Below are 115343 nucleotides of genomic sequence, written 5' to 3' on the forward strand. Positions count from 1 at the left end.
TTTTCAAAGACCGAATTGCTTCTTCAATTTCTGACGCTTTCTCAAGCGACATTTAATATACTATCAAATTCGTTCTTATTTGTCAAGAACTTTTTTGAAATCTTTTTTGTCGCCAAACTTCCTTTTTTTGCGGCAACATCGAGTAGTATATCACTTCATTCTAAATCTGTCAAGAAAAATTTAAAACCTTTCTTCCTTGACCAGCACTTCTAACAATTTAACATATTAGCTCAAACTTGTCAAGAAAAATAATCATTCTTTCTGTGGCCAACAAACCTTAACAAGTACTGCTCAACCACAACTATTAATTTAACACACCAGCTTTTATTTGTCAAGTATATCTCTAAATTATTACTTACAACAGATAGCAACCATTAGATAATATTTAACACCAGCTTGACGTTTTTCAATCCTTTCATTTAATTGATAAAAAAGTTCAATCTCAAAATACCTTTCTAACAATTCCCTAAACTCTTCTTCTGTATACTGACGATAATGATATGGATTGCTACATTCCTTCTCTCTTCCTCTACCAAAAGGGGTAGAAATTATTAATTGTCCAGTATCTTTTAATAAGTTATTTAAATTAGCAATAAATTTATAATCATCTTTAATATGTTCTACAGTTTCAAAGCTAATTATTGTATCAAACTGTCCTAATTTCTCTACTAAATTAGGATCTGTTCCTTCTCCCACCATAAAATCAACCAAAGGATAACCATAATGATACTTAGCATAATCGATACTTTCTTGAGCTAGATCAACACCAATGATTTCTTCTATCTGTTCACCCTGAGCCAACAATACTTCTGTTCCATAGCCAACACCACAAGCTAAATCCAACACTCTTCCTTGAGCATAATTACTAGCAAATTCATAACGGACTATATGTTCTTTTAATAAACCATTATTAGGATTCATTTTTTTAGGCATAACTCTTTCATCAGTCAACTCCAAGTCCAAAATCACCACCACCTTATTACTTATTTATCATTAATTACAGCATCAATAGTATAAACAGAACGAGGGTTCCATAATAACCATCCTGAAACCTGACTATCCTTTACAGCTTCAATCTGTTCTCGCACTTCTTGTTCACCATATCTATGCTGCATCGAAAAATCCTGCAACCAGGGACGTAGTTTATAACTTTCTTCTCCAAGCTTTTCTCTAGCATCTGCTAAACTTTCATATATAACTTGGTAAGGAGCACTATCTGGATTAGCTAAGCCATACATCCTAGGGCTATAGTGAGATGGATAAATCATTGGTGAAATATAATCAAGATGTTCAACCATCTTAGTAATATCTTGTCCAATCCCTAAATCACCTTCAATAGTTGTTGTTAATCCAAATACATCTGCAGAAATTAAAGTATCTTGTTTATCTAGTTCTTGATTAGCATACTTTAAAAACTCAATAATAATCTCCGATTTAGAATATTCCTCCCTTTCTCTAATAGTCAAACTACTTTCTTGAGATAAGGTTGGAAAGCGTATGTAATCAAACTTCAGCTCATCTAACCCTAAATCGATTGCTTGTTGAGCTATTTCCAAGTTATAATTCCAAACATCGTCAGAATAAGGATCAGTCCATTTTTCACTATGAATAATCTCTTCTTCTTCTCCTATATAATACTGTAATGCGTGTTCCTCTTGCTGTGCCAAAATTGCATCTTTAAAGAGTACTTGCCTACCAATCGTATAGACTCCACGCCTTTGAAATTCTGCTATTAACTCTTGTAAATCTCTAATCATTGCGTCTTGAGAAGCTGCTCCAAAGTCTTTAGAAAACGTAATTCTTCCTGCAGCATCTTTCAAATCAATAACAACAGCATTCAAATCACTCTTTTCAACCTCATTCATTAACCTTTCAATCCTTCTTTGATCTCCAGCAGCCCAACCACTAATATAAAGCCCTTTAATATTTTGAGCTTGACTTATATGAGGAGCAACTAGCTCAACATTCTCCAGAGAAATTCTTCCTTCTACCCCTTCAAACGAAGTGAAAAATTGATCAATCTCAAATTCTGCTAATTCTAATTTTGCTTCTTCATAAATAGGAGTATCCTTTAACTCAAAATTCTGGTTTGCCAATAAATTAAAATCATTTCCTAAAGTAAAAAAGCTAAATACAATTACTGAAATAACTACAAACCTAATTTGCTTATTCATTTTAACACCTCTTATTAATTAAGGTTATCTCCTATAATTATAACACACGCTCTAATTATTGTTGATGTTATTTTTTGTAATTAATTATAAAAAAGGAGGTAAGCCCTCCTTTTTGTAAGTTGATCTTTGATTAATTTTCCGGTCGTAAATGCGGAAATAAAATAACTTCTTTGATCGATTCAGAACCAGTTAATAACATAACCAAACGATCAAGCCCAATCCCTAATCCTCCTGCAGGAGGCATTCCATATTCTAATGCTCTAATGAAATCTTGATCCATCCTATGAGCTTCATCATCACCAGCTTCCCTTTGTTCCATCTGTTTCTCAAACCTTTCTTTTTGATCAATCGGATCATTAAGTTCAGAAAAAGCATTAGCTATTTCATTACCAGCAATAAATAATTCAAACCTATCTGTAAACGCTGGATTATCTGAATTTCGCTTAGCCAATGGAGATACTTCAACCGGATATTGAGTAATAAATGTAGGCTGAATCAACTTCTCCTCTACTATCTCTTCAAAGAATTCATTAATAATTTCTCCTATTGAAACTTTTTCTTCACACTCTAAATTATTTTCTTCAGCCAATGATTTAGCTTCTTCTAAAGTAGATACATTAGTAAAATCTACTCCTGTATGGTTATTAACCGCTTCAACCATGGTCATTCTATTCCAACTATTTAAATCAATTTTGTGATCATTATATGTAATTTCTAAATCATCCAATACATCTTCAGCAACAGTTTTAATCAATTCTTCAGTAGTATCCATAATATCTTCATAGTCAGCATAAGCCTGATACAATTCTAAAGTAGTAAATTCAGGATTATGCTTTCTCGACAAACCCTCATTTCTCATATTTTTTCCGATTTCAAAGACCTTTTCAAAACCACCCACTAATAACCTCTTTAAATATAATTCAGGAGCAATTCTCAAGTATAGGTCAGTATCTAAAGCATTATGATGCGTTGTAAAAGGTTTGGCAGCAGCTCCTCCAGCAATTGGATGCATCAACGGAGTCTGAACCTCTAAAAAGTTCTTTTCTTCTAGATATCCTCTGATGCCATGAATTATTTTACTTCTTGCAATAAAGGTCTCTTTAACATCTGGATTTACGATTAGATCTACATATCGTTGTCTATATCTTAGTTCAACATCCTTTAAACCATGCCATTTTTCAGGTAATGGTCGCAAAGACTTTGCTAATAATTTAAACTCTTGAATCCTAACCGTAATTTCACCACGACCTGTCTCAAATAAAGTACCTTCAATTCCAATATGGTCTCCAATATTCAAATCAGTAAACAGGCTATATTTCTCTTCCCCAACTTCTCCTTTTTTAGCATACAACTGTACTTTACCTGATAAGTCAACCAAATCAGCAAAGCTAGACTTACCATGATCACGTAATGCCATCACTCTACCTGCAATCTTAACCTTCTTTTCTTCTGCTGTTAATTTATCAAAATTATCTAACACTTCAGTAATGGAATGCGATCTTACAAAATCATTATTATAAGGCTCTATACCTGCTTTTTTTAAATCATCTAATTTTTTTCTACGTTCAATCATTAATTCATTTAAGTCAGTTTCTTGCTCAGCCATTTTCTAAATACCTCCAAGTTTGCTATTTTTTAATTGCTAATATTTCGTATTCAATAACTCCTACTGGTGCTTCAACTCCTATAATGTCTCCTACACTATTTCCAATTAAAGCTTTTCCTAATGGAGATTCATTAGATATTCGTTTTTCATCGGGATCTGATTCTGTAGAACCTACAATTTCATATTCAAATTCTTCATCTTCCTCTAGATCCTTAATTGTTACAGTAGTTCCAACACTCACTTCAGTTGTATCAATTTCATCTTTATTAATAACTTCTGCATTTTTTATCATCTGCTCTAGCTCTTTAATTCTACCTTCGACAAAGGCTTGTTCATTTTTAGCATCATCATACTCAGAATTTTCACTAATATCGCCAAAATCAAGAGCTTGCTTAATTCTTTTTGCAACTTCTCTTCTTTTAGCACCACGTAAATATTCCAACTCTTCTTTTAATTTATTTAAGCCCTCTTCTGATACAATAACCTTTTCATTCATTATTGATTACCCCTTTACTCTCTTGATTTTATTTGTAAAAAGATAAAATAGTGTTTGGACAAACACTATTATCCCCATCATTAGTATGACATTATAATCTAATTTGCAGAATTTGTCAAGTAGAGTTAACTATCCTTCTCATCCTACTAACCTGTTGCAAAGAAATCTCCCGTTCCATACTTCTTAAGCTAGCTAATTTAAATCCATGCTTAGTTGCTAACTGACTGATCATTAAGGTTTTTTGAAGATCGAGATCAGGACCTAAACTATAGTTTTCGTATTTCTTATCTAAAGCCAAAATCATAGTCTCAGCCATACAAGCATAAGCAGCATTTGCAGGGAATCCGAAATCAAAGTTAAAATTGACCTGACCTGGAACTTCCACAATTCCACCATCTATTACTAAGACATCATCTCGCTTTAAATTTATCTCTCTAGCTACATCCCTAGGGCGAGCTACATCACAGACAACAGCTCCACTCTTTAAGAGATTAATATCTATCAAGCTATCTAGTGAACTAGAAGCTGTAATAACAATATCTGCCTGTGGTAACAACTCTTCTAAATTAGTTGTAATTATAGCTTCTACCTCTGATTCAATCTTAAGTTTTTCTGCTAGTTTTCTTAACTTTGCTTCTCTTCTAGCTGCTAACATTAAATACTTATTATTTCGGGCCAACAAACGCACACAAGCTTTTCCAATAGAACCAGTAGCCCCGATAACTAATATATTACTCCGCTTCATTTCAAGCCCCATCATATCACAAGCTAATTTAGTTCCCTCTATTGCTGTCGCAACAGTATAGCTATTTCCAGTAGTTACTGGTATATCAAGTTCTTTAGCAACCTTAATCCCTTTATCCCCTACTATAGAAGTAAATGCACCTAATCCTACAATCTTTGCCCCTAGCTTCTGTGCTTTAATTCCTGCTGCTATAATCTTCTCCATTACCTCTTCAGTTGGCAACTCCAAAATTTGGCGTGAAGTTAGTGGGCAACCTACAAACCATCCTTCCGCTTCAACACCCAACTCAGATCTAACCCCTGTAATTTTAGAAACTTCAAATGGTGGAACCAATTTAATCATACTTTCCACTAAATGACTAGGTAGAAAATCACAAACAGGAAATTTACGTGCTACATCTGCTACCTCTAAAGGGTGAATGATAAACCCAAATTTCTCCATTCATCTTCCTCCTTAATTGTACAGTTGAAATTTTAATTATTGATAAATTTCTCAGCTTGATTAAAATCTATTACTCGAGGTTTGAAATCAATTTCTTGTAATAGATTCAAATAATCAGAAATGTTTATCTCAGTTACTGGCTTATCTAATAGAGCAACTAAAATAGCTTCCATTAAATTAGTCCCAAACGATCTTCCTTTGAACTCAGGTGTAGTTGTAATTAATTTACTGACCCCTCTTTCTTTTAGCAAATTTAAATCTTCTACTGTAATTGTATTAGTTAAAATTATTTTTCCAGTTAACTTTGAAGGTAAATAATGTTTTATATAATGAAAGTCTCCTGCAATAATATCTGCCCAATGATAATACTTCTCATATTTTTTATTAGCAACTTTCTGATCTTGTTCTTTCCCAGTAGGATAGAAAATTTTAAAGGGCAATCTACTAATCAAAGGCATAGTAAATTTGGCAATTAAATTTAAAATATCAAATGACTTAATTGGAATTGGTAACCCTAAAGCAAACATTAAGTCCCCAAATAGAATTTCAGCTTCCACTTCTTGTAAAGCTTTAGCCATTCCGAATCTATCCAAAGCAGATACAACTAATACTTTCTTATCTTTAAGATTAAGTTCTTGATCTAAATTTTTTATTGCATCTGACTCTAATGTCCTCTTTAACCCACTTCCATCAACAATCGGTGTTTTTTCAACTTGCTCAATTATTTTTTGAGCATCACGTACTATATATTTTTTATCATTTATAAATAAATAAAGATCCATTCCTCCTAATCCAAATGCATCTACTTGACCATCTAATTCTTTAAATAATTTAATTGCTTCCTTTAAATCACCATCTGTTCCTATTCTTTCAATAATAAATTTTTTACCTAAAACATCAGTCTCTATTCTTCGATCCCGACTTGAAGCTCCTAAACTAATACTAACTACCCGCTTCATACCCATTAACCTCCTAAAGATAATCTCAACCCTTAATATGTACTACTGATTTAAGATTTATGTATAAAAAAATAAAATTAAGCTGATACCTATTAGATATCAGCTTAATTCTTGATGATAATTATTCAATATTCTTTTCATTTCTACTATTGTCTCTGCTTGATTTAAAGAGTCTTTTACTTTAGTACAATTTTTAAGACCTTTGATATACCACGCTGCATGTTTTCTCATCTCTCTGACCCCTACATATTCACCTTTAAACTCAACTAAGTCCTCTAAGTGTTCAATAGCTACTTCAATTCTTTCTCGTGGCGTTGGGGGAGGTAATAGCTCTCCTGTCTTTAAATAATGGGCTGTTCTAGTAAAAATCCAAGGATTTCCTTGAGCACCTCTTCCAATCATTACAGCATCACAACCTGTTTGCTCTACCATTTCTAAAGCATCTTCAGGGCCAAATATATCCCCATTCCCGATTACAGGAATTGAAACTACCTCCTTTACATCTTTGATTACCTTCCAATCAGCTTGCCCTTGATAAAACTGCTCTCTTGTCCTGCCATGAACTGCTACAGCTTTGGCCCCATTCTCTTGAGCGATTTGAGCAACTTCTACAGCATTAATCTCTTCTTTACACCAACCCGTTCTAATCTTAACTGTAATTGGTTTCTTTACTGCTTGATCCATCGCCTTTATAACTTCACCAACCTGCTCAGGTTCTTTCATTAGAGCAGACCCATAACCATTCCTTACAATCTTAGGAGCTGGGCATCCCACGTTAAAGTCTATTATTTCAGGATCACTTTTTTTACTTATTATCTGGACAGCTTGGGCCAACACTTCAGGCTCCCTACCAAACACCTGTAAAGAAACAGGTCGTTCTACTTCAGATATTGCTAGCATCTCCTCAGTTCTTCGATTATCATTGACTAATCCTCTAGCACTGACCATCTCAGTGCAAACTAAGCCACAGCCCATCTGTTTAACTATCTTCCGATAAGGTAGATCAGTTACTCCTGCCATTGGAGCTAAAAAGACTGGTGGATCTATACTTACATCTCCTATCTTAAGCACCTTAATCCTCCTTTTTCACCTTGCTAACTGTAAGTTTTAAACTTTAAAGCTAAAAATCTAGACTTTAAAGTTTTTAGTCCATAGCTGATAGCTCACAGCTAATCATCCCGATTCATCTTAACAATTAATCTCAAACCTTCTAGAGTAAGAAAAGGATTACTGATATCTATCTCTTCAGAACGAGGACTGATTAATTCTGCAAACCCACCTGTAGCTATTACTATTGGATTTTCAACAAACTCTTCTTTCATTCTTTTGACAACTCCATCTACTTGTCCAATTACTCCATACAAGATACCCGATTGTAAACTATCATGAGTATTCTTACCAATTACTTGCGATGGTAGATCTAGCTCAACTCGAGGCAACTTAGCTGCATAATCAAATAATGCTTCCGTCGAAATACCAATTCCTGGAGCAATAGCCCCTCCTAAATATTCCCCAGCAGCAGAAACAGCACAAAATGTCGTTGCTGTTCCAAAATCAACAATGACTGTTGGCCCGTCATACAATCTAGAAGCAGCTACAGCATTAACAACCCGATCTGCACCTACCTCTTTAGGATTTTCAATCTTAATATTAATACCAGTCTTAACCCCCGGGCCAACAATCAAAGCTTCTACTCCAAAATATTTAACTGCTACCTCCTCTAAGCAATTAATAACCGGTGGAACTACAGAAGAAATGATTATCTCTTTAACTTCAGTCAAATTAAAATCATTCTTTTCAAATAAATTGATTAATAAGATTCCATACTCATCAACCGTCTTAGCTCTATCTGTAGCAATCCTCCAATCAACCACTAGTTCATCTTCTTGGTATAAACCTAATACAGTATGAGTATTCCCAACATCTATTGCTAAAATCATCAACTTCACTCCTTATCTTTAATTTCCTGAATCAAACTCCTGATGAGATAAAGATACATCACCAGAATAAACCTTCTCTCTCTTGCCATTACTTTCAATCACCAAAGCTCCATCAGGAGCAATCTCAACTGCTATCCCTTTGCGCTCTCGTTTAGCATCTTTAATTACAACCTCCTGCCCTAAGGTATAAGCATACTCTTTCCATTCAGCTAAAATAGCATCGAAATCAGTTAATCTTTGGTAATAATTTTCAATTTCTAATAATAACCTCTGTAAAAATTGAAGACGATCAACCTTCTCTCCTAACTCAGAATAGAGAGTGGTCGCCTTTGTATGTAATTGAGAAGGAAGTTCAGCAAGTGCAAAATTTAAATTAATTCCTACTCCTACAACCAAATAATCAATTTGATCTAGTTCAGCTCCCATTTCAGTCAAGATTCCACATGCCTTCTGACTACTGATTAAGATATCATTAGGCCACTTTATCTTTGCTTCAACAGCAGTCAATCGATTAATCGTCTTAGCTACAGCTAATGAAATAATATATGTAACTCTTGTTGCCCAGACTGGCTTTAAATCAGGTCGTAAGATACAAGATAACCAAATTCCTCCTTGCGGACTAGAATAATCACGACTCAACCTACCCTTACCTGCTACTTGTCGTTCAGCAAGTACAATCGTTCCTTCTTTAGCTCCATCTTCTGCCTTCTTCCTAGCTATCTGATTAGTAGAATCAACCTGCTGATAATAAAGGATATCTTGACCAATAATTTCAGTAGTCAAATTACGCTTAATCTCTTCTGGTAGTAATTTATCAGGTCGTTTAAGTAAACGATAACCTACTTTAGAAGAAGATTCAATTTCATAGCCAACTTCCCTAAAGTATTTAATATATTTCCAGATTGTTGTCCTAGAAACTCCCAATTTATTGCTCAATTCCTCTCCTGATAAGTACTGATCTTGAAATTGATATAACAACTCAAGTACCTTCTCTCTTCTACTTAAATTTTTCCTCATGATTTCACCTTCTTTCTTTATATAAGTTGAATTTAAATTAGCCTTTTCGATTTTAAAAAAAGTGAGTTATTTATATTGATAAAATCATTGATTCAATTTATATACTTCCTTCATATTATATAATATTCTATTTTAAAATACAAAATAAACCAACTTTACAATTGAAAATTAAACCTATACTATGTATAATGATATTAACTTTTAAAGTCAGGGGGAGTGGTATGTTATATCAAAATAAATTTAAATTCAACTTCTTACAATTACTTATCTGGTTTACGCTCTGGCTTGCCATTACTCAACCTACAACTTCTGCTAATCAGACTCAAATCACTAGAGATACTTTCGCTGAAATTACTGAAGAAGCAAGCCCAGCTGTAGTCCAATTAAATGTTATACGTAAACAAGAAGAACAAGAAGATTCATTTACTAATCAGACTGAACCGTTTTACAACAAGGACTTTAATGAAGATGATGGCGTAGGAACTGGTTTTATTATTAACGAAGATGGCTATATCTTAACCAATCAGCATTTAGTTGATAATGCTACAGAAGTTAGTGTTTTTATTAAGGGCTATGAAGAAAAGTTTAAAGCTGAAAAAATAGGCAGTGATTTTAACCTAGATCTTGCCTTACTAAAAGTAGATACCGCTCAGCAATTACCAAAACTTGAACTAGGTGATTCTAATACCATTCGCCCTGGAGATTGGGTCTTAACTATTGGCAATCCTTATAATCTAAGCCATACTGTAACATTTGGTATCATTAGTGCTATTGATCGCCCCCTTAAAATTAAAGAAAATAATCAAACCAGAATTTATAATAATTTAATCCAAACAGATGCAGCAATCAACCCAGGTAATAGCGGTGGCCCCTTATTAGATATTGATGGTCAAGTAATTGGAGTTAATACTGCTATCAATAATGAAGGACAAGGAATTGGTTTTGCTATCCCTATTAATGAAGCTAAAGAAATAATTTTTCAGTTGAAAGAACATGGACAAGTTATTCGCCCTTGGATTGGAGTTTATATGCAGAAGATCAATGAAAATATGATCGATTACTTCAACCTCGAACAAACCACTGGTACCTTAGTTGCTGAAATTGCAACAGCCAGCCCTGCCGAGCAAGCTGGTTTAAAAGTAGGAGATATCATCACTAAAATTAATGATATTAAAGTTGATCATCCTAAAAAAGCTTTTGCCATCATAGAAAATTTAGAGCTGAATCAAGAAGTTACCCTTGAAATTATTAGAGAGGGTGAAGTTAAAGAACTAAATCCTAAAGTTACTAAAAAACCAAGATAAAGAAGAAAATTTCTTAATAAATTAAAAAGCCCTGCTCAGGGCTTTTAATTAGAAACTTCGGTCGTTTGTAATACTTTTACAATAATCAATGTAATTACTACTCCCACAATCACCTCAGGAATTCCATGGCCTACAGCTACTCCTAAGGCAGCTTCTATAGTTAAATAGCCTCGTAAAGTTGCAAGAATTAAAACTCCACCTGTATTAGTTAAAGTACCAACTACTGCTGCTACACCACTTCCAATCAGTTGATGATTAACTAACTTATAACTATAAGCTGCCAAAATTCCAATTAATATTCGTGGAATAATAGCTATTACTGGATCAACAAAAAATGAAACTCCCCTAATAAAACTAAATAACCCAAAGATTAATCCTACTAATCCCCCTACCACAGGACCGGACATAATTCCTCCAATAATAACTGGCAAGTGCATAATCGTAGCTGATCCTGCTGGAGTTGGAACAGGTATAAAACCTAAGGGAGTCAATCCTAATACAACTGAAACTGCACTCAATATTCCAGCAATTGTAACCTCTCTAACTGTTAATTTCATTCATAATCACCCTTCTAAAGATCAATTTTTTAATAATCATTCTGGCTCAATAATCTTATTATTTTCATCAACAAATACAACCTTCGGCTCTAAATTTTCAGCTTCTTGTTGTTCTAACAAAGCATAAGAGATTATAATTACTACATCACCAGGTTGAGCTCTTCTAGCTGCTGCACCATTTAAACAGATTGTTCCCGAGCCTGCCTCACCTGGAATTACATAAGTTTCTATCCGTTCTCCATTATTATTATTAACTACTTGTACTTTTTCATTGGGTAAAATGTCTGCTGCCTTCATTAACTCTTGGTCAATAGTAATACTCCCTACATAATCTAAATTAGCATCAGTTACTCTAGCTCGATGAATCTTACCTTTATACATTGTTCTCATCATTATTTTATACCTCCACAATCAGATTATCAATCAATCTTGTTTCTCCAATATAGACTGCTAGTGCAAGTAAGACTTCTCCTCTTATCTTATCTATATCCTTTAGGCTACTTGCATCAACAACAGCTACATAGTCTATCTCTGCTAAAGGTTCAGCCTCAATGTTACTGATCAATTCTTGCTCAATAACTTTAGCCTTCCTTTCTCCACCAACAATTAATTCCTTGCCTCTTTGTAATGATTCAAATAAAACTAGTGCTGCTTTTCGCTCGGCTTGATTTAAATACTTATTTCTAGAGCTAATTGCCAAGCCATCTTCCTCCCTAACGATAGGTACAGTTACTATATCTAGATCAAAATTCAGATCCTCAACCATCCTCTTAATTACCAATACCTGCTGATAGTCCTTTTGACCAAAGTAAGCTCGAGTTGGATTGACTATATTAAACAACTTACTGACTACTGTACAGACTCCACTAAAGTGACCATCACGAGATGCACCACAAAGCTTACCAGTCAATCCCGTTACTTCAACTTTAGTCGCAGCATTATCTGAATACATCTTATCAGCCTTGGGTGTAAAGACCAAATCTACTCCAGCACTACGGGCCAACTCCAAATCCCGCTCTAAATCTCTCGGATAATCTTCATAATCTTCATCTGGTCCAAATTGAGTTGGATTAACAAAGATACTGAGTACTACTATATCATTCTCTTCTCTTGCCTGCTCTAGTAAAGCCAGATGTCCTTGATGTAAATAACCCATCGTCGGTACAAAGCCAACAGTTTTTTCCCTATCCTGCTTAGTAAACTCTCTAACCTCAGAAATCTCTTTTACAACTTTCACTCTCAATTCCTCCTCATTAAAAGCTCTCTTCTTGACTTGGAAACTTACCTTCTTCTACATCTTCTTTATATCCTTTAATCGCCTCTAACATCTGTTGGTTCAACTTAGCATACTTTCGAACAAACTTAGGAGTAAAGTCAGAAAAGATCCCGAGCATATCTTGAGTCACTAAAACTTGACCATCACAACCTTTACCAGCTCCAATACCAATAGTAGGTACTGATAATTGATTACTGACTTCAGTAGCTAAATCACTTGGGATACACTCTAGTACTATAGAGAAGACACCAGCTGCTTCCAAGGCCTTAGCATCTTCAATCAATTTTTTAGCTGCTCTGTCATCTCTTCCCTGCACACTATAATCTCCTAGTTGATTGATCGCTTGAGGAGTCAATCCTAAATGCCCCACCACCGGAATTCCTGCCTTAATAACAGCTTCTATCTCTGTTACTAACTCACTTCCTCCTTCTAATTTAACTGCCTGAGCTCCTCCTTCTTTAACTAATCGTCCAGCACTCTCGACTGTTTTAGCAAGATTACTTACCTTATAAGACATAAATGGTAGATCAGCAACCACTAATGAATTTTCAGCTCCTCTAGCTACAGCCTTAGTATGATGGATCATATCTTCAACAGTTACCTTTAAGGTATCTTCATAACCTAGGACAACCATCCCTAATGAATCCCCTACTAAAATAACATCTATCCCCGCCTGATCAATCACTTTAGCCATCGGATAATCATAAGCAGTCAACATCGTGATTTTGTCATTTGCCTTCTTTTTTTGCTCTAAGGTCTTAATAGTCTTCTTTTCAGCCATTAAATTTTTCCCCCTCTAAAATTTTAATTAACTCAACTTTGTCTGACTCAGTAATACTTCCTTTCTGCTCTGCAATTTCAGTAGTATAACTACCTAGCTTACAATATAATTCACTTCTTTGAGGTGAAAACTGATCAAATGCCTCTAAATGTTCCTTAATCGTAGAGCTATCTCCTCTTGAGATTGGCCCAGTCAAAGCTGCTATTGGCCCTAAACTCTCAACATTATTAATACTACCTTTAATTAATGGTAATAAAGCATTCAAAGCCTGTTCTTTAGAAATTCCAATCTGCTGATTCATCTCTAAAGCTAAATTAACAATAGCTACCAAATAATTAGAGGCTACACAGGCAGCTGCATGATAAAAAGGTTTTGCTTGTTGAGAAATAACTTCATACTCTACCCCAAGGGTAGTTAGAATCTCCTCACCAACTTCAACTCCTAACTGATCTCCTTCAATAGTAAAGAAAGCTTGTGGTAAATTAGTGATTCCATTTTCAACATCTGCTACCGACTGTAAAGGATGTAAAGATAGTCTGCCATACTTTTGCCTTTTACCTTCTCCAGTCAATATCTCAGAAGTCAAAGCACCACTTAAATGAATCAGACAACCACCTTTACTAATTAGCTCTAACTCAAATAACTCCTCAGCAACTTCAGCAATGACCTGATCTGGAGTCGAAACTATAATTAAATCAGCTTCTAAAATAAATTCTTCATACTCTGTAGTAGCAATACCCTGACCTACTAGTTCAACTCCCTCCTGTGCAGATGATAATGATCTACTGATAAAACCTAAGATTTGATACCCTTGCTGGGCCAACAAATAACCAAAACTCTGTCCTACTCTTCCTGCCCCAATAATCACTACCTTCTTTTCAGCCATAATTCTCCCCCTTTATAAAGAAAAAAAGCTTCTTGACTGAACAGTCAAGAAGCTTTTCCTAAGTAACTAGGCATAGATAGCCTATATTATCTTCAAACTTCCAACCGTCTCAGTCCTAACTAGGATCTAAGCGAAAAAGTTTCATATTTAATTATTACGAAAACCTGTGATCTAGTTTAACTAGATCACAGGTTAAAATTTAAATTTTCTAAGGTAATCATCACTCATTAAGCATTATACCACATCAGCTTAAATATCTCAAAAACAATCTAGAAAAACCTTAGAAATATTGAATTCTTAATAATGATTAGAATAATCCTGTGATATTACCGTCAGCGTCAACATCAATTTCCTCTGCAGATGGAACTTTCGGTAAACCAGGCATTGTCATTACTGCACCAGTTAATGCTACTAAGAAACCAGCTCCAGCTGATACATTAATCTCTCTAACTGTAACTTCAAAATCAGTTGGTCTACCTAGCTTAGTAGGATCATCAGATAAAGAAGTTTGAGTTTTTGCCATACAGACAGGCATATTGTCAAAACCTTGCTCAGTTAATTTCTCAATATCCTTCTTAGCATTATCAGTAAAGTTAACACCGTTTGCACCATAAATCTCTCTAGCAACAGTTTCTATCTTCTCAGCAATCGGCATCTCATCTGGATATAATTGATCAAAGTCTTCATTGCTTTCTTCATCCATAGCTTCTAAAACAGCTTCAGCTAATTCAATTCCACCTTCGCCACCTTTAGCCCAGATTTCAGATAACGCAACTCGAGCTCCTTTTTCTTCACATAGCTCTCTAACCTTCTCAAGCTCTGCTTCAGTATCAGTTGGGAATCTATTGATAGCAACTACTGTAGGTAACTTAAACTTCTCACTAATATTTTCGATATGCTTAGCTAAGTTTCCAAAACCTTCTTCTACAGCTGCTACATTTTCAGTTTCTAAATCGTCTACATCCATTCCTCCATTTAACTTAAGCGCTCTTACAGTAGCAACAATTACAACTGCATCAGGTCTTAAGTTTGCAAAACGACACTTAATATTTAAGAACTTCTCAGCACCTAAGTCAGCTCCAAATCCAGCTTCTGTAATTGTAATATCAGAAGTCTTCATTGCTAACTTTGTAGCTGCAACACTGTTACAACCATGAGCAATGTTAGCAAATGGTCCACCATGGATAAATGCAGGAGTATTCTCTAAAGTCTGTACTAAGTTAGGCTTAATTGCATCTTTAAGTAAAGCTGCCATTGCACCATGTACATTTAATTCTTTAGCTTGTACTAGATCTCCATCAAATGTATAACCAATTACAATATTTCCTAATCTCTCTTTTAAGTCTTCAATTCCTTCAGATAAACATAAAATTGCCATAATTTCAGAAGCAACAGTAATCATATACCCATCTTCTCGAGCTTGGCCATTTGGCCCGCCTAATCCTACAATTACTTCTCTTAAAGCACGATCATTTAAATCAACAACTCGCTTAAAAGTAATCTCTTTAGGATCAAGTCCTAAATCATTACCTTGCTTGATATGGTTGTCAATTGTTGAAGCAAGTAAATTGTGAGAAATTCCAATAGCATGTAAGTCACCAGTAAAGTGTAGGTTAATATCTTCCATTGGAACTACCTGAGAATAACCTCCACCTGCTGCACCACCTTTAACTCCCATACAAGGCCCTAGAGATGGTTCTCTTAAAGCTACTGTAGTATCATGATCTAATTGATTTAAAGCTTGTGTTAAACCAACACTCGTAGTAGTCTTTCCTTCACCGGCAGGAGTAGGATTGATAGCTGTAGTTAAAATCAACTTACTATCTTCATTATCCATTCTTTCCTTATATGCTTCATACTTAATCTTAGCTTTGTTATCACCATACATCTCAAGCTCATCTTCACTGAAACCTAACATATCTGCAATCTCTCTAATGTGTTTTAGCTCCGCTTCTTGAGCTATTTCAATATCTGACTTTACTGACATAATTTAATCACTCACCTTCCATTTTTAGTATCTTATAATCATGATGGTAATCTCTAAATATTCAGACAGTTGGGCATGACAAACCCGATACTTCTACAAACCCCACTCTTCTTTAAGTAAGTACTTAAGCTATACTCGCCCTATCTCCTCCTTTCAAAGAATAATATCATAATTAGTTAGTAAAAAATAAGTTTTTATTTATAGCAAATATAATATTAAACAGCAAGATATGGTGATTAATCGCTATATTCTTTCTTCTCTATCTACTTTAAAAATTCCTTCTTTTATTTTAGATTTTCCTGTTCTAATTTTCAATTAATTCAGAACAAAAAAGTAAATATTTTTACTAGGAGATAAGCTTACCCCCTAGTAAAAATCAAATATAAATTATTCTTCAGTTTCTTCATTATTTTCATTATCAACACTTGTTAAATCTTCATCCTCTTCATTATCATAAAAATCAGGCTTATATTTTTCAACAATATTCTTGATATCTTTTCTTTCTAAAGTCTCTTTTTCTTTTAGTGCTGCTACCATTTCTTTTACCATATCACTATTTTCAGTTAAGAGATCTTTAGCTGTTTGATAACAAGATTCAATCATATCTCTCACTTCTTGATCTATTGCTGCTGCTACATCTTCACTATAATTACGGCTACGAGAAATATCTCGCCCTAAAAAGACTTGATCATTATTCTTCTGTCCTAAAGTTAAAGGGCCAAGCTTTTCGCTCATACCATAATTCGTAATCATATCTCTTATAATCTTTGTAGCTCGTTCTAAATCATTTTGAGCTCCAGTACTAATGTCGTCTAAGAATATCTCTTCAGCTATTCTACCACCTAATAACCCAGTAACTTTATCCAACAACTCAGATTTAGTTATAAAACTCTTCTCTTCTTCAGGTAACGGAATAGTAAAACCACCAGCTCTACCTCTTGGAATAATAGTTACCTTATGTGTTGGGTCAGAATGTTCTAGTAACTCTCCTAATAATGCATGGCCTGTTTCATGATAAGAGACAATATCTTGTTCTTTATCACTAATCACCCTACTTTTCTTTTGTGGGCCAGCAATTACTCGATCAATTGCATCATCAAACTCTAACATTGCTATCTTATCTTTATTACGTCGTGCTGCCAAAATAGCAGCTTCATTAGCTAGATTTTCCATGTCAGCTCCTGTGAAACCAGGCGTTCTTCTAGCTAACACATCCAAATCAACATCATCAACTAATGGTTTATCTTTAACATGAATCTCTAAAATTCCTTTTCTACCTTTATAATCAGGCTTACCTACAATAACCTGTCGATCAAATCTACCTGGTCTTAATAGTGCAGGATCTAAGACATCAGGTCTGTTAGTAGCAGCCATCAAAATAATACCTTCATTAGATTCAAACCCATCCATCTCAACAAGTAACTGGTTTAATGTCTGCTCACGTTCATCATGACCACCACCTACACCAGCACCACGTTGGCGACCAACTGCATCAAGCTCATCAATAAAGATAATACAAGGAGCATTTTCCTTACCTTGCTCAAATAGATCTCTTACTCGAGAAGCACCTACTCCTACAAACATTTCTACAAAATCAGAACCACTAATAATAAAGAATGGAACTCCAGCTTCCCCTGCTACAGCTCTAGCCATTAAGGTCTTTCCAGTTCCTGGCGGGCCAACTAATAGAACACCTTTTGGTATTTCTGCTCCTAGCTTAGTAAACTTGCTTGAGTTCTTTAAAAATTCCACTACCTCAACTAATTCTTCTTTAACTTCTTCATAACTAGCCACATCATCAAAGGTGACCTTCTTATTCTTATCTTCATTATGTAAGCGTGCCTTATTCTTACCAAAAGACATCATCTTCTTGCCGCCACCTTGCATCTTATTCATAATAAAGATCCAAGCACCAATTAAAATAACTGTTGGTAATAAATAAGCAAATACTCCTGTCCACCAAGGCGGTTCAGGTTCAGGCTCTGTATCAATTTCAACCTCATTAGCTGCTAAAATACCTTCTACCTTTTCTACAGTACCAGGAATATTTATTTCAAATTCTTCTCCAGTTTCTAGAGTACCTTCAATCTTATTTTCTCCAATAATTGTTACTTGATCAATCTGTCCAGTTTCAACCTGTTCGATAAACTGACTATAAGTCAAGTCCTGTTCAGGCTGTTCTGGAACAATAATATATTGTGCTATTAAAACTCCTATTGCAATAATAATTAAATAAAAGCCTATACTCTTTGAAAAATTCTTCAACTAATATCCTCCTTCCATCACTCACTTAAATAATTTTATGCCTACTAACCCTTATTGATTATATCATATTTGAAAATCTATAGCAAATAGATTAATCTTGGTATACCTCCGGCTTAAGAATAGAGATATACGGTAAATTACGATATCTTTCATTATAATCTAATCCATAACCAACAACAAACTCATCAGGTATCTCAAATCCATTCCAATCAGATTCTAACTCCTTTTCAGTTCTACGTTCAGGCTTATCAAGTAAGGTACAAACTTTAATACTATTAGGTTTCCGCGTCTCTAAAATACTAATAACATGCTTTAACGTTCTTCCTGTATCAATAATATCCTCTATAATTAAAACTTCTTTATTTTCAATACTTTCTTCTAAATCCTTAATGATCCTAACATTTCCAGTAGAAACTGTCCCCTCATAACTAGTAACATCCATAAAATCAAATACAACAGGAAGCTCAATATAACGAGCTAAGTCAGCCATAAAAACAAAGCCACCCCTTAGAATACATACCATAATAATTTCATCATCTTCATCATAGTAATCAGTAATTTCTACTCCTAATTCTTTAATTCTTGTTTGTAGCTGTTCTTGATCAATTAAAATCTTTTCTACTTCATTTTCTAACACCTTAACTCCTCCTTAATTAACAATTTCAATTATTAGAATTTTTTCTGTCTCTTCTGTAATCTTAAACCTCTCATCAACTCTTAGCCTACCTATCCAAAAAATTTCCCCTTGTAATGTAGTAAAAATAGGAATTTCATCCCTTATTGATATAAGCACCTTTTCATCAATTAAAAAATCCTTTACCTTCTTACTTCCTTTCATCCCTAATGGATAAAAGCGATCTCCATCTTGACGCTGGCGAAGATAAAATTCAGAACCTATCTTAGAAAAATCTAAATGAGCTTTATTAGGATCATTAATTTCCTCTCGCCACTGATAATCATTACCTACCACTTTAGCTTTTACCGTTAAGCCTAAGTTTACAAGTCGATTTTGCCCTAGTGATAATTTATGTTCAAAATAATTACACTCCCTAACCGCCGCTTTATCAATTCTAAAACTAACCTCTTCATAATTTAATGCCACAACTATTTGATAAGGAAGATCAATCTGAGTTCCAGTCTGTCCAGTTAGTATAAATTCTAAGATAGACTCTATATGATGATAATAAAACCCTTGTTCTTGACCACTAAGTAACTTTAAAGCTCTTTTAATAACTCTACGTTGCAAGGCAAGATGTAATTTAGAAAATCTTTCTTTAGAAATGATTAATTGCTGAGAACTCTCCTCTAATAATAACTCATTCATTATTTTCTTTGTAGATTGTTGCAAAAAGTCTTCTTCTTTATCTAAAATTTCAGCAGTCCTTTGTAATGTATTGATCAGATTACTATTATATTCCTCTATTAATAATGGTAGTAGTTCTAACCTAACTTTATTCCTATAATAAATAGTTTCTAAATTGGTTTCATCTAATCTCGGCTGAAGGTTATACCGCTGACAATACTCATTTATTTCTTGCTTAGTCAGTTCAAATAAAGGTCTAATAATCTGATCCCGCTTAGGAGCGATTCCAGCTAACCCCTTTAAGCCAGCCCCTCGTATTAAATTCATCAATATCGTTTCAGCTTGATCGTTAGCATGATGTCCTACTGCAATCTTAGTTAAGTTTAATTCTTCTAACTGGTTAAATAAAAGCTCATATCTTACCTCTCTAGCAGCCTCCTCTAAGGAAAGATCCATTCGCTGCTGATAAGATTTAACATCATACCTCTCAACTGTAATTGGCACTTCCCATTGCCGGGCTATTTGTTTCACAAACTCAGCATCTGCAATAGCCTCTTCTCCACGCAACATATGATCTAAATGAAAGATATGTAAATCTAAATCATAATCTTTTTTTAATCTCTTTAAAATATGTAATAAAGCTAATGAATCAGGCCCCCCAGAAACAGCAACCAAAACTCTATCTCCTGTAGATAATAAACCATATCTATTAATTGTTTCCTTAACTTTAGTTAATAAAGGCATTCTATGTATAAATTCATACCAATTAGTTATTAATAACTAATTGGTATGAATTAGTTACCTCCTTATTTAAAAAATAAATTCAGCTTTGTATACAATCCTTCGATAAAAATCAATCTAGTCCTCTTTTTTTATTTACTTTTATTATATTATATCTTAACACTGATCTACTTTAATTACAAGTGCTGTCATATCATCTTTTATTGCCTTATTTTCAGCTTTAGCTTTATCCAAAATATATTGAGCTAATGACTGTGGATCATCGATCAAATTATTTTTAAGAATCTTCAAAACCCACTCCTCTTTAATTGTTAACTCCTCTTTACTATCTAAAACACCATCAGTTAGCATAATTATTAAATCACCATCTTGCAACTGTAAAGACGTAGGCTCTGCTTCAACCTGATTTAAGATTCCTACAGGTAGTGAAGTAGATTTAACCATACTGACATCTGAATCACGTTTAATAAAGCTAGAAGCTGAACCTACCTTAATAAACTCTGCTTCTCCAGTTAGTTGATCAATACTCAACAGATCAATTGTAGCAAAAGTATCTTTGTGGGTTCTAATCTCTAAAATTGAATTAACAATTTCTAAAGCTACATTATAGTTTAAACCAACTGCTAGCATCTTATGCAATAAACTTATAGCACTGCTGCTTTGTTGATAAGCATTTGAACCAACTCCCATACCATCACTTAATATAGCATAAAATTTTCCATCCTTCCGTTTGAAAAAGGTATAATTATCTCCTGAAATATCATTTTGTTGACTTAAAGTAGCTACTCCACCTTGAAAGTCATATTTACTACCAGGAATAAATTGACAAGTACAATTAGACTTATCCATTTGATACCCACATTCACTCCAACCTAAATTTAAATTATAATCTAATCTATTATTCATTAAAGGAATCATCTGCTTAATACATTCTTGATTACCATTACAACTCTGTTTTGTGATGGTAATCTCTAGCTCTTCATCATTATAATTAGTAGTGAAAATTTCTTTAACTGCTAGTCCATTACTTTTCAATAATGAAAAAATTTTATTTTCCAGTTCTTTATCTGCTTCTACTTTAACAGTCAATTTGTCAGTTAATTGATCAACCACCTTAGACATACCCGATAACTGCTTTAATAGAAGTTCTTCTTTACTCTTCATTCTATCTTGCCAATAACTATTTAATTCTTGTTTTTTCATAAATTGATCAATCTCAGTAGTCAGTTTAACCTTTCTTATACAATCTATTTTCATCTGCCCCTTTAAGTCATCTACTAATATTTCACCTTTATTTTCAGCTAAAATTAATAGATCAAATAATGAATTATAGGTCTTATAAAAAGAATCCTGCCAACAAGATTTATATAAGCCACATTGTTTACAGACCTTATCAGTAATTATATCTAAAAAGACTCCTAAATTATTCAAATTATTTTCTTCTAAATTATTTGGAGTTGTCTCTGTTTTAGAAAATGTTTGAGCTAGTTCGGCAAAAATATCAGAAAAATCACTAATTCTTTCTTTGAAAAAAGTCTCAGACTTTCTATTTTTCAACTTTTTACCACGTTTTTCTTTACTGACTAACTCTTCAAAAGAAGAAATAATCGCTTTAGGAGTTATTAATAAAATAAAACCCGCAATTAATCCTTCTTGAACCAAAGCTAAAATATATCCAGTTTCATTAATAAATAATGTATAAATTATGCTACTTAATACATAACCACTGATCACCCCTAATTTATTCTGCTTTTCAAAACTACCAGCAATCAAACCTGCTAAAGCATAATTTCCTATTAAAGGGGCCAACTCTAAATTAGAAATACTATAAATAAATCCAATTACAACTCCTACAACAGTTGCTAACTTAACTCCAGCAATTAAAGCAGTTAACATTATAAAATACGAACTAATTAATCTAGCCAGATTTATAATCCCAATCGTTTGGATAGACAAACCACTCATAAATAGTCCAAATATTACTCCAGTTACTAGTAAGGTCCTTCTTAATAGTTTATTCTCTCCTTCTATTACCGATATCAAATTAGGAGTCAATCTCAATACTAATAATGTAATTAGTGATATTAACAATACTTCAGAAGAAAAATTAACAGCTAACGGTAAAGAAAAATTAAATATTAAATCAGGTAATCTAACTGCTACAGAACTAAATGCAACTAAAAAGGTGTAAAATAAAACCCCTTTCTTAAATTTATTCAAAAAATATTTACTACTAAATAGTAGTAATAAAATACTGAAAATATATCTTAACCCCTGCCAACCTAACTGGCTAACATAGCCAAAACTGACTCCCATTAAGACAAAAATTAATTTTGCTAAACCTAGTTTTCCTTTCTGCCATTGATAAAAGAATATTGCCAAATAACTAATTCCAAAAGGCATTAATTCATTTAAAATAATCGATCTTCCTAACAAAAACCCAATTAAAGCTAACATCAAATCTACAATTAGCACTTTATCCCACAAAGGTAAGTTAGCGCTCCCTGTTTCTTGTCTATTGTCCTGTCGCTGATAAATAGGTAAGTCTAAACCTTTCACAACAATCCCCCTTCTCCGATTTACATTTTTTGTAATTACTAGATATATTATACACGTTTCCCGGGGGATAATTTGTCGAATAAAGACAGTATGAATTCTAAAAATATTGACAAATATAAAGAATAAAGTGAGCATTAGCCCACTTTAAGAGTTAAATTATCTTAATAAATTATTTTGTTAAAAAATTTCCCTAGCCAATAAAAATAGAGTGCTTTCCTTATCAAGGATAAGGAAAGCACTCTATTTATGTATATATCGATTTATTAATTTCTTAATTGGTAGCGGCGGAGGGACTTGAACCCCCGACTCTGCGGGTATGAACCGCATGCTCTAGCCAACTGAGCTACACCGCCATATAAGTGCAGTTAATAGATAATAATTAATAGTGAATAGTTAAAATCTTTTATGCTCTTGACTTTCAACTATTATCTATTCACTATTCTCTATTCATTGCTTTTTAATTGGTTGCGGGGGATGGATTCGAACCAACGACCTCCGGGTTATGAGCCCGACGAGCTACCAGCTGCTCTACCCCGCGACAAAAGTTCAGTTAATAGATAATAATTAATAGTGAATAGTTTTTAAGTTCTTAAAAACTTGAACTTCAACTATCCTCTGTTCTCTATTCATTATTCTCTTTTTTAAAGATGGTGCCGGGGGTCGGACTCGAACCGACACGGGCACGAAAGTCCCATCGGATTTTAAGTCCGATGCGTCTGCCAATTCCGCCACCCCGGCTTGTTTAAATTGTATATTTCCTAAGCGACAATTAGTATTATAGTATATCATCGGCTTCCAGTCAATTAAGCGAGTCATTATCACAGTCAACTAAGACTAATTAGCACCGTTTTACTTCAGTATAATCATTTTAAGGCCAATTTTCAATTAAATATGTTTTTGAATAATTCCTTCTAAAATCCCTGCTTCACTAACTTGAATTTGCTCTAAGTTAGTCTCTTCCATAATTTTCAGCAAAATAATTATACCTGCTAAAATTATATCAGCCCGTTTAGGTTGTAAGCCTATTATTTTCTTTCGCTCTGCTAAAGATAGACAGGACAACTTATTAAATATTCTTTCTATAGAACTCTTAGTCAAAAAATAACCATCAACCTTCTTTCGATTATAAGGTTCTAACTCCAATTCAATTGCTACTAGAGTAGTTACTGTACCTCCTACCCCTAATAGCTGTACACAGTCTTTGTTATCAATAGCTTCTTTTATCATTTTCTCTGCTACTAAATTTATTTTATCAAAATCATCATCATATTTTTCTGTTAATCGCACTGCCCCTAAATTGATACTAGTGTATTCTTCTAGCTCATCTTTTACTCCATAAATAAATTCAGTACTCCCACCACCAATATCAACTGCTAAAACTTGCTCCTCTAAGTGAGTAATTGAGGAGGTAATCCCTAAGTAAGATAATCGAGCTTCTTCCTCTCCACTAACAACCTTGATCTCAAAACCAGTTTCTTCTTTGACTTGCTGTAAGAATTCTTGTTGGTTAGTAGCATCCCTAACCGCACTTGTAGCTACTACGTAAGAACTGGCATCAAATTGCTCGACAATTTTCTGATAACCCTTAAGCACTTCAATTGTCCGCTCAATAGCATCCTGATTAAGATAATCATTTTGACAAATACCTGCTCCTAAGCGAGGAGTTTCTAACTTACTAGCTAACCTTTTTAATTGTTTACCTTCCTGTTGAGCAATTAGCAACCTTACAGAATTAGTCCCGATATCAATTGCTGCTACTGACAATTTTATTCCTCCTCTCCCTGACACTTCGAACAACACTCTTTTGGATCTAACAGAGTAAATCTTTCTTGTAATAAGTCATCTACTAGTTGACCTACTGGATTGATCGGATCAACTAAATAATGGGCATAATGAGTATGTAAACACTTAATCCCTCCAAAATCCATAATTCCTCCTACTCCAGATTCCTTTAAAACATTATATTGGCCTTCATTTTCTTCTTTTAATCTAGCTAATAGTTGCTGGTCAGCTAATTCTATCCTCTGTTTGGCATAGTTTTGGTGTGCTTGTTTTAATTTAGTTGCTAATTTTTGATTTGATTTGATCTCTTGTTGAATCTTTTGCACCATTCCCTCTCCCTCTAACCTGCCAATTCTATAATTTAATTCAGGACACGTTAACCAAAAAGTGGTCGGAAAGATCCCAAAGCTATCATCTTTAATCAAAATTGGTTTGGTAGTAATAACTTGAGGATGTTCACCTACACACTGCTTAGCAATCTCAGCTACATTTCTTGGTTCTCTTCCTAGCTGTCTAGTTAAAACTTTTAGTTGTTCTTGAGTTAAATTCATCATCTTGACTCCTTTCAAATATAAAGAAACACCCTCAAATAAATTTGAGGGTGCATATATATCATTAGCCGAATTTATAATTTATATTAAGAACTTTGACCGCTTCTTTTTTCTAAACTACGTCTTAGGTCTTGTTGTCGTTGTTCACTTTCTTTCATAAAGTCAGATAGCCTATCTTCAAAAGACTTTTTAGGAACTGTCTTGAACTTCTTTTTCTTATTGTCTAGTTGCTTAATAGACAAACCAATCTTTCCATCATCATCAATAGAAATAACCTTTACCTTAATCTTCTCTCTCATTTTTAAGTAATTGCTAACATCTTTAACATAAGTATCAGCTACTTCAGAGATATGAACTAGACCAGTTTCACCTCCATCTAACTCAATGAATGCTCCAAAGTTTGTAATGCCTGTTACTACCCCTTCTACAGTAGATCCAACCTCAATTGACATACTAAAAAAATTCCTCCTCATAAGATTTTATATGTGAATGATCACATTAATATGTCATATTATACACTATATTTTAAGTTGTGTCAAATTAACTAAAAGTCCATAGTCAATGAAATTCTCCCTCTAGAAGAATCAACCTCCAGGACTTTCACTTCTACATTATCTCCAACTCCAACAACTTCTAATGGATCAGTTATATATTGAGCACTGAGCTTAGAAATATGTACTAAGCCATCTTCTTTAACCCCTATATCCACAAAAGCTCCAAAGTCAACCACATTCCTTACCGTACCAGATAAAATCATATCTGGCTTTAAATCTTCTATTGCTAAAATTTCTTCTTTAAAGATTGGTTTAGGTAGCTTATCTCTTGGATCACGCCCTGGTTTTAATAACGATTCTTTTATATCCTTTAATGTTGGTAACCCAACTTTAAGTTCTTCACTTATATCAACAAGAGCACAATCCTTTAAGGATTGTTTTAATTCTTTTAAAGCTGATTTATTCTTTAAATCTTTAAGTTCAAAGTTAAACCTTTTTAATAATTGTTCTGCTATTTGATAAGATTCAGGATGAATAGCAGTTTCATCTAACAGATTTACACCATCTTTGATCTTTAAAAATCCAGCTGCTTGAGTGAATGTCTTTGGCCCTAACCGATAGACCTCCTTTAATTCTTCTCTATTTTTAAACCCTTTATTCTCTTCTCTATATTCAATAATATAGTCAGCCACTCCAGAATTAATCCCTGCTACATATCCTAATAAGGCACTAGAAGCAGAGTTTAGATCAACTCCTACATAATTAACAACCGACTCTACAACTGTCTCTAATGCTTCTTCTAGGCGTGATTGATTAATATCATGCTGATACATTCCAACTCCAATATGCTTAGGATCAATTTTCACTAACTCGGCTAAAGGATCTTGTAACCTTCTCCCAATTGAAATAGCCCCACGCATTGCAACATCCAATTCTGGAAATTCAACTCCTGCTAACTTAGATGCCGAATAAACAGAGGCTCCTGCTTCATTAACAATAATATACTTTAAATCTAGCTCTAACTCTTGAATTAATTCTGTTACTAACTGCTCTGTTTCTCGACAAGCAGTTCCATTCCCAATAGCTATTGTATTTAATTGATGACCATTGATCAAATCAGTTAATATCTCTTTCGCTTCCTGCTTTCTATTTTGTGGTTTATGAGGGTAGATAGTCTCTGTTACTAATAATTCACCAAAGCAATCAAGTACAGCTATCTTGCATCCTGTTCTGAAGGCTGGGTCAATCGCTAATACTTTGCTATTTTTTAATGGTGGTTGTAATAATAAATTCCTTAAGTTTTTACTAAATACATCAATTGCGTGTTCTTCTGCTTTATCAGTTAAGTGACTTCTAATCTCTCTTTCAATTGCCGGGCCAACCAACCGATAATAGGCATCCTCAATTGCTAATTTCAACTCTTCTTTAAAGATTGAATCTCCAGTTATAAATTGATTCTCTAATTTATTAATAATCTTCTCATCATTTGAAGTCACCTTAACTTGTAAAATATCTTCCTCTTCTCCCCGATTAATAGCCAACACTCGATAAGGAGGCACCTTTTGAATCTGCTCTTGATAGTCATAATAAATTTCATAATCTGTCTGCTGCTCATCAACCTTACTTTTAGAGACTAGTTGGCCCTCATCTAAAGTTATTTGCCGGGCCAACCTCCTACTAACAGCTTGATCAGCAACATATTCTGCTACTATATCACGTACCCCTTGCAAAACATCTTCTATGCTACTTAAATCTTGTTCAGAGTCTAAATACTCACTACAGATCTCCTTAATTGAACCAGACTCTACCTTTTGTTCTAAAAACTTACTAGCTAACGGCTCTAACCCCTTCTCCTTAGCCATTGTAGCTCGTGTTCTTCTTTTAGGTCTATAAGGACGATAAATATCCTCTAACTCTTGTAATTTGGCAACTTGATTGATTTTAGCTTCTAACTCAGCAGTTAACTTATCTTGTTTAGCAATTGAAGCAATAACTTCTTCCTTCCTCTGCTGCAACTTCTCTAAATATTCCCATCTTGCTTTCAAATCTCTTAAAGTAACCTCATCTAACTTGCCAGTTGCTTCTTTTCTATAACGAGCTATAAAGGGAATAGTATTTCCGTCTTTTAATAACTTAATAGTTCTGTTAACTTGTCCAATTTCTAAACTTAATTCCTCTGCTAATTGCTCTTCTAAATTAAATTTCAATTATTTCCCTCCTGATTTATCATTCATCTATAATGATATATAACATTTCCCCTTCTTTTACCAATCCTAATTCACTCCTAGCCACCTGTTTTATAAACTTTTCAGAATTGACATGTTCGACCTGTTTTTCAAGCTCTTTTTTATCAAAAGCTATCTCCTCAATCTCTTCTTCTAGCCGTACAATCTCTTCTTGTAACCTCTTTCTTTCTAAACTGCCTTGATAAAAATTATTGATAGTTCCAGCTAAAAAAAAGATTCCTGCAATTAAAAATAATACTTTAAATAATCTACTTTTAATTATCTTAAGTACTTTCATCATTTCACCTCTTTGATTAATTCCTTAGTCAATGCTTTTACTTTATTCTAGGTTTAAATTATTTTATCCTGCAAGTTATCTTTTAAATATTTCCTTAAATTTCTCTTTAATCTTCAGTAAAATGGACTTTAATCTATTATAAATTAATAAAACGATACTCTTTATTTTCTGGTAAAATACTCCAATCAATTTTACTACTCGCTGAAAAAAGATAATACTATACTTACTGATGGTTAAATAATAAATAACCTCCCCACTAATAACCCCTATAAATATATATAACCTAACTTGACCTTGATTACTATAAATTAAACCTAAAAAAACAAATAATGTAACTGCTAAACAAAATAAAAGATCAAATAAATCAGTAGCTACTCTACCCAATTGGCACTTTCCCCTCAAAACACGATAAAAATCAAAAAAAAAGCCAATAACCACTCCTATCATCATCATATTTAAAAATGTAAAAGCTTGTAACCTTAATGAAACCATACTCTTTTCCTCCTAAATCTAAACTATTTGAATAATCGTTTGATAATCCCTCCTTTATGTAACTCTTGGTCATACTTTAGTTCCCTAATATAACCATCTACACTCAATTTTGAACTATCTAAATCAAGTTGATTGATATGCAACTCTTCTCCGAGAATTACTAAACTTCCTAGATTTGTCTCTAATACTATCTTAGTTTCATCAAAATTAATTACTTCTACTACTCCAGTCAAATTTAATAACTTGCGATCATATAATTCTAAGTTCTGTTTAGCACCATTGTTTTCTGTCATCTTATCCCCCCTTCTCACTCAATATTTATGCTGTTATTAATAATTCTATTCAAAAAAAAGAAGTCTGCTAGCTATAGCCAACAGACTTCTTTTCTACTATTTATTATTTATTTTGAGACTGTTACAGAAACACCATCAGGAATAACAGTAATCCTAGCTTCAGAATCATCAAGTATCTTTTCTGCCATCTCTAATGCTTCATTTAAATCCGCAGCCCAGTGCATAGACATATCTTCAACCATCTCTCGAGGTGCATCAGTTACCATAATCACTTCAAATTGCAATAACAATCTAGCTAACACCTGAGACTCCCATTGATCTGGAATAGTATCCTTACGATCTCTAGCTTCTATTTCATCCATCACTTGTTGGACAGAATCTGCTTCAGCAAAAGTCTTATAAAAGGCTTCTCCACCATGACCATCAGAGCATTCAGCAGCAATAATAATTACGCCACCCTCTTTACAGGTAGCTTCACCTGCAGTCATCCCCTTAACTGATTGATAAATATTTTGATCTAGAGGATAACCCCCATTAGTCGTAATTACTATCTCAGCAGGTTTAGCTTTGGCCCCAGACAGCTCTGCTACAAATTGGCACCCTTCTGCATGAGCTTCCTCACGATGGCCCGCAAAAGCATTGATTACTTCCTTATCTTCATTAATTACTACATTAAGAATAAACTCAAGATTAGCCTGTTCAGCTGCATATAGCATATCTCTATGCAGTGGATTACCATCTAAAATACCGGTTCGAGCTTTATTATGTCCAATAAACTCCGAACAATGATTAGCCAAAACTGTCATCTTACTTGCTACTCCTGGCAAAACACTCTTTCTACCGCCAGAAAAGCCAGCAAAGAAATGTGGTTCAATAAAACCCTCAGCAATCAATAAATCCGCATCTACAGCCAATTTATTTAGGATTAAATCTCCACCAGAAGGTAAAGTTCCTAAATGAACCATACTATCTTGATCTCGGCTATCATGATTGATTATTGTTTCATTGTCCACAATATCATCTCCATACTTATGACGCAACTCCTCTTCAGTAGATGCTCGATGAAAACCGGTTGCTATTAAGATAGTAATCTCTGCTTCAGGATTACCTGCCCTGATTTCATCTAAAATAATCGGCATCGTTACATGGCTAGGTACAGGTCGAGTATGATCACTAGAAATTACAACTATATTATCTTTTCCAACTGCTAACTCTCTTAATTGAGGACTATTAATTGGATTTTTCAAAGCTTCCTTGACCAATTCTTCTTCACAAAGATCTGCAACATAATCATGAGCTTGTGAAACAAGAACCCCTTCCAACCTTTCTTCTGGAAGCTCAAGACTTAACTTCTTTTCTCCATAAGGTAATTTAATTTCAGGCATTAATTCTCCTCCCTCTATAAATCAAATAAATGTTATTAAATCTAAACAGTCTTTCCTGGGTTTAAGATGTTATTAGGATCGAATGTATCTTTGATTCCACGCATCAGCTTAACTTGAGCCTCTCCAACATCTTGATGCAAATATTCCTTCTTAGCAGAAGCAATACCATGCTCACCAGAAACTAACCCTCTTAACTCTCTTGCTTTAGCATACATATCATCCATTACTGCTTTATTCTTTTCTTGCCAAGTCTCTTCATCAAGATCTTCTTTCATTGTGTAAATGTGAAGGTTACCATCACCTGCATGACCAAATCCACGGATCTTAAGACCATGCTTTTCTTCTAAAGCATCAGTATACTTTACAAATTCTGCAATCTTATTACGAGGCACAACAACATCACATTCATCTAAGTGGCTGACTGCTTTTAACGCCTCAAGCAACGCTCCTCGAGTATCCCAAATTATACTCTGACGTTCATCAGTATTAGCAATATAGACATCATGAGCATCATTATCTAAACAAACTTCAGCAGCAGCTTCATACTTCTTCTCTAACTCATCTTTGTCATTGCCATAAAAAACAAGTAATAGATAAGCATCCGCTGATGTATCAGGAAACTCCTTCCCTAAATATTCAGTAGCTGCTAATAAGACATCACGCTGCATATATTCAATACCTGTCGGTACTAATTTAGCATTAATAATTTCTGGTACCGTACCGATTGCCTGTTCTAAACTATCAAAAGGAACTAACAAAGTAAGTTGTTTTTTCGGTAATGGAAGTAACTTTAAAGTAATCTCAGTTACAATTCCTAATGTACCTTCTGAACCAATCATTAATTCTTGGATACTATAACCTGAACTATTTTTAACTAATTTCCCACCAGTTTCAATTACCTCTCCAGTAGGAAGAACTATCTTCATCCCTTGTACATAATCTCTAGTTACCCCATACTTAACAGCTCTCATCCCACCAGCATTAGTCATTACATTACCACCTAAAGTAGCACTCTTTTCACCAGGATCTGGGGGATACAAAAATCCTAAATTACTTACTGTTTCAGCAAAATTCATCAAAATAACACCTGGTTGTACTTTAGCCATTAAATTTTCCTCATCAATCTCAATAATTTGATCCATAGCAGTAGTTAATAATAAAATACCACCTTCCATTGCCACTGCACCACCACAAAGCCCTGTTCCAGTACCACGAGGAGTTACTGGAATATTTCTTTCGTTAGCAAATTTCATAATTTCTGAGACTTCTGCTGTAGTTTCAGGTTCAACCATCACTTCAGGATAAACCTTAAGCTCTGCTAATTCATCATGAGAATAATCTTCACTAATTTGATCACCTACATAAACACGATCATCATCTAAGATTCCTTTTAAACGCTGGATATCAATTTCAGTAACTTTATTATAACTCATTAATTTTTCCTCCTTCACTATTTGGCAGCTGCAACCTGCTCTTTAAAGATCTCTTCTCCATTCTTTATCTTTTCAATTAATTGTGGCACTACTTCATAAAGATCTCCTACAATTCCATAATGGGCTACATCAAAGATATTTGCTTCTGGATCATTATTAATCGCAAAAATATTTTCAGAGTTCTGCATTCCAGCTACAAACTGTACAGCTCCTGAAATACCTAATGTAATTATTAATTCAGGTCGTACTGACCTACCACTAAGACCAATTTGTTGTTGATGATCAGTCCAACCTTTCTCGATTAATGGTCGAGTAGTTCCTATCTTACCACCTAATAAATCAGCAAGTTCTCGAGCCATTTCTAAATCTTTCTCTTCTCTAAGTCCACGACCAACAGCTACAATTATATTAGCATCTTCAATACTCTCTACTTCTGGCTTTTTAGTAATATCAATAATATTAGCTCTCGTTTTTAATTTTTCTTCTGCTACACTAAATTCTACAACTTCACCAGTTGGATCTTCAACTCTCTTTGCTGGCTCCATGACTTTATAACGCATAGTAGCCATCTGTGGTCGATTCCTAGTAGTTAAAATTGTAGCCATAATATTACCACCAAAAGCAGGTCGAGTCTGTACTAAATCAGTATTCTCTCTAACATCTAGCACAGTACAGTCAGCCGTTAGACCTGTTCTAAATCTAGTAGCCACACGTGGAGCAAGGGATCGACCAATCGAAGTAGCTCCCACTAGTATAATAGCAGGCTGAGTTCTATTAACACAGTCCTCAATTGCCGTTGCATACAATTCAACATTGAAGTGATGTAATTCTTCTTGATCATAGACATATACCTTGTCAGCACCATGAGCAATAATTTCATCAGTTTGGTCTGTAATATTATGACCAAGTAAGACTACATGTAATTCTTGATCTATTTTATTAGCTAGCTCTCTTCCTTTCCCCATCAATTCATAAGTTACAGGATGAATTTCTCCCTCTAACTGCTCAGCAAAGACTAATACATCTTGCCACTCATCCTTATTAACCACTTCTCTTTCATCCTTGATTGGTTCAATAACACCTTTTTGACATTCATCAACGCAAATTCCACATGCTTTACAAGCGGCATTCATCTCAACCTTCTCATCTACTATCTCTATTGCATCAAAAGGACAAGCATCCATACACTTTCCACATAAATTACAATTCACATAATCTATACTGTAATTACTCATATGATTTTCAACTCCTTTAACTCATTATACATTTTATCAGCTAATTCTTCTCCACTACCATCCCACACAACTTGCTCAATATCATCTTCTGGTGGGAAAACCCTCTCTACCTGTGTTGGAGATCCTTTTAAACCAAAGTTAGTCTCATCATCATCTGCTAAATCATCAAAAGTAAGCGTCTTAATCTCTTTATCCTCAGTCTCTAACTTAAGCTTATAGGAAGGTAATCTCGGCTGACTTACATGCTTAGTTACAGTTATTAAACCAGGATAACTAAACTCCACTACCTCAATTGTATCCCCCATATCCTTCTCTACAACTATCTTCTCCACAGTAGATTCTTCTATGGAGCTTACATAAGCTACATGAGGAATCCCTAATGTCTCTGCGATAGACGGGCCAACCTGAGCAGTATCTCCATCAGTACTCTCCATTCCACAAATAATTAAATCATAACCATTCTTTAAACCTATTACCTCAAGCCCTTGAGCTAATGTATAACTAGTAGCTAAAACATCAGCACCAGCAAATTTAATGTCAGATAAAATATATCCCTTATCAGCTCCCATCATATATGCTTCTCTAATAACTTCCTTAGCTTGAGGAGGCCCCATTGTAATAACTGTCACTGTACCTCCATGCTCTTCTTTTAATTGTAAGGCAGTTTCAAGAGCATATAGATCATAAGGATTCATAATAGAATCAACACCATCACGAATCAAATTACCATTTTCATCAACTTCTACATTTTTAGTATCAGGAACTTGCTTGATACATACTAAAATTTCCAATTTAGTCACCTCTTCTTTAAAATTTTATTAATTTAGTCTTACTAAACAAACTCAACTTATCTATATATTAGATCTACCTCTTAATAAAACAGACTGAGAAGCTCTATTTTATATCCCACCTCCCTTATTAGGATATGGTCAGGTGGTCTGACCATATTCTTGCTAAGCACCTGACTCTATCTAGAGCCAGGTGTTATAACTATTTGGACTAGAACAATCCTGGAACAAATACTGAAACAGATAATGCTCCAATAATACCAACTACTAGAGCATAAACAAAAGCTGGTACTAAATTGGTTCTAATTACCTTCCCTTCTTGACCTAATACACCTACAGTTGTACAAGCAGCTACAACATTATGAACACAGATCATATTTCCTGCCGCTCCACCAACAACCTGTAAACCAAGAATTACAATTCTTGATACTCCAACACTATCAGCAACTCCATACTGAAAACCAGAAAACAAAATATTAGAAACAGTATTACTACCTGACATAAATGCTCCAAGAAGACCAATGAATGGAGCAAAAATTGGCCAAACCCCTTGGAACATATTAGCAGCAGCAGTTGACATAGCATCCATCATACTTCCAACCTCTAAAATCGTTACTTCACCTGAGTTAAGCATTACTTGTACCATTCCTACAGCAAATACTAAAGCAATTGTAGCAGGAATTATCTGCTTTAATGAATCAACCCAAGTCTTCTTAGCTACATCCCCATCCATCTGATGCATAAAAATTGTCAAGAAAGCAACCAACATAAATGGAATTGTTCCTGGTAAATATAAATAATCAAAAGAATAACTTAAATTTGTTCCAAGTATCCCTTCCCAACTAACTGAAAAACTGGTTAAAAATGATTGTAATGGGCCAACAACTCTAGTAGCCACCAAGATAATTGAAACTAAAAGATAAGGCATCCAAGCATTTAATGGGCTAATAGTAAGCTCTTCATCTTCTCCGCCGCCTGGTTTTAAATCACCAATCCAATCACTATCCCAGTCTGACTGTTCAGCAAAATCCCAAGTCTCTTCAGGAACTAAAAAACCAGCTTTAGTAGCAGGAACTACAATTGCAAGAGAAATTAATCCAGCACCCAATGCAGGTAATTCTGGGCCAACAAAAGCAGCAATTGCTACATAAGGAACTGAAAAAGCAAGTCCCGCAAAGATAGCAAAAGGTGCCACTTCAAAGGCTGGCTTAAATGAGCGCTCTGGCCCAAACAATTTAGTCAAGACCATTACAATTATCAAAGGAATAGCTAGTCCCATAATTGCATGAGGCAAAGCCGACCAAAGACCTACTTGATCTAAAAACTCACTTTGTGTAAATCCAGCAGCTTCTACTTGAGCTAAAATATCACCACTTAATATTGAAGATACCCCACCAAAAATTGGTGTTCCTACAGCACCAAAACTAACCGAAACACTATCACCAATCAAAGCAACCATAGCAGCTGCTAAAGGTGGAAACCCAAGCCCTACTAACAAAGGCCCTGCTAATGCAGCAGGTGTACCAAAACCAGCAGCTCCTTCTATAAATGACACAAATAAGTACGCAATAATTACTGCTTGAATTCTTCTGTCAGGGCTAATATCAGTAAATGTCTTATTAATTGTCTTAATTGCCCCACTATTTTTTAATGTATTCATCAGTACTATTGCACCAAACACAATTACCAAAATATTAAATGCACTCAACCCACCAAAGATAGTAGCTCCAGCCAACCATTGACCTGGCATCCCCCAATAGCCACCAGCAATCACAATAGCCACTAACCATGCTAAAGGCATCACTTTCTGAGCAGGCCAATCATAAAATACCATTAGTATAATTGTCAACAAAATTGGTAAAGCAGCTAATATAGCTACAAACATAACTAACTCCTCCTTTTGTTTTTTTATTATTCAGTCAATTAACAGCCTTTAAATTCCACAATGTAACTAAGTAAAATATAATCCAGACTAATAATTATTATTTTTTAATATCTCCTCCTCCCAAGAGGACAGATGGTCTGACCACAACTTCAAAATAAAATTTTTGTTATTTGACTTTCCTGATGGACATATGGTCTGACCACTACCCTAAAAATCAGATTTTCTTCTATTATATAATTATTCTGATGAACATATGGTCTGACCACAAATTCAAAATTTATATGTCCATCAAATCTTGTGACCAGTTTAAATGTTCTACCATAGCTTCTTTAGCCAAATCTTTATCTCCAAGCTTAATTGCTTGATAAATCTTATCATGCTGACGGATAAAAGCTTCATTCTTATTTTCATCCTTTACTATTCTCTCCATTGCATTAGCTAAATATAGATCGATAACTCCAGAAATAGAGTTTAAAAACTTATAGATCAATTTATTACCAGTCGTTTTAGCTAAGGCATAATGAAAGCCTCGATCAGCTCGTCGGCTATCAACTGCATCTCCTCTACTATCTTTCATTAAATCTACATGCTTTTTAATTTGATTTAAACTTTCTTGATCAGCTCGCCATGCTGCTAGCTCAACACTACTAGTCTCAATCATTTTTCTTAATTCGATTAAATCTCCATTAACATCCTCTTCAACCATAAATAATAACGATAATGGTTTCAAGAAATTGTCATCTGTATTTTCTTTGATAAAAGTTCCTTCTCCATGTCTACTTTCAATCAACCCTATAATCTCCAAGGCACTAAAAGCTTCTCGTAATGATGAACGACTAACATTCAATTCTGCAGTTAATGTTCGCTCAGAAGGTAATTTATCACCTTTTTTCAATTGACCTTGATAGATCATTTGCTTAATTTGATCAATAATCTGCTGATAAACTTTCTTGTCTTGAACTGGATTAAATTCCATCTTATAATCTCCCCTTATTGATCACAACTAACGGTCAAATTTCAACAAATATGAACATTGTGAATCATTTAATTAAATAAATCCCACCCTTAACTAAGAGACTTACTCCTTAGATAAAGTGGGATCTTATAGACAATAGGATTATAAAGTTATATCCACTCTCTTATTCTACTTATTAAATTTATTTTCTATGTATATTATAATCTTTTTTTTCTGACTTGTCAATCATTTTAGCCAAAATATTTTTTCCATAATTTTAATAGAAGTTTGGCTAAACAGCCAAACTTCTATTCTACTAACTCCATCATCTCATCTTTTAATGCTACTAACTTTTCTTCAGCAATCTCCTCTGTCTCTCCTACAACTGAAAAATAAAACTTTATTTTAGGCTCCGTTCCTGAAGGTCTAATCGTTACTAAACTATCATCTGCTAATTTAAATTGTAATACATTCGACTCCGGTAAATCTAGCTCAACTTCCTCTTCAGTTTCTAAGTTATAACTTTTTCCTAATAAATAATCTTTCTTAATTACTACTGGTTGATTATTTATTTTTTGCGGACTCTCTTCTCTTAATTCTTTTAAAATCTGTTCAATCTGCTCTTTACCTTCTTTTCCTGGCTTCCGCAAAGCTTCTAAATCTTCCTTGTAGTAGCCATGCTCTTCATATAACCTTGACATTTGCTGATAAATAGAACTACCTTGCTGTTGGTAATAAAGAGCCATCTCTGCAATCAACATAGTAGCTACTACTGCATCTTTATCCCGCGCATGAGTTCCATATAAGTAACCATAACTTTCTTCAAAGCCAAAGATAAATTCTTTATCATATTTTCCTTCCTTAAATTCTCTAATCTTTTCTCCAATATATTTAAAACCAGTTAACGTATTTAGAACTTCTAAATTATATTCCTTAGCAATTGGATTAATCATCTCTGTAGTTACAACCGTTTTAATAATTACTCCATTATCAGGAACCTGCTTTGATGAATTAAGTATATAATCTGTCAATAAAACTCCAACTTGATTTCCATTTAAAAAAGCCCACTCACCTTGGTCATCCTTGACTGCTATTCCTACTCGATCAGCATCCGGATCATGAGCCATAATCAAATCAGCATCCTTCTGCCGGGCCAACTCAATTGCCAACTCAAAAACTGCTGGCTCCTCTGGATTAGGATAATCTACAGTAGAAAAGTCAGGATCTGGTTCTTCCTGTTCAGGAACAACATGTAGATTTTCAAAGCCAAGCTCCTCAAAAATCCTCTGCACTGGAATATTTCCTGTTCCATGTAGTGGAGTAAAGACAATATCAAAATCAGAACCTGCTTCTGCAACCAACTCAGGCTTTAAAGCTAAATCCTTTAAGGCTTGAGTATACTTATCATCCATTTCAGAAGAAATGATTTCAAGTAACCCTTCTTTTTGGGCCTCCTTTTTAGAAACTCTTTTAACTTCTGCAAAACTTTCTATCGCATTAACTTCCCCAATAATTCCTGTGTCATGAGGTGGTACAACCTGAGCTCCATCTTCCCAGTAGACCTTATACCCATTGTATTCAGGAGGATTATGGCTAGCTGTAACCATAATTCCAGCTGTTGCTTCTAACTGCCTCACTGCAAAGGAAAGTTGAGGTGTAGGACGTAAATCATCAAATAAGTAAGCCTTAATCCCATTAGCAGCCAATACAAGAGCAGCTTCTACAGCAAACTCTCGTGACATATGTCTTGGATCATGAGAGATAACAACCCCTTTAGATTTATCTCCTTCGCGGGAAATATAATTAGCCAATCCTTGTGTTGCCTTTCTAATAGTATAAATGTTAACTCGATTAGTACCTGCTCCAATAATCCCTCTCATGCCACCAGTTCCAAAACTTAATTCTGTATAAAACCGCTCCTCTATCTCCTCTTCATCACCAGCTATTGCCTCTAACTCTTCTTTAGTTTGTTGATCAAAATAATCACTCTCTAACCATTGATCATATTTTTCTTTGTAATCCATAAAACCCTCCTTTTCTTTTTTAGTACTCTATCATGATTTATTCGAGATGAATTTAAAAATTCCTGGTAATTTATAACATTTTATTTAATGTGCTCTAGTGAGAGAAGCCTTTAATCAAAAATTAAAGGCTTCTAATCCCATTTCTTCTCTACTTCAATATCCTGAAAATAATGTTTGATTATTTCTTCTGCTGAACTACCTTCTTGGGCCATCTGATAAGCTCCCCATTGACTCATTCCTACACCATGACCCCATCCACTTCCAACAAACAAAAACCCATCATCTTGTTCAGTTATCTCTTCAACTACTGTAGATTTTAAATTATCCGGGCCAACAAGTGTTCTAAATTCAGCTCCTCTCAACTGCTTTGTACCTTGATCATGAACTATATCAAGCTTAACAATTCGACCTGTATCATCCTTCTCAAGAATATTTATTTCAGAAACTTGACTTGCTTCTTCTCCAGTTTCTTCTAAAGCTTCTAGAACCTCTTCTTGACTGATCATAACTTGCCAATTTTGAATATCTTCAGGGGCTTGATGATCAGGTGATTCTACACTGACTACATAAGGTGGTTCAGGATCATCATAAGCTAGCCCTACCTGAGCACTAGTCGTCTGCCCTGCTGCACTCGAGTGGAACCAAGCTTTGATGTACTCTCCATTATGAGTAGCTACCAATCCTCGTGTCTGCTCAACTGCTTCACTAATCTCTGGAGTGATTTGATCGGGGTCATAGGCTTGAGCTTTTTCATGTTCGGCACTGATTCTATTCTCCCCTCCCTCTTCTTCCATAAACCTTAACGTAAAGGTTCTGGCCTTAATCGCCTGAGCTGCATAAGCATTAACTGGCCAATCTGGTTTCATCTCTGCTCCTACAACTCCAGCAACATATTCTTCAATACCCAACTGTTCAGTTGTTCCATCCTCAAATTCAACCGTAATTAATGGTGCATCTCCTTCACCAGCATCTTCAATCTTATCATCACCAGCTGGATCACAACCTACAAGAAATACTAGTAATCCTAAGATAATCAAACCTGTAAAAACTCTTTTTAGCTTCACCACAACTCCTCCTTTTATCACTAGTATTGCTTCTAGATTCGCCTTTTATTCACAAATTTAATGCTAAAAAAAATAGACCCTTACAGAATAAAATTCTGCAAGAGTCTAAACCTCTAATCTAGCTTAAAAACTAAAGTTTCCACTACCATCAATTCTGATTGCATTATCTAAATACAAGGCATTCTCATAACCCAACTCTTCAAAGACCTTTTCTGCTGCCCCCTGTGCTCTTACTCCACCAGCACAATGAAAAAGTACTACTTCATCCTTATCAGCTGGTAGTTGACTAGCAATAGCCTCTGGGTCTGATAGGATATCTCCCTGTGGAATATGAATAGCTCCTGGAATCATTCCTGAGGCCACTTCATCATCATCTCGTACATCAATTACCGTTGCCCCTGCCTCAAGTTCTTCTTGGAATTGAACAGGAGTTATCCCTAAATCAGGTCTACCATCTGTAACATCAAAATCACCACCGCTAGATTCAAGACCAAACATTGGTAATCCTGCCTCTTTCCAAACCGGTACTCCACCAGCAAAGACCTTCACATCAGTATAACCACTGTTTGCCAAAAACTTGGCAATTTGATGACTATGTCCTCATTGAAAACCTCCACAATAGACTATGATCTCTATGTCCTTATCTCTAGGCATAGCACCTTTATACTTCTCTTTAAAAATATCTACATCCATTGAAACCGAATTAGGAATATGCTCATTAAAATAAGAATTATAAGGTCTGGAGTCAATTATCATGTATGGTTTCCTTGCAGGATCACTTACTGCATCATCACCAATCAAGGTTTCTAAATGTTCAGCTGTAGTTGTAAAGTAATTCCCAGCTTCCCGCCAAGCAGGAGTGCCCTCCTGATAAACATATACATTTTGATAACCCATCTCCATTGCTTTTCTAGCTGAGTTAGCACTTAAAGGACAGTGAAGCCCACCACAATAAAAAATCAGCTTCTTTTCCTTATCATCAGGTAATAAATGAGCTGACTCTTCAAACTGACCATCAGGAATATTAATGGCACCATTAATATGTCCTTCATCATATCTACCCTCTGGACGAGAATCGACCACTACAAACCCCCACTCAGGCATATACTCATCATATGACTCTCGCATTGTACTAGTAGGGCTTACATGGCTCATCAACCTCATTAAGGTTTCAGTATTAATATAATTAAGCTCAGGATCTTTAGGCACTATATCTTCTTCTGTATCATCTTCAACTATAAACCTTGATAAATCCTCAGCATCATAGGATTCTACAGGAAACGCAGCTATAGTACTTAATACTAAGAAAGAGATCAAAACAACACCTAAAAATGAAAACCTCTTCTTCATGCCTTTACTCCTCTCTTTAACTTTTTATAATTAATTTCGTCTGCTCAATACAACTTATTAGAGATTCAGTTATACTTATAAATAAGGGTAATGCTTCGATTTCAATCAACCTTTCCTTGAAATCTGTCAACCAATCAAAATGATCATCTAAAAATTGCTTAACCTCATCAGTTTGACAATGTTCTATTGTATATACTAATAGTTCTAATAAAATGGTTAAATGATCAGGCATCTGTTTATATTCCTCTGGTATTTCTAAACCCAAGCCTTCAATTAAGTGTTTAATATGCAAAGCTGAATCCCCCATCAGATAACCTTTTTCATTAGCAATATTGATCTGTGCTTGCTCATCAGTAGTCCATACTTTATAGATTGATTCTACTGGTAAAGCACTAGGTTGATCCATGCCGATAAAGCATCTAAGATATTCCTGTTTAAACTGATGAAAATCAGGGATATCAGCTTGTTGAGTAAGACAATCTGTTTTAACCTCAATTTTTTCCATTCTTTCTCTCAACTCATCAAGTAATTCATCTGAAATAAGTGCATCATAAAATTTCTGATCTGGATACTTGTAAAATTCGGCTATTGTTAAGAATATTTCTGGCAATACTTCATTTTGAATAGTCAACAACATTATTAATCACCCTTCCTATTTACCACTAAGTTCCAACTTGTTTCCAACATAGTAAATACTAGGTTTAGTCCCTTCCCTTGTAAGCAGCTGATATACATCCTTTTCTTTCATTAATTTAGTAATTTTGCTAGTAGGATCATCTAAATCTCCAAAAACTCGTACATCATTCATACAAGTACTAACACATGTCTCTCCTTGGCTTATAAAGCCAGCACAAAACTTACATTTGCCAGGAACTCCTGTTTCCTGATCAATTACTCTAGCATCATAAGGACAGACATAGAAACAAGCCTTACATTGAATACAGTTATCTGAATCAACATTTATAATTCCACCATGACCCTTATTAGTAGCTCCAGTAGGACAAACATTCAGGCAAGGTGCCTCCTCACAGTGCTGACACTGAACAGGAAGAATCTCCATCTTAGCATTAGGGTATTTCCCACTTTCTTTAAATTCTACTCTGTTATAATACATTTTAGGTGCTAACTGCCACTGCATCTGACAAGCCATTCTACAAGCACCACAACCTGTACAACGATCAGGATCAATTAACATTGCATAATTTGCCATTTACTTGCCCTCCTTCCTGACTCGTACTATCACTTCTTGCCCCATTGTACTTCCAGCGATAGGTTCTACCATAGCAGGCAAGAAGTCATTCCAGTTAATCCCTACACCGTATGCAGTTTCAGCCTTCTTTGAAAACCCACCATAAGCAGAAGGAACCCATACACAATCAGGGTGTAATAATTCAGTCGCTTTCACTTCTACTTCTTTTTTAGCAATTTCTGATTCTACTGTAACTGTATCACCAGTCTTAATACCCAATTTATCTGCCCGTTCTTTATTAATCCACATTCGTGTAGCATCATATTGCTCACTAATAGCCATCAAATAAGGATTATTACTGGTAATGTGATGAGAATGCCATGGTTGTTTTCCATGAATTAATCTAAACTCATCTTGCCTTTTTGGTTCGACCTTAGGGGGAATCCATCTTGGCACTCCACTAAATCCATTTACCTTATAAAGCCCTACAGAAAATTCAACCTTTCCTGAAGGAGTATTTAAAGCAGGCTCTCCACCCTCTAAAGGAAACTTAGGATCAATACCCTGATTACGGAATTCAATACATCCTGCTTCTTTAAGGTGTTCTAGCGTAACTCCTAAAGGTTCAATCATAGCTTTGGCCCAATCATCAACAGTAAAATCAAAGTACTCTTCTGCTCCAATCTCTTTTGCAATCCCTTTCATAATATCAAGTAGTGGTTTAGTATCCTCCATTGGTTCTACAACTTCAGTTCTCATAGCAATCTGTGGATAGTCATGAGTAATATGACCACTTGTCTGGACTGGAAGTTCAGCCCTTTCCATAAAGTAACACTCAGGTAGTATATAATCAGCCGTATACAATGATGTTTCATTCCAGTCTATAGGCATTGAAACAACAAGATCGGCATCTTTAATCTTCTTTTGATATTCTGGATCAGGACAAGTACGTAGAGGATTGTAATGGTAAATAAATAATGCTTTTATCTTTCCTTCCTCTACTAACTGAGGAACTCGCTGAGGGATACCCCTTACTGCTTCAACTGTAGCATAAGGGCCTTCTTCTCCAGCCCCATCTACTCGAGGGCCTTTTTCTTTCTCAGGTGGTCTTTTAGTCTCAAATTGCCCAAACTCAACACTAGCTGATGGGAGCAATCCACCGCGTTGATACATATTACCTAATAGAGCATTAATAATAACATTCATCTGTGCCTGCTGAACACTATTTTGATAGTGAGCATTTAAGCCATGATAGCCTGTTTCTAGAAAAGCTTTTGGTGCATGTTTAGCTAAATCTCTAGCAATCTCTCTTATCTTATCTGCTGGCACATCAGTTATCTCTTCTGCCCATTCTGGAGTACAATTCCTATTAGCATTCCAAAATTCCTCAAAGTTCTCTACATATTCTCTTGTAAACTTTCTGTCCTTTAAATCCTCTGTAACAAGAACATGAGCTATTGCTAAGAAGAATGCTAAATCAGTTCCTGGTTTAATCGGTATCCACTCATCAGCTACCTTTGCTAGCTCACAACATCGTGGATCTACTACAACTAACTTAGCCCCTCTTTCCCTTGTAGCCTTAAGCACCTTTCTCATTCCATTTGGAATAATCCCTCCAGCAAAATTTCTCCCTACAAAGAGCATATAATCACTATTCTCATGATCGCCAAAGAGATTTGTAGCCATCATTCTACTCCATACGTTTGTCTTAGAACTAAAACAGGTAGCATAGTGAGTAATGTAGTTAGGAGAACCAATATAATCTAAGAAGATATCAGCATAATTCTTTCCTCTTACTCCATGCTCCAGCCAAGTTACTGAATTAGCTGAATGTTCATCTATAATCCCTGTTAATTTCTCTCCAATTTCACTAAAGGCCTGCTCCCAAGAAATAGGTTCAAACTCTTGTTCTCCTACTCTTTTCATCGGTCGAGTAACTCGATCTGGATTATAGATATCTGCTACCATTCCATGCCCTCTAGCACAAATCTTACCTTTATTTTTTAAATGAATTGGATTACCTTCTGCTTTTACTACACGACCATTCTTAACATAAACAAATAACCCACACATATTAGAACATCCATTACACAAAGTATGTCTTTTTTCAACTTCAGCATTAGCAGCTGCTTTGCTATACTCATTAAAACTAAATTTAAGCGAAGTACTAGCAACACCAGTTGCTGCTGCAGTCTTCAAAAAATTACGTCGCGTCATTTTTACCATCTCTATATCTGCTCCTTTCATTAATAAAGTCAAGAACTATAACAAATTTTTTGTCCCATCCTGGGACTTAATTTTAGCTTCAGCCACCATCTCCCTCTTCTACATCAATCCTAGTTATAACTGTTGGATAATCTACAACCTCCCTACAAACAACTGGTTGGTCACCGATTACTTCTTCATTGGATGTCCAAGCACTCATGCCAAAAGTCGAAGCCATAGCCTCATAACCTAACACATTTAAAATCCTTGCTGCTTGGCTAGCTTCGTAACCATGTGAACTGATAAGCACAATTTCTTTATCTGTAGGCAATTTAGCTAAATTCTCTGGATCAGTAATAGTTTTTAAAGGAATATTTATTGCTCCTTCAATAAATCCTTTTTGATATAATTTAGAAGTTCTTAAATCAACTAAGAAATAATCATCGCTTTCTTCTTTTACGATAGATTTAACATCACTATATCCTATTACCGGTCTTAATGAATCCTCAATGATTTGCTGCCCTTGAGCAATTATCAACTCTTTTAAAGTATCAACTTCATAATCAATCTCTGGCAATTCAAATTCTTCTGTTGCTTCTGTAGGCTCTGTTGCCAATTCATAATCAGCAGGATCACAGTCTAAAGATCCTCCCCAGCCTCCAAAGCCATTTTCCATAGCCACTGTATCAAAGCCTAACATACCCCAAAAAGCAGCAGTTTGGCTAGCAGTATGCCCTGAATAACAGACCACAATAATCTTTTTATCCTGTGGCAACTTATCAATTTGATGCTCTTCACTAATAGTTTCGTACGGTATATTGACAGAACCAATAATACTAGCATCAGTAAAGTCATCAGCTCCCCGAATATCTACCACATAATAGTCAGGATCTGGATATAATACAACATTTTCATATACTTCTCTTGGAGTAATAACTTCCTGATAATCATTTTGCAAATAATCATCTGCAACTTCTATTAATGCTTCAAACTGCTCTCCTTCCAGCTGCTTTTCTAATGGATCAACAACTACTTCTTCAACCTCTTCTTCAACAACATCATCTGTAATTGTTGGCTCCGATTGATCATTACAAGCCACTAAACTTAATATAATTATGAGACTAAAAATTAAAAGTATTGATTTTTTTCTAAACAATAACTTTCTAAACATTACATTTATAACCTCCTTAATTCTATTTTGATAAAACCAAATCAACTATACCCTTCCTTTCACACCCCCTTTGTAAAGTTATTTCTCTTGCCTTAGCTAAAAATACTTAATTCAACTTTTAGAGGTAATTATCACATTCACTAACTAATCAAAAAAACAAAGTGGGCATTAGCCCACTTTAGGCTAAGTCTAAGATTAAGAATAAGTGAAATCAAAAAGTTATTCATAACCTTTAAAAAACATAGTTTCCTAAATAATAAAAACTTGCTTTTTCTTAATTAAAATGATCTAAATCATTGTCATTAAAATTAATTCATGTTACTATTATTATTCTAGATTATTCTCAACCATCCTGTTAACTGGCTATTCGCTTTAGTTATAGCCTGATAACCAAACGGAATAGCTAAAAAATATGACCTTATACACAGAAAAAAGCCTTCTCATTGAGAAGGCTTTTTTTAAGCAAAGAATCCTAATATGAAGTTTTTAATCCACCTAAAGAGCAATGTTAAAATCCCTGCTCGTTCTACCTCTTCAGCTGTTACTAATTCAACCCGACCTAATTCTTGATCTTCTTGGATAAATAATAACTCTCCAACTCTTGCTCCTTCTTCCACTGGTGCCTCTAATTCTTCTTCAATCCTTACTTCCTGCTCAATTTCATCTTTTGTTCCCCGTTCAATAAATGCCGAAAATTCAGTAGCTGTAACAACTGGAACTTCTAACTCTTCTCCTTTATCTACCTCTACTTGCTCTACTTCTACCCCAGAATTAATTAGCTTTGTTTCATGAAATGCTCTAAAAGCATAATCTAATAACCGAGCAGTCTCATTTACTCGAGCTTGATCACTATCTGTTCCCAATACAACTGAAATGAACCGAACTCCATCCCGTTCAGCCGTTCCTACTAAATTATATCCTGCTTGTGTAGTCCAACCTGTTTTTAATCCATCTGCTCCTTCAAAATGTCCAATGAAATTATTTGTGGTATAAATCGGATACTCTCCACCTCTAATTCTCGCAGTCCTCCTTGCAGAATAATCCATAACTAAATCATATTTAATCAACTCTCTAGACATAACTGCAATATCTTCAGCAGTCGAATAGCTATCTTGACCATCTCTAACAGGAAGACCTGTTGCATTACCAAAATAAGTATTCTCTAAGCCTAACTCCTCTGCTCTGCGATTCATCTGCCGTACAAAGTTATCTTTAGAACCACCTATATGTTCCGCTAAAGCAACAGTAGCATCATTAGCTGAAGGAATAATAACTGCCTTTAATAAATCCTCAACTGTCATCTTCTCTCCTGCTTGTAACCAAATCTGTGATCCGCCTTTTGATTGGGCCAACCTAGTCGCCTCTACCTCTTCTTCTAAAGAGATCTCTCCTGCTTCTAATGCCTCCATAACTAATAATAAAGCCATTGTCTTGGTTATACTAGCTGGAGCTAACTCTAAGTCCTCATTATAACTATATAGTACTTGCCCAGTTTCAGCTTCTACTAACATCGCAGATTTAAGATCTAAGTCTGGCTCACTAGCATAAGCAGTTGGAATCAAAGCTAAAAATAGAATGATTAATAAACTACTAACTCCCCTTTTAAAACTCAACATAATCTTTCCTCCCTCAATATAATTCCTTTTTTGCTTGCTGCCATAACTTTTCTAACTCTTCATTAGTTAATTGCTCTAATTGCTGTCCATTTTTATCAGCCTGTCGCTCCATATAATTAAATCTTTTCTTAAACTTATTAACTGCTTGGCGTAAACACAGCTCTGTATCAATTTCTAAGAATCTCCCTAGATTGACTACAGCAAAGATTAAATCACCTAATTCTTCAATTATCTCTTCAGCTTGATTATTTTTAAGGGCATCCTTTAATTCCAATAATTCCTCATCAACCTTAACTAATACTTCTTCTACTTTCGTCCAATCAAAACCAACCTTAGCTGCTTGCTTTTGAACCTTCTGGGCCAACATCAATGCTGGCAGTTGATTAGGAACCTGCTCTAATAAAGAAGGTCTATCTTTACCTTCAGCCTCTTGTTCTTTAATCTCTTCCCAATTGCTGATTACTTGATTTTCATTCTCCACTTCAAGCTCTCCAAAGACATGAGGGTGGCGTCTGATTAGCTTTTCAATAATCTCTGTAATGACATGATAAATTGTAAATGGTCCTTCTTCCTTAGCTATCTGAGCATGAAAAACAACCTGTAATAATAAATCCCCCAGCTCCTCTGCTAAACCAAAATAATCTTCATCTTCAATCCTTTCAATTACTTCATAACTTTCCTCGATTAAATGCTTCTTTAAAGTCTGATGATCCTGTTTTTGATCCCAGGGGCAACCATCTTCCCCCCTTAAAGTCTCCATAATCTCTAATAACTGATTAAACTGAGTCGAATTAGCCTGATCAACTGGTAGATATAAACTAGTTAAATGATCAATCCACTCTAATCTATCGAGTTGATAAAGTTCAATCTCTTCAACCTTCTCTTCTGGTAGCCCCACATGGTGCAATAACTTGACTTTAAATTGATCTGGATAAATCTCCATCAACTTTAACTTAATTTCAGAAGCAATATTCCGATTATAAACCTGACAGATAATTGTATCAACACTAGGATCTAAATCATTAACACTAAAAGCAAGTCCATCTAAAACCTTTAACCCACTAATTGGATCAAGACCTAAAGCAGCAAAACTGAGCTCTAAAAAACTTGGCCCGGCTATTATTTGATACTCTTGATCATCTAAATTATTAATAATCTGTTGTACCGACTCTTCAGCAACCAGTGGGTGACCTGGCACAGCATAAACGACCTGCTTGTCCTCCTGAACTAACTCAATAATCTCCCTAGCTATCTGCTCATAAATCACTTCAAATTTATCCTGCTTTTGATAAAGATAATCAAATGTATTAAATTCAATCCCTTCCTGCTTCAAATCTTGAGCAGCAGGATGTTTTTCCGTTCTCAAATATACTAGTTCCGCCTCTTGTAAGCTCTGATAAGCTTCTAAAGTCAATAACTTTAAATCACCAGCTCCTAAACCAATTATCTTTACCATTATTATCCCCTCACTAATCCAAACTTATCTAAAAAATTGATTAATTTAATTCCAACTCTAGGTAAGACCTCTAAATCCTCTCTAGTAATTGCAGCAGTTAATAATAATACCAACCCATAACTTAACATTCCCACTAAAATACTAAATAATGTACTAAATACTTTATACTGACTAATTTGTAACAATCCTTCATAAACTACAAAGACCAAAATAGACATAACTCCACCACTGATTAAAGGTTTTAAAATTAATGTCTGATAATCAAAATCAGGTTTAGCTATCTTAAAGACACCCCAAATATTCAATCCAGCTGCCAAACTAAAACCAGCTGCCGTTCCAATTGCAGCCCCCCTGATCCCTAGATGAGGTATTGCTGTTAAGGTATAATTTAAGACTACATTTAATAAAGCTCCTAAAAATAGATTGCGAGCTGGTAACTTCGGTCGATCAAACCCCTGTAAGATACTTGATGTAACTTGCTGTAATCCAATAGCAACTACCCCTACTGATAAATAACGGAGTGGAATTGCTGCTTCAATATTAGCAAAGATCATTTCAGTTAATGGTTCTGCTAAAATAAAGAGTCCTAAAGCAGCAGGAATTGCTACATATAAAGTTAATTTAAAAGCTTTAGCAATCCTTCGTTTAGCTAGCTTGTCCGCATCAAGAGCATACGCTTCTGAAATAGCTGGAACTAAGCTGACTGCCAATGAAGCAGCAATCACAGTAGGAAACCTAACTAAAGTCATAGCCATTCCATTGAATTGGCCATATAGTCCAGTAGCAGCTTGTAAGGAATAACCTGCTACTTCTAACCTTCTAGTAATCATTGAAGCATCAATCAATCTCATCAACGGTAAAATTAACCCTCCCAGTGTAACAGGGATTGCTAATGAAAAAATTTGATTTAAGACCTCTTTAACAGTTGGCTTCTCTTTCAACTCAGATTCTGCTTTAAGCTCCCGATTAGCCTGAAAGCGATAATAAATAACCAATAAGATAGCCAAACCTGCAATTGATCCAAAGAAAGCTCCCGCTGCTGCTCCTGCTGCTCCAAATTCAACTCCATAGGGTATCAACAAATAAGCTAAAATAATCATAATAACTATCCTAAACAACTGCTCAATTACTTGAGAGACTGCTGTTGGCTTCATCTGCTGCCAACCTTGAAAATAACCACGATATGTAGCCATAATTGAAACTAGAAATATTGCTGGAGCAATTGCTAAGATCGAATAATAAACATTGATGTCATCTAATAAATAGCGAGCCATCGGTCTAGCTAAGACTCCAACCATAATTGCTGCTAATAACCCGATTACAAAACTGACCTTCAACGCTACTTGAAAGATAAAATCTGCTATCTCTTCCTTCCCTTCAGCCCTTTTTTCTGCTACCAACTTAGAGATAGCTACAGGAATTCCTACAATCGAAATGGTTAAAATCATAGTATAGATTGGATAAGCTTTTTCATAAATCCCAAGCCCTTCTGCTCCAATTAACCTTGATAAAACCGCTTTATAAATAAATCCTAAAAATTTACTAACAAATGAAGCACCTGCTAAAATAGCTGTTCCTTTTAATAAAGTGTTTTTTTTGTTACTCACTACCATCTTCCTTCCTGCACTAGTACCTCTAATTATAATATCAAAATTATAATCAATATGCTACACTTTTTTATTCTTTATAATTCAAATAATAGAAAAATTTACTTAAATAACAGACTTCAGTAGGAAATAATCTCAGAAAATGAAAGGTGAGCTATTGCTAGCTCACCTAGAGTTAATCCTCCATCTGTTTAGCTAAAAAACCTGCTGCTGTAGTAGCTAACTTAACTTCTAAATCACCCATCTCTGTTCCTTCGCTCTGAGATGCTAAAACAACAACTCCAATCGCTTCACCTTGAGACATAATCGGAGTTAAAACTTGAGCAGTAAATTTATCTTCTTCATAAATTCCTTCACAAAATATTTCTTCATCAACTTCATTAGCTTCATTAATTATTTTAGTTTCCCCAGATTCCATTACTCCTTCTGTCAATTCACTGGTCGGTTTATCAATAAATTTATTCTTTTTGGCCCCTGCTACTGCTACAATTGCATCACGATCTAATACACAAGCAATATGACCTGTTACTTCAGCAAGAGAATCTACATACTCTTGTGCAAATTCTCCTAACTCACCAATTGGAGAATATTTTTTTAAGATAACCTCCCCATCACGATCAACAAAGATCTCTAATGGTTCACCTTCTCTAATCCTCATCGTTCTTCTAATCTCTTTAGGAATCACAACCCGCCCTAAATCATCTATGCGACGTACTATACCTGTAGCTTTCATTTTTTAATGATTAGCATCTGACTTAAAATTGAATACTAACCAATTGACACCTCCTTTAAATTTTATTTCCTACCCCTTTCATTACTAGTATATAATTAGATTAAAAATTTTATTCTTATTATGCCAACTAATGGGTCAAAACTATTCTTCTGCAAGTAAGAACTCTAAAATAGCATTTATTAGTTTTACCTTTTGTTGATCGGCTAAGCCTGTTACTTTAACTTCTATCCTAGGTTGAGTGCCATTAATAAATTTCAAATCAGCAAATTGGTGACTTAATTCTAACAAACGTCTACCACTTAATGAATGATCTTCAAAAAACTTTAAAGTAACTCGTTCTGCTTTTTCTTTAATTTCAGCTATTGCTAATTTGTTACCTCTAATCTTAATTTTAGCTAATTCTAATAAAATTATTACTTCCTGTGTTAACTGTCCAAATCTATCTTTTAACTCTTTTACCAATTCATCACACTCTTCCTCAGTTTCTAAAGCATCAATTTTTTTATAAATCTCAATCTTTTGCTTAGAGTCAGGAATATAATCTTCAGAAAGGTAAGCATCTACTTTAAGCTCTAGTTCAATCTCTTCTTCTTGCTCTTCACCTTCAGTCTGTAATTCTGTAATAGCATCCTCTAACAACTTACAATAAAGTGAAAATCCAATTGCTTCAATATGACCATGTTGCTCTGGCCCTAAAATATTCCCCGCACCTCTAATCTCTAAATCACGCATTGCAATTTTGAATCCTGAACCTAATTTAGTAAACTCTTTAATTGCTTTTAATCTTTTTTCAGCTATTTCTGATAAGATTTGATCTTGTTCATATAATAAATAAGCATAGGCTACCTTATTACTTCTACCTACTCGTCCCCGAAGTTGATACAATTGAGATAATCCCATCTTATCTGCTCGATTAATAATAATTGTATTGACATTAGAAATATCTAATCCAGTTTCTATTATTGTTGTACAGACTAAAATATCAAATTTTCCTTCTAAAAAATCAAGCATTAACTTCTCTAACTTCAATTCACTCATTTGTCCATGAGCTACTGCTATTTCAGCTTCAGGTACTAAATTCTTAATTTTAGCAGCTAATTTTTTGATATCCTTAACTCGATTATGAACAAAATAGACCTGACCACCCCGATTTAACTCTCTATTCAAAGCAGTTTTAACTAAATTCTGATCATACTCTCGTACATAAGTCCTAATTGGATACCTATTTTCAGGCGGAGTCTCAATTAAACTGATATCTCTAACCCCAACTAGCGACATATGTAATGTTCGAGGAATAGGTGTAGCAGTCATAGTTAAGACATCAATACTCTTTTTCAACTGCTTTAATCGCTCTTTTTGACTAACCCCAAATCTTTGTTCCTCATCTACCACGACTAACCCTAAATCTTTAAATTTAACATCATTTGATAACAATCTATGAGTTCCAATTACTACATCAATTGTACCAATCTTTAAACCTTCAATAATCTTTTTCTGTTCTGTAGCAGTTCTAAATCTACTCAACATTGCTACTTCAATTGGATAATCTTCAAACCTTTCCTCTAAATTATTCCAATGTTGCTGGGCCAAAATGGTTGTCGGCACTAAAAAACCAGCCTGTTTGCCATCCATAACCGCCTTGAAAATAGCCCTAATAGCCACTTCAGTCTTACCATATCCGACATCACCACATAACAATCTATCCATTGGTTGAGTTGATTCCATATCTTCTTTAACTTTTTCAATTGCTGTAAGTTGATCAGGAGTTTCTTGATAAGGAAATTTAGCCTCAAACTCTTGTTGCCAAACTGTATCTTCACTGAAAGCATAACCTTTCTTCAACTCTCGTTGAGCATATAGTTCCAATAATTCTTCTGCCATCTCAGCTACAGACTTTTTAACTCGCGACTTGACCTTATTCCAGTTATCACCATCTAATTTATGTAATTTAGGTTCTTTATCATCCATCCCAATATATTTTTGAATCAAATCAACCTGATCGGTCGGAACATATAATTTATCATCATCTGCATAAGATAACAATAAATAATCTTTATTCTTGCCTTGTACTTGTAATGTTTTAATCCCTAAATAATGACCAATCCCATGATTTTCATGAACTACATAATCCCCTTGATTTAGCTCTGTAAAAGAAGAAACTTCAACTCCTTGATTAAAACCTACTGCTCTCTTTTTTTTCCGTTTCTGCTCTTTAAATAATTCATTCTCAGTATATAAGATAAACTTTGCTTCTGAAAATAAAAAGCCATGCTTTAAATTGCAGGTTGTTAAGATTATATTTCCTACCTTTAATTCGCCACCAATCTCTTCAACTACAATTACTGGTAAATCATCTTCTGCTAGACGCTCTTTTAATCTATGAGCTTTCTTTAAATTATTCAAACCGATCACGATTTTATAGCCATTATTCAGCTGTTCAGTAAGCTGTTCAACTAATAAATCAAGCTTACCTTGAACTCCTTGCAATCTTCGGGAACTGATTTCTAACTCAAAATCGGTTTCAATATAATCAATATTCTTTTTAGTAGGAGAAAGATATATCTTTTGTTGCTTAATCCCATAAAAAAAATGATTAAAATCAATAAATAAATCCTGATATCCTGTCAATAAACTACCTTGTTCAAGCATAGTAATATAAGTTTGATTAACTTCCTCTAAAAAGTTAACCCCTGCCTTTTTTATCTGAAGAGGATTAAGCAAGGTTACAAACCCTGTAAAATAATCTAATAAAGAAACCTGTTGCTGGAAATAATTCAAATATTGCCTGATTTCAGGAAATTTAACTCCTTCTCTTATCCGTTCTAGATCAGTGGCTACTTTTTCTCTTAATTCAGTCACTGCTTGTGCTTCTAATTTTTTTGCAGTAGCCTCTAAATCTTCTTTTATTTTCTTACAACCTGATTCTATCATTTCTTGTGATAATATAAATTCAGTTGCCGGGCCAATCCTGACTACCTCTAATTGTTGTTGAGAAGACTGGCTTACCAGATCAAATTGACGGATCGAATCAATCTCTTGACCGAAAAGATCAATTCTAACTGGATTTTGATAAGTTAAAGGATAAATATCTAAGATTCCTCCTCTAACACTAAACTCCCCTTCTGCTTCTACCTTTGTTACACTCCGATAGCCCATTTGTACTAATTTATTCGTTAATTGATCAAGTTGCACCTCAGCCCCTAACTCCAAATCAATCCTATAGTCTTGATAGGTTTGTAAAGGAATTACTCTTTCTAATAAAGCTTGAATTGGAGCAACAATTACCCTACTTTTAGCAGTAGCTAAACTTTTTAAAACCTGTAATCTCTCCCGCTTGATACTTTGTTCGATTTCTAATGATTCATGGGGGAAGATTTGATAACGAGGAAATAATAATACCTCTTTTTCCGAAAGTAATCGTACTAAATCTTCATAGATTAGATCTGCCTGCTTTAAATTAGAAGTGACAATTAATAAGTTGTCCGCTAGATTTAATTTTAAATTAGCCAGTAAAAAATTCTGACTACTTTCATCAACTCCTATTATTTGCCCTTCTTTTCCCGCTTGACAATATCTAATCAACTCTTTATAATTAGGTGATTGGTTTAAAACGCTCAATAAATCTTCCTTCATTGGTTATCTACTCCTTTATCCATGCCAAAAAAGGTCTTAGGTTAACCTAAGACCTTTAACTAACTTTCTTTTATCTTTAATGCAGTTGTTGCTGATAAATTAATTGATCCCAATCATATTCTCTTTCACATTCATCACATGTTACATTAATATGAACACTATCTGCTTTCCTTTTAATTATATCTTCTTTCTCTTGTTCCGTCAAGATATCAAAACCTAACTCAACTTCACTTAAAGAAGCAATCTCCAAATGATCTATTATCTTTTGGCATTCAGGGCATTTATAGATTAATTCCATTCTACTATCCCCCCTATTTTGTAATTCCAATAACTATGAACCAATCCTACCATTAGAATGGCTAATAACAACTCTCCTGTCTGTTCAAAGATAACTAGTGTCAAATAACCAAATATTAAATGACTTATAACAGCTAAGATTGCTGCTAAAGTACTATCCAAGTAATCAAAAATTCCTTCAATTATTCCAAACCCTAAATGAATTATGACTAAGTTACCACCAAGTAAATAAAACCCTCCACTCTTTAAGATTTCTTCTACTAATGGAATCAGATAAAACATTGTTTCATTACCAAATTTAATTACAAGCTGGCGATTAATTGTAAAAGCTAATAAGGATACTACCATAGCTATTAGTAGCGAATTCATTATATACTCCTAACTATTTTTAATTATTCTCACCTAAATTGTTCTATAATATACAAAAAAGCCTGAGAAAAGATCTCAGACTCAATCTAAGAGTTAATTACATTTCAGTTTAAGTTTGAGTCTAAGTCTAAGTAAGAGCTAAGCCCTTATGTTTCTAATGGTTGACTTAAACTTAAACTCAGCCTTAAACTTAAGCTTTATATCAATAGAAAGTAATTAATTATATTGATTCATAGCTTGTTGTAAACCTTCGGTTAAAAAAACTTTAATTGCATCACAGGCAGTTGTTAATACAGACTCTAATTCCTTTTCTTCTTGCTGACTAAACTCTCCTAAAACATAATCAACAACAGAACGATGTTCAGGTCGGCCAATTCCCACCTTAAGTCTAGGAAATTCTTTAGTCTGTAAATGATTAAAGATAGATTTAATTCCATTATGCCCACCATGACCACCTTTAGGCTTAATCTTAAACCGACCTAACTCCAAATCAAGATCATCATACACAATTAAAATATCTTCAAATTCAATATTATAATAATCTGCTAATGATCTTACTGCCTGTCCACTATTATTCATAAAAGTTTGAGGTTTAGCTAAGATCACCTTTTCTGAACCTACTCTCAGTTTACCCACTATTGCCTTCTTCTCTTCTCGTTTTAAGTTCAGATTATGCTCATCAGCCAACAGGTTCAAGACCATAAAACCCACATTATGACGAGTGAATTGATACTTATAACCTGGATTACCTAATCCAACAACTAATTTCAACTAAATCACCTCTGTAAAAATAAAAACTAAGATGCAATCACTTTGATTGCACCTTAGCTCTTAATTATAATTACTCTTCTTCTTCCTCAACTTCAGCTTCTTCATCTTCTTCGACATCTTCACCAATTACTTCTGGCTCTTCTAACTCTTCTTCTTCAGCTTCAGCAGGTTCTAGATCTAGCTCAGTAGGTACAACCACTGTAGCTATTGTCTCATCACCATCAGTTAAAATTTCAATGTCGTCACTAACTTCTAATTCAGCAACACTTAATGATTGTCCAACTTCTAATTCTGTAACATCAGCTTTAATTGTATCTGGAATATCTGTTGGTAAACATGCAACCTCAAGCTCTCTTAAGATCTGCTCTAAAATTCCGCCTTCTCTTTCTCCAGCAGCAGGGCCAACTAATTCAACAGGAACTTCAATTTCAACTTTTTCATCTAAGTTGATTTGATATAGATCTATATGTAATAGATCTCCTTTAATTACATCCCGTTGCACTTCTTTAACCATTACTGGTTGAGTAGTATCATCATCTAACTCCAAATCAAGAATAACATTACCACCAATTAATTTATCAACCTTCTTCGCATTTAATTTCAAGTTAACTGGCTGTCGCTCACGTCCATAAAGAACTCCAGGAATTAACCCTTCTCTTCTTAGACGGCGAGCAGTACCTTTTCCAGTTTCTTCCCTCACCTCAGCATTAAGTTCTAAACGTTCCATAAATACCCTCTCCTTTTTAATATTTTCTCATAAATTACATTATACCATACTATAAGTCCAACTAACAAAAATTAAAATAAAACACTTACTGATTGATCATTATAAATTCTTTCAATTCCTTTAGCCATTAGTGGTGCTACAGATAAAATAGTTACTTTGTCAAAGTTTTTCTCTTCAGCTAACGGAATTGTATCTGTTACAACCAATTCATTAATAGCAGAATTTTTCAACCTATCTATTGCAGGCCCTGAAAATAAAGGATGTGTACAAGTAGCAAAGATATCTTTAGCACCATGCTCCTTTAAAGCCGCAGCTGCATTAGTAATTGTTCCAGCTGTATCAATCATATCATCGACTAAAATTACATTTTTATCTTGTACATCACCGATAATATTCATTACCTCTGATACATTAGCTTCAGGTCTACGCTTATCAATAATAGCAATCGATGTATTCAATTTTTCAGCAAAATCACGAGCTCTCTTAACCCCACCAATATCTGGAGCTACAACAATAATATCATCTAAGTTCTTCTCTAAAAAGTAATTAGCTAAGATTGGTGCTCCAAATAAATTATCAACCGGTATATCAAAGAACCCTTGGATTTGGCCCGCATGAAGATCTATTGCTAACATTCTATCAGCACCAGCTTGAGTCAATAAATTAGCAATTAGCTTAGCAGTTACGGGATCTCTAGGCTTAGCCTTACGATCTTGTCTAGCATAACCATAATAAGGAACAACTGCTGTAATTTCACGAGCAGAAGCCCGCTTTAAAGCATCAACCATAATTAATAACTCCATTAAATTCTCATTAACTGGAGGGCAGGTCGGTTGAATAACGAATACATCATCTCCTCTGACACTTTCTGTGATTTGTACTCCAATTTCTCCATCACTAAAACGTCTAACTTTAGAGCTTAATAGATCTGTTTTTAAATAATCACAGATCTTCTGTGCTAAATCAAGGTTTGCATTCCCAGCAAAAATTTTAAAGTCATTTCCTCGTGGGGACATTATTATAAACCTCCTGTATCTAATTATATATTATTTTATTAAATTCAATCTCTTGGCTCTGCCGGTACACCTAATACTAAACTATCTGCTTCAACATCTTTAGTAACTACTGCACCTGCTCCAGTAATAGCCTGATCTCCAATTCTTAATGGAGCTATCAAGGTCGAATCACTACCAATAAATACATTATCTCCAATAACAGTCCGATGTTTTTGTTGACCATCATAATTAGCAGTAATAGTTCCCGCACCAATATTAGTATTTTGCCCAATTAAAGCATCACCAATATAGCTTAGATGAGGAACTTTAGCACCCTTAGCTATTTCTGACTTCTTAATCTCAACAAAATCACCCACTTTTACTTCAGAGGAAAGTTTACTTCCCGGACGCAAGTAAGCATAAGGGCCAACCTCACTCCTCTCTCCAATCTGACTATCAATAATAGTTGAACTTTTAATCTCAACTTGATTACCAATCATTGAATCAATAATTCTAGTTTGAGGACCTATAATTACTTCGCTACCCAGCTTCGTTTTTCCTTCTAAAAAAGTAAAAGGATAAATAATACTATCTTGCCCAATTTCAACTTCGCTATCTATATAAGTATTAGCAGGATCTATAATAGTAACTCCATTTTCTAGATGGTAATTACAGATTCTCTGCCTTAAAATCTGTTCAGCTTCTGCTAAATGCTTACGGGTATTGACTCCAATTGTTTGTTGCGTATCTGAAATAGATAGAGCACTTACTGAATGCCCTTGATCAACTAAAATTTCAGGAACATCTGTCAAATAATACTCTCCTTGAGCATTATCAGTATCCAATTTTGCTAAGCAATCCCATAATAGATCACTTTCAAAACAACAAATCCCTGTATTAATTTCATTAATCTTTGCTTCTTCAGCAGTAGTATCCTTCTCTTCTACAATCTTTGTTACATAATCCGATTGATCACGAACAATTCTACCATATCCAGTTGGGTCATCTACTTTAGTTGTTAAGATCGTCGCCGCAGCCTCTTCAGTCTGATGCTGTTCGATCAACTGCTGTAAAGTTTCACTAGTCAACAATGGAGTATCCCCATACAAGACCAATACAACCCCTGAAAAATCAATTAACTCCTCTTTAGCCTGCATAACAGCATGACCAGTTCCTAACTGTTGCTCCTGCTTTACAAACTCAATCTTACCATCTGTGTCAGCTTTAACTTGATCAGCTTTATAACCAACTATTACTAAATTATGTTGTGGAGTTAACTGACCAGCAGTGTCAACAACATGCTGAACCATACTCTTACCTGCTACTTGATGCAACACCTTAGGCAAGCTCGACTTCATTCTAGTACCTTTCCCTGCTGCTAAGGTGATAGTTGCCAAATTAGCCATTAATCTTTCCTCCCCAAATAAATAAATTGGAAATCAATCAAATCTCTAACCTCACTCTGCACAACCTTATCTATCTTCAACTTTGAATCAATTAGAGGCAACTTCCCAGTCATAAAATACTCTCGTGCATAAATAGGATAAATAGCATCCTTTAATCCATACTTAATAAAATCATCTAAATCCTGATAGGCATTAATCAAACCAACTGTGTCATCAGAAAAAATTTTTTCAATAATCCGATCTAGACTTGCCCCTCCAATAATATTAGACACATGGCTTTTTCTGACCATCTTCATTGTATCATCATAATTATGTAAACAATCTATTTTAGTACCATATACCTTCTCTAAGACCGTAATATCACAATTAAAATTATGGCCTACAAAGATATCCGGCTTAACCTCATTAATTATATCTTCTAAAATTTTGATACCTTTACTAGCAGATATCGCTGGAGCTAAATCAGAATTAGTAAATAAAATTCCTAGCTTCCACTCTTGGTTGGATTTAATAGCATATTGAATTGAATCCAAATCACTCCATAAATATTCAGTATCAATACACATTATAGTCTCAGCTTCAGGAGCATTACTCAAAGCAGTACCGAATTTAGGAGTCATTAAACGTTGATAGGTTTGATCCAACTTCTTTAGCTGAGATAAAATTTTAGAGTTTGGATTTTTAATCTTTAAAGCTTGAGAAATTTCAGGTATTGAGGCCTGTTTGAATTCATACTCTGTAGGAAAAGCTCTCAACATCCGCTTTAATCTCTTACCTCTCCCTAAAATAGTGGCTAATTTATGCTCATAGAGTTCAGCTTGATACAATTCATCAGTATCTAAATAAATCTTCATAAATTGTCCCTTCTCTATTAAAAATATAAAAGAAACAATGGAGTAATCACCCCATTGTTATTGACAAAATAAGAACCTACATCAGCTAACAAATTATAATTGCTGATTAATCATAGGTATTATAACAAAGTGCCTTTGCCCTGTCAAGTTTATTGTTCCTGATTAAAGATAAATTTATTCTCTATAAGTTGAGTTTAACTATCACATCTAGCTTTAATTATTGGTCAAAACATAACCTGGTAAATTTGATAGTTGCTTTCCATCTTTAATAACAAGCTTTCCATTGACTATTAAGTATTCAACTCCTGCTGCATAGCGATGGGGATTACTATAAGTAGCACGATCTTTGATTTTTTCCAGATCAAAAATCACTAAATCAGCAAAATAACCCGATTTAATTAAACCACGCTGTAAGCCTAATTTTTTAGCTGGTAGATAGGTCATTTTCTTAATTGCACTTTCTAAAGAGATAAACTTAGATTTAACATATTTATCAATCACTCTCGGAAAACTACCATAAGTGCGAGGATGACAATGACTATTTGCTAAAATCGTACCTTTAACTCTAGAGATAGCATCAGTTCCTACCATACTGAAATCAGCTTGTAAAACCTGCCTTAAATCAGCTTCAGAGACAGAAAACTTAATCATGCTGGTCGATAAATTCTCTGCAATTAATAACTCTATAGCAACCTCTGCAGGCTCTTGATTCAATTGCTCAGCAAGCTCTGCTATAGTTAATCCCTCATAACCTTTATGCTTTTTAGCTTCAGAAACTATTATCTGCTCCCACCCATCCTGCTTTCTTCGTTCTTGATTTAAGTGCTCAATTATTTGTTGATAATTATCTTTTAACCTAGCAATCACTTCCTCTTTTTGGCCACCAAAGATCCAACTTGGTAATAAAGCACTCAATCCCGTTGAAGTCGCTAAATAGGGATAAAAATCACAATTGATATCTAATCCCTTCCCTCTAGCCTGAGTAATCAACTGTAAAGTCTGATTAACTTTACCCCAATTTTGTTGACCAATTGCTTTATGATGAGAAATTTGAACCTTAACATTAGCTTGTTGAGCAATAGTAATCGCTTCTTCTACAGCCGCAACCAATTGATCTCCCTCACTTCTTAGATGAGTAGTATAAACTCCATCATATTTAGCAACTACTTGAGCTAAAGAGATCAACTCTTCTGTTGAAGCATAACTCGATGGGGGATAGATTAAACCAGTCGATAAACCATAAGCACCTTCCTCTAAAGCCTGGGCCAACATAACCTTCATCCGCTCTAACTCTATATCTGTTGCTTCTCGTTTTTGATAACCAACAACTGTTTGACGCAATAAGCCATGCCCAATCAAAGTAACTAAATTAGTCGCCGATTTATTTTGACGTAAAATTTCAAAATAACCTTCAGTAGTTTTCCACTTTAAAGGTAATTGATAATCAGCTAAACGTTCTTTAACCTTCGTTACCATTCTTCCAGAAAGAGGAGCTATTGAAGAACCACAATTACCCGTAACTTCTGTAGTTATCCCCTGATATATCTTACTGCTTGCTGATGGATTAACCAAAATTGATAATTCACCATGGGAATGGATATCAATAAACCCAGGTGCTACAATTAAGTTATCAGCATTAATATACTCAATCGCATCGTCAAACTCACCTATACCAACAATTTTATCTTGGTTGATAGCAACATCAGCTCGATATCTTAGTTGGCCAGTTCCATCTACTATCAAACCATTCTTGATCACTAAATCAAATATAATACCACCTCACTACATAGAAAACTTCACAAACCACTGCTTTACTAGCCAGTTCTTTTGTGAAACCTTCTAATCTGGTAGTATATCTTTATGCCTTGCTAAGCAAAAATAAAACCTTACTCTTCCTCTTTTTTCTCTTGTTTCTTCTTTCTTTTATCCAATAATTCCAATAATTGTGCCCTATTGGAGACCGGATATAATGAAGTTAAACCCCGCTGTTCCTTACTAAATTTAGTTAAGGGGCGATCATTATAAATCGGATCAACTTCTTTTTCATCTTTCTTATTCTTCTTTGCTTCCTCCGTAACCGTTCCTAACTTTTCTTTAATCCCAGCTATATTCAATCCTACATCTAATAACTCCTTAATTTCCTTTAGTCTTTCTATATCATCTTGCGAGTAAATCCTTTGATTCCCTTCAGTTCGAGCAGGTTTAACCAATTCAGATTCTTCATAATAACGAATCTGCCTACCAGTTAACCCAGTCATCTCTTGTACAACACCAATAGAATATAAAGGAGTACTTGAATCTACATCAGACATAGTTATTATTCCCCCTTAATTTAAATTATTCTAAATTTAAAACCCAGTCACTCGGCTTAACCACTATCTCCTCTTGTTGTTGATCTATTTCCTCTAATACAACTAAAGAGGTATAATCTGCAACCAGTTTATCATCAGGATCAACAGTCTCAACTAAAATTCCCATCCCTAGCACATCAGCCTTAAACTCCTCCATCAAATCCAATATCCCCTTAGCTGTTCCACCAGCTTTCATAAAATCATCAACAATAAGTACTTTAGATCCTTCAGGTAAAGCTTTCCTAGCTAAAGACATCGTCTTGATCCTCCTAGAAGAACCGGTCAGATAATTAATACTGACTGCTGAACCTTCCGTAACCATGCTATCTTTTCTAATATTAACCAATGGTAGATTTAAGGCTCTAGCAACCATCAAAGCAATCGGAATTCCTTTAGTTTCAATAGTAATTACATAATCAGCATCTAAATCAGCAAACTTAGTTGCAAAAATTTTCCCAACTTCATTCATTAAACTAGGATCAAAGATCAGATCAGTCATATAAATATAGCCACCTGGTAAAATCCGTTCTGGATCAGAAAGTTCATTACATAACTCATCAACTACATCTTTTATATCACTAGTTGCCTTGTTAGGAATAAACCTAACTCCTCCTGCCGCTCCAGGAACAGTTTCTACCTTACCCATCTTCTCTGCTGCAAAAACTCTTCTAATAATTGATAAATCTTCACTAATAGTTGACTTTGCTGCATCAAATCGCTCAGTAAAATAATTTAACGAAATCAATTCATATGGTTCATTAACTAAGATCTTAGTTACAGCTACAATTCGCTCACTTCGCCGCATCTTCATTCTGAAATAATGACACTCCTTCCGAACATTCTATTTTAAACAAGGATTAATCTTCATTTTATCATTGATTACTTACTTTGTAAATGCTTTAGTTAATATTTGAACTTGAATCTTGATAAAATTCCCGGGCCAACATCAACTGCTTAGGCCGATCAATATCAAAACCAATCTCTGGATAATCAACTATCACTGCTTTAGCTTGATATCCAGTCAACTTATAAACCTCTTCTTCAATCAACTCTATCGACAGTCTACCTGTCAATAATTTAACAATAAATTTAAACCCTAATAAGTAAGCTAGCTTCCAAGGCTTCTTTCGCCACGCCAAAATTTTAGCTAACAGCTTTTCTAACCTCAGAATAATTGGCCCGTTGAGCAAAAATATATTGCCTCCAGTAAAACTGCCATCTACTAATTTAAAACAAGTCCTGTTAGTATCTGAAAAGAGAAGTTGATTAAACTCTTGTGGGATAATTGGATAATAAGCTACTGCTCTATCTGCTTCACACTTAGCCAGAAAAGCTTCAATTGCTTCTACTGTAATTAATGGAATATCAGAGCTTAAAACTAAACTATAAGGCTTATCTGTCTGGCTTAAACCCAATTTAATATTCTCTAATAACGTATTCTGTCCACTAATAACTAGCTCTACGTTACCTTCTAAGTCTAGATTACCTTGGGCCAACTCAGCAGGGCCAACCAAAATTATTCTATCGATCAACTCCACTTGCTGTAATGTATTGACTACATAATCTACCATTGGTTGATCATTAATCTTAATCAATGCTTCATAATCTTGTTCACTTACTTCAGCTAACTTTCCATCATTGACTGCTCCTGCTAATACAATAGCATCTAGCCCCATCATACTTCCCCCTTAATTAAATTGGATGGCTTGCTTTACTGTTTTAGCTACCACAATTTTATAATCTGTTGCCAACTCTTCTTCTAATTTAACTTTAACCTGCTCTGCTTGAGCCTGATCGACCACAAACCCCAAAACTGTCGGACCACTACCTGCCATCAAAGCTTTATCAGTCAACTCTTCGATCCTACTTTTTAATTTTGCAACTTCAGGATGGCTATTTAAAGTAACCGTCTCTAATACATTCGCTACATTATCAACTATTAGCTCGGTTTTGCCTTCCCTTAACCCTGCTATTACCTTGGCAGTTTGAGGATGATTTGTCACCTGATTTAATTTAAAGTTTTGGTAAACCATAGCTGTAGAAACTTCTAACGGTGGATTAACAATTACTAAATATAGTTCTGAATCTGATACTAATTTTTCTAATTCAGTACCGATCCCAGTGGCTAGTTGGGTACCTCCTGCTATACAAAAAGGCACATCTGCCCCCAATTTGGCCCCTCTACTTATTAATTCAGCCAGTGATAGATTCAATTCCCATAACTGATTAATAGCTACTAACGTAGCAGCAGCATTCGTACTGCCACCAGCCAAACCAGCTGCTACAGGAATTCTTTTATCAACCTCAACCCTAACCCCCCCACTCAAATCAAATTCACTAAAAAGTAATTGAGCAGCTTGATAGATCAAATTATTCTGATCAGTAGGTACTTGAGGGTGATTTACTTCAATCTCAATTCCTTTATCTATTTTCGTAAAGGTTAATCGATCAGCTAGATTAACCGATTGCATAATCATTTCTACTTCATGATAACCATCTTCTCTTTTAGCTAAGACATCTAATGTTAAATTTATTTTAGCATTAGCAGTTAAGTCTAATTTGTTGGACATCTTCTTCACCTCTTGACTATATTCTTCTTATCATTATAATATTTAACCATTAAAAATTAAATTCCTGCCCTAGCTTAATCAATTAACAATTAAAGAACTTAAACCGTTAAAATCAAAAACTTTGAAACAGACAACCTAAGGCATCAAAACAAATGTAACACCTAACGCTCTACTGTAACTTCTTTCTTACTGATTGCCTTAGACTTAGACTTAAACTCAGACTTAATAATTGATCTGAAACAAACTCGCTGGGTCCATACTCTTATTGATCCTCTTTTTTAATCCAGCCCGAATCATAAAGCTAGGTAACCCATAACTATAAGCTGCAGCTATCGCAAACAAAGCTGACATTATCTTATTATCTGTAAAACCTTGATTAGCTATAATAGGTAGTTCATCTTCCCCATCAAATAAGACTAAATTTCTATTTGTTAAGTAAACTGCTGGCTTACCTTGAGCAATCCTTCGTTGAATAATTAGATTATCCCGCTTCAGACTACAAAACAATAACTTCTTCCCCTCTAGTTGTTCAATCAATCTGACTAACTGACTGTCGTCAGCATTTAAAATAACCGTTCCTTTTTCTTGAATTTCTGTTAATAATAAAGAATCAGCAGTCAGCTTTTCTGTTATGCCATTAAGTAATACAAGATCACTTGCTTGATAGATCAAGCCATTCTGCTCAATCTCAGTTGGAGTTCTTGAAAAGAGTGCTACCTCAACCTCTCGATCACTCAATATCCTCTTTACCCCTAGCTTAAAAAAGTTCGTATTCTTACCTTGACTTAACTTACTGGCTTCAATTCCTGATTCCTGTAAAATTGTAGCTAGAAAATCAATAGTCAGATCCTGTCTGGGTTGACTTAGTATTGAAAAGATTGGAATCCGGTCAGGGGCCAACAGATCTATTATTTCTTTTCCAATCCGTTCACTATCTTGAGCATAATCACTTAAGTTAATCTTAGAAGCAGGATTAACCTCTATAATAACAGGTTCCATCTCTTCTGTTATTAATATACCAACCTCAGCTAGCTGCAACCCTAAAAAATCAGTTGCCTTAACAGCCAAATCTCTATCCTCTAATGGAACCTTGATTAAAGCTATCTTTTTACTATTAGTCACTCTACCTTCATCTAATTTATATTCTTTTTTAATCCCTGCTACTACTTTAGAGTCAATTACTAATAAATTATAATAACTATCCCTAATCTCCTCCTCAATCAAACCTTTAGAAGCTGTTTTGAACTCTTGATGAACTGGAAAACCATGTTGGTCTAATAAGTTTCCAACTTCAACGCTACTATTAAATAAATTTTCAGCTAAATAAGAATTTTTTTCTGTGATTAACCCTTGTATCAATTTTGCATACTTACCATATCCCAACTGAAAGAGACTCGACTCTTGATCTAGCTCCAAGATCGGAATATCTTCCTGTGTGGCAGCTTTAACTATTACTTTACTAGCAAAATCCATCTTATCTTCCCCCTCTCCAAAGTATTTTATCCAAGATTTAGAAGTCTATTCTAATATCTTAACCTTTTTCAACTAACTTGAATATAAATATAGTGAGGTAGTGTCGGTGTCAGTAAAAACTTCTAAAATAATTTATACTCAATCGATTTAGAATGGTTTTGGTTTTAAGCTTTTTAACTATTCATTATTCACTGTTCACTATTCACTGCTTTTCGAAGGGAGGTGATTTTGATGGCAAAAATTTTAATCGTCTTAAACGAACGTAGACTATATTTACTCCAAAACAATCAAGTTACTAATAATTTTCCGGTTGCAATTGGTAAGCAAGCTACCCCAACACCTACAGGCAACTACAAAATTATTAATAAGATTAAACATCCTTCTAATCCTGCCTTAGGAACTCGCTGGATGCAATTTACCAATCGAATGCATGGAATTCATGGTACCAATAATCCAGCTTCAATTGGAACAGCTGCTTCTTTAGGTTGTGTTAGAATGTATAATCGCGATGCAGAATACCTCTATGAGCAAGTAGAAGTTGGTACTCCAATTGAAATCAGACAACAGCAAACAAATAGTCCAGATAATAACTCTAACTACTACACCGTTCAACCAGGTGATACCCTCTACCAAATTGCTAAAAAATTCAATACAACTGTCCAAGAGCTTGTCCGTCTGAATAATCTTACTGATCAAAATTTAATCTATCCGGGCCAACGAATAAAAATACCAAACTAATTTAAGAATTATAAATAGAAAAAAAGAGAATAATAAACTAGAGGTGATTATAAATGAAACAAAAAGATGAAATTTCTATTATTCCACTCGGCGGTCGAGAAGAAATCGGAAATAATATGATTCTAGTTGAATATAATGACCAAATCCTAGTCTTAGATTGTGGAGTTATGTTTCCCACTGATCAAACACCAGGTGTAGATTTAATCATCCCTAATATGTCTTATCTGATTGAAAATCAAGAACGGGCCAAAGCTGCATTGATCAGCCATGCCCATGAAGATCATATCGGCTCTATTCCTTTCTTGTTACAGGAGATTGATTTACCGATTTATGGAACAAAATTCACTACTAAGATGATCGAAAAAAAACTAAAGGATAATCATCTTGATAAAACAGATCAACTACAGACTATCAAACCAGGACAAACAATAGAATTAGCTCCCTTTGAAATAGAATTTATCACACTAACTCACAGTATTCCAGGTTCAGCAGCTATCAGTATCAAGACACCACTAGGAACTATTCTTTATACAGGAGATTTTAAGCTTGATCATAGTCCAATCAATGAACCCACTGATTTTAATAGCCTAACCAATCTAGGAGAAGAAGGAGTTCTAGCTTTGTTATCAGATAGTACCAATGCTGAACAAAAAGGCTATTCACTTTCAGAAAAGGCTGTCCAAGAGACTATTAATGATATCTTCTCTACAGCAAAAGGGCGTATTTTAATCAGCACCTTTTCTTCACAGTTAGATCGCATCCAACAGATTATTAATGCAGCAGCCCAAACTGAACGAAAGATCGCACTCTTTGGACGAAGTATGCACGAAAATACCAAACTTGCTGTAGAACTAGGTTATCTTGATCTACCAGAAGAGCAATTGATCAATAGTCGAGAGGTCAATAACTTTGCCGATGATGAACTTGTCTTATTGATGACCGGTAGCCAAGGTGAACCAATGGCTGCTTTAAGCAGATTAGCTCGTAAGGAACATAGGCAGATAAATATCAAGGCTGGTGATACTGTAATCTTATCTGCTACCCCAATCCCAGGTAATGAAATAGCAGTCGGCAGTACGATCAACCAACTCTTCGCCCAAGGGGCTAAGGTGATTTATGGTAGGGACCTAAGCCTTCATGCTTCAGGACATGCTTACCAAGAAGAGTTAAAGATGATGCTTGATCTGACCAAGCCTAAATATTTCATCCCTGTCCATGGCGAATATCGCCATCTCTATCACCATGCCCTGTTGGCCCAAGAGGTCGGTATCCCCAATGATCAGATCTTTATTACTAAAAATGGCTCTAGGTTGAATATCAATTCCGAAAAAGCTTACTTTTCTTCTGATTCAGTTCCAGCTGATAGAGTTTATATCGAAGGAGGGGGAGTTGGGGATTTAGATCAGAGCTTACTGACCGAACGTAATAACCTAGCAGAAAATGGACTATTAATGATAGCTTTATCCATCTCTAAAAAGTCAGGTGAATTACTAGCTGATCCTAAGATTACTACTCAAGGGTTTAATTACTATCAAGATTCTAAAGTATTCTTGACTGAGGTTAAAAAAGAGTTAAAAAAGATTTTTAAGAAGGCATACCAAGAGGATAAAACTCACCTTGCTACCTTAAAAAAGAAAGTTAAAGAGTTCTTAAGTGCTTATATTTATCAACAGACCAGACGATCTCCGATAATCTTACCACTGATTATGAAAATATAAAAAACAATTGATATAAAGCTTAAGTTTAAGGCTAAGTCTAAGTTTAAGTAAAACCTAAACCCTTATGCTTTTAACGGTTGACTTAACCTCACCTTCGGGTTTATAAAAACCCTTCGTAATAAAAACCATTTCCTCAGCCTTAGACTTACGCTATTTTGTAATTAAGCAAAAAATAAATCAAGCAAGGGAGATCTTTGATCTCCTCTACTTGATTCTTAACATTGCTCTCTATTTTTAACTCAACCTTAACCTAAAGGTGGTTTTGGTGGCTTAGGCGGTTCTTCCGGTTCATCAATAATACACTTTGGAATAACCAACTTCTGACCTACTTCTAGCTTATCAGGATTGACAATATCATTAGCATCAACAATCGCAGCTACTGTCGATCTATAACGTTTAGCTATCTTATATAAGGTATCTCCAGGTTGAACTACATACACAACTCGCGATGGTCTATCACAAACAGGATCATCAACAACTGGAGAAACAACCACTATGTCACTTACAATCGTAAGTTGTCTAAAGTCAGTTACCTTAGCGAATTTAACTAAGGTAGCAGTCATCTCTACCGTTCTCTGGTTTAGCTGAGTAGCTCTAACTCGCTTGAGTCTAACATCAATATAACTGGACATTCCAACTTCGGCTCCAGGTATCCCAACAAAATTAGTAAAGTCGAAGTCATCACTAAAGAAGTGAACAGGTTGATCCTCTATATCAGCTACATATAAGACCTTACCTTGGATTGTTGCTTCAATAGCAACACCTCCATCCTCTACCTGACCCATTGGATCACGCAGCTGAGCATTGACCTCTAAAATCCGCTCTATATCTGGCTTACCATTAGGAACAATCAATTGCTCTGTCACTGTATCTACAACTGTATCTTCACCAATCACTTCTTCTACTCTAAGTAACTCCTCTTCTATTTCCACTCGATCATCTAAAATATCTGTAATAACCTTAACCTGTTTTGGCTGAGTTACCTTAGTAAAGAACTCTACCAGTGCTTCTACTTCCACCACAGTACCTTCATTCCGTAATCTAAAATCAAATCTTTTCAAGAAAACATCAACAAAGGCTGACATATCGGGCTCAACCCCAGGTAGATCGATAACCTCAGAAAATTCAATTATTCCTTCAGCAAAATGGACCGACTGATCTTCTTCTGTAGAGACATAGACAATACCACCCTCAAAAGTCCCATCAACAATAACCCCATCATCTGTTACATCAACTTGAATTTCATCTACTAAATCGAGATCAACTTTTAAAACTCGCTCTACTGGTGGTTTCTCAGGAGGGACATCAAGTTCCCCTCTAACGATTACCTGTTCTAAATCTTCAGCGATTACACTTTCAATCCGTAACAATTCTCGCTCGATTAAGTCTTCTTTGATTCCTTTGACATCAGTAACAATAGTAATCTGACGAAGGTCCGTCACCTTAGCAAACTTTCTAATTACAACAGTAACCTCTACTGTTCGTTCATCGACAAAGTCATAAGTAGCTCTGATAATATTGACGTCACCAAAGGCATCCATTCCTTCTTCGGCTTCTGGGATGTCTATAAAGTTAGTAAATTCAAAAGTTCCTGTAAAGTAATGGACCGGTTGCTGAGGTTCTTCTTCAGGAGCATCTGCAACATAGATCACCCCTACATCGATTACCCCTTCTAAGACAGCTCCTCCATCTTCTGCTTCCGCTGTGACATTTCTAATTGAAGTATCAACTTCTAAAACTCGCTCTATATTTGGTTTCTCGTCAACAGGGATCTCTACTTCCCTGGTAATTGACTCTCTGACTGTATCTTCGCCAATCACATAGTCTACTTTGACCGTTTCCTGCTTAAAATTAATTGCCATCATCTTCCTCCTTTCTGTTAGCTAGCTAGTCTAGCTTTCATATATAATATATGCAACCAAATCCAAAATGTGCACACTTTCTTTTTACAATTATTGGATAATCATTTCTTTAAACGTTGCATAAGTATAGATATATAAAGACTAGTCTAAGGTTAAGTCTTAGTTTAAGTAACCCATTTAACTAATCACCACCATACTTTATATTGATCAATAGCTTAACTTTTAAAGTTACGATTTTAAAGCATAAAACCTAAGTAGAACCCTAAAACCAAAACAAACCTAATCTGTAGATATAGCGCTTTTGAGGGGCTCAAATTTTTAAGTTTGTGACCTTTAATTGTTAATTGTACTAACATGGGGATGTAGAGAAATTTAGTTATCTGTGAAACTTTGTGATAATAGACTTTAATTTAACTAATTATTAGAAAGGAGGAAGTTTGATGCCATCGAATTACCCTGATAATATCTTACCTTACCCTTTAGTCCAATATATTCCTTTAAGAGTACGAACCAGAGACTTCACTACAAACTGGGCCAACAATTATAACCAACGGTTATTTATTTTTGACAATCAAAAGCAGGCCCAAGAAAGATTGGCTATGTATAATATAAGTTATCCTGATAACTTAAATCTTTCCAATCGACTACTTTTGTTATTTCTCAATGGCCAAGTCAAAGAAATATTTTACCGTGCCTACAACGCTCAAACAATTGTTGAAGTGATTGAAGGTAGTTATCACTTATTTACCATTCCTAAACAGTACTTTTATAGGGACACTATCATCTTTAACCTCTTTTTAGCAGAGGGTACAAAGGTCTTAAGTGAAAGATATCAATTGAGCTAAATAGCTCAATTGATATCCAATCTTATCCTAAATAAATGCCAGGATTAGTATTGATCTCATCTCGACCTAATTCTTGATTTTCTAGTGTAATTACACCTTCTACTGTATCTTCAGTAAACTGTCCACTCTGAACCAATTTTTCAATATTAAATAAAGCAATAACCTCTTCCTGATCTTGGTTATCTACCTTTGAAGCAGGAACTCCTAATCCAGATACTGGAGCTCCTTTCTTAGAAACTCCAAAAAATTTTAGTTCATCCGCTTCTAAATCATAATTATCAATCTTGACCGATAAATAACCTGGTATTTGATCCTTCCTCATCTCAAATAAATAACCACATTCAATATCACTTTTCCTATTAAGATTTAAGTTTCTTTGAGCTACTGAATTACTCTTCTTTAAAGCCTTCATTTTAGTCCTCCTTAATTTATTTGTTCACCTTAAGTTATAATAATATTATTCTTTCAACTAAGGTAAAGTTAAACATTTATAGTGATTTTTTTAACTTTGTCGTATCAACCTCCTTCTTACTAGTCATTTTATGCAATTACCCAGGCTGATATAATTATAATCTTGAAAAATTTAAATCAAACTCATAAAAATTCAATCTCTACATATAATCTATTCTATTACTTAGTTTAAAGTTTTTTAGATTTTGCTCTAAAATTTTTTTGTATTTATTCACTAAACCTTTACTAAAACATAATATATACTAAAGATTAAAAAAATTAATAACTGATTAAAAGAAGGAGGGATAAAAATGGCCATTCAAAAATCCACAGATACTGATAGTTTAGCAGAAGTAGTAGATAGAATTTTAGATAAAGGTATCGTCATTGATGCTTTCGTTAAGGTAGCATTAGTAGGAATTGATTTATTATCCATTGAAGCTCGAGTAGTTATCGCTAGTGTTGAAACCTGGTTAACTTATGCTGAAGCAGTTTCATTAACTGCTAAGAAAAAAGCTTATTCTTCAAGCTAAATTAAAATAGAAAGGAGCGGAATATTCCGCTCCTTTCTATTTATTCTTCTTGATCAAAATCAGGGCAGTAATCATAAGCGGGCCAAGGCCCTGTAAATTCAACATGGATATTTCTATCTAGTGTCTCATTAATCTCCTTTGTATAAGCACCCAACCTCTCTTTTTGTTCAGCCTCAACTAATAAAGAAAAGTTTAAAAGCATCTCCTCTTGATGCCCGGTTATCTCTTGAGCTAATTTTTGATTCAACTTATGCTCAATTGAGAGCTCATCTAATTGGTTATAAATACTTTCAATCAATTGATGTAACTCTTCCTCAGCCTTTTGTTGTAACCGCCCCTTCATCATCTTTCTTTTAAAATAATTTGCCCCCGGGGAAGAATCATTACTGGTTAGACTTCCCTTGCGTTCTACATAATCAGCAACAAATGCTTTTTTATCACAATACAGCTTCCAAGACCACTCTTCCTTGCCTTCCAAATAGTCCAATGAACTGAGCAATTGTTCCTGATAAGACTTTAAAAATTTCGTTATATCCTCCTGCTTATGAAAGATGGTTAAGAATCTGAATGGTATTATCTGAGCACTTTCCATCACCTTAAGCAAGATATCCATATGAGATTTCGCTTTATCCTTTACCCAATCTAGATCTTCTACCCTTTGCTGTATCTTTTCTTCACTATATTTTTCTAAAGAGATTGGACTAATAATTGCGTTTAATCCTTCATGTCTAACTCCAGTCAATCGATAATCAGAATCAATCCCCTTGATTTCAGATTGATCTGCAATATTTTCTGATGTGATACAGTAAAGATAATACCCTAACTCCAATTAGCTCCCCTCCTTACTCCTTTAATAATTTTTTGTTTATTCCTTCTAATCGCTCCAATCTTTCAAGAATCTCATCTGTCTCTATCTTAGCTTGCTTATTAGTCTCAATATCTTTGGCTTCTTCTTTCTCAGCAGCTAAAGATGATAACATTGGATCATGCCTCCACCAGTCAATCCCCATCTCCATTGCCCGCTCAACCGAAGCAACGACCAATCTAACTTTGATTGTAAGTAGCTCTACCTCTACTAAGGAAATACTTATATCACCAGCAATCACTACCCCCTTATCCAACACCCGCTCTAAGATCTCCCCTAAAGATGCTCCTGTCGTAGAATGAGAAATATGATCATAAGCCATAATTTATCCTCCTCTCCTTACATTAATTTACCTAAAGGGCCTAAGTCAAGATTGAGATCTTCATCCTCTAATTCAAATACCTCCTGCAACTCCTCCATCTTCTCTTCTAGCCTCATAAAGGTTAGTCCCAATCTCTCTATCTCTTCATCACTCAAAGAACCACCCTCAATTCTATTGATAGCCTGCTTTTCCAGTAATCTTCTCAATAATTCGATGATAGCTAAAACAAGTTTAGCCAACCCATGTTCTACCTGCTCAGGGTTAGCTCTAATATTTCTAGGCTTATTCTTTACTCTTTCTTGCTCTTGCTCAATCTCTCTTTTTATTTCATCTAACTCCTCCACCTTTTCGATCCCACCTTCCTTAAAACTCTACAAAACTATAAGGGGGCCAAGGACCAGAAGATTGATAAATCAGCCTCTCTTCCTCTAAATTTAAATCTGCTAACTGCTCTTGAATTGATCCCACTTCTCTTTTATTGATTAAGTAAGCTCCATCAAAGATCAATCGCTTCCCAGTTGAAATTTCAAATTCAACTTGATAACTCTCTTCCTCTAATAACTTAATTATAGGGACCAACTTAGCTTCAACCAACTCCTTGCGCTCCTCACTCTCCTGATGTTTCTGATATAGCTTCATCATATATTCCTTCCCACTCGAACTACAACTCCTTCGTGGCTTAGCAGAACCTACTAGCTTTTCATCCATCGTAAAGATCTTTAAGCCCATCTCAAATTTTCCCTGATACTCCTGTAATAACTCTGTGATCTCTTGGTCGTTGGCCCTGATAAATTGATCGATCTTCTCCTTACTCTTAACAACCGTTCCAAAGCTGAATGGTAAGAGAGTAACCCCTTCCATCAGCTCCTTTAATGCTTGGTCATACTGTTGTAAGTTATTTAAGTCCAAGCTATAATCCTTACCAGTTACCTCTTTATAAAGCAGATAACACCCATCATAATCAAAGTAATCAAATGACTCTACTGCTCGTTTAGTCAAATTATCGATTATTCCATATAAAAAAATAAAGTTAGAGGTCATCTTGACCACCCCTTTGTAATCCTTCTAGATTCTCCACAGAGGTAATTAATACTCTTAAGCCTACATATAATAAATCAATATCAGCCACAGTTAAGACCAGATCACCAGATAATACAATCCCTTTATTCAATAAGCGATCTAATAAATCGAGCAAAGTAACTTCCTGTTGTAAGTCAAGTTCACTCATCTTCTCTTACCCCTTCATCTTCTAATTCTTTTCTATATCTTCTTGCCTCAGCAAGCCTCTCAATTAGCTCTTCTTCTCGCTCTTCATATTCTGCTTCACTTATCTCTCCTCGATCATACTTAAGGCTTATCCTCAATAACTTTTCTTTAATCTTATCTTCATTATAATATTCATCTACAGCCTGATCATAGACTAGTTTGACCACTTTAATTACACTGTTCAATCCAAACACTATCTAGACCTCAAACTCTTCTGTTATAAAATTATAAGGGGGCCAAGGCCCAGTATATTTAAAGTCAAGTTTATCTTGGTACTTATTAAAGATCTCATCTACAAGCTGATCAAAGTTATCCTCTTCCTCTTTAGCTACCAAAAAGACTGCATTAAGAACCATCTTAGGATCGTAAGGATCCTTTTGGCTACTCTCAACAGCAATGCTAGCTAATTTATCATAAATCTCTTGATTATAATAATCTCTAAAGGCTTCAGCTCTATCCATCACTAACTTACCAACCTCAGCTATCTCCATCTGACTAGGGTTTTCTCTCTTTTGCAACTCTTTTTTTCGCTCAGCAATCTCTTGATCCTCCACCTCTTCTGTAAAGGCTTGATCCTTCCAAAAGATCTTAAGTCCTAACTCCATCTTATCTGCAAACTTCTCTAATAACTGAACCAACCGCTCATAATTAATCTCTAAAAACCGCTCTATCTTCTCCTGATCATCACTCAAATGACCAAAGCTCATTGGAATCAAAGCAGTTTCTTCCATAATTCGATTGATCGTCTCTTCATGCTCAATCACATTATCACGAGTAGGTAATATCTCATCCTCCACAACCTCTGAGGTTACCATCGCTATATCCTGATATTTAATTAACTCTAAATCTTCAGCAGTCAGTTCATTATTATCCTTAATTACACAAAAACAATATCTATTCATCGCTTTCAGCCTCCTCGCCATCATCTTGCTCAGCCAAAATACCAACCTTAAGTCCAAATCCATAAGAAATAGTTTCACTGGTTACTTCTTGTTTATATTCTCTCATCTGCTCATCATTCTCTTCCATCTCCGTTAAGATATTACCTAACGAAACTAAGGTTGACAATAAATTAGAAGTCTCTTCTTTTTCGCTATCACTATTAAGTCTATTCATCAGCTCCCTCCTTTCATAACTTATTAAATAATTTTTTGAGCAATTTTTTTGCCTCTTCTGTCTCTTGATTACTAATCCTTAAATTAGAACTTTCAGATAGTAATACATCTGTAAATATCTTCTTCACTAACTCCTTATCTTTAGCAAAACTAACATTATTCTCTTCTAATATCTGAGCAACCATAATACTTGATCTAATAGTCGGGTTAAACTTTTCAGTCGTTTTATTTCTGAAATACCTAACTATCTTTGCTATATACTCAGCCAATTCAGTCGAAATCCCTGTATTCTTCTTAATAATCTCAATCTCAGTTTCAAAATCAGGAAAGCCCAACTCCATAGTAATCATCCTACTCTTTAAGGCATCTTGGGCCTTATAAACACCAGAGTATTCATCAGGATTACTGGTAAATATCACTCTAAAATTTGGATTGACCTTGACCGAATTTACGCTATCCTCATTTAAGGGCAGCTCAACTACTCCCTCCTCTAAGATCGATAATAAAATATTGTTAGTTTCAGCTCTCGAACGAGTAAATTCATCATAAATCAAAGTTAAACCCCGCTCACAAGCATCCAGTAATTTCCCATCAACCCAATTTTCACTATACTTTTCTTTCCGCTTAGTTACTGAGTGGATAAAATTATCATGGACTACTTCTCTATTCAAACCAAAATAACCACCGAGCAAATCCTTTCGATCAAACTCTTCATTCCCGAAGATGATTTGGAATGGTTGATCCAATAAATTTGCCAAATACAGAGCAAGAGTCGTCTTTCCTGTTCCAGCTGGCCCTCTAAAGTGAACTGGATAGCCTGCTTTTAAATACATTAATGACCTATCTGTTAGATCGTGAATGTAGTCTGTCTCTACAAACCCCTGTTCAGCCTTTATCCCTTGCTCTCCATCTAATTTCATATTATTCTCCCCTCTCGTTATATTCTAACGCTCCTCTCTCCTTAAGTTCTATTCTATTGTATGCCACAATCTCCAGCTTATTATTTAACTGCACCTGATACCTAGCAACAATATCCTTCCTAGCTCTCTTTCTCATATACTCATCCTCAACTATCACCTCAAACTCTACTTTCCACCCTCCTTCACCTGGTATAACTGAGATAACTTCTATCTCTTCACCCAATAATTCTGCAAAGAATTGTTTTACACTCTTTAAAACTCGATTAATAGACATCCATTATTCCTCCTTCATTAGATAATAAGTCTTTATAATAATATGCTCTAAAATTATTAAACAGAAGGAGAATAGTCTTAAAAACTTTACAATTATAATAGTAGATCTTAGTTTACTATACAACATATGTAAAAATATTAATTTTAGTGAGGAGAAACCAAAATAAAGTTTCGCTACCAGTGGCAGCGAAACTCTACATCTCTCTAACACTCTATGATATTGATTGACTGCCCCAATAGATCTACTACACCACTGTCATGCACCTCTATCCCATCGCAAATTATTAACATTCTCAGAGTATCTGGTGTAGGTGGAGGAGTATCGGTCACTTCCAAAATAAATTCACAGATTCCTTGATTGACTCCACCAATTGTAACCTGTGCTGTACCTTCAATTATTGCCGCTTGATCATCAACACAACTCACAGAAGTAATCTCCCCTGGCCCAGGTGGTAATAGCATCAGTTCTACATCTTCTTCTCCACGAGTATCTTCATATAATACTTGATCAGGCTCAGGAGTACAGCCTGGACAAGCTACAACTGTTAATCTTACTACATCTGGTGAACATGGAGGATCAGGAAAAGGTATATTGGCAGCTCCAGTAACCTGACATTCACATACCGGTGGCGGTGGTGGCGGCGGAGGCGGTTCAATTCGCTCACTTACTGCACAGATACAATCGAGTGCAATATAGGTTCGATTACAAGCATTATCAGGAGTTAATAATGTTAGATAGTCATCAGCTACCTCACCGACACAGCCAGTAAGTTCACAGCAGTTGGCCCCAGAGGTAATGATGATAGTAACTATCTTATTATCATCAACCAACCTCTCCAGTACCTTCCTCTTGAATTTTGACATTTCTTCCCTCCTTTCTGACTAAGATTATTATATTGTATGAGAGGTTAGTATGTCTCTGTGACTATAATAAAATCTCCTTATCAAGAAATAAGCCGAACTGTAAACAATATTAAGTAGTGTCAGTTTTGTGTGAGAGTGTGAGTAAGATCAAAAACATAAGGGCTAAGGTTTTGCTTTTACTCACACACACTACTCACACTGACACTTTTATCAACAAACATAAAATTAACTATCATTAAGAAACCCTATGAAGAAAACCTATACCTTCACGGCTGGCAAGGATCCTCACAGTCAAGCTCTCCAACAACTGCTATTCGAGCAGTTACAGGTAAATTATCTATTCCTAATAAGATCTGCTGATCTTGATTTAAGAAGATAATATCCTGCAGACTATTAATTATTCTAACCGGCTCTACAAAAGCTCTTGTTGCTACTACATTAAACTGAATATCCTTGATCACAGTTCCCCCTTGAGCAACTGTTAACTCCTCACAGATTATATTAATAGCTCTACCAGAGATATCAGTATTCAACGGTACTGGATTACCATCATCAACAAAGAACGCATCACAACCATCAAAGCTGGTAAATTGAACAGTAACCTCTTGGGGCACGACCAGTGTATCGATTATAGTTATATCTGTCTGAGGAGAATGGCCTACATTATCAACTATAATCCGGAATATATTGGCATCAACTGTTGGCCCTTGTAAACAACACTTATCGGCTGCCAATTGAACAGCATCAAGAAATAAAATACAGCTATCTGTAGCTTCTATACCTTGCGCTGAAGCAGTTACCATATTTCTGATCAGATATCTATTAGGATCAACAATACTGACCACTGGAATCTCTACTGTAACTGTCGTTATCTCCCCACGAGCCAACGGGCCAAGGCTACCACTAATCACTATTACTCCTGGTTCAACCTCTTCGATATCCAAATCAGGATCTACAATTATCTCTCCAAAGGTTATATTGGCAGCATCATACGTTATCTGATCCCTAAATTGAACATTAGCAAAATTAGTATCGCCAACATTACTGACAGTGGCAGTATAATTTAGAGTAGCCTGATTATCATCGATAACTACTTCACAATCCTTCTCAATAAATAACCGAGGCATCGGTGGACAGGCTGGAACTTGATAGCAACTACAGTCAAAGAGTAAGACTGGTGGACCTGCCTTAACTGCTAGTGGTTGAATCGCTGTTGGATAGTTACCAGTTATCTCTATTCGATAAAGAACAGCCACCCCTGTATCATATCGATCATCAGTCTCAATCTTTAAGAATTGAAACCCCTCAGGTGCTTCTCCAAAGATAGGATCTGTCTTTCTTAACTCAAAGGTATCGATCTCCTTAAACTCATCACAACCATCAATCTTCTCCTCAACTCTAATGTGAGCTTCATGGATCACCTCACAGATTGGAATTGCAATACTGCTGATCCCTCTAGTAGCTGGATCACAGTTGGTCACTACCTTATAACTCCAAAAGCTACTATTTTCTTCCTGAACAAAACAGGGGTTATTAACCACCCTACCATCAGGCAACCTCTGGCACTTAGGCTGGGCTATAAAGATTCCATTCTGCTCAGGACAACAACATTTGTTCTCGTAAGGTTTACAATCACACGGTTGGCACTCATCAAGCATTGATTAATCACCTCCTTTTAAAATTAATACATAATATGTAAAATATTTCTTTTATGTGCATAAAAAAATAACCGCAGGCCATAGTCTAAGGCTGAATTTAAGGTTAAGTAAACCATTAAAAAAAGAGAATTCTCCACAACCTTTAAAAAGCATAATTTCTTAAACCAAAATAAAAACCTAGAGGAATTATTCCTCTAGGTTCATAAATATTATACAGGCTCATCTTCTACAGCTGGCTCGAGGTCAAATTCTCCTTTAATGAAAATTCTAGTCACATTAGGGCATACCTCATCTAGCTCTATAACTTCTATCTTAGTAATCTTACCTTCAACATCCTCTAATGAAACATCATCACAAGGATTCTCTTCACACTCCTCACTGAGGGTAAGATATACAATATTATCTAAACAAACAGTCTCCAAACAACAGGCTGAAGCTTCATTCTCTAAGGTAACAGGCTCCGTCTCCTCAAAATCAAGTTGACCACCTTTATCTCCTTCCACTCCAGAAAGACTGATGATATATTCAATACTACCTACTATCTTGACTACAAATGCATTTGCTGTTAGTTGAATTGTTTGCTCATTCCATGTCACATCACAACAAACTTCTTTTTTCTCCAAACAACAGCTTAACTTATCAGTAGTAAAGGTAAATTCAACATTATCCTGATTAAAGTCCTCTGGTAAATCAAAATTTGTTGGCACCTGAATAAAACAACAGAAATCAACTTCATAATCTGTATCAACATGATCCACACAATCCTCTTCATTTTCTTCTTGGGTAATTAATCCATCTTTAGCTATCTTTTCAAGTTCTTGTTCGCTTATTCCAATTCCATCTGCCATCTTCTCACCTCCTTTCGTAATGTTTTCATCCTCACTAGCTGTACTGCTCTCCTGCGGGATAACAGCTTCCTCATCCACTTCATTCTTATCAACCATTACATCACCCCCTTTTATAGAGCTTTGCTCAGGGCAATTATGTAAATTTATGAAAAACTGATTATAGACAATCTGTTTAGCCTCTGCTTGAGGTTGGCTATCCTTTTTGGTTGTCTGTTCTCCATTCTCAGTAATTATCTCTTCTAAAAAATCTCTTAATTCTATTAGATCTTCCTGCTCTAGCTTAAATAATTCATCGATCATAGTGAACAAGCTGACAAGATTCATCAACCTACTCCTTTCGAGTGGAGTTAAGTCAGTAGTTAAAGGCATCATTTAAGCTCATTTGCTAACATACTATGTCATTGAGAAGAAATTGTGATTCTTTTTAATTACTCTACTGCTAGTAAAAACCAACTAAAGATAGGTTATAAAAATAGTACTAAAATCTGCTTGAATAAAGAATACCTAAAGCCTATTGCTAATAAAGTTTAATGTAACCCATACTTCCTTAACTACATATAATGGATTGAACTTGCTTTCATTGTCTGATTGGAAATAATTTTTATCATCCACACAATGAAAGTACTATATACATTATAAAAGGGGGGATGAAGATGTCCTTTACAGCTCAATCATCTAGTGATGATAGCTCCACCACCAATGCCTCGGTAGATATAAACGTGTCACCAGATACTATTATTACAGAAACTAATCTAACACCTGGCGATGATGTTACTGGTAGGGTCAATGCTGATAATACAGGCTCAATTGATCATTACTACTTTGTTTCTGCAGACTGGGCTCCAGAAAATTTTAATGCTAGTCGAACTGCAGTCCTTGCTAATACCTTAACTGCCAGTGTAATATCTGATCCAGATGGAACACCAGAAACATTATTTACAGGTATCTTAAGTGATCTAATCGATAGACCAGATAGTCCTGGTAGAGAATTATTAGAGGGAACAGATGAAGATGTTGAATTTACTGTTGGTTTACCTGATGATGCAGGAAACTTAGTTCAAGCACTGGATATAAGTGTAGATTTTGTCTTTGTAGCAGTTGATTAAAATCTTTTATCTTCTCTGGTAGCTTAAACTGCCAGAGAAGCTTACATAATGGGAGGTTCAACATAGATGAAAAAGAATAAATTAGTGGCAATGATGCCTGTTTACAATGAAGCTGATAGATACTTAGAACAGACATTAGAACAATTAACTCGTTGGGTAGATGAGATTGTGATTCTTGATGATGCCTCAACCGATGAAACAGCGAACATATGTCAGCAATATCCTAAAGTACATCTATTCAAAAATGAAACTCGCTTATTTAATCAAGACGAAACTATTGTTAGATCAAAGTTATGGGAGTTAGCAGTCCAACGTAATCCAGACTGGCTTCTAGCTATTGATGCCGATGAAATCTTTAGTGATAGGATCATTGATGAAGTGGGTTACTATATCAACCAAGAGACTTATCAAGCAATCAGTTTTCGTCTCTTTGACTTTTGGAAATCTGAAGAGTTTTATCGGGTCGATGGAGCTTGGAATCCTTGGCATCGTCCCGGAAGTGTTTTTTTAGCCCGATACCATCCCGAATGGGATGCCAGTTGGCCTGACAATGTTATTCACACTGGACGTTGGCCATTAGAATATAGAAATTTAAAGCAGATCTATCATTCAGACATTAGAATCAAACATTTCGGCTGGGCCAACGCTGAAGATCATCATCAGAAATTCTTATTTTATTCTCAGAAAGACTTAGAACAATATGGAAAAGTCCAACCACATACTAAAAGTGTCATGGCTTTACCTAATAAGGTTAAATTAGAAGAATGGTTTGAACGGAAAAGATCATTGAAGGATGGTGAGCTAGTAAATGAAAGATAAAGTAGGCATCTTAACCAGTAACTTTTATGATCCTAGTGGTGAGAGATTGATCTATGGAGGAGCAGAGCGTTATGGTTATCAATTGACTAAATTACTTTTAGATTTAGATTATGAGGTTGAATGGTGGCAAGTAGGTAGTGGTTGGGAACAGGAGTTGATGGATGGAGTAATGGTCAAGAGTATCCCAGTTACAAAATCACCTTATGAAACTATGCCCGATTTAAATTATGCCTTTTTAGAACGAGCAGCTGATATTGATTACGCAATCTATTTCATTACCTTTTTAGCCTATCCCCAAGTTAAAGAAAAGAGTATCTCTCTGTCCCATGGAATCTATTGGGATTATCCGACCTTTGATAATTTAATCAATGGTCAGCAGGGGCGAGAAGAGTGGTTAAGAAGATTAAAGATTGCTTTAACTGGCCCAGAAAAAATTGTCTCGGTCGACACAGCTTTCATTCAGTGGGTCAAGGCTACTTGGACTGGACTTGATCATAAATTCAATTACATACCTAACTTTGTTGATCTAGAGAAGTTTAACCCTCAAAATCGAAGAGAAGTTCTAAAAGAAAAACCGATTAGGATTATTTATCCCCGCCGTTTAACTACTGTGCGAGGAATTAATGAAACGATCAGAGTAGCTGAAGTAATGACTTCTGAAAATAAGGACTTGGAATTTCATATCGTCGGCAGAGGCCATAAAGATGGGACAGAGAAGGAATTAATGAAGTGGGCTTCAAAACATGAGAGAATCTATTACTATTGGCAGTCACCAGAAAGGATGGCACAGCTTTATAAGCAGATGGATATCGCTTTGATTCCTACCAAGGCTGCAGAAGGAACCTCACTTTCTTGTTTAGAAGCCATGGCCTCTGGTTGTGTAGTAATCTCAAGTCATGTAGGGGGCTTATCAGATCTAATCTTTAATGAATATAATGGTCTCTTAGTTAAACCAACTGCTAAAAACTTGATTGAAGCTATCTCTTCTTTACTTGCAGATCCCAAACAAGCCCGACTTTTGAGTCAGAGAGGAATTGAAGTGGCTAAAACCTTCTCTATGAAACAATGGAGAAAGAACTGGGAAGCTATTCTAAAGGAGGTCTTTAACTAATGAAGCTAGGCTTTTTTGTACCTAATTTACTATCCTGGTCAGGAGATGAATTGGTGATCGGAGGACTTGAACGTTATGCCTGGGCGTTAATTGATTTAATCAATGATCTGGGCTGGGAGGTTGAAGTCCATCAAAATGGAAATTCAAACTGGGAACGGGAAGTTAATGGAGTTAAAGTAATTGGTCATGGTGTTGCTCAATTTTCCCCAGAAGCTGTTGTAGAAGAGGCGAATAGTTGTTGTGATAAAATATTATATGGTTCTATTTTACAAAGTCCAATGTATTATAAACAGAATTCGATTGTTATCTCCCATGGGGTGTGGTGGGATAGTAATAATTTTAAGCAACAAAGAAAAGAAAAAATGATTAAACTGTGTGGCAATGTATTGAATGAAGTAGATTTAGTAATCAGCTGTGACTATAATTTTTTAAATGTCATGCGTTCGATCTGGCCTGGAACCACCGATAAAATCAGGGTTATTCCTAACTTTGTCGATCTAGAAGAATTTAAACCAAGTAAAAATCCAACTACTGATTCTAAAATCAGAATCCTCTACCCTCGCCGTCTTGATAATTGTCGGGGAACAGATATCTTTATTGAATTAGCAAATCAATTAATAAGTACAGTTGATAATATTGAAATTCTAATGGCTATAGACCGCAATAACCCCGACAAAAATAAAGAAATCAAATCATTTTTGGCCCAAGATCAGGTCAAAAATTTCAATTTACAATTCAGTGAAATGCCAGCAATCTACCAACAGGCAGATATTGTTATTATTCCTAGTAAGTATAGTGAAGGTACTTCATTTTCCTGTTTAGAGGCGATGGCCAGTGGTAAGGCTATTATAGCAACTGATGTGGGTGGCTTGACTAACTTAATTATAGATGGTTATAATGGTATTTTAGTTCCTCCTCGCCTAAAGACTATAAACAAAGCGGTTAACCTTTTAATTAATAATCAAGAGATGAGGCAAGTACTAGGCCAAAGAGCCAGAGAAACTGCTAAAGCCTTTACTATAGATAGATGGAGACAGTACTGGGCAGAATATCTAAAAGCAATTTATTTAAAATAAAGTTAAGAATACTAGCTTAAGCTAGTATTCTTATTTATTAACTTGCTATCAGACCTGATAACCAATTAATTCCATGATTTCTTGGCAATTTTTTAGGATAAATGCTTCATCTTTAGCAGATATCATTTTATTCTTTGTACTTCCAATCTTATGCCTTAATACATCATTAATTTGTGCTTTAGATAGTTGGGCCAATCTTGAGATCAAATTTACTGTCTGACTATCTTTAGCAACTAGATCTTCAAAACGAATCAAATAAGCTCTTTTATCCTCTTGGTCCATCTTGATATAAAATTTAGAATTTTCAATCCAAGTAGTTATATATTTTTCTATATGATTAGATATAGGCCAGTTATCAGGTATACTTTTCCATATTTCTACTGGGTTTCGAATTAAAAGAAAGATTATCGCTTCTGGATAGCACTTTCTCAATAACTCCAGTTCTTGTTGTCCATATCTAACTTCTTTAAATCCAATAATGTCATGTGAATTCTGATATTGAGAATAAAGATTAGCCAAAAAAGACTTAACAGAAGCTACTATTGCTTGATCAACATATTCATTGGTTGGAGTTAGATTAGCAATCCATTGGTTTGGGTCTTCGTTATTACCGAAATAATCGTTTCTCTCATGCTGGCAATAATCAGAACAATGCTTTGTGTCATCATAAATCTCTCTAAATAATTTTAATATCCCTTGATGTTCACCCCAGATTAAAGTCTTCTTTCTAGCATTACAAATTCGTTGTAACAGTGTAGAACCGGTTCGGTGGGTAGCAGCTGATATTATAAGATCAATTTTGAATCCCTCCTTTTTAGTAAATGTTTTCTATTCCTTGCTATTCAACCTTACTGATCCTTTAACTCCCCCTTTATTGAGTATTATTTCCCGTTTCAATCTCTGTTTGGCCCAGTGATATAATTCTAGATCAAGTTTATTCTTATCTTCAATCTTCTTAATTATATGCTGAGGAATCTCATCCAAAGAAGGACGTCTCTTATTTACTAACTTTTTAGAATAAGAAATATTATCCCAGTTTAATTTTTCTTTTATCAGTTGTAATGACCGATCAAACATCTCTGTGATCCCTACTACAGAAAAATAGTTATTCAAATTCTCTTTGGCCTGTTTTAGATCATTAGTTTTACCCGCAGCATAATATGTCTGGGTATTGGTATGATGTAATTGGTATAGCTCAGTTTGAGACTGAATTAAGTCTAGATCTAAATCAATAAATTCTTCTAAGCTCAGCTCTTTAATCATTTGATAATTGGGGTGGGCAGGTTCATCTTTCAAATAATAGTACAAAGAAATAACCCTTTCTATTGGATTCCGCAAAAATATTATATAGGTGAAATCTCGCTCAAAAAATTTATGAATTCCATAAGAATAATGACCAGTAATACACTTGACCTTTTCAACCTGCTTAACCGACATAGTCTTAAATAATTCAGCAAAAGTAGGCATCTGATTAGGATGGCTTAAAATCTCATCTGCTTGATATTGGTTTTGAATAATAGTCCGTAATGTAGTTCCAGCAGTCTTGGGCACGTGCATAAAGATTAAAAGTGAAAGTTCTTGATTCATTTAGGCAACACTTCCTTAAATATATTTTTATTCTATCTTATTCTCTTTTTAATAAATCTGTGCTTCAAATCAAACCTAGATAATATAAGCTTATTATTAAGCATATAATCTAATTAATAATAGTTATTAACGGGTGATGAAGATTATGGGATTTACTTTTCAAGCACAAAGTAGTAGTTCTGATGTCAGTGATAGTGTTTCCTTAGAGTTGACTGTCTCTCCAGAAAAAGAAGCAATTACAAAAGAAAATATGACTCCAGGTGATTCAGTCAGTGCTACCATCAATGTCGCCAATACAGGGACAGTTGATACCTTTTATTTTATCTCAGTAGATTGGTCTGCTGCTGAGTCAACTACCCCAGCCCAAGCAACTCGCTTAGCAAATGAGTTGGAGATAACGGTCACAGTACCTGATCCTGCTACATTGTACTCGGGCAAGATGGTTGATCTGATCAATCAACCTCCAGATGGTCGCTTACTTACCTTAGAAATAATAGAGGAAGATGTAACATTTACTATTACTTTACCCGAAACAGCAGGTACATCATTAGCCGGAATTGGGATCATCTTTGATTTGATCTTTATCGCAACCTAAAAGAGGAGGTATAAAAATAAATGCCAGGTTATATTAGCGGTACTATCCGTGATGCCCATGATAACGACCCGTTAGAGAATGTAATTGTCAATATCTTTCAGGGAATTATGGATACCCAGATCACTGATGAGAATGGCGAATTTACCTCTATTGAACTAGATCCAGGAATCTACTTTGTCCAGGCCTCTTTGCAAGGCCATCAAACCTCACCTCGCTTATCTATCAGAGTCCGTGACGGTGAAACAACGAATATCGATATCAACCTAACCCCCTTGGAGACTGCTGGCCGTTTTTTTGCTGATCGAGATCAGATAACCACCCTCTCTACAGATAAGATTGGCAATCTAAACATCCGCTCTGAAGCCGGCCAATTCGATGAATTAATTAGCAATGAAAAGACCCCTTTAATTGAACTAGATACCCCTTATGGGGTTTCAGAATTACGTGACATAACTACTGAAGAAACTGGTGGCTCAGTAACTAATAATGGGGTTGAGTTTGTTCTTAAAACGGCTGCTCAAGCTGATAGTAAAGCAACCTTAGATAGTGCTGAGCGAGGGCGTTATCAACCAGGAAATGCTGGAGAAACTGGCATAGCAGTTAGATTGCCTGAAAACCCTACAGGAGAACAAGAAGCACGCTGGGGTTACTTTGATGATGATAATGGTGCTTATTTGGGCATAGATGACAATGGGCTCTTCGTGGCTATTAGACGGGAAGGAGTCGATAATAAAGTCCATCGTGCTAATTGGAATGGCGATCCAGCAGATGGCACAGGGCCAAGCGGATTGAACCTTGATCTAAGCCGAGGTAATATATTTCAGATACTCTATACCTGTTATGGTTATGGAGTTACCCTCTTTCGAGTATTATTAGTCGATCAAAATAATGTTCAACAGACAGTAACTCTTCATCGTTTTAAACCTGATCAAGAGACGACTTTTGGTGATCCTAACCTCCCCATTAGAGGTGAGATAGTCAATGGAGCTACCGCTGAAGAGTTTACCATGTTCGTTGCCGGTCGTCAATACCATGTCATCGGACGTTATGTACCCAATCGACGCATTACCTCAGAGCGTAGGCTTAATATTTCAGTAAATGAAACCTTAATCCCCACCGTAAGCTTCAGACGTGAAGAAGACTTTCCTGTAGCAAATCGTAGTAACTCTGTCAGTGTTAAATTACAGAGTTTTGATATTATCAGTGATGCCAATTTAATCTATGAAATCCGCTTTGCTCCTACTTTAACTAATGCAAACTTTGGAGTGCCTACCAATACATCGACTGATGAGACAGCAGTCGAGAGTGATACTGAAGCTACAGATTTGACAGGAGGAGAATTAATCTTTTCTGGCTTAGTAAGTGGGGATGTAGATGGACCATTTGCCAGAATAGAGTTAGCAACGATTGAGCTGTTAGATCTTGACTTCAGTGGCCTTCAACCTGTTACCCTAGCTTTAAGAACTGTTTCTGGGACAGGAGAAGCAAGTGTAGTCTTTTGGGTTAGAGAGGAATGGTAGGTTAATCATTTGCTTTAACAGCTATAAATAAGAGTTCAACTTCTAGATCCAGTTGTTGAATGAACCTGTTGGCCCTTTTATCGAGTGTTACTCTTACCCTAATCTTCTGTTTCTCATCTACCTCAATCAAAACCCCCTCCTCAGATTGATTGATCAATTCAAGAAGCGGGCCAACAAAGATCTTCTCCTTTAGCTCTTCTTTATCTTCTTTCTCTTCAACAACTTTAAGATCCATCTTCAAGCTCTCAGCAATCAAGGCTACTTCTTGAGGTGGCTTATCTTGTGGGCTAAACCACTCTGCAGAAATAAAGTAGTTAGCAACGACTGTTCCTATATTCTCAACCACAAGCATCCCTTCTACCGTATCCCCAGGAAGCATATTTTTAACATCAATTATTTCTTCCTCGCTAACTAACAGATCCACCTTGCCAGCCTCTGCTCTATTATCTTTACTTTTATTTAAGGCATTAAAGAGTTTCTTTTTCATCTTCTAACCCCCTTTTTTAGATCATACCAAACTACTTACCACACCCCAGTAACCACCCTACTACTGACCTTGAGATTGATCCCTTCTTCAGGAGGAAAAGGCTTATCTGGACTGAAGACAGCCACTATCTTGTTGGTCGGAATAAAGACCTTATTCTTCTTCTTAGTCAGTAATACAACAAATTCATCATTGACTACCATACAGACCATTCCTGTCTGTCTGCAACATTCATCACCTGCTTGAATCGCTATAGTAACCATCTCGCCTAAAATCAAACTGTTTAACTTTTCTATCAGAAATTTCTGCTCATCCAAACCTCCCCCCCCTTTCTATTAAAAACAGCTTACAAAGCCTCTCTTATTTTAATAATATGTTGCTTAAATAACTACCGTTACAAGCAGTTCCAATAAAAAAGTTGCCTCCGGCAACTCAGTTTAAGTCTAAGATTGAGTTTAAGTAAAACCAACAAATACAAACTAGTAAAAATTATCCACAACCTCTAAAAAGCATAATTCCCTTAATGAAAATAAAAATCCCTCCTTACGGAGAGATCTTTAAAATAGAACCTAGATTACTTCTAAATTACCACCAGAAGTTTTCTGTTCTTCAGCTTCAACTTTTTCTAATTCATCATCATCATCTTGCTCTTCTTGCTTAGCAGCAGTATCAGCTTCTTCTTGATAGTCCTCCATTGTTTGAGAAGTCTGCTCCTGTGTAGATGACTGATCATCTGAGTCTGACTTATCATCCTTCTTTCTCTTCTTCTTCGTCTTAATCTTCTCTAAAGCTGCTATCTTCTTAATTGGAACCTTGATCAGCCGATTACCATTAGCAAGTACGATTACAAAATCACTATAAATCTCAAATAAGGCCCCAATAATTTCACAACAGCTATCCCCAGTTATGATGATCAACTTAACAAAATCAAAGTTTTTGACATGCTTTTTTAATTCTGCTTTAAAATCATGCCTATCTCTAGAGCTTGAACTCTCTGCTTTCTCCTCTTTAACTGCAATCAATTCATCCCTTAATTCTTTAAGCTCTTCTTGTAGTTCCTTAAAATCACCTAGCTGATCATCTTCTTTAGTAATCACTTGCTGCTTATCTTGTTTAACCTCTTCTAACTCTTTTTCTAACCTATGTATTTTATCTTTTAAGCTGTTTAACTCCCCTAACTTCCTAATTTTAATTGCTTCATCTTCCATCTCCTGCCCCCCTTTCTCTGCTTCAAATTCATCAGCAAACTCCTCTTCCTCCTCAGTTAAAGCCTCTTCTTTAAAATCTACCCTTTTAAGTGCTTGAGTAAGAAACTTCAATAATTGATCTGCATCCTTAGCACTAAGGTCAATATCTTCACTATCTACTTCAGAGAAATCATTCAATGAAGGAGTAGGAGGATTTCTCGTTGGTTGGCCCTTAGACTCCAATAACTCGATCATCAGCTTTTCTAACAACTCCTCTAAAAAATCTGCATCTTCCTCCATCCACTCTCCCCCCTTCCTAATTCAATTTAAACTAGCTCACTCTAATCTTGAATTTACATATCATGCCACCATTCATCCTTCTCGTCTTCAACATCTTCAACATCTTCAATATCTTTAAATCCTTTAAAATCTTTAACTTCTTCAACTTCATCCTTCACAGCACAGATACAATCTATCCTAATATAAGTTCTAACACAGACACCATTACTAGTAATTAAGGTAATATATTCAACTCCTACTATCTCTCCGATACATCCAGTAAATCTACAACAATTCTGCCCTGATTTAATTATAATAGTGATTGGTTTGTTCTTCTTAGCAAAACCCCGCAACACCTTTACAAAATCTTTTCTTTTACTATGCTCAATCTCAGCCATATTGCTCCCCCCTTTCTTTATTTTGGCTAATTTATAATATGCCTCAACTTTCCAAATTGTTAAACCATAAACTTGTTATGTAATTCCCAATAGACTCAATTTAGAATAGTTATTGGCTGGAGCAAGCCCCAACCAATAACTATTGATTTGATTTATTAACTACTTAGCAACCACAGGTTTCATCAATCACAGCACAGATGCAGTCAATTCTGATAAAGGTTCTATCACAAACATCATTAGGATTGATCAAAGTGATATATTCATCTCCTACTATTTCTCCTATACACCCAGTTAATTCGCAGCAATTTGCTCCTGAAGTAATTATAATTGTAACTGGTTTATTTTTCTTAGCTAAACGTCTTAACACACCTACAAAAGTCTTTCTTTTATGGCCTTGAGCTTCCGCCATGTTCATCCCCCCTTTCTTACTTTTGATATTACATTATATGAGTTCTCTGTCATCCTGTTAATAAAATCGAAAAAAAGACGGCCGGAAATCTCCAACCGTCCCTTTGTCAAATTAATCATCATCTTCTATAGTTGTTGGTCTCTTTCTTCTTCTTCGTCTTCTTTTACGTTTATCAACTTCAGCTGGCTCAATCACTGCACAAATAAATTCTGTTCTGATATACTTTCTGATGCAGACATTATTGCTAGCAATTAAGACAACAAACTCATCTGTTACTTCTCCTACACAACCTGTCAATTCACAACAGTTTGCTCCTGACTTAACTATGATAGTTACTGGTTTATTACATTTAGCTAAACGTCTCAATACTTTCACAAAGTCTTTTTTCTTAGGAGGTCTACGTCTTTGCTTTTCAGTCTCTTCAGCCATCTTTATCCCTCCTTTCTAACTTGATACTATATCATATGCCCTAGTTTTATTTTCGTTAATTTGAACTAGTGATCATTATTTCAAACCCAGTTCTCTGCTGAAAATAGATTGATATAAGAACGCTTAATATCTTCTTTATCGATATCTCTATCTCTAAGTTGATCTCTTTGTTCTATTTCTTTAGTCTTTTTTTGCTGAATAATTAAATAGTAACCAATAATTTGATATATAAAAATAATTCTATTCAATACCACCAATAAAAGAAATAGTTGAATAATATAATTGTTCATTAATTACAATCATCCTCTCTACTAACTTTAATATATCTTATTAGAAATCATGTAAAATTGTTCCTTTAAAAAGTTAATCCTCAATCAAAAAAGGAGCTGATTTTTAATCAGCTCCTCTCGATAAAGATATTTACTATTTTAAATTTGCAAAGATTTGAGTATACATCTTACCATAACTTCCACCTTCAATAACTCCAATCCCTACATGGGTATAATCAGAATGTAAGATATTCTCCTTATGCCCAGGACTATTCATCAACTCCTGATGGGCCAACTCCACTCGTGATGCCCCTGCTAGATTCTCCCCAGCTATGTTATAACTAACATTTATTCTCCTCAGCATATCAAAAGGAGAACCATAATTAGGAGATTGATGGGTAAAATAATCCTCATCGATCATATCTTGACTTTTGGCCCTAGCTACCTTAACCAATTGATAATCGGTCTTTAGTTCATTCAATCCTCTCTCTTTTCGTTCTTGATTGACCAACTCCAACATCTCTCTTTCTGTAGTAGTCAAGCTCGTTACTTGCATTTCAGTCCAGTCAAACTCTTGGGCTACTTCATCTTGCTGATCTTTTTCATTCTCCTCTTCAACAATCTCCTCACCAGATTTCTGCTCTGAACTATTCTGTTCGGTCTGATCCGACTCATCTACTTCAGGCTCACTAGCTTCTGTATCATCTTGACCTACAAACCGCTCAAGAAAAAAGAAACCTAGTAACCCTTGCAAAAAATTTAAAAAACCACTTCCCGAAGATAAACCTAAACTACCAGTAGCTGCATAAGAAGTCTCCATTGTTATCATAAGTACTGTCGGCATAATTAAAGCGAATATAAGTACCAAACTTATTAACTTTGTTGCTTTCATCTAGTAGTCAGCCTCCTATTTTCTTAGTTAGTTTAATTATACCATGACAACTTTTTAAAGATTAAGGTAACTTTTGGTAGTTAGTTTGGTTCAATAGTTATATCTAAAGCTTCTAAAACATTATCAATTCTATTACAGATCGTACTCTTATCTGAACCAGCAAATAATAAACCTACAACTTCATTATCATCATTAATCACTATAGAACCACTATCACCAGGCATAGAAAATGGATCAGTTACTATTTGATCTGTAAATACTGCTGATTCTGTATCTGATAATTGAACATTAATTGTCACACCAATCGCCTTAATTCTTGATTCGGTAATCCCAGTTGTTCTACCACTCTTTTTGACTCTCATATTTACTACAGGTTCAGCTATCCCCTCTATTTCACCTAAACCCATAATCTCTGTTTTAATCAAATCAGGTGATTTAGGTTTAGCTACTGCTGCATCAACCTTGTTCTCTGCGCTCATAGGTTCCATTTGATACGGGAAGTTTAATAATCTACCAAATCCATTCAACACCCTAGTAAGTCCTCGCAACAAAGGACAAGTTGAAGCCTGTTCATTGTGAATTGGTACAAACCGTTCTAAATGGCCAATTACATCCTGCTCATCATCTCCACCATCATAACTGCCTGGTTGTAGAATAATATCTCCCTTTTCAGCTCGACCATCACGGCCATCTGTAATATTTGCTAAAACATGATTATTAGATAAGATCAACGGCTCGTTTGTCTTTTTATCTTTAACAACTGTTCCAAAGGTTCCAGCTGTAATTTTATAATGTCCAATACTTGCTCCAGGTTGCGCAGGTCTTAATTTCGTTGTTCTAACCTTATCAGAACTCAATAATTCCACCTTACCAACTTCAATCACATCAGTCTTATGTTGTTCAATCGTCTGTGGTACAATATGATTCTTATCTAGTTGATCTTGATCCAGCTTATTCTCCACCAAAATTACGATACATTCCTCATTAATTTTTCTACCATTAACCTCTTTATAACCACAGCCAACCCCTACTACATTTTCCAAAGCAAAAAGTTGAGACTTATATTTATCGATTACATCCTTAATCCTCTTCATCATCTCCCTCCTTTCAGTTAATATCAGTTTATTCAACTAACTGATTTTTGTGAAAGGAAGGGAAATAAAAAAGTTGCCTTCGGCAACTCAGTTTAAGTCTAAGATTAAGTTTGAGTAAAACCAATAAATAAAAACTTATAAAAGTTATCCACAACCTCTAAAAAACATAATTTCTTTAAATAATAAAAAAACCCCTCAAATGAGGAGTTTTAAATACTGATACATCCAATCTTCATATTATTTTCTTTGATCTTAATTTCAACAGTTTCAGTCAATACATCAGCATAGCTATATGAAATACGGCGTGGAGTTTGATTATCGTCAACTTTGACAACAAATACATTAGAGTATGTTTCTTCTAAAATGCCCTCTTTCTCCATAATCTTACGTCGCCCTTGATTAGCTTTTAAGTGAACCTCTTTACCTACAAAAGAGTCTAAGTCACTCTTAATTTGATTTAAAATATTATTTGACATCTCTACCCACCCTTCTCAGTTTCTCTTACTAATTATACCAAAAATATAATAACAAGTCAAATAATTAATTATAACAAACTAAGACATAATTATCAACTATTTCTAATCTACTTTCTTACTTCCCCTATATAACTGATTACTCAACTTAGCAAACTCCTCTAAGTTCAATTTTTCCCCTCTAACTCGTGAATCAATCCCTACCTCTTCTAAGGCCTGCTCAACTACCTCTTTGCTCAAATTAATATTAGCTGCTTTACTCAATGAATTTCTAATCATCTTCCTGCGCTGTTGGAAAGAAGCTCGAATTACTTTAAAGAAGAACTCTTCATCTATTACCTCTACTCGAGGCTGCTCTAATAACCTTAATCCAATAACAGCTGATTGAACCTTAGGTTGCGGAATAAAGACAGAAGAAGGAACTATAAATTCAATCTCAGCTTCAGTATAATATTGCACCCCAAAAGATAAAACACCATAGCTTTTATCTCCAGGTTCAGCTGCCATCCTCTCTGCTACTTCCTTTTGTACCATTACAAAGATCTCTGTTACACTAAAATCTTCCTCTAATAACCTTCTCAAAATTGGAGTCGTAATATAATATGGCAGATTAGCAACTACCTTATAATCTCCCCCTGCTAATTGATCAAAATCAACCTCTAAAGCATCCCCTTCAACAATCTCTACATTGTTATAAGCACTTAAATTCTCTTCTAAAACCGGAATCAATCGCTGATCTAGCTCAACAGCAATCACCTTGCCAGCAGATTGGGCCAACTTCTCCGTCAAAGCACCAATCCCCGGGCCAATCTCAACCACCGTCTCATCTTCACTTAAATCAGCTGCTTCTACTATTTGATCCAAAACACTCGTATCAACTAAAAAGTTCTGTCCTAGCCCCTTCTTTAATCTTAAATCATGCTTCCTTAATATCTCACGCGTCTGCTTTGCAATTTCCATTAATTTCACCTCAATTAAACTTTTCTACCGCAGCGATAAACTCTTCTCGACTGATCTGATAGTTATTCAAACGCTGTACAAACTGCTTACCATTAGCATACCCAATTCCTAACTCCTTACCGACCTTAGTTCGCAATTCTCTTGCTCCCGCTTGACCGATCAGACCTGTCATTACTAGATCCTCTTTGCTGAATCGAGTTTCATCTTCTACATGTGTCACTTTAGCCTTAGCCAAAGCCTCTCTAATTACCTCTGGATTAGCATTCTCAATCCCAATATCTCCTGCCTGCAACGCATCAGCTTGGCTTAGATAAGCATCCTTACAACCAGCTACTTCTGCTTTAATCCTCTTCCGAATCAAATTCCCAGCATGATCTGGATCAGTAAAGATAATCACCCCTGTCCTCTGCTGGGCCAACTTAATCCTCTCCAACACCTCATCTGACAATGAAAAACCTTGCGTCACTATCACTTCTGCATCAACCGCTGCCTTAACCGCCGCCAAATCATCCCTACCTTCAACTACAATCACTTCTTTAATCATCTTTTTCTCCTTTAACCGCTTTGAATTGATATAAAGCTTCACTTTATATCAGTTGACAGTGAACAGTTGACGGTTGACAGTAGATAGAAAAAATCTAAATTCAAAACCACTCTAACCATTTAAGTATAAGGCTTTTCAAAGGTCTTAATCTCTTAAGGTTTTGACCTTTAACTGTAAACTGTAAACCGTAAACTGTCAACTCAATATTGTGGTACGAAAGTATCACAATATTGTCAATTATTATTCATCTTCAGAAAAGCTCCTCACTCGAAACTCAACCTCTAACTCCTCTGCTATCTTTCTTGCAGCAGCAACATCTACCCCTGCCTGATCAACCACCGAAACGATAACTTTAGGAATAAACTTTTTCGACTCCTTGATAAACTCAATTATCCCTACAAATGCCTCTTCTCCAAATTCTGATTCACACAACTCTTGATAAGATCTAGCATCAGCAGTATTTAAACTGATCGAGATAATATCAATCAACCCTTCTAATCTAGGGGCTATATTTTCTTGATGGATCAAGTTAGCTTGACCATTAGTATTCAATCTGATTTTAACTTCCGGGTAATTCTCCTTTAAAAATTTACTCGTTTCCACTAACACATCTACTCTGATCAAAGGTTCACCATAACCACAATAGACTACCTCTTGATAATGATCAATATCTTCCTTATTTAGCTCAGCAATAATCTCCTCAACTGTCGGCTCCTGATCAAACCATAATTCATAGCCCCCAACCCCTGCCTGAAATCTTCTAATACAGAACTTACAATCATTACTACATTGATTGGTCAAATTAAGATATAATCTATCCCCTATTTGATACGCTATCGTCATCTATACCACTCCTATTTAAATTGACAATTTACAATGCACAATTATTAAATTAAGGTACTGGTCACTTAAGTAGCCAGTACCTTAATTAGCTATTAGTAAATATTAAATAACTTCCTTGCATTAGCAGTTGTCTGTTGAGCAACCTCTTCTAGGCTAACCCCTTTTATCTCGGCTATCTTCTCTGCTACATGCTTAACATAGCTTGGTTCGTTGCGTTGGCCCCGATGAGGATCCGGAGTCAAATAAGGAGCATCAGTCTCTAATAAGATCTTATTTAAAGAGACCTTATCAACCACCGTTCGTAACTTACTAGCATTATTAAAGGTGATTACTCCCCCAAAAGCAATATGGAAACCAAGTCGTAACACCTTACGTGCTACATTAAAATCATAAGCATAACAATGCATCACACCTTCTAAACCACTTGCTTCCTCCTCTAAAATCTTCAACGTATCATCCTTAGCATCCCTACTATGAATTGCAACCGGTAATCCAACCTCTTTAGCCACCCGTAACTGCTCTTTGAAGACTTGCTGTTGTACCTCACGAGGAGAATTATCATAATGATAATCAAGCCCTATCTCCCCAATAGCAATTACTTTCTCGTGCCGGGCCAACTCCTTCAACCTCTGATAATCCTCTTTAGTTACCGACTTAGCTTCATGAGGATGAACACCAACACTAGCATAGATAAAATCATATTCTTTAGCCAACTCAACCGAATTCTCACTCGATTGCATATCAGCCCCGACATTAATAATCGTACTGATTCCTTCTTCTTTCGCTCTAGCAATCACTTCTTGACGGTCTTGCTCAAAACGATCAAAATCCAAATGGGCATGAGTATCTGTTAACATATTTTTCACCTACTTTACTTGAGCTCCAGCAGCAATATCACGATCAACTGTTGTTATTGTTAGATCGTCCTCATCATTAGAAGCTGCCAGGATCATTCCATTAGATTTAACCCCAAAGATAGTCGCTGGTTCAAGATTAGCAACCATTACAACCTTCTTACCAACTAGCTCTTCTGGATCATAATACTTAGATATTCCTGCTACCAATTGTCGCTCTTCACTACCTAGATCAACCTGCACCTTAAGTAATTTATCACTACCTTCAATCTTTTCTGCTTCTAATACCTCTGCTACCCTCAAATCTAACTTACCAAATTGATCAAAATTAATATAATCTTCTTCTGCCATTTTATCTTCCTCCTCTTGTGCTTCTTCTTCTAATTGTTCATAATACTGTTCTAGATCAATTCTAGGAAAGATTGGATCACCACTATTAACTTCAATCCCTGCTTCTAATTGACCTTTAGCTAAAGCATCATCCCAGCTTTGCTCTGTTAAATCTGCTGTAATTCCTAACTGCTCCCAGATCTTAGCTGGTGCTTGAGGCATGAAAGGTACTAATGCAATAGCAATCCTTCTTAGATTATCTAATAAATTATATAAAACCGTTCCTAATTTGTCACGTTCAGTCTCATCTTTAGCCAAAATCCACGGCTCTGTCTGATCAATATACTTATTAGTCCGCCTAATTAAGAGCCATAACTCTTCTAAAGCAGTACTGAACTGTAACTGTTCAATATTCTCTGCCATCGCTGCCAAAGACTCTTGAGCTACCTCTTCTAAATCTTGATCAAAATCTGTCTCTACAGTTGCTTCAGGAATCTGACTATCAAAATACTTATCGACCATTGCTACCGTTCGGTTCAATAAATTACCTAAATCATTGGCCAAGTCAGCATTGCTTCGCTGAATAAATGATTCGGTAGAATAAGAACCATCAGATCCAAAAGCAATCTCACGTAATAAGTAATAACGGACAGCATCAACCCCAAAATCATCGATCAACTTAACTGGATCAATTACATTTCCCTTTGATTTAGACATCTTACCCCCTTCTACTAACAAAAAGCCATGTCCAAATACCTGTTTAGGTAAAGGTAGGTCAGCTGCCATCAAGATAGCGGGCCAAATCACTGTATGAAACCGTAAAATATCCTTACCAACTATGTGAATATCAGCCGGCCAAAATTGATTAAACTTCTCCTCATCACGCCTAAAATCAATCCCAGTTAAATAACTAGTTAAAGCATCAAACCAGACATAAATTACATGATCATCATCAACGGGAACAGGAATCCCCCAATCAAAGGTTGTTCGAGAGACACATAAATCCTCTAAACCATCCTCAATAAAATTGATCATCTCATTTCTGCGCTTAGCAGGTTGGATAAAGTCAGGGTTCTCTTCGATAAAGTCTAATAGTTGATCTTCATACTTTGACATCTTAAAGAAGTAACTCTCTTCCTCCATCCATTCAACTTCTCGGTTACAGTCAGGACAATTATTATCCTCATCTAACTGCCTTTCCTTCCAGAAAGTCTCACATGGAGTACAATAATAACCTTGGTACTTATCCTTATAAATATCCTCCTGATCATAAACCTTCTTAAAGATCTGTTGCACATCCAACTTATGCTCTTTACTTGTAGTTCTAACAAACTCTGTATAATCTACTTCAAGCTTATCCCACAGTTGTTTGAATGAATCTACAATCTCATCTACATATTCAAGTGGCTCTTGATCATGTTTAGCCGCTGTTTGAGCAATCTTCTGTCCATGCTCATCAGAACCTGTAATCAACTCTGTTTGATAGCCTTGTAGTTCTTTAAACTTAACGATTGTGTCAGCTGCAGTAGTAGTATAAGTATGACCAATATGCAACTTATCATTCGGATAATAAATCGGTGTTGTAACATAAAAAGTCTTATCACTCATCTTCTATCCTCAACTCCTTTTTATTTAGTGTACAGTTTACGGTTTACAGTTTACAGTTAAAGAACCAACAATTAAAACCATATTTTTAAAGGTTTTAACTGTACACTATCCACTGTAAACTGTAAACTACAAAAACCCCCCATCCCTAAAGTTAGGGACGAGAGGTTTCATCGCGGTACCACCCTAATTGCTATCACCATAGCCACTCTCTAGCTCAATAACGGTAGCTAACCGTTCTAGCCTACTGAACTTCAGCTAGTCAGCTTCAAGGCCATCTTCAGTACTCCCCTCATCCTGGTTCTCAGCTTCCTCCAGTTCTCTGTAAATAAGGTGGTGGTACTTACTCTCCCCTTCATTGCTTTTAGTTTAATATTAATTTTTCTATCAAGTGAAGAAGTCCCTCCAGGTTCTTTGAACCTTTCGTGATCGATAAGTGCCCCAAAAAGCTTGGGCACTTATCTTTTCCGCTCCAGGGCCATCTTCAGTACTCCCCTCATTCTGGTTCTCAGCTTCCCCCAGTTCTCTGTAAATAAGGTGGTGGTACTTACTCTCCCCTTCATTGCTTTTGTTTAATATTAATTTTTCTATCAAGTGAAGAAGTCCCTTCGGGTTCTTTGAACCCTTCGTGATCGATAAGTGCTCTAAAGACCTTGAGCACTTATCTTTTCTACTCTCCCTTTATTGCTTTTGGTTTGCTATTAATTTTATTGCTTTTTATCTTTGGTTTTAACTATCAATTATAAACTGCCCTTATGTATTATCTTCCCAACCTACTTAAAAAATATACATCATTAGACTAGATTTGTCAAGGGATTAGCTTTATTGATCATATAATTCAAGTTTATCCGTTAACCCATTCAAATCACTGATCATCTGATCTAGTTGATCGGCAATAGCAGATGTCTGTTGAGCTTCAGCAGACTGTTCTTCACTGATTGCAGCAACCTGCTCTGCCGAAGCAGCAACCTCTTCAGTAAAGCTAGCCACTTCATCTACATTAGAAACAAGTCGCTCCAACGTTGAATCCATACCATTAACCCGTCCTTTAATATCTATGAAGACATCATCTGCTTGGTTGATAATCTCCATTCCAGCTTCAGCTTTACTACGTCCGCCCTTCATTGCTTTAACAGTATTTTCGGAACGCTCTTTCATCTCCCTAATTAAATCAACAATATCTTCAGCTGCCGTATTCGACTCGACTGCTAATTGCCTAATCTCCTCTGCTACTACTGCAAAACCTTGCCCGTGTTCTCCAGCTCGTGCTGCTTCTATACTAGCATTTAAAGCCAATAAATTCGTCTGCTCTGCTATATTAGTAATCACATCAACAAACTGACTGATTTCTTGAGTATAGTCATTCAATTGATCTACTGTAGTAGCTGATTGATTAATCGTTTGATTGACCTCTTGCATTGAATTGACAGCATTATTAATGATTTCAGTCCCTTCATTAGCAGCCTGAGAAATATCTTTGATCGAAACTTGCTCTTCATCAGTCGTTGCTCCACCTATATTTTGCAGATCAGCAGCCAAATTTTGAACCAAGCTAACTTGACGTTCTGAACTACTTGCTACCTGCTGAATAGCTGCCGAAGCTTGTTCAGCCATCTCACCTGATTCATCAGATGCTTTAGATAAATCATCACTGATTTGATTGACCTTTTCCGTTGCCTGATCAATTCGTTCCATCATTTGAGTCATATTAATCATCATCTGATTCAACTCTCGTTGCAAAAATCCAATCTCATCATTTCGCTTAACATCCAAAGTCTCAAGATCAAGATCTCCTTCCCCCATCGCCTCTAGCATACACCCGATCTTTTTAACAGGACCAATGATCAATCGATTAGTCAAGTATAAGATTACAGCTGTTATTGTTATCGTATTCACTGCTGTAGCAATATAAACAGAGAATTCACCTTGATAGATATGTTGATTAATCAGATTGTTCAACCACTCTCCGATTACCGGGCCAACTAATAAAGCTAAAATTGTCCAAAATAAAAACTTAACCCGTAGACTGACCTTCAAATTCTTTAAATTAATTAACTGATTTATATTCTTACTCAATTTAATCCTCCTTTAGTTAATTTCCTCATTGATAATTATTCTTCAGAAAAGTGATAATCCCTTGTGAAAGTTCTGTGAATTTAATTTGAACTTTCTTGATAAATAGCTTAAGTTTAAGTACAAGTCTAAGTTTAAGTAAGAACTAAAAGCCCTTATGTTTTTAACGGTTGACTCAGACTTAACCTCAACCTTAAACTTAAGCTATTTTGTAATTAATCCTTAACTCGATAAGTTTCATCATTCATAAATGAATCTTCCGTAGTTATCAATCCTTCCTCTACCAATAGATCCAATTTATCTCGTAATTGCTCAACATCTAATGTCTCTTCTAAATTCTTATTAACCTGCTCTAATTTAAAGGCTATATCAGTACTAGCAATTGGTAACTCATCAACAACTGCTTCATATAACCGCTCAATCTCAACATTACTCTGCTCTTCTAATTCTTCAAAAGGATTTTTAGTATGGGGACTGGTCGTCTTAGCCACCCTCACCCTAATTGCTAAAGTTCTTCCAAAGATTGCTGAAGATACAAAAGCATCCCCAGAACGCAAATAAGGCAATCGCTTAGCTTCATCAGCAGTTAAATCCGTTTCTTGCTTGATCGTTTCAATATCAGTTGCCCTTACCGTTCTAAAGACAAATTTAGTATTCAATTGAGCTGTCACTGTCTCATCAAGTAATGTTGGTCGTTGAGTCGCTAAGATTAAGAAGGTTCCATACTTTCGCCCCTCTTGTGCAATCTCTTTTATAATCTTATTAGCTGGTGATTGATAACCTTTCGGAGCAAAGTTATGAGCCTCATCAGTAGCCACTACAAATGGAGGAAAATAGTCAGCCTCTTGACGTCGATATTGAGCATCCTTATAATCACGCCGTTTCCGATATAAAGTGCCTAAGGCATATGTAGCAAAGACCTGTAATAGCCAGATTGGCCCTTGAATCACAACTAATTTTCTGGCCCTAACACCTTCTTCGATCTGATCGATACTATGGCTAAATAATCCTTCCCTCTTTAACCTACCAAGTCTCCAAGCTAGGCCACTGATTGAACTAGCTGGCAAATCACCAAACTCTCTTAATAAACCTAAGTAGTTATTATATTCCTCTTTTTTGTTTCCAGTAACGGCTCCATTTTTGAGATCACGTTCAATTCTATTTTGACCCAATCTCTGTGCTTCTTGTAAATCGCCTAATCTTTGATCAAAAGTCAATAAGCTATCTCTTTTTTGGTGTAACTTCTGAACAGCATTGATCATTGAATCACTCAAGTCACTAGCAGCTGCCAATAAATCGGTCAAATCCTTACTAGATAGCTCAGCAAAATTAACCCCTACATCTTGACCGATCTGATACACTGCAAAATTATCATTAAAATTAACCTGCTTCTCCTCTGCTAAATTAGGAAATGGAGTAGCAAAATCCATTTCAAAGTGAGGGTCAAAGACAATCGTTGGAATCTCTAACTTCATTAACTCCTCTAAAATAACCCTCATTCCAAATGACTTACCTGATCCAGAACCACCAATAATCCCGATGTGAGGATATTTATGCATTGCCTTTAATTTAAAATTAAATGGAATCCCTTCCTGAGCAATTACCTTATCATCCTCCAATAACGGAGCAATCCCCTTTAAGTGATCATCCATTCCAGAAGCCATCTCTTCCGTTCCTTTAATTACTCCTAAAACCAAGCCCTCTTCGGGTTCCTCTTTGACCAGTAAATCCTTAACTTCATCAAAACTAGGTATATCAACATCGACTCCAGTCTGAATCGGGTAAGGTGCTTCTTCTAGCAACCTCACTTTAGCAATATTTATTTCATCCTCTGCTAAATTATACCCTATACTCTTTAAAGATTCAATAACACCTTGATCAACAAAGCTATTATCTATTGCTAGTGGAATATATCGGTTATAAGATTGGGTTTCAATTACCTCACCTAATGGATAATTCAACTCAGAATCAATTATTTTTAACATTTCATTAATCCTAAACTTACGCTCTTTAGAAGCAACATAGACCTGTTGTTGAGTCGTCAAACCTACTACCTGCATCTAATCACCACCTTAATATATTCGATCTAAAGATTTAGCATGAAATAATTTCTGCTTTAAACCAGGCTCTAAATAATTATCAATCAATAATTCCATCATCTTATCCGTAATCCTTACCTCTTCATCAACAATATCTAACCAAATTGGAATCCCTCTACCACCTGCAGGAGTTAAAGACTGAACCAAAGCAGCAATCAAATCTAACTCCTGTTCTTGCTCCTTTAAGATATCAAGCCCAATTACTCCTGGATCACGGGTTGTCCTTAAAAAGACAGAACTTAATGTCTCCCCCTTAAAACTATCAATCTCTTCTAATTTTATCATCTCTCCCATCTCTAGTAAACCAAATAATAACTCTCGATCATACATTTCTATCATCTTAGCAGGCAAATCATCTGCTAGATTTTTACTTAGATCATTCGTTCCAATCTCTTCTATAACCCCTACTAGGATAACATCATTTTCTAAAGCCAACTCCACTAGCCTTTTCCACTCCTCTTCAGCCTGCATCTGATACCTAATCAGTGAACCATCCATCATAATTAATTTAGGATTCCACTCTAAGATACTATCTTTAGCTACTAAGATTTCTAATGCCGCTAATAAAGAACTTTTAATCTTTCCTGCTGCTTCTTGAGGATAAACTATAACATCTTTATTCTCTTGGGCCAAATTATCCTTATAAGTCTTTTTTCGGATCTTATCTCGATCTTCATCAATTAAAGGGCTAAAAGCTTCATGCTTGACAATACCTTCTTTATTTTTATCTGTACTCTTTGCCAAAGCTTGTAATAAAGTAATGTAATGAGGATAATTCTTCCCTAATGTATTAATTGAACCATCTACCCCCACAACATCCTGCTCAGCTAACCATTCTTCGATCTCTTGCTGATCTATTTCATTTAAAGTTACAATTTTACCTACCTTTTGACTAATCAAATTTCTCAGCTCTTTTTGAGCTAAATTAGCTTGATTTTGATACTTCTCTTTCAACTTTTGATTACATTCTTGTAATAATGATTTTAAACCAGTTGTTATCTCATTCATAATATCACCAACCTTTATTCTTTCTTCAAGATTAAAAACTCATTCCCTTCTTTTGTAAAAAAGATTTTTTATTGACTTTTAAAATAAATTTTAGTATAATTTGTTAGGTTGTTTTGTCGAAAAAGGGTTTTATAACTAAAATTTTATTATAACTATTGACTTAGCTTGAAAAATATGTTATTATTTAGATAGATAATGTCGAATAACCAAACATAAGAAATTAAAGGAGGATTATACATGAAATCAACAGGAATTGTAAGGAAAGTAGATGAATTAGGACGAGTTGTGATTCCAATTGAATTAAGAAGGACTTTGAATATTGAAAATAAGGATGCTTTAGAGATTTATGTCGATAAGGAAAAGATCATCTTGAAAAAATATCAACCGGCTTGTATCTTCTGTAATAATGCTGATAACATCACTAACTTCAAGGGGAAGAATATTTGTCCTGAATGCTTAGAAGAAATGTCACATTCTGCTTAGGTTTTTAATAACATATATAAGTAATAGAGGTGCATTGATCATCAATGCACCTCTATTACTTATCAACCTTAATCTTAATTCCAATCTGATAAACCTCACTTTTAGGTAGATCACGCTCTTGAGCTACCTTCTTAATCGCTTGCTTCTTAGTTAACCCTTCTTTCATTCTCTGCTTAAGATGTTCTAGAATAGAAAGACCTTCCCACTTTGGACCTTCTAGCTCTTGATCTTTACCTTGATTACCCTCTAAGACAAAAGCAATCTCTCCTTTTGGAGCTTGCTCTTCAAATCTTTCTAATACTTCACTGACTAAACCATCGACCTTTTCTTCAAACTTCTTTGTCAACTCCCTACAGACTACTATCTGTCTATCCCCTAAAATTTCTAAGATATCCTTTAAAGTAGCTACTAAACGATGAGGAGCTTCATAGCAGACAATCGTCCTCTCCTCCGTTTTTAATCGTTCTAAATAGCTCGTTCGCTCTTTATTTTTGCGTGGTAAGAATCCTTCAAAGACAAATCTATCGGTTGGTAAACCAGAAACGACCAAACTGCTTGTCACAGCCGTTGGCCCGGGAACAGGAATTATCTGTATACTTTGTTTACGCAATAGTTTAATCAATTCATACCCTGGATCAGAGATACCTGGCATTCCTGCATCAGAAACTAAGGCTATATCCACCCCATCCTTGATCTTACTCAATAATTGCTTACTTTTACTAGTCGCATTATGTTCATGATAACTGGTCAATTTAGTCTTAATTTGGTAGTAATTTAATAACTTTTGAGTTCGTCTTGTATCCTCAGCAGCAATCAAGTCAACATCTTTTAATGTATCTAAAGCTCGCAAAGTAATATCAGCTAAATTGCCAATTGGAGTACCACAAACATATAAAGCTCCATCACTCATCTAATTCCCCCTTAATCAATTTCAACTTCTGTTGCCGTGTCAACTGTTTAATAGCGTATTCCCTTTTTTGAGCCTGACTACGCGTTGTATACTCTTCTGTATAACGCACCTTAACTGGACTTCTACCCCGAGTATATTTGGCCCCTTTCCCTTGATTATGCTCTTTAATCCTTCTTTTTATATCTGTTGTATACCCTGTATACAATGTATCGTCACTACATTGTACAATATAAACATAGTGTCCCATAAAATACTTTATCCATTCCCCTCCGGATAATAAATTTCTTTTATTTGTTCAGTATAATTTCCTTGATTATTATAAATAATAAATGGAGGTAATACTTCAAGACCAACCCCTCCACCTTTACTAGCTTCTAGCAAAAATAAATTAGCATTACTATCTTTTCGAGAATAGACCAATCTCATTCTTTTAGCTGCCAGATTATAGTCAGCCAATAATGCTAATAACTCAGCTAAACGCTGAGTTCGATATACATAAGCTACTTTCCCCCCATATTTAACTAACTGACTACTCACTCTTATTACATCTTCTAAATCACATTTCAACTCATGACGAGCCATAGCCACACTGTCCTCAGGATTTATTCTGCCACTACCTTTCTTTAAATATGGTGGGTTACTAACAATGTAATCAAAACTTTCCCTTCCAAAAGATTCGACAGCTTCTTTTAGATCAACTTCCCTAAACTCTACTCTATCTTCTAGATTATTATACTCAGCACTACGCTTAGCCATATCAATTAATTCAGCTTGAATATCGATTCCATAGACTTGTTTAGTTTTAAACTTAGCTTGAATCAAATGAGGGATAATCCCATTTCCCGTTCCTAGGTCTAATACTAAATCAGCTTCTTTAGGATTAACAAAATTAGCTAATAAAACAGCATCTAGAGAAAAACAAAAGTAATTTGGGTTTTGAATTAGCTCTAAATCATCAATTAATAGTTTATCTAATCGCTCATCTTCCTTAAGTTTAAGATCTGTCATCCCCTCAATCTACCTCCACTTCTTCATCCGCTTCAAATAAACCCATACAAAACAAACAATCTCCTTCTCTAGCCTCACCAAAGTTAAGATGGCAGATATGAAAACCTTCCGTGTACAACCGTTCTAAATTATCTTGACTGGTCTCAGCTGTCTTTCCTTCTTCCTCCTCTTCCTTTTCCTTTTCAAACAATAATCTCTTTAAATTTTCATTCTCCTCTTTAAGTGTTTCATTCTCCTTATAAATATCATAAACTGTATTTTTGACCTTTTGAAAATCATTAACTAATACCTGTAACTGTTCTTGAAAATGCGCTAATAAACTAATAATCTCTTTCACTACCAACCCCCCAAACCAAATTTTGCTATATTTACTATATTTATATTAAATAGTAAGTAACATTATTTATCCTTTTTGCTGCTCTTTACTTCAACCTCCGCAGCATCAACCTCAAACTCCTCATTATTTTTTAGTTCTACTCTTACTGTTTCCTTAACAACATTTCGATCTTTAACTCTACCTACTCCCATTTTAGTCTTAACTTGTTGACCTATATTAGGCAATTCTTTTTTAGTATTTAAGTAATTTTTAGCCTCATATCTCAAACAACACATTAATCTACCACAAACTCCTGATATCTTACTAGGATTTAATGATAAGTCCTGTTTTTTAGCCATTTTTATTGAGATGGGCTCAAAATTCCTCAAGAATGTTTTACAACATAACTGCCTACCACAAGGGCCAAGTCCTCCTAACATCTTGGCTTCATCTCTAACCCCAATCTGCCTTAACTCTATTCTTGTTCTAAAGACCGATGCTAAATCTTTAACCAATTCCCTAAAATCAACCCTTCCATCTGCCGTAAAGTAAAATAATAACTTCTTTTTATCAAGAGTATATTCAGCATCAATCAACTTCATTGGCAATCCATGTTCTTCAATCTTTTTTAAGCAGATATCAAAAGCTCGCTCTGCTTCTTCTTCATTCTCTTTAGCTTTTTGAATATCACTCAAAGTAGCCTTCCGTATAATCGGCTTTAAAGGAGATTTTAAGTTAGATTCATCTATCTCCTTAACATCGGTTACAACCTCTCCTAACTCGACCCCTCGAACCGTCTTTACAACTACTTGTTGACCAACATTTAATTCAGTTTGATCATCATCCTTAAAGTAATAAATTTTACCAGCTTTTTTGAAGATTACTCCAATTGCTTCTGCCATCTATTTTGCCTCCCTAACCTACTTAGTTTTAACAACATTACTTCTATTGTCAACTGTAAATTAACATTATACTTCTTAATTACATTATTTGTGTTTTGAATTATTTTTATTATTTCCTCTATCTCCTCTACCTTATAACCTTTCGCTTCTTTGATTAATTGCTCTTTATAATCAGCATTTACCAAACCTTCAATTTGAGTTAATTTAACTAATAATAGATCTCGATACCATAATAAAAATAGATCTAAAACCTGATTTATCTGCTCTTTATACTCTAATAATTTTTCTGCAACCTCAAAGACAGTTACCTGATCTAACTCCTTGATAGCTAAAACCAACTTTAAAATATCTTCTCGCTCTGCTAACTTTTCCTCATCCTCTATTAGTTGTACAGCATCTTTATAACGACCAGCTGCCAAAGATGTAATCAACTGACTTTTTTCTGGAGATAATTCATAATCAGAATTCAATTGCTCTTTAATTAATTGATCAGGTAATAATCTAAATCTAATCAACTGGCACCTAGAAAGAATAGTTGGTAATATATTTTCCGCATTATTAATGGTCAAGATTATTATAGCATACTGCGGTGGCTCTTCTAATATTTTCAGCAAGCTATTAGCAGCTTCCAAATTTAGTTGCTCAGCTTGATAAATAATATAGATTTTCCATCTGCTTTCATAAGGCTTATACAATATTTCCCGTTGTAAAGCTCGGATTTGATCTATTTTTATCCACTTACCATCCGGCTTGATCTCTATAATATCTGGATGGTTTTGATTATCAGCCTTGCGGCATGAGATACATTGCTCACAAGCATCTGCACTCTCTTCTTGACAATTAATTGCTTTAGCAAATTCAAAAGCAGCTATATCTTTACCAACCCCTTGTTCTCCTAAAAAAAGATAAGCATGGCTTAATCTATCACCTTTTAACTGCTTCTTTAAAATTGTAATAGCTAAATCCTGTCCTATTACCTTATCAAAAGACATCTATATTACTCCCCTTTATCTATACAAATCGACCAGTAAGCCTCTCATCTCATCTAATTTATCTAAAATCTCTAATTGGGCTGATTGGTCATCAACAATCATCTCAGTCAATTCTTCTAAGGATTGGTCAACCTTATTAACCAGGTTATAAACCTTTCCTTGTATTGGACTATAATCTTCCTTAACCTGATACATTTTATCTACTACTTCCTCAACAAAACTACTGACCATCTTTTTATACTTTACAAACTCTTTGAATGTTCTATGCTTTGCTAACTTCTCTCCTTGCTGATCAATTAAATCTAATAATTGATCAAGCCTAGCTTTAGTCTCTTCTCCATGAACCTGCTTCAGCTCTTCTAAAAAAGTTTTCTTTACAGTTGTAGACTTTATCTTTTGATTGCCTTGCGTTGACAAAACCGTATTCAAGTCATGCTTTAGTTTGTTCTGAATCTTCATTTTATATCACCATCTTGTTAAGCAAAGATTTAATTTGATTAAATACTTCAACTACAGAACAACTAGCATTAATCAGCTCAATCCTTGCTTCAGAATCAGCTAAGGTTAGATATCCTTCTCTAACCAAATTATGAAAAGAAATTCTTTCCGCTTCCATTTTATCCCCTTTTAGATTAGCTTCTTCAGTTACCTTTTTGGCCCGTTCTAAAGAATGCAGAGGATCAATATCTAATAGCAAAGTCAAATTAGGCTCCAAACCATCTGTAGCTATCCAATTTAACCTCTTAATCAGTTCAACATCAAAGCCACGACCATAACCTTGATAAGCTACAGTAGCATCTATATAACGATCACTAATTACAATCTTTCCTTCTTCCAAAGCTGGTTTAATTACTTCAGCTATATGCTGAGCCCGCTCAGCACAGTATAATAATAATTCAGCCTTAGAGACTAATTGATCATAATCAGGATTTAATAAAAGCTCTCTAATCTCTTTTCCAATCTCTGTATCACCAGGTTCATATGTTGTAATAACTTGATAACCTAATCCTGTTAAATATTCTTCAATTAAATTCATTTGGGTTGATTTTCCAGAACCTTCTACACCCTCTAAAGTTATAAAATATCCCTTCATCTTTTTTCCTCCAACTAATTCAGGCTATTCTTATTATTCTTGACAAAAGAATAAATTCCTCTATCTAGATATTTTTAAATCTTTATCTTAAACTTTATTGATATAAAGCTTAAGTTTAAGGCTGAGGTTAAGTTTAAGTCAACCACTAGAAACATAAGGGCTTAGCTCTTACTTAGACTTAGACTCAAACTTAAACTGAATTGTAATTAATAAATAAAACAGCCCTCTGCTTGAGGGCCGTTTTATTTATTAATCCAAACTATAATTTGGTGCTTCTTTCGTTATTGTAACATCATGAGGATGACTTTCCTTCAAACCAGCACCAGTAATCCTTACAAATTTTCCATTCTTTCTTAAGTCTTCAATTGTTGCTGTTCCACAGTAGCCCATTCCAGAACGTAATCCACCTACCAGTTGATAAAGCGTCTCTGCTAACTCTCCTTTATATGGTACCATTCCTTCAATCCCTTCTGGAACTAACTTTTTATCATCTTCTTGGAAATAACGATCCTTACTTCCTTGTCTCATTGCTCCAATAGAACCCATTCCTCGATAAACTTTATAACTTCTTCCTTTATAAATCTCTTTCTCTCCTGGAGCTTCTTCAGTTCCTGCTAACAAACTACCCAACATAACAGCTTTGGCCCCAGCTGCTAACGCCTTAACTATCTCACCTGAATACTTAATTCCACCATCAGCAATCACAGAAGCACCATATTCGTCAGCCACCTTAGCACAATCATAAACTGCAGTAACTTGTGGTACCCCAACTCCTGCTACCACTCTAGTTGTACAGATAGAACCCGGGCCAACACCCACCTTAACTACATCAGCTCCTGCTTCAATTAAATCCCTTGTCGCCTCTGCTGTGGCTACATTACCAGCAATAATATCTAAATCAGGATAATCTTCTCTAACTTTGCTAACCATCTTAATTACACCTTGAGAATGACCATGAGCTGTGTCTATAACTAATGCATCCACTCCCGCTTCTACTAAAGCTTCAATTCTTTTATCTGTTCCCTTAGCAATTCCTACAGCAGCACCTACTAACAATCTCCCTTGACTATCCTTAGCTGAATTAGGATATTTTTCAGCCTTCTCAATATCTTTAATCGTAATCAAACCTTTTAAGATATTATTTTGGTCAACTAAAGGTAATTTTTCAATCTTATGTTCTTGTAAAACTTCTTTTGCTTCCTCTATACTTGTCCCTACTGGAGCAGTAATCAACTCCTCTTCAGTCATTACATTTTTGATTGGTTGTTCAAAATCATTCTCAAAGCGCAAATCACGATTAGTAATAATTCCTACTAATTTTTTATCTTCATCTAAAATTGGAACACCAGAGATACGATACTTAGCCATTAATGCTTCTGCTTTATAAACTTCATCCTCTGGACTTAAATAAAAGGGATTTACAATAACTCCACTCTCTGAGCGTTTAACCTTATCAACTTCCTCTGCTTGTGCTTCTACAGACATATTCTTGTGAATAATTCCTAATCCACCTTCTCTAGCTATAGCAATAGCCAACCTAGCTTCCGTAACAGTATCCATTGCTGCACTCATAATTGGAATATTAAGCTTTATTTTATCAGTTAACTCACTACTTGTACTTACCTCTTTAGGTAACACCTCCGAATGAGCCGGTCGTAATAAAATATCATCAAAAGTTAAACCTTCCTTTACAATTTTATCTTTCATCATATAACCCCCTAAATATAATTTTCTCCTAAATCAGAAATAATATTAAGCTATTAGATATTTAAAAACCTAAGCATAGTTTGACACAAACTACACTTAGGCTCATAAGTAATAAAATACCACTATGATTCGTAGTCAAGTAGTTTACGGCTACTTGGTAGAAACTTTCGAGCCCTATTCTCGAAGATATACGAATTAATCTATAATTACATAAATAAATTCGTTTAATTTTTTATAAGTGTATCAGACTTAATTATAACTGTCAAGTATTGACTCAACTTTTCAAATAACAAAGTTAAAGCTAAATAGAAACTTATAATAAAACAATAAAAGGTAGCCTCGAAAGGCTACCCTTTTATTATTAATTTATTATTCCTCACCGCAACGGTGTAAGATTGTTTCCCATCTTTCATCTACATGTTCTTGAATCTCTTCAATTAAACCTTCATTCTCAGGTTTGAACAGATGCTTAAACCTTCCTTGTGGCTCTAACCAATCTGTAATCGGCTTCTTAGCTTTAGGATTATAGTTTAATTTCCATTCTCCATTCTCAACCTCAAATAATGGCCAGAAACAAGTATCCGCAGCAATTTTAGTCAACTCAATTCCCTCTTCAGCTTTACTTCTCCAACCACGAGGACATGGAGCTAAAACATTAAGGAATGCTGGTCCCTCAGTTTCAAAAGCTTTCTTAGCTTTCTTCATTAAATCCTGCGGTTTAAAAGGAGAAGCCTGAGCAACATATGGAATATTGTGTGCAGCCATAATATCTGTTAGCTCTTTTCTATACTGCTGCTTACCAGGAATTACTTCCCCAGCAGGTGAAGTCGTTGTATTTGCTCCTTTTGGTGTAGCACTAGAACGCTGAATTCCAGTATTCATGTAAGCTCCATTATCATAACATAGATAAACCATATCATGACCACGTTCCATAGCTCCAGATAATGATTGGAATCCAATATCATAACTACCACCATCACCACCAATGGCAATAAAATCAAAGTCCTCATCCATCTTGCCTTGATTTCGTAAAGAACGATAAGCAGATTCTACCCCACTGATAGTTGCTGCAACGTTCTCAAATGCGTTATGAATGAAAGAATCTTCCCATGCAGTATAAGGATAAATAGTAGTAGAAACTTCTAAACAACCTGTTGAGCATCCTACAACAGCTGGATTATCGCTTGCTCTCATCACTAAGCGAACTACCGTTCCAGCTCCACAACCTGAACATAATCTATGCCCACCAGTTAATCTCTCTTCTTTCTTAGCAGCTTCTTTTAATTTCATTACTCACACCTCCTATTCTCTTACACCAAGATAATTAATTTTTTGTTCTACATTACCAGTTTCAGCAATTTGTTGTAAGTCTTCAAAGACACTTTCTATCTCTTCAACTTTAATATCTCTTCCACCTAGACCATATACGTAATTAACTACTTCTAAGTCAGCATCACTATCATATAAAGCTGCTCTAGTATCAATATAGACTGGTCCACCAGTAGTAGAGAATGTATCAGCTCGATCTAAAATTGCAACAGCATCAAGATCTTTTAATGCATTAGCAATCTCTTCAGCAGGGAATGGTCTATATAACCTGATCTTTAATAACCCAGCTTTAACTCCTTGCTCTCTTAAGTTATCCACTGCAGCTTTAGCTGTACCAGTAGTAGAACCTAGCGCAACTACCGCTACTTCTGCATCGTCTAACTTATACTCTTCAAATAGGCCATACTCACGACCAGAAATCTCTTCATATTCCTTAGCTACTTCTAAAACAACATCTTTTACATTTGAAGCAGCTACAGCTTGTTGCATTTTATGTTCGAAGTAGAAATCTTGTAGATCTAAAGGTCCTACAGCAATTGGATCTTCAGAGTTTAATAAGTAATTATCTGCTTGATAGTCACCTACAAATTCTTCTACATCCTCATCAGCTAATATCTCTAAATTTTCTACTGCATGACTGATGATAAATCCATCTAAGTTAACTATACTAGGCAATCTTACATCTTCATGCTCAGAAATACGAACTGCTTGAATAGCATTATCATAAGCTTCCTGACCATTTTCTGCAAAAAACTGAATCCACCCAGAATCACGAGCACCCATAGCATCACTATGGTCACAGTGAATATTAATCGGTCCACTTAAAGCACGATTTACTACTGGCATTACAATTGGTAATCTAGTACCAGAAGCAATATATAAAACCTCCCACATCAAAGCCAAACCATTAGCAGCTGTTGCTGTCATAGCTCGAGAGCCTGCAGCAGAAGCTCCAACAGTAGCACTCATTGCACTATGTTCACTTTCAACAGTAACATATTCAGTATCCACTTTACCATCAGCTACAAATTGAGAAAAAAGCTGTACCATTGCAGTCTGTGGAGTAATTGGATATGCCGCAACAACATCAGGATTGATCTGTCGCATTGCTTGGGCCATAACTTCATTACCAGTTAAGGCTACTTGATTAGACATTTTAATTTCCCCCTTTCAAATTACTCTTTCTCCATTTCGATAGCATTTACTGGACATTCATGAGCACAAATTCCACAACCTTTACAGTGATCGTAATCAATTTCTGCTTTCACATCACCATCTTCTGATAAGACAGAAGAGTCAGGACAAAAAGCCCAACATCTATGACAATTAATACATGTTTCTTTATCTAAAATTGGTTTTTTAGTTCTCCAGCCACCTGTCTTATAGTTTTTAGCATTACCAGCTTCAAGAATTAATCCACCTTTAGGAATATCCTTGTATCCATCACCTGGTTTAACCATTACTTTTTCACCTCCTGATAAGCCCTTTCAATTGAAGCTAAGTTACCTTCAATAACTTCAGGCTTATGAGCAAACTTCTTTTCAAACTCTTTTTTAACCTGTTCTAAA

Annotated in this window: 119 protein-coding genes, 3 tRNA genes, 1 riboswitch and 1 other annotated feature (1 of these 124 running past the window's edge); of the genes, 13 read left to right on the top strand and 109 right to left on the bottom strand. The window is 35.3% G+C overall.

All coding sequences use genetic code 11. The features are described from left to right. Positions 1 to 213, top strand: a 213-nt coding sequence (locus tag MWH28_RS06280; protein ID WP_248618461.1) for a hypothetical protein, incomplete at its 5' end; no start/stop codon positions are given. Positions 214 to 351: 138 nt separating this feature from the next. On the opposite strand, the gene MWH28_RS06285 is transcribed toward MWH28_RS06280, so the two are convergent. From MWH28_RS06285 to MWH28_RS06325, 9 genes are all read right to left on the bottom strand, one after another. Continuing rightward, the gene (locus MWH28_RS06285) at positions 352 to 963 is read right to left on the bottom strand and encodes a class I SAM-dependent methyltransferase (RefSeq protein WP_248618462.1); all 612 of its coding nucleotides are present in this window, start codon (positions 961 to 963) and stop codon (positions 352 to 354) included. A 20-nt stretch (positions 964 to 983) separates the two neighbouring features. After that, positions 984 to 2174 carry a putative glycoside hydrolase gene (locus MWH28_RS06290; protein ID WP_248618463.1) on the bottom strand — a complete coding sequence of 397 codons (1191 nt, stop codon included), beginning with the start codon at positions 2172 to 2174 and terminating at the stop codon, positions 984 to 986. 130 nt (positions 2175 to 2304) lie between these two features. After that, the gene (lysS, locus tag MWH28_RS06295) at positions 2305 to 3780 is read right to left on the bottom strand and encodes a lysine--tRNA ligase (RefSeq protein WP_248618464.1); all 1476 of its coding nucleotides are present in this window, start codon (positions 3778 to 3780) and stop codon (positions 2305 to 2307) included. 22 nt (positions 3781 to 3802) lie between these two features. Further along, entirely contained in the window at positions 3803 to 4276 is a 474-nt protein-coding gene (greA, locus tag MWH28_RS06300; RefSeq protein ID WP_248618465.1) for a transcription elongation factor GreA, read from the bottom strand. A 115-nt stretch (positions 4277 to 4391) separates the two neighbouring features. After that, positions 4392 to 5462 carry a saccharopine dehydrogenase NADP-binding domain-containing protein gene (locus MWH28_RS06305; protein WP_248618466.1) on the bottom strand — a complete coding sequence of 357 codons (1071 nt, stop codon included), beginning with the start codon at positions 5460 to 5462 and terminating at the stop codon, positions 4392 to 4394. 32 nt (positions 5463 to 5494) lie between these two features. Continuing rightward, positions 5495 to 6421, bottom strand: a complete 927-nt coding sequence (locus MWH28_RS06310) for a quinate 5-dehydrogenase (protein ID WP_248618467.1) — start codon at positions 6419 to 6421, stop codon at positions 5495 to 5497. Positions 6422 to 6520: 99 nt separating this feature from the next. Next, the gene (dusB, locus tag MWH28_RS06315) at positions 6521 to 7492 is read right to left on the bottom strand and encodes a tRNA dihydrouridine synthase DusB (RefSeq protein ID WP_248618468.1); all 972 of its coding nucleotides are present in this window, start codon (positions 7490 to 7492) and stop codon (positions 6521 to 6523) included. 98 nt (positions 7493 to 7590) lie between these two features. Continuing rightward, entirely contained in the window at positions 7591 to 8361 is a 771-nt protein-coding gene (locus MWH28_RS06320; protein ID WP_248618469.1) for a type III pantothenate kinase, read from the bottom strand. Positions 8362 to 8379: 18 nt separating this feature from the next. Then, on the bottom strand, positions 8380 to 9378 hold the full coding sequence (locus MWH28_RS06325) for a biotin--[acetyl-CoA-carboxylase] ligase (RefSeq protein WP_248618470.1): 999 nt from the start codon (positions 9376 to 9378) through the stop codon (positions 8380 to 8382). Positions 9379 to 9599: 221 nt separating this feature from the next. Between MWH28_RS06325 and MWH28_RS06330 the strand changes: the two genes are divergently transcribed. Continuing rightward, positions 9600 to 10682: a S1C family serine protease gene (locus MWH28_RS06330; RefSeq protein ID WP_248618471.1), complete on the top strand. Its 1083-nt coding sequence runs from the start codon at positions 9600 to 9602 to the stop codon at positions 10680 to 10682. A gap of 44 nt (positions 10683 to 10726) precedes the next feature. Here the strand turns inward: MWH28_RS06330 and MWH28_RS06335 are convergent, their stop codons facing one another. The 52 genes from MWH28_RS06335 to MWH28_RS06590 form a co-directional block, all read right to left on the bottom strand. Next, positions 10727 to 11239 (bottom strand): ECF transporter S component, encoded by a 513-nt coding sequence (locus tag MWH28_RS06335; RefSeq protein WP_248618472.1) that lies wholly within the window; start codon positions 11237 to 11239, stop codon positions 10727 to 10729. 36 nt (positions 11240 to 11275) lie between these two features. Next, positions 11276 to 11632 (bottom strand): aspartate 1-decarboxylase, encoded by a 357-nt coding sequence (gene panD / locus MWH28_RS06340; protein ID WP_248618473.1) that lies wholly within the window; start codon positions 11630 to 11632, stop codon positions 11276 to 11278. Positions 11633 to 11636: 4 nt separating this feature from the next. Next, entirely contained in the window at positions 11637 to 12476 is an 840-nt protein-coding gene (gene panC, locus MWH28_RS06345; RefSeq protein WP_248618475.1) for a pantoate--beta-alanine ligase, read from the bottom strand. A 16-nt stretch (positions 12477 to 12492) separates the two neighbouring features. Further along, positions 12493 to 13296 carry a 3-methyl-2-oxobutanoate hydroxymethyltransferase gene (gene panB / locus MWH28_RS06350; protein ID WP_248618476.1) on the bottom strand — a complete coding sequence of 268 codons (804 nt, stop codon included), beginning with the start codon at positions 13294 to 13296 and terminating at the stop codon, positions 12493 to 12495. Next, entirely contained in the window at positions 13289 to 14182 is an 894-nt protein-coding gene (locus tag MWH28_RS06355; RefSeq protein WP_248618477.1) for a Rossmann-like and DUF2520 domain-containing protein, read from the bottom strand. Before MWH28_RS06355 ends, panB begins: the two co-directional genes overlap by 8 nt. 307 nt (positions 14183 to 14489) lie before the next feature. Further along, positions 14490 to 16169, bottom strand: a complete 1680-nt coding sequence (locus MWH28_RS06360; RefSeq protein WP_248618478.1) for a formate--tetrahydrofolate ligase — start codon at positions 16167 to 16169, stop codon at positions 14490 to 14492. A 387-nt stretch (positions 16170 to 16556) separates the two neighbouring features. Beyond that, the gene (gene ftsH / locus MWH28_RS06365; protein WP_248618479.1) at positions 16557 to 18434 is read right to left on the bottom strand and encodes an ATP-dependent zinc metalloprotease FtsH; all 1878 of its coding nucleotides are present in this window, start codon (positions 18432 to 18434) and stop codon (positions 16557 to 16559) included. A 91-nt stretch (positions 18435 to 18525) separates the two neighbouring features. Beyond that, the gene (gene hpt, locus MWH28_RS06370; protein ID WP_248618481.1) at positions 18526 to 19071 is read right to left on the bottom strand and encodes a hypoxanthine phosphoribosyltransferase; all 546 of its coding nucleotides are present in this window, start codon (positions 19069 to 19071) and stop codon (positions 18526 to 18528) included. A 12-nt stretch (positions 19072 to 19083) separates the two neighbouring features. Continuing rightward, positions 19084 to 20481: a tRNA lysidine(34) synthetase TilS gene (tilS, locus tag MWH28_RS06375; protein ID WP_248618482.1), complete on the bottom strand. Its 1398-nt coding sequence runs from the start codon at positions 20479 to 20481 to the stop codon at positions 19084 to 19086. A 153-nt stretch (positions 20482 to 20634) separates the two neighbouring features. Continuing rightward, the gene (gene spoIIE / locus MWH28_RS06380) at positions 20635 to 23037 is read right to left on the bottom strand and encodes a stage II sporulation protein E (protein WP_248618483.1); all 2403 of its coding nucleotides are present in this window, start codon (positions 23035 to 23037) and stop codon (positions 20635 to 20637) included. A gap of 276 nt (positions 23038 to 23313) precedes the next feature. Next, a tRNA-Met gene (locus MWH28_RS06385) sits at positions 23314 to 23390 on the bottom strand. A gap of 109 nt (positions 23391 to 23499) precedes the next feature. Beyond that, a tRNA-Met gene (locus MWH28_RS06390) sits at positions 23500 to 23575 on the bottom strand. Between the two features lie 110 nt (positions 23576 to 23685). Beyond that, a tRNA-Leu gene (locus MWH28_RS06395) sits at positions 23686 to 23775 on the bottom strand. A gap of 147 nt (positions 23776 to 23922) precedes the next feature. After that, complete coding sequence (locus MWH28_RS06400; protein ID WP_248618485.1) at positions 23923 to 24801, bottom strand: Ppx/GppA phosphatase family protein; 879 nt, start codon at positions 24799 to 24801, stop codon at positions 23923 to 23925. Between the two features lie 2 nt (positions 24802 to 24803). Next, positions 24804 to 25370, bottom strand: a complete 567-nt coding sequence (locus MWH28_RS06405; protein ID WP_248618486.1) for a DUF501 domain-containing protein — start codon at positions 25368 to 25370, stop codon at positions 24804 to 24806. A gap of 86 nt (positions 25371 to 25456) precedes the next feature. Beyond that, complete coding sequence (locus MWH28_RS06410; RefSeq protein WP_248618488.1) at positions 25457 to 25822, bottom strand: S1 RNA-binding domain-containing protein; 366 nt, start codon at positions 25820 to 25822, stop codon at positions 25457 to 25459. A gap of 92 nt (positions 25823 to 25914) precedes the next feature. Continuing rightward, a complete protein-coding gene (locus MWH28_RS06415) occupies positions 25915 to 28071 on the bottom strand; it encodes a Tex family protein (protein WP_248618490.1) in 2157 nt (718 codons plus the stop codon). Positions 28072 to 28090: 19 nt separating this feature from the next. Further along, complete coding sequence (locus MWH28_RS06420) at positions 28091 to 28387, bottom strand: FtsB family cell division protein (RefSeq protein ID WP_248618491.1); 297 nt, start codon at positions 28385 to 28387, stop codon at positions 28091 to 28093. Positions 28388 to 28462: 75 nt separating this feature from the next. Beyond that, positions 28463 to 28879, bottom strand: a complete 417-nt coding sequence (yabQ, locus tag MWH28_RS06425; RefSeq protein WP_248618493.1) for a spore cortex biosynthesis protein YabQ — start codon at positions 28877 to 28879, stop codon at positions 28463 to 28465. A 23-nt stretch (positions 28880 to 28902) separates the two neighbouring features. After that, positions 28903 to 29172 carry a sporulation protein YabP gene (yabP, locus tag MWH28_RS06430; RefSeq protein WP_248618494.1) on the bottom strand — a complete coding sequence of 90 codons (270 nt, stop codon included), beginning with the start codon at positions 29170 to 29172 and terminating at the stop codon, positions 28903 to 28905. 107 nt (positions 29173 to 29279) lie between these two features. Then, a complete protein-coding gene (gene larA, locus MWH28_RS06435) occupies positions 29280 to 30557 on the bottom strand; it encodes a nickel-dependent lactate racemase (protein ID WP_248618496.1) in 1278 nt (425 codons plus the stop codon). A 41-nt stretch (positions 30558 to 30598) separates the two neighbouring features. Next, entirely contained in the window at positions 30599 to 31990 is a 1392-nt protein-coding gene (locus MWH28_RS06440; RefSeq protein ID WP_248618497.1) for an FAD-binding oxidoreductase, read from the bottom strand. A 17-nt stretch (positions 31991 to 32007) separates the two neighbouring features. After that, on the bottom strand, positions 32008 to 33225 hold the full coding sequence (locus MWH28_RS06445) for an electron transfer flavoprotein subunit alpha (protein WP_248618498.1): 1218 nt from the start codon (positions 33223 to 33225) through the stop codon (positions 32008 to 32010). Then, a complete protein-coding gene (locus MWH28_RS06450) occupies positions 33222 to 34016 on the bottom strand; it encodes an electron transfer flavoprotein subunit beta/FixA family protein (RefSeq protein WP_248618499.1) in 795 nt (264 codons plus the stop codon). Before MWH28_RS06450 ends, MWH28_RS06445 begins: the two co-directional genes overlap by 4 nt. 208 nt (positions 34017 to 34224) lie before the next feature. Beyond that, a complete protein-coding gene (locus tag MWH28_RS06455; RefSeq protein WP_248618500.1) occupies positions 34225 to 35898 on the bottom strand; it encodes an L-lactate permease in 1674 nt (557 codons plus the stop codon). A 277-nt stretch (positions 35899 to 36175) separates the two neighbouring features. Then, positions 36176 to 36874 (bottom strand): FadR/GntR family transcriptional regulator, encoded by a 699-nt coding sequence (locus tag MWH28_RS06460; RefSeq protein WP_248618501.1) that lies wholly within the window; start codon positions 36872 to 36874, stop codon positions 36176 to 36178. A gap of 287 nt (positions 36875 to 37161) precedes the next feature. Then, positions 37162 to 38877 carry a phospho-sugar mutase gene (locus MWH28_RS06465; protein WP_248618502.1) on the bottom strand — a complete coding sequence of 572 codons (1716 nt, stop codon included), beginning with the start codon at positions 38875 to 38877 and terminating at the stop codon, positions 37162 to 37164. Positions 38878 to 39008: 131 nt separating this feature from the next. Then, positions 39009 to 39941, bottom strand: coding sequence for a SpoIID/LytB domain-containing protein (locus MWH28_RS06470; RefSeq protein WP_248618503.1), 933 nt, complete (start codon positions 39939 to 39941; stop codon positions 39009 to 39011). A gap of 123 nt (positions 39942 to 40064) precedes the next feature. After that, complete coding sequence (locus MWH28_RS06475) at positions 40065 to 40490, bottom strand: rhodanese-like domain-containing protein (RefSeq protein ID WP_248618504.1); 426 nt, start codon at positions 40488 to 40490, stop codon at positions 40065 to 40067. Positions 40491 to 40541: 51 nt separating this feature from the next. Further along, on the bottom strand, positions 40542 to 41291 hold the full coding sequence (locus MWH28_RS06480; RefSeq protein ID WP_248618505.1) for a rhodanese-like domain-containing protein: 750 nt from the start codon (positions 41289 to 41291) through the stop codon (positions 40542 to 40544). Between the two features lie 16 nt (positions 41292 to 41307). Then, complete coding sequence (locus MWH28_RS06485) at positions 41308 to 41928, bottom strand: TorD/DmsD family molecular chaperone (protein ID WP_248618506.1); 621 nt, start codon at positions 41926 to 41928, stop codon at positions 41308 to 41310. A gap of 15 nt (positions 41929 to 41943) precedes the next feature. Continuing rightward, a complete protein-coding gene (locus tag MWH28_RS06490; RefSeq protein ID WP_248618507.1) occupies positions 41944 to 42501 on the bottom strand; it encodes a 4Fe-4S dicluster domain-containing protein in 558 nt (185 codons plus the stop codon). Continuing rightward, a complete protein-coding gene (srrA, locus tag MWH28_RS06495; RefSeq protein WP_248618508.1) occupies positions 42502 to 44706 on the bottom strand; it encodes a respiratory selenite reductase catalytic subunit SrrA in 2205 nt (734 codons plus the stop codon). Positions 44707 to 44785: 79 nt separating this feature from the next. Then, entirely contained in the window at positions 44786 to 45856 is a 1071-nt protein-coding gene (locus MWH28_RS06500) for a rhodanese-like domain-containing protein (RefSeq protein WP_248618509.1), read from the bottom strand. A gap of 458 nt (positions 45857 to 46314) precedes the next feature. Next, positions 46315 to 47472 (bottom strand): D-alanyl-D-alanine carboxypeptidase family protein, encoded by a 1158-nt coding sequence (locus MWH28_RS06505; RefSeq protein ID WP_248618510.1) that lies wholly within the window; start codon positions 47470 to 47472, stop codon positions 46315 to 46317. A gap of 13 nt (positions 47473 to 47485) precedes the next feature. Next, positions 47486 to 48928 (bottom strand): bifunctional methyltransferase/pyrophosphohydrolase YabN, encoded by a 1443-nt coding sequence (gene yabN, locus MWH28_RS06510; RefSeq protein ID WP_248618511.1) that lies wholly within the window; start codon positions 48926 to 48928, stop codon positions 47486 to 47488. A gap of 2 nt (positions 48929 to 48930) precedes the next feature. Continuing rightward, the gene (locus MWH28_RS06515) at positions 48931 to 50541 is read right to left on the bottom strand and encodes a putative polysaccharide biosynthesis protein (RefSeq protein WP_248618512.1); all 1611 of its coding nucleotides are present in this window, start codon (positions 50539 to 50541) and stop codon (positions 48931 to 48933) included. 169 nt (positions 50542 to 50710) lie between these two features. Further along, positions 50711 to 51268 carry a stage V sporulation protein T gene (gene spoVT / locus MWH28_RS06520; RefSeq protein WP_248618513.1) on the bottom strand — a complete coding sequence of 186 codons (558 nt, stop codon included), beginning with the start codon at positions 51266 to 51268 and terminating at the stop codon, positions 50711 to 50713. Between the two features lie 141 nt (positions 51269 to 51409). Then, the gene (gene mfd / locus MWH28_RS06525) at positions 51410 to 54901 is read right to left on the bottom strand and encodes a transcription-repair coupling factor (protein ID WP_248618514.1); all 3492 of its coding nucleotides are present in this window, start codon (positions 54899 to 54901) and stop codon (positions 51410 to 51412) included. A gap of 76 nt (positions 54902 to 54977) precedes the next feature. Further along, positions 54978 to 55199: an anti-sigma-F factor Fin gene (locus MWH28_RS06530; protein WP_248618515.1), complete on the bottom strand. Its 222-nt coding sequence runs from the start codon at positions 55197 to 55199 to the stop codon at positions 54978 to 54980. Next, complete coding sequence (locus tag MWH28_RS06535) at positions 55190 to 55567, bottom strand: hypothetical protein (RefSeq protein ID WP_248618516.1); 378 nt, start codon at positions 55565 to 55567, stop codon at positions 55190 to 55192. The genes MWH28_RS06530 and MWH28_RS06535 overlap by 10 nt, the downstream gene beginning before the upstream one ends. Positions 55568 to 55783: 216 nt before the next feature. Continuing rightward, complete coding sequence (gene pth / locus MWH28_RS06540) at positions 55784 to 56338, bottom strand: aminoacyl-tRNA hydrolase (protein ID WP_248618517.1); 555 nt, start codon at positions 56336 to 56338, stop codon at positions 55784 to 55786. A gap of 70 nt (positions 56339 to 56408) precedes the next feature. Then, complete coding sequence (locus MWH28_RS06545; protein WP_248618518.1) at positions 56409 to 57065, bottom strand: 50S ribosomal protein L25; 657 nt, start codon at positions 57063 to 57065, stop codon at positions 56409 to 56411. A gap of 71 nt (positions 57066 to 57136) precedes the next feature. Beyond that, a complete protein-coding gene (locus MWH28_RS06550; protein ID WP_248618519.1) occupies positions 57137 to 58081 on the bottom strand; it encodes a ribose-phosphate pyrophosphokinase in 945 nt (314 codons plus the stop codon). A 44-nt stretch (positions 58082 to 58125) separates the two neighbouring features. Beyond that, the gene (glmU, locus tag MWH28_RS06555) at positions 58126 to 59466 is read right to left on the bottom strand and encodes a bifunctional UDP-N-acetylglucosamine diphosphorylase/glucosamine-1-phosphate N-acetyltransferase GlmU (protein WP_248618520.1); all 1341 of its coding nucleotides are present in this window, start codon (positions 59464 to 59466) and stop codon (positions 58126 to 58128) included. Next, complete coding sequence (locus MWH28_RS06560) at positions 59466 to 60320, bottom strand: hypothetical protein (RefSeq protein ID WP_248618521.1); 855 nt, start codon at positions 60318 to 60320, stop codon at positions 59466 to 59468. Before MWH28_RS06560 ends, glmU begins: the two co-directional genes overlap by 1 nt. A gap of 213 nt (positions 60321 to 60533) precedes the next feature. Continuing rightward, positions 60534 to 62078: an N-acyl-D-amino-acid deacylase family protein gene (locus MWH28_RS06565; protein ID WP_248618522.1), complete on the bottom strand. Its 1545-nt coding sequence runs from the start codon at positions 62076 to 62078 to the stop codon at positions 60534 to 60536. A 128-nt stretch (positions 62079 to 62206) separates the two neighbouring features. Further along, on the bottom strand, positions 62207 to 62632 hold the full coding sequence (locus MWH28_RS06570) for a MerR family transcriptional regulator (RefSeq protein ID WP_248618523.1): 426 nt from the start codon (positions 62630 to 62632) through the stop codon (positions 62207 to 62209). A gap of 25 nt (positions 62633 to 62657) precedes the next feature. Further along, a complete protein-coding gene (gene purR, locus MWH28_RS06575; RefSeq protein ID WP_248618524.1) occupies positions 62658 to 63482 on the bottom strand; it encodes a pur operon repressor in 825 nt (274 codons plus the stop codon). Positions 63483 to 63570: 88 nt separating this feature from the next. After that, positions 63571 to 64347, bottom strand: a complete 777-nt coding sequence (locus MWH28_RS06580) for a nucleotidyltransferase family protein (RefSeq protein WP_248618525.1) — start codon at positions 64345 to 64347, stop codon at positions 63571 to 63573. A 12-nt stretch (positions 64348 to 64359) separates the two neighbouring features. Beyond that, positions 64360 to 65241 (bottom strand): 4-(cytidine 5'-diphospho)-2-C-methyl-D-erythritol kinase, encoded by an 882-nt coding sequence (ispE, locus tag MWH28_RS06585; RefSeq protein WP_248618526.1) that lies wholly within the window; start codon positions 65239 to 65241, stop codon positions 64360 to 64362. Positions 65242 to 65463: 222 nt separating this feature from the next. Further along, positions 65464 to 66714, bottom strand: coding sequence for a hypothetical protein (locus MWH28_RS06590; protein ID WP_248618527.1), 1251 nt, complete (start codon positions 66712 to 66714; stop codon positions 65464 to 65466). A 231-nt stretch (positions 66715 to 66945) separates the two neighbouring features. Here MWH28_RS06590 and MWH28_RS06595 point away from each other — a divergent pair, with 231 nt between their 5' ends. Together MWH28_RS06595 and MWH28_RS06600 are read left to right on the top strand one after the other, a co-directional pair. Continuing rightward, positions 66946 to 67452: a L,D-transpeptidase family protein gene (locus MWH28_RS06595; RefSeq protein WP_248618528.1), complete on the top strand. Its 507-nt coding sequence runs from the start codon at positions 66946 to 66948 to the stop codon at positions 67450 to 67452. 53 nt (positions 67453 to 67505) lie between these two features. Next, positions 67506 to 69170, top strand: coding sequence for a ribonuclease J (locus MWH28_RS06600; protein WP_248618529.1), 1665 nt, complete (start codon positions 67506 to 67508; stop codon positions 69168 to 69170). Positions 69171 to 69415: 245 nt separating this feature from the next. On the opposite strand, the gene MWH28_RS06605 is transcribed toward MWH28_RS06600, so the two are convergent. Further along, positions 69416 to 71032: a DUF3794 and LysM peptidoglycan-binding domain-containing protein gene (locus MWH28_RS06605; protein ID WP_248618530.1), complete on the bottom strand. Its 1617-nt coding sequence runs from the start codon at positions 71030 to 71032 to the stop codon at positions 69416 to 69418. 440 nt (positions 71033 to 71472) lie between these two features. Between MWH28_RS06605 and MWH28_RS06610 the strand changes: the two genes are divergently transcribed. Beyond that, positions 71473 to 71877 (top strand): hypothetical protein, encoded by a 405-nt coding sequence (locus MWH28_RS06610; RefSeq protein ID WP_248618531.1) that lies wholly within the window; start codon positions 71473 to 71475, stop codon positions 71875 to 71877. A 22-nt stretch (positions 71878 to 71899) separates the two neighbouring features. On the opposite strand, the gene MWH28_RS06615 is transcribed toward MWH28_RS06610, so the two are convergent. Next, on the bottom strand, positions 71900 to 72289 hold the full coding sequence (locus tag MWH28_RS06615) for a hypothetical protein (protein WP_248618532.1): 390 nt from the start codon (positions 72287 to 72289) through the stop codon (positions 71900 to 71902). 349 nt (positions 72290 to 72638) lie between these two features. On the opposite strand from MWH28_RS06615, the gene gvpJ (MWH28_RS06620) reads away from it, so the two are divergent. After that, on the top strand, positions 72639 to 72860 hold the full coding sequence (gvpJ, locus tag MWH28_RS06620) for a gas vesicle protein GvpJ (protein ID WP_248618533.1): 222 nt from the start codon (positions 72639 to 72641) through the stop codon (positions 72858 to 72860). A 40-nt stretch (positions 72861 to 72900) separates the two neighbouring features. Here gvpJ (MWH28_RS06620) and MWH28_RS06625 read toward each other — a convergent pair whose 3' ends face one another. The 13 genes from MWH28_RS06625 to MWH28_RS06685 form a co-directional block, all read right to left on the bottom strand. Further along, a complete protein-coding gene (locus MWH28_RS06625; protein ID WP_248618534.1) occupies positions 72901 to 73689 on the bottom strand; it encodes a GvpL/GvpF family gas vesicle protein in 789 nt (262 codons plus the stop codon). A gap of 13 nt (positions 73690 to 73702) precedes the next feature. Further along, positions 73703 to 74047: a gas vesicle protein gene (locus tag MWH28_RS06630; protein WP_248618535.1), complete on the bottom strand. Its 345-nt coding sequence runs from the start codon at positions 74045 to 74047 to the stop codon at positions 73703 to 73705. Positions 74048 to 74064: 17 nt separating this feature from the next. Next, positions 74065 to 74391 (bottom strand): gas vesicle protein K, encoded by a 327-nt coding sequence (locus MWH28_RS06635; protein WP_248618536.1) that lies wholly within the window; start codon positions 74389 to 74391, stop codon positions 74065 to 74067. 19 nt (positions 74392 to 74410) lie between these two features. Beyond that, positions 74411 to 75088, bottom strand: a complete 678-nt coding sequence (locus MWH28_RS06640) for a GvpL/GvpF family gas vesicle protein (protein ID WP_248618537.1) — start codon at positions 75086 to 75088, stop codon at positions 74411 to 74413. Beyond that, the gene (gene gvpJ, locus MWH28_RS06645) at positions 75078 to 75275 is read right to left on the bottom strand and encodes a gas vesicle protein GvpJ (protein ID WP_248618538.1); all 198 of its coding nucleotides are present in this window, start codon (positions 75273 to 75275) and stop codon (positions 75078 to 75080) included. The genes MWH28_RS06640 and gvpJ (MWH28_RS06645) overlap by 11 nt, the downstream gene beginning before the upstream one ends. Then, positions 75268 to 75507: a gas vesicle protein GvpG gene (locus MWH28_RS06650; protein WP_248618539.1), complete on the bottom strand. Its 240-nt coding sequence runs from the start codon at positions 75505 to 75507 to the stop codon at positions 75268 to 75270. The genes gvpJ (MWH28_RS06645) and MWH28_RS06650 overlap by 8 nt, the downstream gene beginning before the upstream one ends. A gap of 3 nt (positions 75508 to 75510) precedes the next feature. Then, entirely contained in the window at positions 75511 to 76215 is a 705-nt protein-coding gene (locus MWH28_RS06655) for a GvpL/GvpF family gas vesicle protein (protein WP_248618540.1), read from the bottom strand. Continuing rightward, on the bottom strand, positions 76208 to 76429 hold the full coding sequence (locus MWH28_RS06660; protein WP_248618541.1) for a hypothetical protein: 222 nt from the start codon (positions 76427 to 76429) through the stop codon (positions 76208 to 76210). Before MWH28_RS06660 ends, MWH28_RS06655 begins: the two co-directional genes overlap by 8 nt. Before the next feature lie 13 nt (positions 76430 to 76442). Beyond that, a complete protein-coding gene (gvpN, locus tag MWH28_RS06665; protein WP_248618542.1) occupies positions 76443 to 77348 on the bottom strand; it encodes a gas vesicle protein GvpN in 906 nt (301 codons plus the stop codon). 1 nt (position 77349) lies between these two features. Then, positions 77350 to 77622, bottom strand: a complete 273-nt coding sequence (gene gvpO / locus MWH28_RS06670; protein ID WP_248618543.1) for a gas vesicle protein GvpO — start codon at positions 77620 to 77622, stop codon at positions 77350 to 77352. 203 nt (positions 77623 to 77825) lie between these two features. Next, entirely contained in the window at positions 77826 to 78485 is a 660-nt protein-coding gene (locus MWH28_RS06675; protein WP_248618544.1) for a hypothetical protein, read from the bottom strand. 266 nt (positions 78486 to 78751) lie between these two features. Then, a complete protein-coding gene (locus MWH28_RS06680; RefSeq protein WP_248618545.1) occupies positions 78752 to 80143 on the bottom strand; it encodes a hypothetical protein in 1392 nt (463 codons plus the stop codon). A 209-nt stretch (positions 80144 to 80352) separates the two neighbouring features. After that, complete coding sequence (locus MWH28_RS06685) at positions 80353 to 81315, bottom strand: hypothetical protein (RefSeq protein ID WP_248618546.1); 963 nt, start codon at positions 81313 to 81315, stop codon at positions 80353 to 80355. A 311-nt stretch (positions 81316 to 81626) separates the two neighbouring features. Between MWH28_RS06685 and MWH28_RS06690 the strand changes: the two genes are divergently transcribed. The 4 genes from MWH28_RS06690 to MWH28_RS06705 all read left to right on the top strand — a co-directional run bounded on the left by MWH28_RS06690 (position 81627) and on the right by MWH28_RS06705 (position 85103). After that, positions 81627 to 82097 (top strand): TasA family protein, encoded by a 471-nt coding sequence (locus MWH28_RS06690; protein WP_345894753.1) that lies wholly within the window; start codon positions 81627 to 81629, stop codon positions 82095 to 82097. A gap of 66 nt (positions 82098 to 82163) precedes the next feature. Beyond that, a complete protein-coding gene (locus tag MWH28_RS06695; protein ID WP_248618548.1) occupies positions 82164 to 82916 on the top strand; it encodes a glycosyltransferase in 753 nt (250 codons plus the stop codon). Beyond that, positions 82906 to 84027: a glycosyltransferase family 4 protein gene (locus MWH28_RS06700; RefSeq protein ID WP_248618549.1), complete on the top strand. Its 1122-nt coding sequence runs from the start codon at positions 82906 to 82908 to the stop codon at positions 84025 to 84027. Before MWH28_RS06695 ends, MWH28_RS06700 begins: the two co-directional genes overlap by 11 nt. Beyond that, the gene (locus MWH28_RS06705; protein ID WP_248618550.1) at positions 84027 to 85103 is read left to right on the top strand and encodes a glycosyltransferase family 4 protein; all 1077 of its coding nucleotides are present in this window, start codon (positions 84027 to 84029) and stop codon (positions 85101 to 85103) included. The genes MWH28_RS06700 and MWH28_RS06705 overlap by 1 nt, the downstream gene beginning before the upstream one ends. A gap of 48 nt (positions 85104 to 85151) precedes the next feature. Here MWH28_RS06705 and MWH28_RS06710 read toward each other — a convergent pair whose 3' ends face one another. Next, positions 85152 to 85901 (bottom strand): sulfotransferase, encoded by a 750-nt coding sequence (locus MWH28_RS06710; protein WP_345894754.1) that lies wholly within the window; start codon positions 85899 to 85901, stop codon positions 85152 to 85154. A 30-nt stretch (positions 85902 to 85931) separates the two neighbouring features. Next, a complete protein-coding gene (locus MWH28_RS06715) occupies positions 85932 to 86690 on the bottom strand; it encodes a sulfotransferase family 2 domain-containing protein (protein ID WP_248618551.1) in 759 nt (252 codons plus the stop codon). A gap of 145 nt (positions 86691 to 86835) precedes the next feature. Here MWH28_RS06715 and MWH28_RS06720 point away from each other — a divergent pair, with 145 nt between their 5' ends. Together MWH28_RS06720 and MWH28_RS06725 are read left to right on the top strand one after the other, a co-directional pair. Then, positions 86836 to 87285, top strand: coding sequence for a hypothetical protein (locus MWH28_RS06720; RefSeq protein WP_248618552.1), 450 nt, complete (start codon positions 86836 to 86838; stop codon positions 87283 to 87285). A gap of 20 nt (positions 87286 to 87305) precedes the next feature. Further along, a complete protein-coding gene (locus tag MWH28_RS06725; protein ID WP_248618553.1) occupies positions 87306 to 88805 on the top strand; it encodes a carboxypeptidase-like regulatory domain-containing protein in 1500 nt (499 codons plus the stop codon). 1 nt (position 88806) lies between these two features. Here MWH28_RS06725 and MWH28_RS06730 read toward each other — a convergent pair whose 3' ends face one another. From MWH28_RS06730 to MWH28_RS06815, 18 genes are all read right to left on the bottom strand, one after another. Further along, positions 88807 to 89292, bottom strand: a complete 486-nt coding sequence (locus MWH28_RS06730) for a CalY family protein (protein WP_248618554.1) — start codon at positions 89290 to 89292, stop codon at positions 88807 to 88809. A gap of 35 nt (positions 89293 to 89327) precedes the next feature. Next, complete coding sequence (locus tag MWH28_RS06735) at positions 89328 to 89606, bottom strand: hypothetical protein (RefSeq protein WP_248618555.1); 279 nt, start codon at positions 89604 to 89606, stop codon at positions 89328 to 89330. A gap of 252 nt (positions 89607 to 89858) precedes the next feature. Next, positions 89859 to 90776 (bottom strand): hypothetical protein, encoded by a 918-nt coding sequence (locus tag MWH28_RS06740; RefSeq protein WP_248618556.1) that lies wholly within the window; start codon positions 90774 to 90776, stop codon positions 89859 to 89861. Between the two features lie 53 nt (positions 90777 to 90829). Continuing rightward, entirely contained in the window at positions 90830 to 91153 is a 324-nt protein-coding gene (locus MWH28_RS06745; RefSeq protein WP_248618557.1) for a hypothetical protein, read from the bottom strand. Between the two features lie 163 nt (positions 91154 to 91316). Continuing rightward, the gene (locus tag MWH28_RS06750) at positions 91317 to 91562 is read right to left on the bottom strand and encodes a hypothetical protein (protein WP_248618558.1); all 246 of its coding nucleotides are present in this window, start codon (positions 91560 to 91562) and stop codon (positions 91317 to 91319) included. A gap of 111 nt (positions 91563 to 91673) precedes the next feature. Continuing rightward, a complete protein-coding gene (locus tag MWH28_RS06755) occupies positions 91674 to 91991 on the bottom strand; it encodes a hypothetical protein (RefSeq protein WP_248618559.1) in 318 nt (105 codons plus the stop codon). An 80-nt stretch (positions 91992 to 92071) separates the two neighbouring features. Next, positions 92072 to 92281 (bottom strand): hypothetical protein, encoded by a 210-nt coding sequence (locus MWH28_RS06760; protein WP_248618560.1) that lies wholly within the window; start codon positions 92279 to 92281, stop codon positions 92072 to 92074. A gap of 133 nt (positions 92282 to 92414) precedes the next feature. Continuing rightward, positions 92415 to 93152, bottom strand: a complete 738-nt coding sequence (locus tag MWH28_RS06765; RefSeq protein WP_248618561.1) for a CAP domain-containing protein — start codon at positions 93150 to 93152, stop codon at positions 92415 to 92417. An 80-nt stretch (positions 93153 to 93232) separates the two neighbouring features. Further along, positions 93233 to 94246, bottom strand: a complete 1014-nt coding sequence (locus MWH28_RS06770; protein ID WP_248618562.1) for a S1 family peptidase — start codon at positions 94244 to 94246, stop codon at positions 93233 to 93235. A gap of 209 nt (positions 94247 to 94455) precedes the next feature. Further along, positions 94456 to 94722 (bottom strand): Veg family protein, encoded by a 267-nt coding sequence (locus tag MWH28_RS06775; RefSeq protein WP_248618563.1) that lies wholly within the window; start codon positions 94720 to 94722, stop codon positions 94456 to 94458. 102 nt (positions 94723 to 94824) lie between these two features. After that, positions 94825 to 95679 (bottom strand): 16S rRNA (adenine(1518)-N(6)/adenine(1519)-N(6))-dimethyltransferase RsmA, encoded by an 855-nt coding sequence (gene rsmA, locus MWH28_RS06780; RefSeq protein ID WP_248618564.1) that lies wholly within the window; start codon positions 95677 to 95679, stop codon positions 94825 to 94827. 10 nt (positions 95680 to 95689) lie between these two features. Continuing rightward, a complete protein-coding gene (rnmV, locus tag MWH28_RS06785; RefSeq protein ID WP_248618565.1) occupies positions 95690 to 96223 on the bottom strand; it encodes a ribonuclease M5 in 534 nt (177 codons plus the stop codon). A 240-nt stretch (positions 96224 to 96463) separates the two neighbouring features. Further along, complete coding sequence (locus tag MWH28_RS06790; RefSeq protein ID WP_248618566.1) at positions 96464 to 97066, bottom strand: TatD family nuclease-associated radical SAM protein; 603 nt, start codon at positions 97064 to 97066, stop codon at positions 96464 to 96466. Positions 97067 to 97158: 92 nt separating this feature from the next. Then, on the bottom strand, positions 97159 to 97923 hold the full coding sequence (locus tag MWH28_RS06795) for a TatD family hydrolase (RefSeq protein ID WP_248618596.1): 765 nt from the start codon (positions 97921 to 97923) through the stop codon (positions 97159 to 97161). A gap of 9 nt (positions 97924 to 97932) precedes the next feature. Beyond that, entirely contained in the window at positions 97933 to 99858 is a 1926-nt protein-coding gene (metG, locus tag MWH28_RS06800; RefSeq protein ID WP_248618567.1) for a methionine--tRNA ligase, read from the bottom strand. A 150-nt stretch (positions 99859 to 100008) separates the two neighbouring features. After that, positions 100009 to 100223 (bottom strand) — a binding site (T-box leader). Positions 100224 to 100677: 454 nt separating this feature from the next. Then, complete coding sequence (locus tag MWH28_RS06805) at positions 100678 to 101931, bottom strand: methyl-accepting chemotaxis protein (RefSeq protein ID WP_248618568.1); 1254 nt, start codon at positions 101929 to 101931, stop codon at positions 100678 to 100680. A 212-nt stretch (positions 101932 to 102143) separates the two neighbouring features. Next, positions 102144 to 103988, bottom strand: coding sequence for an ATP-binding protein (locus tag MWH28_RS06810; protein ID WP_248618569.1), 1845 nt, complete (start codon positions 103986 to 103988; stop codon positions 102144 to 102146). Between the two features lie 12 nt (positions 103989 to 104000). Continuing rightward, the gene (locus MWH28_RS06815) at positions 104001 to 105035 is read right to left on the bottom strand and encodes a DNA double-strand break repair nuclease NurA (RefSeq protein ID WP_248618570.1); all 1035 of its coding nucleotides are present in this window, start codon (positions 105033 to 105035) and stop codon (positions 104001 to 104003) included. A 237-nt stretch (positions 105036 to 105272) separates the two neighbouring features. Between MWH28_RS06815 and MWH28_RS06820 the strand changes: the two genes are divergently transcribed. Continuing rightward, on the top strand, positions 105273 to 105518 hold the full coding sequence (locus MWH28_RS06820) for an AbrB/MazE/SpoVT family DNA-binding domain-containing protein (protein WP_248618571.1): 246 nt from the start codon (positions 105273 to 105275) through the stop codon (positions 105516 to 105518). A 55-nt stretch (positions 105519 to 105573) separates the two neighbouring features. Here the strand turns inward: MWH28_RS06820 and rsmI are convergent, their stop codons facing one another. The 13 genes from rsmI to MWH28_RS06885 form a co-directional block, all read right to left on the bottom strand. Further along, positions 105574 to 106428 (bottom strand): 16S rRNA (cytidine(1402)-2'-O)-methyltransferase, encoded by an 855-nt coding sequence (rsmI, locus tag MWH28_RS06825; RefSeq protein ID WP_248618572.1) that lies wholly within the window; start codon positions 106426 to 106428, stop codon positions 105574 to 105576. After that, positions 106421 to 106675: a GIY-YIG nuclease family protein gene (locus MWH28_RS06830; RefSeq protein WP_248618573.1), complete on the bottom strand. Its 255-nt coding sequence runs from the start codon at positions 106673 to 106675 to the stop codon at positions 106421 to 106423. The genes rsmI and MWH28_RS06830 overlap by 8 nt, the downstream gene beginning before the upstream one ends. 8 nt (positions 106676 to 106683) lie before the next feature. Further along, positions 106684 to 107436 (bottom strand): tRNA1(Val) (adenine(37)-N6)-methyltransferase, encoded by a 753-nt coding sequence (locus tag MWH28_RS06835; RefSeq protein WP_248618574.1) that lies wholly within the window; start codon positions 107434 to 107436, stop codon positions 106684 to 106686. Positions 107437 to 107440: 4 nt separating this feature from the next. Then, positions 107441 to 107773, bottom strand: coding sequence for an initiation control protein YabA (locus MWH28_RS06840; protein ID WP_248618575.1), 333 nt, complete (start codon positions 107771 to 107773; stop codon positions 107441 to 107443). Positions 107774 to 107835: 62 nt separating this feature from the next. Continuing rightward, positions 107836 to 108654, bottom strand: a complete 819-nt coding sequence (locus MWH28_RS06845) for a PSP1 domain-containing protein (RefSeq protein ID WP_248618576.1) — start codon at positions 108652 to 108654, stop codon at positions 107836 to 107838. Continuing rightward, positions 108633 to 109646 (bottom strand): DNA polymerase III subunit delta', encoded by a 1014-nt coding sequence (gene holB / locus MWH28_RS06850; protein ID WP_248618577.1) that lies wholly within the window; start codon positions 109644 to 109646, stop codon positions 108633 to 108635. Before holB ends, MWH28_RS06845 begins: the two co-directional genes overlap by 22 nt. Positions 109647 to 109661: 15 nt before the next feature. Then, complete coding sequence (locus MWH28_RS06855; RefSeq protein ID WP_248618578.1) at positions 109662 to 110105, bottom strand: YaaR family protein; 444 nt, start codon at positions 110103 to 110105, stop codon at positions 109662 to 109664. Position 110106: 1 nt separating this feature from the next. Next, positions 110107 to 110739, bottom strand: coding sequence for a dTMP kinase (tmk, locus tag MWH28_RS06860; RefSeq protein ID WP_248618579.1), 633 nt, complete (start codon positions 110737 to 110739; stop codon positions 110107 to 110109). 249 nt (positions 110740 to 110988) lie between these two features. Next, positions 110989 to 112446, bottom strand: a complete 1458-nt coding sequence (guaB, locus tag MWH28_RS06865) for an IMP dehydrogenase (protein ID WP_248618580.1) — start codon at positions 112444 to 112446, stop codon at positions 110989 to 110991. A 112-nt stretch (positions 112447 to 112558) separates the two neighbouring features. Beyond that, a riboswitch (purine riboswitch) is annotated at positions 112559 to 112660 on the bottom strand. Between the two features lie 155 nt (positions 112661 to 112815). Beyond that, on the bottom strand, positions 112816 to 113736 hold the full coding sequence (locus tag MWH28_RS06870; protein WP_248618581.1) for a thiamine pyrophosphate-dependent enzyme: 921 nt from the start codon (positions 113734 to 113736) through the stop codon (positions 112816 to 112818). A gap of 12 nt (positions 113737 to 113748) precedes the next feature. Continuing rightward, complete coding sequence (locus MWH28_RS06875) at positions 113749 to 114930, bottom strand: transketolase C-terminal domain-containing protein (protein WP_248618582.1); 1182 nt, start codon at positions 114928 to 114930, stop codon at positions 113749 to 113751. Positions 114931 to 114950: 20 nt separating this feature from the next. Further along, positions 114951 to 115235 (bottom strand): 4Fe-4S dicluster-binding protein, encoded by a 285-nt coding sequence (locus MWH28_RS06880; protein ID WP_248618583.1) that lies wholly within the window; start codon positions 115233 to 115235, stop codon positions 114951 to 114953. Further along, positions 115235 to 115343: the 3' end of a 2-oxoacid:acceptor oxidoreductase family protein gene (locus tag MWH28_RS06885; protein WP_248618584.1), read on the bottom strand. The gene runs 464 nt beyond the window's last position; only the last 109 of its 573 coding nucleotides appear in the window; its start codon lies beyond the right edge, outside the window; the stop codon is at positions 115235 to 115237. Before MWH28_RS06885 ends, MWH28_RS06880 begins: the two co-directional genes overlap by 1 nt.

This window comes from Natroniella sulfidigena (assembly GCF_023223645.1).
Lineage (GTDB): Bacteria > Bacillota > Halanaerobiia > Halobacteroidales > Halobacteroidaceae > Natroniella > Natroniella sulfidigena.

Excerpts from the sequence above, each read along its gene's own strand:
- MWH28_RS06680 (WP_248618545.1), bottom strand. The coding sequence starts at position 80,143 with ATGCTTGATGAGTGCCAACCGTGTGATTGTAAACCTTACGAGAACAAA.
- MWH28_RS06835 (WP_248618574.1), bottom strand. The coding sequence starts at position 107,436 with ATGACAGATCTTAAACTTAAGGAAGATGAGCGATTAGATAAACTATTA.
- MWH28_RS06570 (WP_248618523.1), bottom strand. The coding sequence starts at position 62,632 with ATGTCTGATGTAGATTCAAGTACTCCTTTATATTCTATTGGTGTTGTA.
- yabN (WP_248618511.1), bottom strand. The coding sequence starts at position 48,928 with ATGGTAAAGATAATTGGTTTAGGAGCTGGTGATTTAAAGTTATTGACT.
- MWH28_RS06355 (WP_248618477.1), bottom strand. The coding sequence starts at position 14,182 with ATGGCTGAAAAGAAGGTAGTGATTATTGGGGCAGGAAGAGTAGGACAG.
- spoVT (WP_248618513.1), bottom strand. The coding sequence starts at position 51,268 with ATGAAAGCTACAGGTATAGTACGTCGCATAGATGATTTAGGGCGGGTT.
- MWH28_RS06790 (WP_248618566.1), bottom strand. The coding sequence starts at position 97,066 with ATGACGATAGCGTATCAAATAGGGGATAGATTATATCTTAATTTGACC.
- MWH28_RS06500 (WP_248618509.1), bottom strand. The coding sequence starts at position 45,856 with ATGTTTAGAAAGTTATTGTTTAGAAAAAAATCAATACTTTTAATTTTT.
- MWH28_RS06440 (WP_248618497.1), bottom strand. The coding sequence starts at position 31,990 with ATGAGTTATAATAAAGTTACTGAAATTGATATCCAGCGTTTAAAAGGA.
- MWH28_RS06705 (WP_248618550.1), top strand. The coding sequence starts at position 84,027 with ATGAAGCTAGGCTTTTTTGTACCTAATTTACTATCCTGGTCAGGAGAT.
- MWH28_RS06760 (WP_248618560.1), bottom strand. The coding sequence starts at position 92,281 with ATGAACAATTATATTATTCAACTATTTCTTTTATTGGTGGTATTGAAT.
- MWH28_RS06755 (WP_248618559.1), bottom strand. The coding sequence starts at position 91,991 with ATGGCTGAAGAGACTGAAAAGCAAAGACGTAGACCTCCTAAGAAAAAA.
- MWH28_RS06610 (WP_248618531.1), top strand. The coding sequence starts at position 71,473 with ATGCCATCGAATTACCCTGATAATATCTTACCTTACCCTTTAGTCCAA.
- MWH28_RS06770 (WP_248618562.1), bottom strand. The coding sequence starts at position 94,246 with ATGAAGAGGATTAAGGATGTAATCGATAAATATAAGTCTCAACTTTTT.
- MWH28_RS06740 (WP_248618556.1), bottom strand. The coding sequence starts at position 90,776 with ATGGAGGAAGATGCAGATTTTTTAGAGGAGTTGTTAGAAAAGCTGATG.
- MWH28_RS06595 (WP_248618528.1), top strand. The coding sequence starts at position 66,946 with ATGGCAAAAATTTTAATCGTCTTAAACGAACGTAGACTATATTTACTC.
- MWH28_RS06505 (WP_248618510.1), bottom strand. The coding sequence starts at position 47,472 with ATGTTGAGTTTTAAAAGGGGAGTTAGTAGTTTATTAATCATTCTATTT.
- MWH28_RS06845 (WP_248618576.1), bottom strand. The coding sequence starts at position 108,654 with ATGGCAGAAGCAATTGGAGTAATCTTCAAAAAAGCTGGTAAAATTTAT.
- rnmV (WP_248618565.1), bottom strand. The coding sequence starts at position 96,223 with ATGATTAAAGAAGTGATTGTAGTTGAAGGTAGGGATGATTTGGCGGCG.
- panB (WP_248618476.1), bottom strand. The coding sequence starts at position 13,296 with ATGGCTGAAAAGAAGACTATTAAGACCTTAGAGCAAAAAAAGAAGGCA.
- MWH28_RS06830 (WP_248618573.1), bottom strand. The coding sequence starts at position 106,675 with ATGGGACACTATGTTTATATTGTACAATGTAGTGACGATACATTGTAT.
- MWH28_RS06465 (WP_248618502.1), bottom strand. The coding sequence starts at position 38,877 with ATGGATTACAAAGAAAAATATGATCAATGGTTAGAGAGTGATTATTTT.
- tmk (WP_248618579.1), bottom strand. The coding sequence starts at position 110,739 with ATGAAGGGATATTTTATAACTTTAGAGGGTGTAGAAGGTTCTGGAAAA.
- MWH28_RS06445 (WP_248618498.1), bottom strand. The coding sequence starts at position 33,225 with ATGAGTAATTACAGTATAGATTATGTGAATTGTAATTTATGTGGAAAG.
- rsmA (WP_248618564.1), bottom strand. The coding sequence starts at position 95,679 with ATGGAAATTGCAAAGCAGACGCGTGAGATATTAAGGAAGCATGATTTA.
- ispE (WP_248618526.1), bottom strand. The coding sequence starts at position 65,241 with ATGTCCAACAAATTAGACTTAACTGCTAATGCTAAAATAAATTTAACA.
- larA (WP_248618496.1), bottom strand. The coding sequence starts at position 30,557 with ATGCCTGAAATTAAATTACCTTATGGAGAAAAGAAGTTAAGTCTTGAG.
- MWH28_RS06695 (WP_248618548.1), top strand. The coding sequence starts at position 82,164 with ATGAAAAAGAATAAATTAGTGGCAATGATGCCTGTTTACAATGAAGCT.
- gvpJ (WP_248618538.1), bottom strand. The coding sequence starts at position 75,275 with ATGAGTGAACTTGACTTACAACAGGAAGTTACTTTGCTCGATTTATTA.
- yabQ (WP_248618493.1), bottom strand. The coding sequence starts at position 28,879 with ATGGTTTCATTAAGGTTACAAGCTTTTACATTTTTAAATATGATGATG.
- MWH28_RS06820 (WP_248618571.1), top strand. The coding sequence starts at position 105,273 with ATGAAATCAACAGGAATTGTAAGGAAAGTAGATGAATTAGGACGAGTT.
- MWH28_RS06765 (WP_248618561.1), bottom strand. The coding sequence starts at position 93,152 with ATGAAAGCAACAAAGTTAATAAGTTTGGTACTTATATTCGCTTTAATT.
- MWH28_RS06335 (WP_248618472.1), bottom strand. The coding sequence starts at position 11,239 with ATGAAATTAACAGTTAGAGAGGTTACAATTGCTGGAATATTGAGTGCA.
- guaB (WP_248618580.1), bottom strand. The coding sequence starts at position 112,446 with ATGAAAGATAAAATTGTAAAGGAAGGTTTAACTTTTGATGATATTTTA.
- MWH28_RS06855 (WP_248618578.1), bottom strand. The coding sequence starts at position 110,105 with ATGAAGATTCAGAACAAACTAAAGCATGACTTGAATACGGTTTTGTCA.
- MWH28_RS06775 (WP_248618563.1), bottom strand. The coding sequence starts at position 94,722 with ATGTCAAATAATATTTTAAATCAAATTAAGAGTGACTTAGACTCTTTT.
- MWH28_RS06700 (WP_248618549.1), top strand. The coding sequence starts at position 82,906 with ATGAAAGATAAAGTAGGCATCTTAACCAGTAACTTTTATGATCCTAGT.
- tilS (WP_248618482.1), bottom strand. The coding sequence starts at position 20,481 with ATGCCTTTATTAACTAAAGTTAAGGAAACAATTAATAGATATGGTTTA.
- MWH28_RS06745 (WP_248618557.1), bottom strand. The coding sequence starts at position 91,153 with ATGGCTGAGATTGAGCATAGTAAAAGAAAAGATTTTGTAAAGGTGTTG.
- MWH28_RS06615 (WP_248618532.1), bottom strand. The coding sequence starts at position 72,289 with ATGAAGGCTTTAAAGAAGAGTAATTCAGTAGCTCAAAGAAACTTAAAT.
- MWH28_RS06410 (WP_248618488.1), bottom strand. The coding sequence starts at position 25,822 with ATGTCAATTGAGGTTGGATCTACTGTAGAAGGGGTAGTAACAGGCATT.
- MWH28_RS06405 (WP_248618486.1), bottom strand. The coding sequence starts at position 25,370 with ATGAATTTAACTCAAGAACAACTAAAAGTTTTAACTAGACAGCTAGGA.
- MWH28_RS06725 (WP_248618553.1), top strand. The coding sequence starts at position 87,306 with ATGCCAGGTTATATTAGCGGTACTATCCGTGATGCCCATGATAACGAC.
- MWH28_RS06485 (WP_248618506.1), bottom strand. The coding sequence starts at position 41,928 with ATGTTGTTGACTATTCAAAATGAAGTATTGCCAGAAATATTCTTAACA.
- MWH28_RS06815 (WP_248618570.1), bottom strand. The coding sequence starts at position 105,035 with ATGAATGAGATAACAACTGGTTTAAAATCATTATTACAAGAATGTAAT.
- MWH28_RS06810 (WP_248618569.1), bottom strand. The coding sequence starts at position 103,988 with ATGCAGGTAGTAGGTTTGACGACTCAACAACAGGTCTATGTTGCTTCT.
- holB (WP_248618577.1), bottom strand. The coding sequence starts at position 109,646 with ATGTCTTTTGATAAGGTAATAGGACAGGATTTAGCTATTACAATTTTA.
- MWH28_RS06605 (WP_248618530.1), bottom strand. The coding sequence starts at position 71,032 with ATGGCAATTAATTTTAAGCAGGAAACGGTCAAAGTAGACTATGTGATT.
- MWH28_RS06305 (WP_248618466.1), bottom strand. The coding sequence starts at position 5,462 with ATGGAGAAATTTGGGTTTATCATTCACCCTTTAGAGGTAGCAGATGTA.
- gvpN (WP_248618542.1), bottom strand. The coding sequence starts at position 77,348 with ATGAAATTAGATGGAGAGCAAGGGATAAAGGCTGAACAGGGGTTTGTA.
- MWH28_RS06515 (WP_248618512.1), bottom strand. The coding sequence starts at position 50,541 with ATGGTAGTGAGTAACAAAAAAAACACTTTATTAAAAGGAACAGCTATT.
- gvpJ (WP_248618533.1), top strand. The coding sequence starts at position 72,639 with ATGGCCATTCAAAAATCCACAGATACTGATAGTTTAGCAGAAGTAGTA.
- MWH28_RS06290 (WP_248618463.1), bottom strand. The coding sequence starts at position 2,174 with ATGAATAAGCAAATTAGGTTTGTAGTTATTTCAGTAATTGTATTTAGC.
- MWH28_RS06720 (WP_248618552.1), top strand. The coding sequence starts at position 86,836 with ATGGGATTTACTTTTCAAGCACAAAGTAGTAGTTCTGATGTCAGTGAT.
- MWH28_RS06715 (WP_248618551.1), bottom strand. The coding sequence starts at position 86,690 with ATGAATCAAGAACTTTCACTTTTAATCTTTATGCACGTGCCCAAGACT.
- MWH28_RS06590 (WP_248618527.1), bottom strand. The coding sequence starts at position 66,714 with ATGGATTTTGCTAGTAAAGTAATAGTTAAAGCTGCCACACAGGAAGAT.
- MWH28_RS06685 (WP_248618546.1), bottom strand. The coding sequence starts at position 81,315 with ATGAATCTTGTCAGCTTGTTCACTATGATCGATGAATTATTTAAGCTA.
- MWH28_RS06870 (WP_248618581.1), bottom strand. The coding sequence starts at position 113,736 with ATGAAATTAAAAGAAGCTGCTAAGAAAGAAGAGAGATTAACTGGTGGG.
- MWH28_RS06675 (WP_248618544.1), bottom strand. The coding sequence starts at position 78,485 with ATGTCAAAATTCAAGAGGAAGGTACTGGAGAGGTTGGTTGATGATAAT.
- MWH28_RS06320 (WP_248618469.1), bottom strand. The coding sequence starts at position 8,361 with ATGATTTTAGCAATAGATGTTGGGAATACTCATACTGTATTAGGTTTA.
- panD (WP_248618473.1), bottom strand. The coding sequence starts at position 11,632 with ATGATGAGAACAATGTATAAAGGTAAGATTCATCGAGCTAGAGTAACT.
- rsmI (WP_248618572.1), bottom strand. The coding sequence starts at position 106,428 with ATGAGTGATGGAGCTTTATATGTTTGTGGTACTCCAATTGGCAATTTA.
- srrA (WP_248618508.1), bottom strand. The coding sequence starts at position 44,706 with ATGGTAAAAATGACGCGACGTAATTTTTTGAAGACTGCAGCAGCAACT.
- MWH28_RS06325 (WP_248618470.1), bottom strand. The coding sequence starts at position 9,378 with ATGAGGAAAAATTTAAGTAGAAGAGAGAAGGTACTTGAGTTGTTATAT.
- MWH28_RS06420 (WP_248618491.1), bottom strand. The coding sequence starts at position 28,387 with ATGAAAGTACTTAAGATAATTAAAAGTAGATTATTTAAAGTATTATTT.
- MWH28_RS06535 (WP_248618516.1), bottom strand. The coding sequence starts at position 55,567 with ATGAATTCGCTACTAATAGCTATGGTAGTATCCTTATTAGCTTTTACA.
- MWH28_RS06480 (WP_248618505.1), bottom strand. The coding sequence starts at position 41,291 with ATGAAGAAGAGGTTTTCATTTTTAGGTGTTGTTTTGATCTCTTTCTTA.
- glmU (WP_248618520.1), bottom strand. The coding sequence starts at position 59,466 with ATGGCTAATTTGGCAACTATCACCTTAGCAGCAGGGAAAGGTACTAGA.
- lysS (WP_248618464.1), bottom strand. The coding sequence starts at position 3,780 with ATGGCTGAGCAAGAAACTGACTTAAATGAATTAATGATTGAACGTAGA.
- MWH28_RS06455 (WP_248618500.1), bottom strand. The coding sequence starts at position 35,898 with ATGTTTGTAGCTATATTAGCTGCTTTACCAATTTTGTTGACAATTATA.
- MWH28_RS06460 (WP_248618501.1), bottom strand. The coding sequence starts at position 36,874 with ATGGAATTTAATCCAGTTCAAGACAAGAAAGTTTATCAGCAGATTATT.
- MWH28_RS06580 (WP_248618525.1), bottom strand. The coding sequence starts at position 64,347 with ATGGGGCTAGATGCTATTGTATTAGCAGGAGCAGTCAATGATGGAAAG.
- MWH28_RS06660 (WP_248618541.1), bottom strand. The coding sequence starts at position 76,429 with ATGAATAGACTTAATAGTGATAGCGAAAAAGAAGAGACTTCTAATTTA.
- MWH28_RS06795 (WP_248618596.1), bottom strand. The coding sequence starts at position 97,923 with ATGTTAACAGATACTCATGCCCATTTGGATTTTGATCGTTTTGAGCAA.
- MWH28_RS06550 (WP_248618519.1), bottom strand. The coding sequence starts at position 58,081 with ATGTCCCCACGAGGAAATGACTTTAAAATTTTTGCTGGGAATGCAAAC.
- MWH28_RS06560 (WP_248618521.1), bottom strand. The coding sequence starts at position 60,320 with ATGAAGATTTATTTAGATACTGATGAATTGTATCAAGCTGAACTCTAT.
- MWH28_RS06360 (WP_248618478.1), bottom strand. The coding sequence starts at position 16,169 with ATGTCAGTAAAGTCAGATATTGAAATAGCTCAAGAAGCGGAGCTAAAA.
- yabP (WP_248618494.1), bottom strand. The coding sequence starts at position 29,172 with ATGACAGAAAACAATGGTGCTAAACAGAACTTAGAATTATATGATCGC.
- MWH28_RS06880 (WP_248618583.1), bottom strand. The coding sequence starts at position 115,235 with ATGGTTAAACCAGGTGATGGATACAAGGATATTCCTAAAGGTGGATTA.
- MWH28_RS06640 (WP_248618537.1), bottom strand. The coding sequence starts at position 75,088 with ATGACCTCTAACTTTATTTTTTTATATGGAATAATCGATAATTTGACT.
- MWH28_RS06310 (WP_248618467.1), bottom strand. The coding sequence starts at position 6,421 with ATGAAGCGGGTAGTTAGTATTAGTTTAGGAGCTTCAAGTCGGGATCGA.
- greA (WP_248618465.1), bottom strand. The coding sequence starts at position 4,276 with ATGAATGAAAAGGTTATTGTATCAGAAGAGGGCTTAAATAAATTAAAA.
- metG (WP_248618567.1), bottom strand. The coding sequence starts at position 99,858 with ATGAGTGATAAGACTTTTTATGTTACAACACCGATTTATTATCCGAAT.
- MWH28_RS06655 (WP_248618540.1), bottom strand. The coding sequence starts at position 76,215 with ATGAATAGATATTGTTTTTGTGTAATTAAGGATAATAATGAACTGACT.
- MWH28_RS06730 (WP_248618554.1), bottom strand. The coding sequence starts at position 89,292 with ATGAAAAAGAAACTCTTTAATGCCTTAAATAAAAGTAAAGATAATAGA.
- MWH28_RS06630 (WP_248618535.1), bottom strand. The coding sequence starts at position 74,047 with ATGGCTTATGATCATATTTCTCATTCTACGACAGGAGCATCTTTAGGG.
- MWH28_RS06875 (WP_248618582.1), bottom strand. The coding sequence starts at position 114,930 with ATGTCTAATCAAGTAGCCTTAACTGGTAATGAAGTTATGGCCCAAGCA.
- MWH28_RS06530 (WP_248618515.1), bottom strand. The coding sequence starts at position 55,199 with ATGGAATTAATCTATAAATGCCCTGAATGCCAAAAGATAATAGATCAT.
- MWH28_RS06600 (WP_248618529.1), top strand. The coding sequence starts at position 67,506 with ATGAAACAAAAAGATGAAATTTCTATTATTCCACTCGGCGGTCGAGAA.
- MWH28_RS06330 (WP_248618471.1), top strand. The coding sequence starts at position 9,600 with ATGTTATATCAAAATAAATTTAAATTCAACTTCTTACAATTACTTATC.
- gvpO (WP_248618543.1), bottom strand. The coding sequence starts at position 77,622 with ATGTCTATTAATCGAGTTTTAAAGAGTGTAAAACAATTCTTTGCAGAA.
- mfd (WP_248618514.1), bottom strand. The coding sequence starts at position 54,901 with ATGAAGGAAGATTTATTGAGCGTTTTAAACCAATCACCTAATTATAAA.
- purR (WP_248618524.1), bottom strand. The coding sequence starts at position 63,482 with ATGAAGATGCGGCGAAGTGAGCGAATTGTAGCTGTAACTAAGATCTTA.
- MWH28_RS06750 (WP_248618558.1), bottom strand. The coding sequence starts at position 91,562 with ATGGCGGAAGCTCAAGGCCATAAAAGAAAGACTTTTGTAGGTGTGTTA.
- MWH28_RS06490 (WP_248618507.1), bottom strand. The coding sequence starts at position 42,501 with ATGGCAAATTATGCAATGTTAATTGATCCTGATCGTTGTACAGGTTGT.
- MWH28_RS06545 (WP_248618518.1), bottom strand. The coding sequence starts at position 57,065 with ATGGAACGTTTAGAACTTAATGCTGAGGTGAGGGAAGAAACTGGAAAA.